Raw genomic sequence first — 115,343 nt, 5'->3', positions numbered from 1 at the left:
TTTTTCAACTATATTTTGATATTCGCTTTCATTCATTGTACCAGCGACTTTGCTTCCCCAAGCTTCAAAAGCAGAAACGACATCTAGTTTTTTCCCGTTATGGCAACCGGAATCAATGGTTCCACCATACACCAAAATACTTGGTCTGTCTAAACGAATCATCGCCATTAATGCGCCTGGCATATTTTTATCACAACCTACAACGGTAATTAAGCCGTCGTAGCTCATGGCTTGCACAACGGTTTCCATAGAATCTGCAATAATATCTCGTGACGGCAAAGAATAACGCATACCTGGCGTACCCATAGAAATACCATCACTTACACCAATGGTATTAAAAATTAAGCCTACAACATCTTCATTTTTTGTGCCTTTCTTAGCTAGTTTTGCTAAGTCATTTAAGTGCATATTACACGGATTACCTTCGTAACCTGTACTTGCAATTCCGATGATAGGTTTAAAAAAATCTTCTTTGGTTAATCCTATCGCATGCAACATTGCTTGAGCTGCTGGTTGCGTTGGATCTTGTGTTACTGTTTTACTGTATTTATTTAATTTATTCATTCTATTTCATGTAACTTCATTAAGAAATTCTAAATTAATTTTTTGCAATATTATAGATGACAACTAACAGCACATCCATTTAAAGCCAACCTTACTTGCATTCTTTTAAACACCTAAATAACAGCATATTAAGCAAAATCATATATGATGTTCAGTGAGATTATTTTTTGACACTCTTCACTTTAGATTCTGTTTTATAAAAAAAGAGGAAAGTCACTTCTTAGCTATCTATTAAAACATCTTGTGTAAGAAAGAGACTTTAAACATCAATAAAAAAAATCAATTATATTAAACAACCCTCATTTTTTAGGGGTTAAAAATTAAAAAACAATAAAAATTAAAAAAACACCCCTATTAAATATACACTCAAAAATGTTTTTATATAGATTTACTAAAAACAATCAATTTCTAGTTTTAAAAATTAAGCAACTAAAAAAGCATACTAATCAGCAATTTTAATTAATAAAATGTACCCTACTATCTTTTCATCATTATTAATAAATCAAGATATTTTAGCAACAAAAGGCGACATGGGAATGCTCTGGATTCTTATTTCTGGTATTCTTGTATTTTTCATGCAGTCTGGTTTCACTTTAGTAGAATCTGGCATGACGCGATCAAAAAATGTTGTTAACATTGCTATGAAAAACATATTAGATATTGCCGTAGGCTCTCTTGTTTATTGGTTAATAGGATATTCACTAATGTATGGCTCTTCTAATGGTTGGATAGGTTGGGACGGTTTTATGTTTAATCAAGGCCCTGCTGATTTATTTTTTCAAACAGTTTTTTGTGCTACAGCAGCGACTATAGTTTCTGGTGCTATTGCTGGCAGAACTAAATACTCCACTTATATTGTATTTTCCTTAGTTATGACAGCTCTTATTTACCCCATAGCTGGCGGTTGGCAGTGGAACAGCAATGGCTGGTTAGCCAATCTTGACACACCTTTTATTGATTTTGCAGGATCTTCTATTGTTCACTCTGTTGGTGGATGGGCTGCTTTGGTAGGCGCCTGTATTGTTGGTCCGCGAATGGGAAAATACATTAACGGCAAGCCTGTTATAATTCCTGGACACAACAAGCTTTTAGCTACATTAGGTGTTTTTATACTTTGGCTAGGGTGGTTTGGCTTTAATGGCGGCTCACAACTTGCTTGGGGTGGTAATGATGCTGTTAGCGCATCAATGGTTATTTTGGTTACCAACTTATCGGCTAGTGCTGGAGCATTAGGAGCTCTTTTTACAACATGGCTTAAAGATGGAAAACCCAATCTAGACATGACCCTTAATGGTGCTTTAGCTGGGCTAGTAAGTATTACAGCAGGATGTGGCAATATGACTGAAGGCGGCGCTGTATTAGCTGGCCTAATTGGCGGTATTCTTGTGGTGTTTTCTATGGAATTTATAGAAAGTAAACTTAAAATTGATGATGCTGTTGGGGCTGTCTCAGTTCATGGCGTTGCTGGTGCATGGGGAACACTCGTTATAGGACTTTGGGGAGTAGATGGCGATAAAGCTATTGGGTTATTTAACAGCGGAAGCATCGCCCAACTTAGTTCCCAGGCTATAGGAGTGTTATCATATGCCTTATGGGCGTCAATTATTGCATTTATTTTCTTTTATATTCTTAAAAAAACGATGGGACTTCGAGTATCTAAAGAAGAAGAAATACAAGGATTAGACCTTTCAGAACACGGCACGATAGCGTATCCTGGAAAACGACAAAGAGAAATTCATGATTAATCATGCCCTTGATTAGTTTTTTTATGTTGATTGAAAGCCCTGAAGTAACCTTCAGGGTTTTCTTTTTTTATTAAAATACAACGTGTTCATTTTTCAGAAACATAATTATTTGTACTTTTGCTTCGATAATTTTTTGAGGAAAGATTTGAACTGATTGCAACCTCATAAAAAAAATGCTAAAGCAGTAACCTTTACTCCTTTAGTTTCCTTTTGCAATTCAGTTAAAAACATAAAAAAACTTTAAGATGCCATATTTATTCACATCTGAAAGTGTTTCTGAAGGACACCCAGATAAAATAGCAGATCAAATAAGCGACGCCCTAATCGACAACTTTCTTGCTTTTGATAAAGATTCTAAAGTAGCCTGCGAAACTCTAGTTACCACTGGTCAAGTTATTTTAGCTGGTGAAGTAAAATCGAACACTTATTTAGACGTTCAGCAAATAGCTAGAGACGTTATAAATAAAATAGGTTATACTAAAGGCGAATATATGTTTGACGGGAACTCTTGCGGTGTACTCTCGGCTATTCATGAACAATCAGACGATATAAACCGTGGTGTTGATCGTAACAACAAAGAAGAGCAAGGTGCAGGAGATCAAGGTATGATGTTTGGTTATGCTACCAAAGAAACTGATAACTACATGCCATTAGCATTAGATTTATCGCATACTATTTTAAAAGAATTAGCCGCTTTACGAAGAGAGAATAAAGAGATTACTTACTTACGCCCTGACTCGAAAGCACAGGTCACAATTGAATACAGCAATGACAACATACCACAACGTATAGATGCCATTGTTGTTTCTACTCAGCATGATGATTTTAACAACGACGATGCTATGCTAAGTAAAATTCGTGAAGACATTAAAACCATTTTAATCCCACGGGTTATAGCTAAACTTCCAAAACACATACAAGCGTTATTTAACGACGATATTAAATATCATATTAACCCAACTGGAAAGTTTGTTATTGGTGGGCCTCATGGAGACACAGGCTTAACAGGACGCAAGATTATTGTAGACACTTATGGTGGAAAAGGCGCTCATGGCGGCGGTGCTTTTTCTGGAAAAGATCCTAGTAAAGTAGATAGAAGCGCAGCCTATGCCACAAGACATATTGCTAAAAACCTTGTTGCAGCCGGCCTTTGCGATGAAATTTTAGTACAAGTTAGTTATGCCATTGGTGTTGTGGAGCCTATGGGTATTTTTGTTGATACTTACGGAACTAATAAAGTAAACTTAACAGACGGCGAGATAGCTCAAAAAGTTTCTGAAATTTTTGATATGCGTCCGGCAGCTATTGAGGAAAGGTTAAACTTAAGACAACCTATGTACAGCGAAACAGCAGCTTATGGCCATATGGGAAGAAAAAATGAAACGGTTAAAAAAACCTTCACACAACCCAACGGAGAAAGCATCAACTTAGATGTTGAACTTTTTACCTGGGAAAAACTTGATTATGTCGACACCATAAAACAAGCATTTAACCTATAAAAAAAGCCTCCAATTTGGAGGCTTTTTTAGCACTATACTATAAGTTTACTGCATTTCCATCAACTTCTTTTTTACAATGTCGCTATACTCACTTGCAGTAACTTTTTTTCCTTTTGATGGCTTTATAATTTCGGTTTCTTCTGAAGGATTGAGAATTATTTTAGAACACTGAATAGATATTTTATCTGTATTAATCTCTAAAATTAAACCTGGTAATCCCCAGTACTCTGCGGGTCCTTGATTTACCGCTATTTCTTTTGCGTACCATGCTGTAACTTGCATAGATATAGAGGTTCCATCTGCTTGTGTAACATTAGTCAAAGCTGTTGCTTTATTACAAGTATATTCGCCTATTTGCTTGGTTTCTTCAGCTTTCTTCCATTCTAATTCTGCTAAGGAACCATCTATTAAAAAAGCCTCTCCAAAAAAATCTTGTTTAATAAGGACTTTTTTCTCTTTAGTGCTTTTATACATTGTTTTGTAAGAAGAACCACTAGTCATTAGTTGAAACCCTCCTCCTTGTCTGGACTCTTCTTCGCTATAAACAGATTCTGATTCATTAAAATTTAATACATAAGTTTTTTCTAACTTATGTTTCATGCGACTAGCAATTATCTTTTTTTGTTGCTCACTTAATTCTCGTTTTCCTAAATTACCTAAATCAATAGTAGTTTTATATTGATAAATAGCTTGTCCGTGAATATTTTGAGCAGAAATAGCATTTGAGAATAGCGCCAAAAGGACAGTAAATAAAACAATAGTAGGGCTTGCTTTTTTCATTATAAGTAGGGTTTTTCTAATAGTTTTTAGACTAAAGTTAGGACTAGTCTATTTATTTTTTTGTATTTAAGGAACTAAAATATGAATTATCTAGTTTATTCTATCTTTGAACAAAAGAAAATTAAACATGCAGAAGTTTATTATCTTAAGTCTCTTTTTGTCAACTTATATGTTTTCTCAAGAAAACATCACTACAAAACCAGTAGACACTATTGATATTCAAACAAATACAAGCTGGGTAAACCTAGATGATTTTGGCACAACTTACTATATAAAAGAAAATATATTCTACAAACTTACTGAACATAATCATTTTAATTATAGCAATTATCAACTAGGAAAACCATCAACTGTAAACATTTTTAACCCTTTAAAAATCAATCTCTTTTACGAAGATTTTAATACCCTTATTGTTCTTGACAATAGATTAGCAGAAATTTTTAAAGTTGACTTTAACACTATTCAACCTTACAAAAATGTTTCATGTGTTAGTACTGGCAACGATAATTCTGTTTGGTTATTTAACATAAATACACAAACACTTGAGCTTTATGATTATAAAAAGAACACTATAAAAGCTAAAAGCCTTCCTATAGAGGAACAACCAATCTCGATAACAAGTGATTTTAATTTTTGTTGGCTACTAACCACTAAGCACATTTACAAATACAATTATTTTGGTAGTTTAATTTATAAAATCGAAAATAACGGTTTTGAAACTATTTCTCAATTTAACGAAAAACTGTATTTGGCTAAACAAAATAAAGTTTACCTCTATGATGAAGATCATTCTAATTACAGAAAAATAGACACCCCTAATTTGTTAATAAAACAGTTTTTCGTAAACCACGAAACCTTGTATATTTACACAGGAAAAACCTTAAATAAACTCCACCTAAAACTTTAACATATGCACTTTGCTGTAGCAGGAAATATTGGCGCAGGTAAAACAACGCTAACCAAACTTTTAGCTAAACACTATGCTTGGGAACCTCAACTAGAAGACGTTGTAGATAACCCCTATTTAGACGATTTTTACAACCAAATGGAACGTTGGAGTTTTAATTTGCAAGTGTACTTTTTAAATTCTCGGTTTAGACAAGTACTTCAAATTAGAGAAAGTGGTAAAGATATTATTCAGGATAGAACCATTTACGAAGACGCCCACATTTTTGCTCCCAATTTGCACGCTATGGGCTTAATGACGAATAGAGACTTTGAAAATTACCGTTCTTTGTTTGATTTAATGGAAGAACTTGTACAAGGGCCCGATTTATTAATTTATTTAAGAAGTTCCATTCCTAACCTGGTTAAACAAATTCATAAACGAGGTAGAGATTACGAAAATTCTATAAGTATTGATTATTTAAGCAGATTAAATGAACGCTACGAAGCTTGGATTCATGGTTATGAAAAAGGCAAATTACTTATTGTTGATGTTGATGATTTAGACTTTGTTTCCAAACCTGAAGATTTAGGAAATATTATAAATAAAATAGATGCCGAAATAAACGGTTTATTTTAACCTCATCTATTACTATAAACTAAAAAAGCCTCGCACTTGCGAGGCTTTTTTAGTTAATTCTAATTAGTTATCTTTTGGCTCAACATCACCTACTTGCTTAAAACTGGTCGCTTCATTTTTTAAAGAATCTATTTTCTTTAACACTTCGGCTTTAGTCCCACTAATTACAAGTTCAGTAATAATAGGGGTACCATCATTAGAAACAGTTGTTGTCTCAACAACAGCTTTTGCCACATTATCATTAATCACTTTTAGATCAACAAAAACCTTTTTAATTTCATCGTTTTTCAACTCAACAACCTCTTCGGTTGTTAATTCAGCCACACCTTCTTCTGTTGAATGGCCTCCCAATATAGGCGCGATAACCAAACCAACTAAACAGGTTAATTTTATAAGAATGTTCATGGACGGCCCTGAAGTATCTTTAAACGGGTCTCCTACTGTATCGCCTGTAACTGCTGCTTTGTGCGCATCCGATCCTTTGTATTCCATTTTTCCATCAATCTCTACACCTGCTTCAAAAGATTTTTTAGCGTTGTCCCAAGCACCTCCAGCATTATTTTGGAAAATAGCCCACATAACACCCGATACACAAACACCAGCCATATAACCTCCCAATGGTTCGGCACCAAATATTAATCCGATTAAGATTGGGGTAATAATAGTAATTAAACCAGGAACAATCATCTCTCTTAAAGCAGCCTTTGTAGAAATATCGACACATTTAGCATATTCTGGCGTTCCTGTTCCTTCCATAATTCCTGGAATTTCTTTAAACTGTCTTCGCACCTCTTTTACCATTTCCATGGCAGCTTTACCTACTGATTGCATGGCTAAAGCTGAAAAAATTACAGGAATCATACCACCAACAAATAGCATGGCTAAAACATCGGCTTTAAAAATATTAATCCCATCAATACCTGTAAATGTTACATAAGCTGCAAACAGCGCTAAGGCTGTTAATGCTGCAGAGGCAATAGCAAATCCTTTACCAACTGCTGCTGTCGTATTTCCAACGGAATCTAAAATATCTGTACGTTCGCGAACATGCGATTCTAATTCACTCATTTCGGCAACACCACCAGCATTATCTGCTATGGGTCCAAAAGCATCAATCGCTAATTGCATAGCCGTTGTGGCCATCATAGCCGATGCTGCTAAAGCCACACCATAAAAACCAGCTAATGTATAAGACCCATAAATTGCTGCTGCAAAAAGAATAACCGATAAAAATGTTGATTTCATTCCTACAGCTAAACCGGCAATAATATTGGTTGCAGCACCCGTTGAACTATTTTTTACAATATCTAAAACTGGCTTTTTACCTAAACTCGTATAGTGTGCAGTAACGACTGATATTAAAGCTCCAACGGCCAATCCTATACATGCCGACCAGAATACATTCATTGAAGATACCTCAACATAGCCTTCTCCAAAAAACTTCATACTCATGGTTTCTGGAAGCATATATTTAATCAGTCCAAAACTAGCTCCAAGAGTTAAAACAATAGCTACCCAGTTTCCTGTATCTAAAGCTTTTTGTACTTGAGACTCTTTGGCATCGTTGTTAGAAATTTTCACTAAAAATGTTCCTATAATAGAGGCTAGAACACCAACTCCTGCAATAACTAATGGTAACAAAATAGGTCCCATATTATTGAAACTATCTGTAAACGGTCCGTTTACAGACATATCTTTAATAACGTAATTACCCAGAACCATGGCTGCTAATACAGTAGCCACATAAGATCCAAACAAATCGGCTCCCATACCAGCAACATCACCTACATTATCTCCAACATTATCGGCAATAGTTGCAGGGTTACGTGGATCGTCTTCAGGAATTCCCGCTTCTACTTTTCCAACTAAATCGGCGCCTACATCGGCAGCTTTAGTATAAATTCCACCTCCTACTCTAGCGAATAATGCAATAGATTCTGCACCAAGTGAAAACCCTGCTAAAGCTTCTAAAGCAATTGTCATTTCAGAATAGAAGGATGCTTCACCTGTAACAAACATTTTGACAAAAATGAAAAACAATAAGCTTAATCCTAAAACGGCTAATCCTGCCACGCCAAGCCCCATAACAGTTCCGCCTCCAAAAGACACTTTTAGAGCATTTGGCAGGCTTGTTTTGGCAGCTTCGGCAGTTCTTGCATTGGCTTCGGTAGCGATTCTCATACCGACATTACCTGCTAGAGCTGAGAAAAACGCCCCAATTACAAAGGCTACTATTATAATCCAATGTGTGGTATCTACTAACATTGAAATAACACCTAAAGCTATAGCTGCAATTACAACAAATACTAAGAGTAATCTATATTCTGCTCCGAGAAAGGCTAATGCGCCATCTTTAATTGATTTAGATATACTTTGCATTCTTTCATCTCCTGGCGCTTGTTTTTTCACCCAAGACATTTTCACGAACATAAACAATAGGCCAACTATGGCTAACGCCATAGGCACAAAAATCATATTTGATTCCATATTAAATATTTAAAAAATTGGTTTATTAGTTAAGTGAAGGTAAATGTAGGAAAAACAATGAAAACAAAAAACCTCTTAATAAAATTAAGAGGTTTTTATAAAAATCGTAATATTTTAAGGACTATATTGTAAAACTTCCTTTTTCTTTATGCTCGCTATTATTATAGCGCTCTACACATTTATTGTAAATCTCCATAGCTTCTTCTGCATTTCCCCAACCACCAACGTCAACTTTTTTCTTTTCTAAGTCTTTATAAACTTTAAAAAAGTGTTCAATTTCTTTAATTCTATGTGGGTTTAATTCGCTTAAGTCTTTATACCTATTCCAAATAGGGTCAGATACAGGCACGCAAATTAATTTTTCATCTGGTCCTTTTTCATCGGCCATATGAAACACTCCTATAGGTTTTACTTCCATTACACATACTGGAAATGTTGGCTGATGCCCCATAATTAAAACATCTAATGGATCGCCATCTAATGCTAATGTTTCTGGAATAAATCCATAATCTCCAGGGTACATCATAGAAGAGAATAACATACGATCGAAACGGATTTTTTTCAATTCAAAATCGTACTCATATTTATTTCTACTTCCTTTTGGGATTTCTATTAAAACATCAAACGTTTTTTTCTCTACGTTACTCATAATTAAATTTTAAAGGCTGCAAATATACGGCTTACTCTCTATTTAGGCAATAAATACGGGTTGTGTTTTTATTAAAAATTAAACCCAAAGCTTCCTGTAATACCAAACTTTCTCGCATTGGGACGTTCAAGATAATTTCCTCTAAAATTAAAGTCTAATCTAAACACCTTAAAGATATTGCCTACACCAAAACTATATTCCCAGTATATTTTGTCTTTTGGTGCAATATCGCCTGCTGTTAATGTGTTGTAGTTTAGCGTAGATAACGCTGGTTGACTTAAAGCAATATTATTGTTTGAAATATCGCCCCAAACACCTCTTACACTAACTATCTCACGTAAGTTTAACTTTCTTAATAAGGGAATTCGCGAAAAAAGACGTCCGTTAAAGTTATGCTGTAAATGTAATGTTGTATAAGTATCTGTCACAAATTCATAATAATCCATTTGTGAGAATGTATTATAAATTGAGAAGTATGACTGGTTTCCTGGCACCACGCTTAAAAGCCCTAAAGGCACATCGCCAAATATTTTTCCTGCCTCTACTGTAGAGTTTAATACACCAAACCCTCCTATTCGCCAAGGTTGTATAAATGAAAATTGCACTTTGGTGTAATCGAAATCACTTCCAAATACACCTTTATCGCCTCGAGTCACTTGCGCAAATAAGCTAGTATAATAGTCGTTTGAAATTAATCGTTCTACACCATAACCAGACATTCTTCTGTTTGGAAAGTAGGATAGTGATAAGCTGGTTTCAAATTGTTTTATATGCGATCTGATTGCTCCTGTTTCATCAAAATAATCTAAACTGAATGTCGGCGAAGCCGATTCGAGCGTTCTATAACTTCCTGTGACTCTAAAAATAAGATTTTTTGCTGGTTCTAATTCTAATGCGCCTCCTGTTACTGATATAGTTGTTAGCTTATCATTTATACCTGTTCCTATAATAGAGGATGAAATAAGGCTTCTTCCTAAAATATCGGTTGATGTGGTAAGACTAGCGCCTATTTGTTCGACATCTTGCCGATAGCCTGCAGATACAATTAACCTATTCTTCTTGTTGATTAACCATTTCCCTGTTATACCATACTTGAATTTTTCGTCTTTAAATCCATAGGCTGTAAAACCTTCAACTCGCCACATATCGTTAGTTCCAAAGTAGGTTCTTCCTCCTGTTCTAAGTCGTAAACCTTCAACATCATTATAGCCTACAGTTGAAAAAATAGGGCCATAATCGAAATTAAGCTCATCAAACTCGACATACCCAGACACTAAAACGGTTCCTAAGTTATATAGCCTTTTGAATTTTTTTACGGTTTTTAAGGTATCTAACATTTTATAAACACCTTTTTCATCTGTATTTAATTCCTCCATTCGATTTTCATTCCAGAATGTTTCATCGCGAGAGTAGGCTTCATCGTTAGGGTTAAACACGTCTTTATTATAAAAGCTTTCTGCCTTTTCTTTATCGAACTCGTAATTATCGTATAAGGTTGTACGCTTTCCATACACACCACGAGAAGATTCTTTTTTCTGAAATGAAAAATCGGACATAAAATAATCGCGTTTTATTAGGAAAACACTATCATTTAACACTTCAAACTCCTGTTCAATATAAATATCTTTTACCCAGTTGATGTTTGCACTTTTAGAGGCGTGCATATTAATCTCTTTAATGGCGTACGTCGTGTCGGCCACCCAAAAATCACCTTTAAAGGTTAATTCGTTTTTTCGTCTAGGGTAATATATAATGTTGTAGCACCATTTATTATCAATAAATGTACTATCAGATAACACATAGTTGTAGGTATTAATTCCTGTTCTAGAAATAGGGCTAACAAAGCTTTTATCGAAGAATTTCAAGTAGTTATCGTAAACACTATAATCGGAATAAAGGTCTTCTATAAAATCAACTACAAATTGGTTGTTTTCAAAGCCTGAGTTTTTATTGCCTTTAAGTTTTTCTTTTTCTTTATTTAAGTTGTTATCGCCATAAACTTCGCTTACCGACTCGTTAATAAAAATAGGGAGATATGTTTTTCCTGTAACGCGAGATGTATCTACCTCGTTAAAAATAAACTCCATACCTTTAAAAATGCGGCTTTCCATTAAGGCGCTATCTACATTGTTTAAATCGAATTCAACTTTCTCGTACTTATCGTACTTATACTGTTTAAACTTATTTAAACCATTTTTTCGTTTTCGCTGCCATATTTTTTTCAGAATAGCAATTGCTGGATTTTCATCTTCGTCTTTAGATTGTTTCCCTGTAACAATAACCACTTCCTGTAACGCATCGGCTTCTTCTTTTAAGGTGAATTTTAAATCGTAATTAACACGTTTTTCCAAAGGATATTCTATGTTTTCAAAACCTACGTAAGTTACCATAAGTATTTTCCATGTGTTATCGGACTCTAGGTAAAATCTTCCGTTTTCATCGGTAATCGTTCCTTCTGAAGAATTTTTAAAAAACACATTAGCATAAGCAGCTGGCTCGCCTAAATCGTCATAGACATAGCCACCAACTTTGGTTTGCGCAAAAATTGCACAAGAACACAACATCAAATATGTTATAAGTAGATTAAATTTCATTCTTAACAAAAAAACTTCATCAACAGTTATGCCGATGAAGTTTTTTATATGTAAAAATTGTAAAAATTATTTATATAATACCTTCTTCACAGCCTTAATTACATCGTTACTGTTAGGCAACCACTCTTCTAATAAAACGGGCGAATATGGTGCTGGGGTATCGGCTGTATTTATTTTTTCAATTGGCGCATCTAAATAATCAAATGCTTTAGATTGTACTTGATAAGTAATCTCTGTTGCAATGTTTCCAAAAGGCCAAGCTTCTTCTAAAATCACTAATCGATTTGTTTTCTTTACTGAGTTTAAAATCGCTTCATGATCCATTGGTCTTACGGTTCGTAAATCAATAATCTCACAAGAAATGCCTTCTTTCTCCAATTCGTCTGCCGCTTTGTAGGCTTCTTTTATGATTTTCCCAAAAGATACAATCGTAACATCATCCCCTTTACGTTTAATATCTGCAACGCCTAATGGAATTAAATATTCGCCTTCTGGCACCTCTCCTTTATCGCCATACATTTGCTCACTTTCCATAAAAATAACAGGGTCATCATCACGAATAGCCGATTTTAATAATCCTTTTGCATCATGTGGGTTTGATGGCACAACAACTTTTAATCCTGGGCAATTGGCATACCAGCTTTCAAAAGCTTGAGAGTGTGTTGCTGCAAGTTGTCCAGCAGATGCTGTTGGGCCACGAAATACGATTGGACAGTTAAATTGCCCGCCCGACATTTGGCGTATTTTTGCTGCGTTATTTATAATTTGATCAATTCCTACTAAAGAGAAATTAAACGTCATAAACTCTATAATAGGTCTATTGCCATTCATAGCAGAACCAACTCCTATTCCTGCAAAACCTAGCTCGGCAATTGGTGTATCAATAACACGTTTTGCACCAAACTCATCCAACATACCTTTAGAGGCTTTGTATGCTCCATTATATTCTGCTACTTCCTCACCCATTAGGTAAATGCTTTCATCACGACGCATTTCCTCGCTCATGGCTTCAGCTATAGCTTCTCTAAATTGAATTGTCTTCATTTATATTTATTCTTTTAAACAGGAAAGCAAAAATAGGAATTATTCATAAAAAACACCGCCTAAAAAAGGTTTTGTTTTTTTCTCCTAACATTAGGCTTAGCAATACTTTTAAAAAGGTATTTACAATTATAATATTCTTAAAAAAGCCTGTTCTATTTTCACTAATTGATTGTAATATCTATTTTTTTTATTTAAAAACCTAAATTTATTATGCATGCATAACAAATAATCCAATTAAAATACCTAACTTCGTGGTCTCAAAAAAAGTAACACTCAAAAATCATAAAATCGATATGAAAATATTAGTATGTATTAGCCACGTGCCTGATACGACTTCAAAAATTAACTTTACCGATGGTGATACAAAATTTGACACTAACGGTGTGCAATTTGTAATTAATCCTAACGACGAATTTGGTCTTACGCGTGCCATGTGGTTTAAGGAAAAACAAGGTGCTAGTGTAGATGTTGTTAATGTTGGTGGTGCAGAAACCGAGCCAACCCTAAGAAAAGCCTTAGCTATTGGTGCAGATACTGCAACACGTGTAAATACTGAAGCTAAAGATGGTATGCAAGTTGCCAAAGAATTAGCAAAAGTGGTACAAGATGGCGGTTACGATTTAGTGATTGCTGGTCGTGAGTCTATCGATTATAACGGTGGGATGGTTCCAGGAATGTTAGCTACTTTATTAGATGCCAATTTTGTAAATAACTGTATTAGTCTTGAAGTTGATGGAACTTCTGCAAAGGCCGTTCGTGAAATTGATGGTGGAAAAGAGTCTGTTTCTACGTCATTACCTCTAGTGATTGGAGGGCAAAAAGGTTTAGTTGAAGAAAGTGACCTTCGTATTCCTAATATGCGTGGTATTATGATGGCTAGAAAAAAACCATTGAATGTCGTTGAGCCAACAAACGCTTCGGCTGAAACAACTTCGGCATCATTCGAAAAACCTGCACCAAAAGGTGATGTAAAATTAGTAGATGCAGACAATGTAGGTGAGTTAGTGAATTTACTTCATAACGAGGCTAAAGTAATATAAATTCAAATCCAAAAAGAAATTATGTCAGTTTTAGTATATACAGAATCAGATAAAGGAACATTCAAAAAAATAGCATTAGAAGCAGCGTCGTATGCAAAAGCTATTGCCGATAAAATGGGAACAACAGTTACCGCAGTTACAGTTAATGCCGACGACACCTCGGTTTTAGGCAACTACGGTGTAGACAAAGTATTAAAAGTAAACGATTCCAATCTAGACGCCTTTAACGCTAAGTCTTATGCTAGCGTTATGCAACAAGCTGCCGAAAAAGAAGGCGCTAAAGTTGTTGTGGTTAGCTCTAGTGCCGATAGTAAATATATGGCACCTGTTTTGGCCGTGAATCTTAATGCAGGATATGCTTCCAATGTTGTTGAAGCGCCTTCAAACACATCGCCATTTACGGTGAAACGTAATGTATTCACAAACAAAGCCTTCGCCAATACAACTATCGATACCGATGTGAAATTGGTTGGTTTATCTAAAAATGCTTTTGGTGTTGTTGAAAATTCAGCAAGCGCCACTGAAGAAGCATTTTCACCTTCTTTACCAGAATCTACGGTAAATGTAGAATCTGTTGACAAAGTAACTGGTAAAGTAACCATTGCCGATGCAGAAATTGTAGTGTCGGGTGGACGTGGACTTAAAGGCCCTGAAAACTGGGGAATGATTGAAGACTTAGCAGATGTACTAGGTGCTGCCACAGCATGTTCAAAACCAGTAAGTGATTTAGGATGGAGACCACACAGCGAGCACGTTGGGCAAACAGGAAAACCAGTTGCATCAAACTTATACATTGCCGTAGGAATTTCCGGAGCTATTCAGCATTTAGCTGGAATTAACGCTTCCAAGGTAAAAGTGGTTATCAATACAGATCCAGAAGCACCTTTCTTTAAAGCTGCTGATTACGGTATTGTTGGCGATGCTTTTGAAGTGGTTCCAAAGCTTATCGAAGAATTAAAGACATTCAAAGCTCAGCAATAAATATTTTTTTCATAAATTGTATTTATTAAAGGACTGTTTGAATTGCACTTTACAGATTACTGCCTATATCGTTTTATAGAAAATTTGTGTCTAGCAGTTGGTAAAGTCTTAATTTAAACAGTTCTTTGTGTTTTATATTTCTATGAGTTTAGTTCGTCTTAACATAAAAGGAATTTCCTATAGCCAAACCCAAAATGGCGCTTATGCTCTTATTTTAAACGAAGTAGATGGCGACCGGAAACTCCCTATAGTCATTGGCGCTTTCGAAGCACAATCTATTGCCATAGCTTTGGAAAAAGAAATTAGACCGCCAAGACCACTTACCCACGACTTATTTAAAAGTTTTGCCGATAGGTTTGATATTGTTGTAAAACAAGTCATTATTCATAAGTTGGTTGATGGCGTTTTCTATTCTAGTTTAATTTGCGAACGCGATAAAATTGAAGAAATCATAGACGCTAGAACTAGCGATGCTATTGCATTAGCTCTACGTTTTGAAGCACCTATTTTTACGTATAAAAACATCTTAGACAAAGCAGGAATATACCTAAAAGTAAGCCCTAAAAAAGAAGACGAAGAAACCGAAGACAGTATTTTAATGGATGATTTGGTTGCCGAAGAACTTGAGTCTGAAGCACAATCGTCAGGCGACAACTACAAAGACAAAACCTTACAAGAACTTCATAACCTATTGGATGATGCCGTTGCGAAAGAAGACTACGAAAAAGCAGCTAAAATCCGTGATGAAATCTCTAAACGATAACAAACCAATGAAACAGTTTTTACTAGCGCTATTCGCTATTTTTTTTGGACTAAGTACTACTCTTCAGGCACAAGAATTAGAAAAAAAATGGCAATTCGAATCCATTACAGATAGCTCAGGTAAAAACCTTTTTAGCATAGACACAACCGATGTTTTAAACCTTAACGAAAACACGTTTTCTTATTCGTTATTAGCTAAAGACACACTAAATGCTTCTGGCGATTTTATACATCAAAATAATTTATTGGTGTTTTATTACAGCCAACCAAACGACACCATTAGACGTTACAAAATAAACGAACTCACCGATTCTACATTAGTCTTTGCTGAAAATAATATTAAGTACGCTTTTACAACAAGCACACAACCCAATGTCGTTTCAAAAATAAACACCAAAGAGAACAGCATTATCCCTAGCCAAGGTTTTACACTAAATAGTTTTTTACGAGGTGCACTAGGAATGCTATCACTTATTTTTATCGCCTTTCTTTTTAGTAGCAATCGAAAAGCCATTAACTGGAAAATTGTTGGTATTGGTTTAGCTTTTCAACTTTTAATTGCCATAGGCGTTTTAAAAGTAGATTTTATAAAAGCGATGTTCGAATTTGTTGGAGGCTTATTCGTACAAGTTTTAGAGTTTACTAAAGCAGGAAGCAAGTTTTTATTTGAAGGACTTGTGGTAGACATGGATACTTTCGGGTTTATTTTTGCCTTTCAAGTATTGCCAACCATTATATTCTTTTCGGCTTTAACTTCAGTATTATTTTATTTAGGTATTATTCAAAAAGTAGTAAAAGGCATGGCCTGGTTACTTTCTAAAGCTCTAAAAATTTCTGGGGCTGAAAGTTTAAGCGTAGCCGGAAATATATTTTTAGGACAAACCGAAGCACCACTTTTAATAAAGGCTTATTTAGAAAAAATGAATAAATCTGAAATCCTTTTAGTCATGATTGGTGGTATGGCAACCGTCGCTGGTGCTGTACTTGCAGCATACATAGGATTTTTAGGAGGTGATGACGAAGTGTTACGTTTATTTTACGCCAAACACCTTTTAGCAGCATCGGTTATGGCAGCACCTGGTGCTATAGTTATCTCTAAAATATTATATCCACAAACCGAAGATGTTAACACCGATGTTTCCGTTTCGCAAGAAAAAATAGGCGCAAACTTTTTAGATGCCATTGCCAACGGTACTACCGAAGGCTTAAGACTTGCCGTTAATGTTGGTGCTATGTTATTAGTTTTTGTCGCTTTTATAGCCATGTTTAATGGTATTTTAGGCTGGATAGGAGACGTCTCAACGATTAATACTTGGGTATCAAACAACACTAATTACAGTAGTCTATCTCTTGAGCTTATTTTAGGCTACATTTTCGCACCGCTTATGTGGCTTATTGGTGTTGCCAAGGAAGATATGATGATGATGGGACAACTGTTAGGCATTAAACTAGCTGCTAGCGAGTTTATAGGATACATTCAACTTCGTGATTTAAAAGATGTCACCAAAGCTACGCATTTAACTTACGAAAAATCTGTAATTATGGCCACGTATATGCTTTGTGGTTTTGCAAACTTTGCGTCCATTGGCATACAAATTGGTGGTATAGGTTCTTTGGCTCCTGGGCAACGTAAAACCTTATCAAAGTTCGGCATGAAAGCCTTAATAGGTGGAACCATAGCATCATTAGTATCGGCTACTATTGCAGGAATGATTATTGGGTAAAACTCGTTAATAACTTTTCATAGAATTACAGGGTTAAATCACTTTGATTTAACCCTTTTTTATATTTTTATTTTTCATAAAATGATAGTGACATGAAGCAATATTTAGACTTGGTTAAACACGTTTTGGAAAACGGCAATGAAAAGGGAGATCGTACAGGAACTGGCACAAAGAGTGTTTTTGGATATCAAATGCGATTTGACTTAAATGATGGTTTCCCTATGGTTACCACAAAAAAATTGCATTTAAAGTCTATTATTTATGAATTACTTTGGTTTTTAAAAGGAGACACTAATATTGACTATTTAACTAAAAACGGTGTGAAAATCTGGAACGAATGGGCCGATGACAATGGTAACCTAGGACCAGTTTACGGCCATCAGTGGCGTAACTGGAATAGCGATGAGATTGATCAAATCAAAGATGTCATTGAAACCTTAAAAAATAATCCTAATAGTAGAAGAATGCTGGTTTCTGCCTGGAATCCTTCGGTTCTACCAGACACTTCTAAAAGCTTTGCAGAAAATGTAGCTAACGGCAAAGCTGCGCTTCCACCTTGTCACGCATTTTTTCAATTTTATGTAGCTAACGGTAAGTTATCATGCCAGCTATATCAGCGTAGTGCCGATATATTTCTTGGTGTCCCTTTCAATATTGCCTCATATGCGTTATTAACCATGATGATGGCTCAAGTTTGTGGTTATGAAGCTGGTGATTTTATTCATACCTTTGGTGATGCTCATATTTATAGCAACCATTTTGAGCAAGTACAACTACAATTAAGTCGCGAGCCAAGACCACTGCCTAAAATGATATTAAACCCAGAAGTAAAGGATATTTTTGACTTTACTTTTGAAGATTTCACCTTAGTTGATTATAATCCGCATCCACGCATTAAAGGTGCTGTGGCTGTTTAATAAGAAGATTATGTTCGGAAAAAAAAAGAAAACACCCCAAATTGACAAAGAGCAATTAGAACTCATTGAAAATGCGCAACGTCGTGTTAAACAAAAAAAACGCTTATATGCTCACTTTGTCATTTTCTTGATTGGTGCTATTTTTTTAATTGTGACCAATACGGTTTTGGGCATAGGAAAAGACGTGCAATTTTTTGGCATTGACTGGTTTGTGTATGCCATTTTGTTTTGGTTGTTCTTGTTTATCTATCACATTTTCAATGTTTTTGTTACCAATAAATTCATGGGCAAGGATTGGGAAAAACAACAGTTGGACAAACTGGTAGCCAAACAACAAGACCGTATAGAAAAACTAAAGCAAAACTTTATAGAAGAGGAAACCATCCAAGCTAAAGCTGAAGCCAAAAAAGAGATTGAACAGCAAAAAAAAAGTTCTAAAACCAAAGAACTTACTATAATTGTTGCAGTTGGTGAAGATAATGCTATTGGCAAGAATAACGATTTAATTTGGCATTTAAGTGACGACCTAAAACGGTTTAAAAAATTAACATCTGGTCATCATATCATCATGGGAAGAAAAACATTTGAAAGCTTTCCAAAACCACTACCAAACCGTACGCACATTGTTATTACCAGACAACAAGATTACAATGTCCCCGAAGGCATTATTGTTGTTAACAACTTAGAAGACGCCTTAGATGCTGCCAAAAATGATGAACAACCGTTTATTATTGGTGGCGGCCAAATCTATAAACAAGCTATGCCTTTAGCCGATAAAATAGAATTAACACGCGTACATGATACTTTTGAAGACGCCGACACATTCTTTCCCGAAATAAATGGTAATCATTGGAAAGAAATAAGTCGCACTAAGCATAACAAAGACGACAAACATAAGCACGACTTTTCATTTATCACCTACTTAAAACACTAACTATGAAATTCATTTCTAAAACTGTTTTTTGTCTAGGTTTAGCAGTCATGACGTTTAGTTGTGCCACAACAAATCGCCTTACACTTAGTGTTACAGAGCCTGCACCTGTATATATAGATAAAGACATCTCCCAGATAGGTATACTCAACAGAAGTTTGGCTACTGATGAGAATCAAATTCTCGATAAAATTGATAAAATTCTTTCCATAGAAGATAAAAATTTAGACGAAGATGGTGCGAATTATACCATAGAAGCTATTAAAAACCAACTTTCTAGAAACAACAGATTTAAATCGATTAACATTATAGAAAGCAATAAAGTTGAAAACCCTGGGCTTGGTATTTTCCCAAGTGCTATTCCTTGGAATGTGATAGAAGAAATCTGTTTAGAAAACAATATCGACGCTATTATTTCACTTTCTTTTTACGACACCGATGCCACTATAAATTACACCACAAATACAGTTCAAAAAGTAAATGCCTTTGGCATTAAAGTTCCTGTTATAGAACACCAAGCAACTATAAATACCTTAATTAAAATTGGTTTTAGAGTTTACGACAATCAGTCAAAACAAATTTTAGATGAGATTATAGTCAATCAAACAAGTACATCAACAGGAAAAGGAGTTAATCCTACTAAAGCTATTGAAGCACTTAAAGGACGTAGAGAAGCAGTGTTACAAAGTAGCACATTATTAGGGCAAGATTATGCCTTAAGAACATTACCATATAAAATTCGTGTTTCTAGAGACTACTATGTAAAAGGCACCAATAATTTCGAAATTGGTAAACGCAGAGCTCAAACAGGAGATTGGGACGGCGCTGCCCAATTATGGGAAAAAGAGCTAAATAACCCTAAACCTAAAATAGCTGGTAGAGCTTGCTACAACATGGCTATTATTAACGAAATTAATGGTAATTTAGAGCGTGCTTTACAATGGGCTTCTAAAGCTTACACCGATTATAATGACAAGATTGCTTTACGCTATGTAAACATTTTAAAACAACGCATGCGTAAAAACGTCATTCTTAACCAGCAACATCAAGATTAGCACTTTTGGTGGATAAAACTTATTATTCCTATTTTTGCAACAATAAATTTTTGAAAAACAATGAAAGCATATATATTTCCTGGTCAAGGTGCCCAATTTTCTGGAATGGGCTTAGACCTTTACGAAAACTCACAATTAGCGCAAGAACTTTTCGAACAAGCTAATAATATTTTAGGTTTCTCCATAACCGACATTATGTTTGAAGGGTCTGCCGAGGACTTAAAACAAACCAAAGTAACACAACCAGCTATCTTTTTACATTCGGTAGTATTAGCCAAAACATTAGGCGATAACTTTAAACCAGATATGGTTGCTGGTCATTCACTTGGAGAATTTTCAGCATTGGTTGCTAATGGTGCCTTAACTTTTGAAGACGGTTTAAAACTTGTTTCACAACGTGCTCAAGCTATGCAAAAAGCATGCGAACTAAAACCAAGTACTATGGCGGCTGTTTTAGGGCTAGATGATGATATTGTTGAAAAAGTATGCGCTACCACAGAAGGTATTGTTGTTGCCGCAAACTACAACTGCCCTGGACAATTAGTTATTTCTGGAGAGGTTGACGCTATTAACAAAGCTTGCGAAGCCTTAAAAGAAGAAGGTGCTCGTCGTGCTTTAGTTTTACCTGTTGGTGGTGCGTTCCATTCACCATTAATGGAACCAGCCCGAGAAGAACTAGCCGCAGCTATTGAAAATACTACATTTAGTAAACCTAATTGCCCCATTTATCAAAATGTAACAGCCAATGCGGTAATTGATGAAGCAGCTATTAAAACAAATTTGATTTCGCAACTTACTGCGCCTGTAAAATGGACACAGTCTGTACAGCAAATGATTACCGATGGTGCCACATTATTTACCGAAGTTGGCCCAGGGAAAGTACTACAAGGTCTTGTAAAGAAAATAAATCGTTCTGCTGAAACAGCTTCTGCAACTTTATAAATTAATACTTAATGAAAATATCTCGTTCTGTATTTATTGCTATTTTAATTGTTTTTAACATAGCCATTGATCAAATAAGTAAAGTTGTTGTAAGAGCTAATGTAACGCCTTACCAAGAAAGCGATATTATTGGTAAATATTTTATTTTAACTAATGTTGAAAATAGAGGTGCTTTTCTAGGTATGGGAAGCGACATGAACCCAACCTTGCGTCTTATTTTCTTATTAATTTTACCAACTGTTGTTTTAGGCTATGTAACCTATTACATTTTAAAAAACAAATCGCTAGACAAACATTCTTTAATTGGATTTTGCTGTATAATTGGTGGTGGAATAGCCAATGTTTTTGATAGGTTTGCTTATGGCTCTGTTACCGATTTTCTTCATATAGATTTAGGTGGCGTTTTTAAAACAGGAATTTTTAATGTCGCAGACATGTCTGTCATGCTTGGCCTTGGCTTATTACTTTACGCCAATTTTAGACATAAAAAAAGCCTCTAAAAAAGAGGCTTTTTTTATAGTTTTATATGATGTTATTATCTTGCTAAAACGCAATCTTCACAATCTTTTATTTCACCGTAATAGGTCTCTCTATATTTATGCACTGTTTTGTATGGAATACTTATAAAGTACTTTCTAATGTAAGTTACTTTAGTAAGTAATTCACCCATTCTTGGCGTATGTCTTTTTTCTTCTTTTGTTTGTCTTTTTACAGTAATCAATCTCATAATATCAGTTAACATTAAGTACAAAATAACGAAGGTTTTATGTAAAACACAAAAAATGAAGGTTAAATCATTGTTAATCAGAATATTATTTTCATATTAACAATAATAAACAAAAAAGGTTGTCAAATCGACAACCTTATGATAAACTTGTATGTGATATTTATAATTTCTTAAAAATTGAGAAAAAACTAATCTTTTGTAATTTTTTTCTGCCAATTCCATGCTGAAAGCAAAGCTTCATCTAATGATAATTTAGCTGTCCAACCAAGTTCGTTATTGGCTTTTTCTGTATTGGCATAAGCGGCTATAACATCACCTTCTCGTCTGTCTGCTATTTTATAGTTTAAAGTTTCTCCTGAAACTTTTTCAAAAGAATTAATCACTTCCAAGACAGAACTTCCTTTTCCTGTTCCTAAGTTAAAGACTTCATAGTGCGCTTTATTTTCATTATTTAACAAGCGCTCTAAGGCTACTACATGAGCTTTTGCTAAATCGACCACATGAATATAATCACGAATACAGGTACCATCTTCGGTAGGATAATCATTCCCAAAAACGGATAACTGTTCTCTAATTCCAGCTGCAGTTTGCGTTATAAACGGCACTAAATTTTGAGGAACGCCAATAGGTAATTCTCCTATATGAACAGAACTGTGTGCTCCAATAGGATTAAAATAACGTAGTGCTATAGCTTTTAAATTAGAATTTGCTTTACACGTATCCTTTATAATCTCCTCGCCTATTTGCTTTGTATTACCATAAGGTGATTCTGCTGGTTTTATTGGTGCACTTTCTTTTATTGGCAACTCATTGGCTTGCCCATAAACAGTACAAGAGGAACTAAAAATAAAGTTTGGCGAATCCATAATACCAAACTCTTGAAGTAAATAAACTAGTGTGGTTAAGTTGTTTTCATAATACAACAATGGCTTATCGACACTTTCTCCTACGGCTTTACTTGCGGCAAAGTGAATAATACCTTCAATATTATTATGCTTTTTAAAAAATGCTTGAACTTTAGGTTTGTCTCTTAAATCTAACTTTTCAAACTCAGGTAATTTTCCAGTAATGTTTTCAATACCATCTAAAACAGACAATGAGGAATTCGATAGGTTATCTATAATAACAACATCAAATCCTTTATGTTGTAATTCAACAACAGTATGCGAACCAATAAACCCTAATCCACCTGTTACTAATATTTTTTTAGCCATTAATAAAGGTCTTTATATGATTTGCTATAAACGCGATTTGTTCATCGTCGAGTTCGGTATGCATAGGTAACGAAATGACTTCTTTCACTAACTGATTGGTTACTGTAAAATCGGCTTCGTTATATCTAGAATCTTGATACGCTTTTTGGTTGTGCAACGGAATAGGATAATAAACACCACAAGGAATATTATTATCGTTTAAATATTGTACCAAAGCATCTCTATCTACTCCTGACAATTTTAATGTGTATTGATGATATACATGATTATCTTCGGCACCACATTCGTAAGGTGTTGTAATCTCGCTAACATCTTTAAAGTGTTCATTATACTTATGAGCTGCTCGCCTTCTTGAAGTGTTGTAAGTATCTAAATGCACTAATTTAGCATCTAATACAGCTGCTTGAATAGAGTCTAATCTAGAATTTACGCCTACAACATCATGATGGTACCTTTTATACATACCATGATTTACAATACCGCGTATGGTGTGTGCTAAATCATCGTTATTGGTGAAAATCGCACCACCATCGCCATAACACCCTAAATTTTTTGATGGAAAAAATGACGTTGATGACACATCGCCTATTGTTCCTGCTTTAGCCTTGTCGCCATTAGCATAAGTATACGTCGCACCAATAGCTTGTGCATTATCTTCAATCACATAAAGGTTATGCGCTTTTGCTACCTCCATGATAGCCTCCATATTGGCACATTGTCCAAATAAATGAACAGGCACGATTGCTTTTGTGTTTGGTGTAATAGCCTTTTTAATAGCATCAACATCAATATTAAACGTATCTGGCTCAACATCAACTAAAACTGGGGTTAATCCTAGTAAAGCAATAACTTCTACCGTTGCTGCGAAGGTAAAATCGGCGGTTATCACCTCATCACCTGGCTTTAAACCAAGTCCCATCATAGCTATTTGTAAAGCATCGGTACCATTTGCACATGGTATAACATGCTTAACACCTAAATAGTTCTCTAGATTTTTTTGAAACTCATGAACCTTTGGTCCATTAATAAATGTTGCCGTATCAATAACTTCCTGAATAGCAGGATTAACAACATCTTTTATACCGGAATATTGACCCTTTAGGTCAACCATTTGAATTTTTTTCATACCCCACGAAATTACAAAATTCACCAACGTTAACCAATGATTTTTTATTAAAGAAACGTATTTTAGCAACAAAGTAAAAACCTTGCATTTTCTTTACAACATTCTCATTTTTTTGGTTCATCCAGTTTTAAAACTTGTTGGAGTATTCAACAAAAAAATAAAATTAGGTGTAATTGGAAGAACCAAAACATTTAAATTACTTGAAAAACATTTAAGTAATAATCCGCAAACTATTTGGTTTCATTGTGCTTCTTTAGGCGAGTATGAACAAGGCTATCCTGTTTTTAAGGAGATTAGAGACACTTACAAAACACATAAAATAGTCCTTACTTTTTTCTCACCTTCTGGATATGAAATTAAAAAAAACACCAACATTGCCGATGTTGTTTGTTATTTACCTTGGGACACAACAGCTAATGCTAAAAAGTTTATCAACTTAGTAAAACCAGAACTAACTGTATTTGTAAAATATGATATTTGGCCTAATTTTTTAGCCGAATTAAAAGTACGTAATAGTAAAGCCATATTAATATCGGCGCTTTTTAGAGAAAGACAGCTTTACTTTAAACCACAGTTTAAGTTTATGCGAAAGGCACTTTTTGCTTTCGATTATATTTTCACCCAAGATGATATTTCAAAAAATATCTTAAAAAGCATTGGTTACCATAACGTCTCCGTGAGTGGCGACACACGCTTCGATAGAGTTTTTAGTCAACTAAACATGGACAACGACTTAGATTTCATCAAAAATTTTAAGCAAGATAAGCTTTGTTTAGTTGCGGGTAGTACATGGCCAGAGGATGAAAAATTGCTCGTCGATTTTATTAATAATCATAATAATAATATCAAGTATATTATTGCACCACATAATATTAAACCACTTCAAATTGAAAAACTAAAAAGTAGTATTAATAAAAAAGTGGTTTTATTTTCTGAAAAAGACACAAACAACCTTGAAGATGCTCAAGTCTTTATATTAAACACCATAGGGTTACTATCAAAAGTTTATAATTATGCCGATATAGCTTATGTTGGTGGTGCTATTGGTAATACTGGATTACACAACACATTGGAAGCAGCTGTTTTTAAAGTACCAATTATTATTGGTAATCACTACGAAAAATTCCCTGAGGCATTTGATATGATAAAACAAGGGAGTATGTTTTCTATAAAAACACAACAAGATCTTGAAAAGATATTACTAGAACTCGTTAAAAACACACCACTTCGCATAAAAACAGGTGATGATAATTTTAATTATATCGAAAAAAATACTGGAGCTGTCATCCAAATCATGGACTTTTTACGTAAATAAACCATGAAAAACATAACTAATCGCCAAAATTGTTAAAATATGTTAAATAATATTTGCATAGTTACATGATTAGTTGTTAAATTCGTTTTTATTAAATTTTTAACACTAAAACTTTAAACTGATGAAAAAATTATTATTAAGCGTTGCCTTATTAATGGCTTTAGGATTAACTGTTACTTCTTGTAGAGACACTAAAAAAGAAGAAGCTGCTGATGCTATTGAAAACGCTGCTGAAGAAACACAAGACGCTATTGAAGAAACTGCACAAGATGCTGGAGACGCTGTAGAAGAAGCTGCTCAAGATGCTGAGGATGCAGTAGAAGGTGCTATGGATGACGCTAAAGATGCCGCTAACGACGCTATGGATGAAGCTGACGAAGCTGTAGACAAAGCTGTTGAAGGTGCTAAAGAAGCAGGTGATGCTGTAGAAGATGCCGTAAACGAAGCTGGCGACAAACTTACAGGAGACGAATAATAAGATTGTTATTCTTTCAATAAAAAAGGCTCAAAATCTGAGCCTTTTTTTTATATATTTTTTGTAGAGTTCCTTTCTACTATTTTTGTTTTAACAACCTTATTTACTGGTTCGGCTCTTAACTTTCCCTCTATCCTATCTAAAAGAATACCTGCAGCAATCTTGCCTATATTTTCGGCATGTTGGCTGACTACAGTTAAAGAGGGGTTGGCGTATTCTGCTACCATACCATTTGTAAACCCAATAACAGAAAGGTCTTGAGGTATTTTAAGATTATTTAATCTGGCAGCATTTTGAGCTAAAGCAGCAGAGTATTCATCTGCAGCTAAAATGGCATCAATTTTTTGATTATTAAATACTGTTGATAATGCTTTTTCTATTTCGGTATAATGGGATACGTTAACAATATTAGGCTCCTGGTTTAAACCAGAAACAGCTTTCACATAGCCATCTTCTCTATGTTGCCCAACACTCGTATTTGAAATAGGATTTAAAAACAGGATATTCTTACTTCCTAAATCCGACAAAAATTTTACGGCATTGAAAGCGCCTTCAAAATCATCTACCGTTACTTTATCGCAAGTTATATCATCTAAAACACGATCAAACATAACCATTGGCATATTATGTTTTGCGCTTTTTTCAAAATGATCGTAAACTTTGCTTTTTTGGGTTTCTTCAGCGACCGATAAAATTACACCGTCAACACTACCATTTATAAAGGTATTAATACTTTCAGCTTCTTTTCGACTAGATTCATTAGAAAGGCATATAACTATTTTATAGCCTCTTTCTGTAGCTTCTTGTTCAATACCGTAGAGAACTTTATTAAAAAACTCTATTAAAATGGCTGGAATAATAACTCCTATGGTTTTTGTTGACCTAGATTTTAAACTTCTAGCAATATTATTGGGTACATAATTACAAGATTCTGCAATATCTTTTATACGCTGTCTTGTTCTTGCTCCAATTTCAGGACTATCGTTTAAAGCCTTGGAAACTGTTGATACAGATACTCCCGCAAGATTTGCTAAGTCTTTTAATGTTGTTTTAGATGGCATAATTACTGTAATAATAAATAATTATAAAAATATAACTTATTTTTTGCAATGTAATCATTAATATACCTTGTGAAGCTATCTTTTCTTTTAAAGTTATACCTTATTTTGTTATCTTAGTTTAAGCAAACCTAGATAAACCATAATTTCTATGAAGTTAACTGTGTTAAAACAACATACACTTAAATGTTTTTTAATTTTAGCTTGTATTATTTGTTCTACAAGCAACGTTAAAGCTCAAAAACAAACTAGACTCGCTCCTTTTAAATTGGTTATAAAACACAACACTAACCATGATTTTACCTTAACAAGCCTTAAAGGTACAATATGGAAAAATTTGTCTTTTACTTTAAAAAGTGATACACCACAAGTTATCGACGAATATGGTTTATTAAGTTCTGGAACAACTTCTAAAGTAGCTCCACCAAACTTAACCGATTTTCTGTTTACCATAACCAAAACCGCCGATGGTGTTTTATTAAAAGGGCTTGAAGGAACTACTTGGACAGAACTTTCTTTTAGCTTACCAAAAAATAGCAAACAGTTATTTACTCATAAAGGTATGGTGAAGTAGTTAAAACAAAAACTTGCTTAAATTTTCAATCACTTATTCGTGAAATATCTTTTTTTTATATTTATTTTAACCGTAACCTGTATATCCGCAAAGGCTCAAAAATTATATAAATTTGACTATTTAATTACTTACGAACGATACTTTTCTGGAGAAGACTCTACTAAATCCTATCCTGTAAGTTATTTAACTAACTCTAAAGACAATAGCTACCTTGCAAAAATTACTTACTTACATGATAACGACATTCAAATTATATTTTTTAAACGCGATGTTATTTATGCTAATGTAAAAACTACACAACAAGAACTTATTAAAGCAGAAACTATTTCTATTCCTTGCTCTGCCATTACCAAACTAAAAAACTCCCACAAACATCTAACCAAAAACTATTATTTTACTAATTTAAAAGATACTATAATTAATAATTTACCACATGCTGTATATACATTGCAAAGTAATTATAAACCACGAAAAAAAAGACGAAAAAAAATAGGAAAGAACATTTATATAGTTGATAAATCTACTAATTATCACTTACCAATACTTACGTTTAGTACAGCTTATGAGGAATGGCTTGAAGAAAAAAATATTCCAAATGGTATTATAACTCAAAGAATATATGTCAATCATTTAAATAAAATAGGTTCAATTAATAAACTAAAAAACATTTATAAAATTGATAAAAAGATTCTTATCCCTAAAGAATGTTGGCCTCCTAAAATCCCCCAAATAAAAATATCACACAGTTTCCACTAATATGCCTCTATCTATTAAATTTATAGCTTAATTTTTTGTTACCTTAGTCTAAATTCTCAAAAAAACCTATGAAAAACCCTATTTCCCTAATTACATTTTGCTTATTACTAACCTTTACCTCTTTAAAAGCCCAAGAACAAAACACCTCTCATTTTACTCTCAAGGCTTCTGGTGGTATTAGATATAGTTTTGTTAAAAATGATACCCAGCCTAACTACAATTTAAGTAGTAATTATGCAGACATACTTTTAAACTACAACATCACTAAAAAATTAAAGCAATAATGGCTAAAACTCACGACGAACGTATAGCAAGCATGACCTTTGCCTCGGTTTATCCTCATTATATTACCAAAGTTGAAAAAAAGGGTAGAACCAAAGCCGAGCTCCACCAAGTTATAAATTGGCTTACTGGTTTTGACGATAAATCCATACAAAAGCTTATTGAAGATAAAGTTACTTTTGAAACCTTCTTTAAAAAAGCTACGCTACACCCTAATGCGCCGTTAATTAAAGGCGTTATTTGCGGCTATCGTATCGAGGACATTAAAACACCCTTAACACAGCAAGTGAGATATTTAGATAAATTAGTTGATGAATTAGCCAAAGGCAGAAAAATGGATAAAATTCTACGAACGCCAAAATCTTAACTTTAAGAAAACAATAACACCGTTTACAATAGCTGTTTTATAGATTTACAGTGTGAAAGAAAAAACATCTATAAAAACAATCGCTTCTTTGCTTTCCTTGGTAGGGTTAGCTGTATTGTTAATTCTTTCCCCTTGCAAGGTTAGAAACTTTATTCAACAGGAACTTGGTATCCAACAAACCGAAGTTTCCAATAAGAATAAAACCACAATAAGCCTTTCTAATTGTGTTGACACTGAAATAACTACGGATAATTTCACATTAGAAAAAAACAGCTTTTCACAACAGTTAATTGCTACTAAAACAGGTATTAGCACTTCGTTTATAGCAACTGATTTTAGTTATAATCACACACCTTCTTATGTAGCAAGAAAACATACAAGTGCTACAATTCCTCTCTATATTTTATATCAAAACTTTAAAAATTATCTGTAATTAATTACGCTTATTCACCTCGTATTGCCAGTTAATGTTACTGGTATTTTATTAATTAACAGATATTTTAAAAATGACATATAACAAAAAAAATGATGCTGGACTTTTAGCCCTAGCATTAAGATTAGTAATTGGCTGGACCTATTTTTCGGCCTTTTGGAGAAGAACAGTATTAGCCGATAAACTCGACCCCGAATTAGCGGGTTATATAGGAGAAAAATTTAACCACTTTTTACCTCACGCTTTAGGCATCAAACCCATAATCCAATATTTAGTAGAACATCCCGATATTTTATGGATAAACATGGTTGCTTTTACTATAATTGAAGGTATTGTTGGGTTATTAATTATGTTTGGGGTATTTACCAGACTCATGAGTATAGGCGTATTTGGCTTAGCTATGGGCATTCTTCTAGGCTCTGGCTGGATTGGCACCACTTGTTTAGACGAATGGCAAATAGGAATTCTCGGTATTGCTACAGGGTTTGTATTATTTTTTACAGGTAGTGGAAAATACTCCATAGATAATTACCTTACAAAAAACAAGTTTACTATAACCAAAAAGAGGTGGTTTGCTTGGCTTGGATCGGGCATATTACCTATTAAAGAGACTATTTTCCCTAAGATTATTTTAGCAGGATCGGTAGCTATTTTAGGAATTACCCTAATGACCAATCAAGTTTTCCATGGTGGTTTGTGGGGCACACTTCATAATAAATCGGTAAAACCAAAATTGGAAATCACCGAAGGAAATATTGAAAACAACACTTTATCATTTGATGTTTTTAGAACTGAAGGCGTTGATGTTTACGGAGCTTGGATTATAGGTATTGAATTACTTGACCCACAAAATAAGACCATACTAAAATACACCCCTACAGATTTGGCTTCTTTAAACAACAATAGTATTTCAAACTACTATATTGCCAAGGTAAAACCAGGACAGCATAGCTTAATTATTCCTCTAGGTGCTAAAGCAAATTTAACTTTAAAACACCCTGATTTAACACAGTTAACAAAAGGAATTTATACGCTAAAAATAACAGATATTAGCGGCGCTTATTGGCTGCATCATATCAATATAAATAATTAAGTTAAAAATAGTCTATGTAGATTTTACTCAAATTTTACTACCTTTCAACTAAACATACCGCCTAACCCTACGGTAAAAGCTATACAAAATGACAGATTCTAAAAAAATAAGTCTTAAAAACGCTATATCGATAGGTATAGGTGGCATGGTTGGTGGTGGTATTTTTGCTGTACTAGGATTAGCCGTTTCATTAGCTAAAGGCGGTACGCCAATAGCTTTTTTATTTGCGGGAATATTAGCTTTAATAACGGCTTACAGTTATGTAAACCTATCTAAAAAATACCCAGACAGAGGTGGAACTGTTAAATTTATTAATCAAGGTTTTGGGGAAACCATATTTAGTGGCGCGATAAACAACCTACTCTGGGTAAGTTATATTGTTATGTTATCGCTATACGCCTCTGCTTTTGGTTCTTATGCGCCAAATCTTTGGGAAATCACGCAAAATAAATCTATCGATTTTCATATTTACGCTAGTGCTATAATACTATTGGCCACAGCTATAAATTATTACAGTATTACTGTAGTTGGTAAAATAGAGTCTTACGCTGTTATTATTAAATTAATTATTTTAATAGGCTTTATTGGTATTGGGTTTTATGGGTTAATGGATAACCCAAATGTTAGCCAGTTATCCATATCTCATTGGGAAAACCCCATAAAACTTTTTGCTGGGGGCATGGTTATTTTTGTTGCCTACGAAGGTTTTGAATTAATTGCCAATGCAGCTCCCGATATTATTAACCCAAAGAAGAACATATCAAAGGCTTACTATTTCTCAGTCATTTTTGTTATACTTCTATATATTGTAATTGCTCTTGTAACGGTTGGCTCCCTTCCTTTTAAACAAATTGCAAAAGCTGAAGATTATGTTTTAGCCGAAGCTGCCAAACCCATGCTAGGACAGATTGGTTTTACTATAATTACTATAGCTGCACTTATATCAACATTTTCTGCTATAAATGCCTCTTTATATGGTGGGAGTAAAGTAAATTATGAAATTGCTGAAGATGATGAGTTACCTCATCACTTTTTGGCTAAGTTCTGGAACCAACCGATAGGCTTATTAATAACAGCTATAACCACATTAATTTTAGTAAACACCCTACATCTTGAAAGCATTTCTACGGCTGGAAGTATTGGGTTTATCCTCATTTTTGGCATTGTTAATTTTATTGGTTATAAATTATCAAGTCAAATGCAAACGAGTAAAATAATTCCTCTTTTAGGGTTTGTACTTTGTTTTATCGCTTTAGTTATTTTAATAAATCAACAACTTAATTCAAACCTCACTGGAGTTTTAGTTTCTATTGGTATTATTATATTTTGTTTTGTTATAGAATACATTTATAAAAAAACTGAAAATAAACATTAATCTTACATTCACCACAACCACTTGGAGTAAGTAAAAAAACAGGGCATTCATTGTGTTTGAAAAAATCGTATGAGAATGGTTCTTTTTTTATCAATTTTTCAATATTTTTTTTTAATTCAACAATTGCACTAATTCTTTAGATTATCTATACTACTTACAGTATTTGAATTGTATATTTAGCTTCTTAACTAACTAAAAAATCATGATTGGATTACTTTCCTTTATAGGATTTACAGCGCTTGTGGCTATTATTTCTTATTTGGCTACACGAAATACCGATGAAAACTCTTCAGACGGTTATTTTCTTGGCGGTAGAAGTTTAACAGGTGTTGTTATAGCCGGGTCGTTATTACTTACCAACCTTTCAACAGAGCAGATTGTTGGACTAAATGGTACGGCATACAAAGAAGGTGTTCTTGTAATGGCCTGGGAAACCTTAGCAGCTATTGCTATGGTAATTACTGCTATTTTTCTTTTACCAAGATACTTAAAAGGTGGTATTGCAACGATTCCCACATTTTTAGAACGCCGATATAACAAAACAACTAAAGCAATAACTTCTGGGTTATTCTTAAGTGGCTATGTTGTTGTATTGCTACCTATAGTTTTATACTCTGGCGCATTAGCTATAAATAGTATGTTTGATGTGCCTGAAATGTTAGGCGTATCTAAAACAACTGGCTTATGGATTACTGTATTTTCTATTGGTATTATAGGGTCTATTTATGCCATTTTTGGAGGTCTTAAAGCAGTAGCAGTTTCCGATACAATTAATGCCATAGGCCTATTAATAGGAGGCTTACTTATTCCTGTTTTTGGGTTAATGGAAATTGGCAACAATAGTATTTCTGAAGGAATTTCGACACTTCTTGAATCGAATCCAAAAAAGTTTAATGCTATTGGCGATGTAACAGCTTCGGTGCCCTTCACCACTATTTTTACAGGTATGATGCTGGTACAATTATTTTATTGGGGTACCAATCAAGCCATTATACAACGTGCTTTAGGTGCTAAAAACCTAAAAGAAGGGCAAAAAGGACTTTTACTAGCTTCTTTTATAAAAATTTTAGGTCCCTTAATTGTAGTTTTACCAGGTATTATTGCTTTTCATATTTTTCAAGGTAATCTTTCCAATCCAGATGAAGCATATCCGGAATTAGTCACTCGTGTATTACCAGCATCTTTAGTAGGCTTCTTTGCTGCAGTATTATTTGGTGCCATACTTAGTTCATTTAATAGTGCTTTAAACAGCTCGGTAACCCTATTTGGCGTAGATATTTATAAAGAATTTATCAATAAACAGGCTTCTGAAATTCAAATTGTAAAAGCGGGAAAACGTTTTGGCGTTTTATTAGCCTTACTGTCTATGTTTGTAGCGCCATTTATAGCTAATGCTCCAGACGGGTTATTTGGCTATTTACAAGAAGTTAACGGTTGTTACAGTATTCCTATTTTAACTATTATTGTTGTGGGGTATTTAACCAAACGTGTACCAGCAATTGCAGCAAATATTGCTATCTTATCTGGAGCTATACTATATATTATAAGTCAGTTTGTATTACAACCGTACTATGTTGATACGGCATTAGCCAATGCTAAAGCTGCCTCAATTACAGATGCAGGTGCATTAAGCTTAATTAAAGCCCAAGCTTATCCACATTATTTACATGTTATGGCTATTCTTTTTGTATGTAATATTATTGTTATGCTTATTATTGGTAAATTTTTCCCTAGAAAAGAAGCTTACACAGATACATTTACTCATGAAGTAGATATTACTCCATGGAAACATGCAAAAACAGTAGGAATTGGCATTACACTTATTGTTATTGCAGTTTATATTTATTTTTCGTAATAAAGCTACACAAACCAAACATAAACTACATGAAACAACTATTAGTAATTTTATTACTTATAACCTCAGGAAACTTATTTTCTCAATCTAATCCAGAGAGTTTAATAAACACTTTTTTTGAAACTTATGAAAAAGATGCAGGTAAAGCTGTAAAAGATTTATATGCTACAAATAAATGGACTGAACGGATTAAAGACGATATTGATAAAATTATTGGAACCGTAAATGGATTCACTGAAAATTATATGGGAAAATACTATGGATACGAAGTTATTACTTCTAAAAAATTCTCAGAAAGTTTAGTTTTATATTCGTACCTAATAAAATATGAAAGGCAACCTTTAAGGTTTATTTTTAAATTTTACAAGCCAAATAATAAATGGGTATTATACTCATACGCTATAGATGATGACTTAGATATTGAAATTCAAGAAGCCGCAAAACTATATTATCTCAACTTGGATAAAGAATAAAACAAAAAGGCTTTTACAGTAAGTAAAAGCCTTTTTAAATTATCATTTTTAAATACTATCGCTTTAATGCGAAATGTGATTTAAATTGCTTTTGTTGCCCAGACATATCGTCTAGATAAGTTAACACAAACCAATAATCTGTTGAGGGTACTTTTTCACCTTTATAAGTGCCATCCCATCCGGGACCTGATGGTCTTATTCTCGTAATAATCTTCCCATATCTATCGTAAATAGTTATTTGAGCACTATTTTGATGCTCAAACGCTGTGATATTCCAAGTATCATTATAAGAATCATCATTTGGCGTAAAAAACTTAGGATAACCTACAATATTGATATCTTCGATGGTTAGAACACCACAGGATGGGTTTTCGGTTTTCATATCGTATACATAAACCGTGTGTTCGCCACTACTTACATTAGTAAATACACCTCCATTATTAACAATAGAACCATCATCTAACTGAAACCAATACTCACCATAACCTTCTACTGTTATTACAATACTTGGGTTTGCTTCTAATCCGTCAGATTGCGCCACATTAACTAAAACAGCTTGTCCCGATTGAAATACTTCGAAAGGTTGGCTAACATCTGAATCGCAATTTGCCGTATTTTGAATTTCGGTAACAGATACCGTGTACAGTCCTGGAGCGTTAGTATTAATTACATAAGTATCTTGGTTTGCTCCTACAATCTCGGTTCCGTTTAAATACCATGTGTACGCGTAGTTAGCTCCCTGTATATCACTAACTAACGTCACTTGATTTTGCACAGCATCAGTTAAATAATCTACACACAATGTATTAGTACCATCTAAAGATGAAATGACAGGCGTTAATACTGGGCTAACGGTATAATCTACACTTGTAGTTGCTATACAAACATCAGGTATATTAACATTTTCAACGCGTATATGAATCGTTTGATTATTTACTACCGAATTTACAAAGGCTTCGGGGTTAGTTATTAAATCTGTTCCATCTAAAGCACCCTGAGGGGTTTCGTGATAAGTTACTTGATAATCTGCAGCATTTTGTCCATTTAAAACTTCTGCATTCAATGTTGTTAAATCAAACTCATGGAATCCATCATTTAATCCATCGTCATCACACACAACAACAGGGTTAGGCATCGTGGCCATAGCAGCGTCTTCTACATATAATTCAAAAGGAAATATTTCAAAACACAAACTTGAATTATTTGTGATTTGAACATAAATCGTTTGATTATAAGCTACAGTATTGTTGTATGGGTTTTGGGTGATTTCTATCGTAGCAGCACTGTCTTCGTAAAATGCGACATCAAAATCTGAAACATTTTGCGTGCTTCCTAAAATATTAGCAACCTCAGCATCTAAATCAAAAGCATAAATTCCATTTCCACTAGTACCACATTCGGTTAAACTAGTCACATCTATAGTTGGGACAGGACTTACTATAATTTCCATGATTTCAGTAACGGCACATTGGCCTGCATCTGGAGTAAATGTATAAGTTGTGGTGGTTGTGTTATCCAAAGCTGGACTCCATGTTCCTGTAACACCATTATTAGATGTCGTTGGCAAAGCCGCTAATGTATCGCCTTCACAAATAGGAGCTACTTGCGTAAAAGTTGGAATTATAGTTGGATTAACTATAATTTCCATAGTTTCCGTAACCGCACATTGGCCTGCATCTGGAGTGAACGTATAGGTTGTCGTGGTGGTATTATCCAAAGCGGGACTCCATGTTCCTGTAATACCATTATCTGATGTGGTTGGTAAAGCTGCTAATGTATCACCTTCACAAATGGGGTCTACTGGTGTAAATGTTGGCGTTACAATTGGATTAACTATAATTTCCATAGTTTCAGTAACGGCACATTGACCTGCATCTGGCGTAAACGTATAAGTCGTTGTGGTAGTATTATCCAAAGCTGGACTCCATGTTCCTGTAACACCATTATCTGATGTGGTTGGTAAAGCCGCTAACGCATCACCTTCACAAATGGGATCTACTGGTGTAAATTCTGGAACAACTCCAGGGTTTACAATTATCTCCATGGTTTCAGAAACGGCACATTGACCTGCATCTGGTGTAAACGTATAAGTCGTTGTGGTTGTATTATCCAAAGCTGGACTCCATGTTCCTGCGACACCATTATCTGATGTGGTTGGTAAGGCTCCTAAGGTTTCACCCTCACAAATGGGATCTACTGGTGTAAATATTGGTATTATAGTAGGATTAACTATAATCTCCATAGTTTCCATAACGGCACATTGGCCTGCATCTGGAGTAAATGTATAAGTTGTGGTGGTTGTGTTATCCAAAGCTGGACTCCATGTTCCTGTAACACCATTATTAGATGTCGTTGGTAAAGCCGCTAATGCATCACCTTCACAAATGGGGTCTACTTGCGTAAAAGTTGGAATTATAGTTGGATTAACTATAATTTCCATAGTTTCCGTAACAGCACATTGACCTGCATCTGGTGTAAACGTATAGGTTGTCGTGGTGATATTATCCAAAGCTGGACTCCATGTTCCTGTAATACCATTATCTGATGTGGTTGGTAAAGCCGCTAACGTATCACCTTCACAAATGGGGTCTACTGGTGTAAATGTTGGCGTTACAATTGGATTAACTATAATTTCCATAGTTTCCGTAACGGCACATTGACCTGCATCTGGAGTAAACGTGTAAGTCGTTGTGGTAGTATTATCCAAAGTGGGACTCCATGTTCCTGTAACACCATTATCTGATGTGGTTGGTAAAGCCGCTAACGCATCACCTTCACAAATGGGATCTACTGGAGTAAACGTTGGAATTATAGTTGGCGTTACAGTAACCGTTTCAGTTTCAGAAAGCGGTTCGGAACAAACGACTGTTCCATCGTAATTAATCACTTCTGTATCCTCTAATTGCCAAGTCATACCTGTTGTTGGCGATTCTACAAACGATGCCACTCCTGTATCGTCCAATACAACTTCTTGAGTTGCGCTACCATCTATGGTGTAATGTACAGCTGCATATGGCGTTCCTGTTATAGTAAAAGTTACATTATCGCCTTCGCAAATTGTGGTATCTGATACAGCTAAAGATGCTGTGGGTAAAGGCGTTACAATTAAATCGAATTCGACTATAGCATAACAATCTGTAATTCCAGAACTCACTTTAGCATAAACATGCTCAGGATTAGAGGTATTTACATAAAATCCTGGTAATGGGTTAGTCCCATCTGTTGCATCGGCTAAACTTGAAAAGTATTCAACAGTTTCATTAGCTAAATCGTTAGAAATACTACTACTTAAACTATTTAAATCGAATACCCCTATATCTGGTGTGATACTACACTGTTTGACATCGCCTATTTCGTTAGCATCTGGTGGAGCAGGAAATGCACCATCTCCTTGCATAGCAGAACCCGTCCATTGAATTTCGAAGGGTGTATCAGCTCCAGGAGCTAAGTCATGAGGTCTATCAATTACAATATAATAATATTCGCCCGCAAGAACATCTAACCAACGCACATAACCATTACCATTATTACCTGGTCCAGTTTGTGTAACAGTTGCTGTACCATTCATTCCTGTATGGTTATTTGATAAACCTGCTTGTTCTGGGTTTGTGGTTGCACATCGAATAGGAGACCCTATATTTGCACAGTTTCTATTTGGGCCAAACACCCAAAAATCATAATCGACTGCAATATTTGGATCTTCAGGTATTAAATCGAATCCCAATGTTCCATCTTGTACAATCTCTACGCGCAACCATATAGATTCATGTTCGTAACTTCCACAAGCATCTGAAAACTCTAAATCTCCATATCCTGAAGCATTAGACATAAAGGTTCCATTACCACAAACGGTTACAGCATCTACACAATCGTTAGGTTCTTGTGCATATAGTTGTGTAAATAGGCTTAAAAAAGCACTTAATATAATATACTTCTTAATTGTATTTCCTTTCTTCATAGTATCTCAAAAAATCCACTTATAAAAGAATGATTTTTTCTTTTCTTTAACGCATTGACCACCTATTAAAGATAATCAAAAAAACTGTATTTATTTAATAATCAAGAACTCAGATCGCCTGTTTAACGCATCTTCTTCCTTTGTACAATTAGATTTGCAATCTATTTTTGGTTCTGTGCTCCCCATGCCTTTAGCAGAAAGCCTGTTTTTATCAACGCCTTTTGATATAAGGTATTGCATAGTTGACTGCGCACGTCTCTCGGATAACTTTAAATTATAACTAGCACTTCCTTTGGTATCGGTGTGAGATTTTACCTGAATATTCATATCAGGGTAATCGTTCATAATTTTAACGAGTTTATCCAATTCTAAAGCGCCTTGAGAGGTTATGTTACTTTTGTTAAATTCGAAATAAATGTTTTCTAACTTCACTTCGGTTTCTGTAATCATTTCGTTAATTGGCATTAACGCTACCTCAACAATTATTTGCTCTCCTTTAGACTCATCTACAGTTACAGTTGCCGATTCAAAACCATCTTTCACAACATTAAATGTGTAATTGTTTTTACAGTTTACCTGAAAACTTGTTTGACCATTTTTAGCTGTTTCTTGTGTAGCCATAACATTACTACTCTTATCTAAAATAGAGACGCTTGCTTGTGTTATAATTTGATTGGTCGTCGCATCTTTCACAAAAGCAATAGCTTCGAATTGGCAAATAGGTGTTGCGCCATAAATATTATCTACTCCTGTACGATTTGAAGAAAAGTAGCCTATTTGCATAACCGAGTTTAAACTAAAAGCAAAGTCATCGCTTTTAGTATTCACTCCGTTTCCCAAATTTATGGCGTTGTCATTTTTTGATAGGTCCACTTTAAAAATGTCTAACCCACCAAAACCTTGTCTACCACTAGACGCAAAGTATAATATGTGATTTTCGCTAATAAATGGAAAACCTTCCTTTCCTGCGGTATTAACTCGTGAACCTAAGTTTTCTGGTTCACCGTAAGAATTACCATTTACAGAAACTCTCCAAATATCTGTATCGCCTAGCCCTCCTGGCATATTAGATGCAAAATATAACGTTTTACCGTCACTACTTAAGCTTGGATGCGTTACAGAGTATTCTGTACTATTAAATGGTAATGGCTCTATGTTACTCCATTTCCCATCTATTAAAGTGGCTTTAAAAAGTCCTTGTTGCCCAAGTTTTACTTTACTTCTTTTTAGTTTTTTATACATCTTAGTACTATGCCCATCTCTTGCAAAAATCATTGTTTTTCCATCTGCACTTAACGTAATTGGACCATCGTGATACGGTGTGTTTAAACCATTTTCTGCTTCTGGTTCACTTAATGTACCATCTGTATTTCTAACAGATTTATAAATATCTAAATATGGTGACTTAGTCCAACTATCTTTTTTTCCGCCTTCATCTCTTGCACTTACAAAATAAAGTACATTATTATTTGATAAAACAGGTGCAAAATCACTCTGGTCTGAACTAATATCGTTAATCTCCTCTACCTCAAATAATTTTGATTTATCGGCTAATTGAGGAATATAATTTGGGTTTTCTAAATGCGTAATTGCACGCTGATCGTTGGGTAATAATTTAGCAAAAACATCCATTTGCTTGTTCGCCTCTTCATATTTTCCTTGCGATTTTAAGGTTTGTGCGTATCTAAAATACGTTTCTGCATCTTGCGATGTTTCTACCGCTTTAGCATACCATTTTGAAGCTTCCTCAACATTAAACACATGATAGTAACTATCGGCTAATTGTTTGTAGACGTGGGCATCTGCATTATTGTTATCTACAAGCTTTAAATAAGCATCTATAGCATCGACGTATTGATACGTTTCAAAAAGCTTGTCGGCAGTTTCTATTTGATTATTTTGTGCAAAACCTAATGCCGTAATTAAGGCTACACTTAAAAAACTATATATTTTTTTCATTTTTTTAAACACGTTTTAGAGTTAGAAGAATCTTGGTGAAACAGATACTTTTTTCGGGAAGTTTAAATCGAATAGAATCATAACTTCATGCGATCCCGAAGTATAAGGGTTTAGTTCAGACACAACATGATCGTACGCATATCCAATACGTAAACCTTGTGTAATTTCAAAATTAGCCATCCCACCAACAGAGTCGTCTAAACGATAGGTTGCACCAATTTCAAAACGGTCAAAGAATAATACGTTTGCAGAAACATCTAATGATGTTGGGGCATCGAAAGCTGACTTTAATAAGAAAGACGGCTTAAACTTTGTATTTTCTGATAGGTTAAACACATATCCTGCTGAAAGAAAATAGTGCATAACATCTGTACCATACTTGTATTCGCCATTATTATTACTAATGTCTAAATAGGTACTTTTTAACATATTTGGCACGGCAAAAGACACGTAATACTTATTGGTATAATAAAAGAATCCTGCGCCAATATTTAAGTGTGTGTTATTAGTGTTTTGGCTAAAAGCTTCGTCGTTAGCATCAACTACATAACCATTACCAATATCGCTAAATAGGCCTATTTTTTGAAAAGTGGCTCCGGCTTTCATACCTAACGCTAAACGGTGTTCGCCACCAAGATTTAGCGTATAAGAGAAATCGGCATACACATTATTCTCCTCTACTGGACCAATTTTATCTGAAATAATGGAAAGCCCTAAACCTACGTTTTTTCCTACTGGACTATGAGCAGAAAATGTAGCTGTCTTAGGAGCATCTGGAACATTTACCCATTGCGAACGGTATAATAACCCTAAAGACAAGTTTTCTTTAGAACCAGCGTAGGCTGGGTTAATTACATTCATATTATACATGTATTGTGTATACTGCGGATCTTGCTGTGCTTGAGCACTCACTAAAATGATAAGTGCAAAGGCTATTGTAAAATATAATTTCTTCATTTGTATTTTATATTGCTTTTTGTTTTAAAAAACCGTCTGTCTGTATTGTTTAAACAGACGGTCTTATCATTTATAATTAGTGAGCTCTATTTATGAAAACCCATCCTGTCACCGAACTTCCATCGTCTTTTTGAATACTATAGAAGTACGTACCATCTGGTAAATCGTTACCGTCGTTAGTTTGTCCATGCCATTGGTTAGTGTACATGCCTTTATAACTAAATACTTCACGACCATTTCGGTTATAGATAAAGATATCTGTAACACCAAAACCTGTTAAATCGAACGAATCGTTCTTACCATTTCCATCTGGAGATATACCTCTTGGAATATCTCTACATGCTGAACGCTCAACCATGAAAGATGCTGTTGTAGAACAACCACCAAACATTACCTCTACTGAAATTTGAGTTGGTAGATTTAAGTTAGTGTTATTTGCATAAGTCGTTACATTAAAGGTTTCAGCGTTATCTCCAATAGTATTTCCGTTAGCATCCATCCATGTAAATGATGCTTCACTTTCGTTAAACGATCCATTAACTGCAGAAGCTGTTAACACATAGTCGCTATTATTACATTCGCCATTTATAGAAACTTCTATATCGTCTAATATTGTGATATCAAACGTACTTACGTTTCCTTGAATACAGTTTGCCACATCTGCTAAAACCTCATAAACGACAGTATAATTACCTACAGAGCTTGAAGACACATTAATTTCTCCTGTTGAGCCATTTATTGACAATCCATTTTCTGCAGTAAAGGTTCCTCCAGCTGCAAATCCAGCATCAAGAATAGGTAATACCATTCCGCCATCGGCACAGTATAAATCTTCTTCATATGTAAAACCAGTTACCGTTGTGGCACTTTCTACAATTTCGATTGAAGTTGTATAGGTTCCTGCTTCGGTACAACTTGCTGTATCTCCTTCAAATGTGTAGGTTACATCATGAGATCCTGATGTCGCTGAAGCTAAATCTACTTCTCCCGTTGTAGCATCAACTGTTACCGTTGTCGAACTAAAGGTACCACCTGTTGTAAATCCGGCAGCTAATGATGGTATTTGATTTGTATCTAAATTACAATACGGACTTCCATTATAAGTAAACGTTAACGTTGGTGTAATTACTTCTACTATTTCTAATGATGTTGTATAGCTACCTGCTTCAGTACAAGTGGCTGCATCGCCATCAAACGTATAAGTAATATCGTGCATTCCTGTTGTTGCTGTTGATAAATCTATCTCTCCAGTTGTAGCATCAACTGTTACTGTTGCTGAACTAAATGTACCTCCTGTTGTAAACCCTTCTGACAATGTTGGTGTTGGGTTTTCACTATTTGCGCAATAGGATGCTTCGTAAGTAAACGCTGTTGTTGGTGTAATTACTGCAACAACTTCTATAGAGGTTGTATAATTACCTTCACCAATACAATTTGCTGTATCACCATTAAAAGTATAGGTAATATCGTGCATTCCTATGGTAGCTGTTGATAAGTCTATCTCTCCAGTTCCTGCATCTACCGTTACCGTTGTAGAACTAAACGTCCCTCCTGTTGTAAATCCAGCTTCTAATGAAGGTAATGGATTTGTACTATCGGCACAATAAGAGGCATCGTAAGAGAATGTTGTAATAGGATCAACACCTTGAGCAAATTCAACACTTGCTGTGTATGTTCCTGAAGTCGTACACGTTTCAGCATCACCATCAAAAGTATACGTTACATCGTGTAACCCAGCAGTTGCAGAAGCTAAGTCTATTTCTCCTGTGCTAGCGTCAACTGTTAGTGTTGTTGAGCTAAAGGTACCTCCAGACTCAAAACCATCTGCTAACGTTGGCATTGGGTTACTTTCTGCATTAGTACATGTTGTCTCGTAGCTAAAGGTTAGTTCTGGTGAGAACGATTCGCTAACGACAACTTGTATTTCTGCTCTTGGACCTTCGCAACCGTTATCTGAAACATAAGCTACATAATAACTTGTTGTTCCGATAGTTGATGTGTCTGGCGTTGGTGCAGTTGTACTACCTGTTCCGCCTTGCGCATCTGTAAACCACATGGTTGTATATGTCGTAGAAGCTGAAGCTGATAATGCTTCGGCTGTATCACCTAAGCAATACTCTACTGGCGTTTCTACTGTTGGTATTTCTCCTACACCATTATAGGTTAATTCTATATCGTAAGAACAATAAGTTGTTTCCCAAGTAAATATATATGTTCCTGGTTCTACGAAATCACTTATGGTTGTGGTATTACTTGTAGCATCATCGAATGTAACTACACTTGGATTGTTTTCGTTAGGCACCCAAGTTCCTTGACCATTAGCTTCTAATAAAGCGGTCGCAGTATTACAATCTACTTCAAAAGGTTCAGTAATTATTTCATTATTATATCTAACTTGAACATCATCAAGTAGGTTTCCTACATTGGTAGTCCCTCCATCTGCTCTAAATATAAATCTTGTAATATCCTGCCCTTCTGGCACCTCATATGTTCCTGAAATAATTTCCCAGGACCAGCCGCCTAGGTTTTCTGTAACTAGCTCATAAGGTCCGCCTGGAGGTCCTGCAAATAATTGAAGATTATTTCCTTCAAACCTAATAGCATGTGCGAAACTATAATCTAGTAATGTCGCTTCTGACGTATCAAACTCTCTATATAATCCTTTTAGTTCTGGATCGTTAGGATCATAATCTTCTTCTGCTATTACTTGCACACATTGCCCGCCTTCGTAAGGGAAAAACCCTGCACCATTTAAGGACATCCAAAACATTAAATTGTTAAAGGTATCATAGTTTTGTCTCCAACCAGGAATAGGTTCTAGAGTGCTAATGTTTTGAATAATTCTGAATTCTGAAGAAACAGGCTCTTCAAAACCTCCATTTATAGCTAAATTCATATTACATGGATCTGAAGGCGTTGTTAAACACATATCAAACCTTCTGTAGTGATTATTATCGCTATTAAGTGTTAAACGTAACTTGTAGTTTTGACCTACTGTTAACTCTGCTGAGTACATCGCCAATAAAACATTATCATAAGTACATATCATTTCTACAAGATCGCCACCACCGTTATCTTGGTAAAGTGTCATGGTCATTGCTGGGTAAGGCATATCGCCACTTGTATAGTAGAAATTACCATCAAAGCCTTTTACTTGTAATATATGTGCTGTTGATTCTGCTGTAAAATCGAACCAGACATCACGTTGATTAACCCCCTCGCAACTCATGGCTTCTGGTGACACTGAAGCATTTAAAAAGCTGACACTTGTTGTTGTGTTTTCACATGTATCACTGTTAATAGGCAATGTTAACGCCGTAGAAACATCGTCATTTCTCACAAACACATAAGGCCCAGACCAATAACTTTGGTCTTGATCGCTACATACAGCCCTTACAAAATACTCGTAAGTTGCTGCATTCAAGTCGTTAAAGTCTGCATCTGTTGGTGTGTAAGATGGTGTACTTACTATAGTTCCAGATTGTGGAATAGTTCCATTATCTACAGGCTGAATAGCTACTTCCCATTGCGATTCCGATCCAGCAGGTGTCCATGACAATTGTGTGGTTGCACTAGATGTTAAATCTGTTGGTTGCGGGCAAGTAGGTGTTCCACAAATAGCTGGACCACTATACACGGTTCTTCTAGGAGTTAGTCCTGTAGGACTTGAATAAACTAAATTGTCTTCACTATCATAAATATCAAAATGATAATTAGCATATTGTGGTGCATAGCTACCAATAGTCCAAAAGTAAAGTGAGAATTCTACACCATTACACAAGTAAGCGAAGAATTCATCGCCCTCTTCATTTCCTTCGAAAGGAAATACTTGAACAACTTGATTGTTTTGTGTTAATTGTAACTCTGCAGAGATACCAGTATCACTACTAAGTACAAACTTGTATTGACATTGGTTATCTAAAGGACATTTTGTAGTTACTTGCAATGGCTCTGACCATGGGCTATAATCGTTTCCACATTCTGATCTTACATAAACATCATACATACTTGAAGCAGTTAATCCTGTTATTGTAAACGGATTAGTATCTGCTGTATATAAATATTCTGGGGCGGTATCGCCTTCTGGAGCAGGTGTTCCTGCTGGTTGTACTGAGATTTGCCATGGTTGTGTAGAACCATTAGCTTCCCAGCTTAAATCCATAGTTGTATCGGTAAGCGTATTAACATCAACCGATAGGTTAGTTACCTCTGTACAAATAGGTTCTTCTTCAATAATGACATTATCTATTAATAACCCATTTCCTCTAGAAGTACCACCGCCTGTATAATACGGCACGTGGAATGCTATGTTTACATCGCCGCTAATATCTTGAAGATCGACTATTTTAACGCGATATTCTTCGTTGTTTATAATTACAGTATCATCACTTGAGTCGTAAAGGACTGTTGTAAATTGATCTAAACTAGGGCCATTAGTTGATAACAACACCTCTAAATCCTCGATATAGTACTGGCTTAGAGCTCTATAATAAAAGCGTAGTCTATGATTTTCTGTAATGGTTATTGTAGGTGAAATTAACCAATCGTCGTTATTACCAGCTGTTCCTGTAAAAGTGGCTGCCGACTGGTCTCCTTCGTATACAAAATTAGCATTATCCGTATACCAGGTTTCTGTATCACCATTTTCATCAAACACCATCCAACAGCTATCAGATTCAGAATCTGAATCAAATGTTTCTATAAAAGGTGCGACATAAGACGTACAGGCTGTTTGAAATGCTATAGGTCCAAACCACTCGCTAACACCATTGGCATCGCAATCAGACTGAATATAAAACTCATAAGCTGTATCAGGCTCTAAATCTGTTGCAGAGTAGTTCATTTCAGATACCGAAGTTTCCCCTTCTGTTGGGCCCCCCATACCTGCTTCTTGAACAACAACATTCCATGAGGTTTCTTGGTAACCCGATTCCCATGAAAATTCGGCTCCTGTAGCACTTACTGAATCTAAAGAAGCATTAAATGGTATTGGACACGGTGGCGCATCTGTAATACTTACATCATCAATATTTAATCTTGAAACTTGACCAGAAAGATCTGCTGGCAATCTAAAAGCAATATAAATGGTTCCCGTAGCCTCTATAATGACCGATTTTTCGATATAACTAGAATGTGTAAATACTTCTGACGGCACAATTACTGTGGTAAAACTAGAAGGGTTATCGTTTGTTGTAGACATTACCACCTCTAAACCATGTCGTGGTGGTGTAATAGCGCCTAAATTGAATAAGGTTTCGGCTCGGTACTTATATTTTAGTTCTTTAGCGCCATCAATATTTATTGCTGGTGAAATTAAATAAGAGTTTGGGCTTGCACCAAGTTTTGCAGTGGTTTCAGTTATATACCAGCCACCATTATCTGTATTCCAACAAAATTTTTGGGTATCTGGATCTTCATCATCAAAACTTTCAAAAAATGGTGTATCGTATGATGCACATAAGGTTGTAAACGTTACTGGCCCAACCCATTGGCTTTGATCATCGGCTTCACAATAGGCCCTAACGTAGAACTCATAACGTGTTCCAGGGTCTAGGTTAGTAGCCATATAAGGTGCGTTTTGGGTAACTAGTTCACCACTTCCTGTTGGCTCACCAGAACCTAAGTCTTGAATAGCTAGTTCCCATTGTGTTTCGTTTTCGCCTTGTGTCCAGAATAACCAAGCGGAGGTTTGCGTTACATTTAATGTAAATGGATTTGTTGGTACTGGACATGTTGGTCTGTCTTCAATAACAACATCATCAATAGATATTCTAAACGCTGTTTCTTCGTTGTTAGGCTCGACAACCCAAGCAATATTAACATTACCCACAATATCTACAGGGATATCGATGGTAACTTCCTCAAAAGCCGTATTACTAATTTGAGTTTCTGGCAATATAACTGTTGTAAAGTTATCTACACCAACTCCTGTAGTAGATAGTTTAATAGAATAACTTGAAATTCCTTGAGTGGCTCTATGCTTATAACGTAAGCGTTTTTGAACACCGTCGAAATTCACTTGTGGTGAGATATATAAATCATGATTTTGACCTTGTGATGATCCAGTTTGCACCGTTGCATATCCTCCTATGAAGCTCCATGCAATACCATCGTTGTTGGCATCGATGGCTGTCCAACATGGTTCTGGATTTTCGTTTGTCGCATCGGTAAAGCTTGTTGTATATGGTGTATTAAACACAGGACATTGTGTTGTAAATGGCACTGGATTACTCCAAACGCCTGGTGAACCACTACAAACTGATCGTACATAAAAATCGTATGCTGTGCCTTCTGTTAAACCAGAAATAAGATTATCTATATTTGTTGCTGTAGGAGTTCCTGCTCCTGTTGGCTCTCCTGAACCTGAAGGAACAACGGCATATTCCCAAGAATCGGCAAAGTTCCCTATATTATCCCAAGAAAACTCAACACTATTTTGTAATAAGCTATTAAATGTAATGTCTGCTGGCGGTGCACACGTTGGGCTAGATATTTCTAACTCAAAACATATTCCAGCTCCAGTATTTAATTGAGAAGATACTACAATAATGTATTCTTCGCCTGCTTGAACTAACATATTAGAAATAACCGCAGGCTCGAAACCATCAACAGTATTTGCACCTTCTAAACAAGTAACTCCTACATCGGCACAAGTATCATAAACTAAAAGTGAACTAAAAGCGTTCCAACAGTTATTTGATGAGTCGCCGCCATCAAACGTGGTTTGGCTTAATGTTAATAAGCCATCTGCTGTTGGCGTATAGCTTAGGAATATTTTATCGCCATTCAAGTAATTTGTTGTTGAACTACCAGAAGAAATACAGTTTGTTCCTTGTGTTGAATAAGTTAAGTTAGGGTTAGAGTAATTAGCTAAATTATCGGCTAATACATAAGGTGTTGTACTTACATCTGGAACCACTAGAGGGTATTCGCAAGACACACCATAACGTAGCGTCTCAAAGTTTACTGGACCAACCCAATCACTCTTTGTATCGTTGTCACACAATGCAGCAATATAAAAGTCGTAACCCGTTTCTGGGTCTAATCCATCTAAATTATAGCTATTTCCTGAAACTGGAATTCCTACATCTGCTGGAGTGCCTCCTTCTGGAATAGCTTGTATTTCAAATTCTGTAGCACTAACATGCGACCAAGTAACTTCGGCACTATCTACAGAGATACTTTGTACTGTAATATCGTTTTCATCAATTACAGGACAACCTTCTACTACTCTAAATTGATCTACAAACCATTCATCGCCTGTTGGTGTCGCACCATTTTGTGTATTGTTTACCACAAAAGCAATATAAAGTGGAAAGCCCTCTGGTAAATCTGGCAATTCAACAACCTTTTTTTCATAAGTTGTTTGCGAATCGATATTTAATGTCGTTTCGGTGTAACTAGCTAAGGTTACATTAAATCCATTAATATCTGGTTGCGCTGCCGTGGAAATTCTTACTTCGTATGTCGCACCATTATCAATTTCGCTTGATTGTTTGGTGTAAAATTGTATTTCACCATCATTTGGCATAGTTACCTGTGGTGACACCAAGAAGTATTGCGCTGTGTTTTGATCGCCAATATTATCGGCACTAGGGTTTACAGAAGCACCATTAGTTCCTAGATAACCATCGGTGGTTGTGCTCCAATCTATATTAGCATTATTGTTACCAAATAATGTCCAAGTAGCTGGAATGCCACTATCAAAAGATTCGGTAACTTGAGCATATCCTTGTGAGAGGAATAAAAATAAAGCCAAAACAGAAAAGAAGATAGTCTTTTTTGCTGTAGCAGTTTGTAACGTTTTTCTCATGTTAGTACAAATTTCAGTTTAGTATTTTAAGCACTTAAAAATAGCTATTGCTATACTATATATAAAGGGGATATCTTTGCTTTTTACTGAAATTACAAACACAAAAAAAACCTAAAACCACGCGTATTACATAGGCTTAACGCTTGGTTAACATTTTTTTTACACGTTTGAGGCGGGTTTGGTGTTTTGGATGTCTTTTATCCTTTTTTGAAGGGTTTTTATTGTTTTTTTATTTTTTCTTTCAAGTAAAAAAACAGCTAAAACCACTAAAATTATAAAGGAAAAAATCCATTTAATCGTGTTTTTAAAACGAACATCTGAAGCTTTTAAAATGGCTTCTTGATTTTTATAATTTTCGTTGATTGACGTATTTATAGAATTACGTTCCGACTTTTTTATTTCTAACTGGGTTTTTAAATACAAGTCGTAATACTTTTGATAGCTTTCCCAGTTATTTAATGCTAAATGATTTTCGAATAGGCCTTTGTAAATACCTTGATTTAAAATTAAATCGCCCACTTTACTTGAGGTTTTTAATGCATCTTCAAGCAGCAAAAGGGCTGTTTTATACTGCCCTTCTAAAAGGTACACTTCTGCCAATCCTTTTTGAGCAAAAGAGATTAAGCTATTGGCTTCTTCTAACTTGGCGTATGATATAGCTTTTTCAAAACTCTCTTTGGCTAAGTTATACTCAGAAAGCAAACTGTAACAGTTACCCTTATTGTAATTTACAATGCTTAAATTACTGTAATATGCTGCGCTACCTAAAGATTTATATTCGCGAATACTTTTGTTAAAAAATTCAAGCGCTATATCGCAATTTAAATTCTCTTTGTAGATAAATCCTTTTACAGCGTAACTGTTTGCTAAATATTTCCTAGTAGGATCTTGTGGTGGATATAAAGAAGATAGTTGTTCGGTTTTTTCTATGTATTCTAAAGACTTATCGTATATTTTTAACTGTTGGTATAGAATTCCTATTTTAAAAAGAATTTCAATTTGTAGTTTTTGATCGTCTATTTCACTTGATAAGTTGTTTGCTTCAGTAGCGTATTCCAGTGCTTTTTGGTAATCTCTTTTGGAGGTGTAAGCTAAAGACACCAGTATTAAACCGCGAATTCTGTTTTTTTGGGTATACAGATTATTTTCATAAATGGACAGTCCCAATTTAATGGACTCATCTGGATTTTCATAAACTTTGCCTCTACCCGCTTCAAGCAAACTATCTATTTCCTGAATAACTTTTAGTTCAGGAACATTTGATGATAGGCTTACTTGCAAAGCAAACAATACTAGTAATATGGTACACACTTTTGTCTTCATGAAACAGATTGTTGTTCATTTAGTTCCTTACGTTCTTCGCGTATTAAATTAATAAATTTTGCTGGAGACATTCCTACAATAGACTTAAATACAGTTGTAAAGCTACTGTGCGATGAAAACCCGCTTTCCTCGGCCAAGAAACTGATTTTGTAATTTACGTAATTAGGGTCTTTTTGAAGTTGCTTTATAATGTAATTGACTCGTAATTTATTAATGAAGGTATTAAAATTATCGTTATAATGTTTATGGATAACTTCTGATAAATATTTGGTATTTGTTTCAAATTGACCTGCTAGAACAGCTAACGACATATCGCTATTTAAGAATTTTTGAGACTTTTCGAATTTGTTTAGCTTACCTAATATAGCTTGTTCTGTCTCTTCTGATATAACAATACCTTTACTTTTTCTCTTTTTTGTTACTGCTTTAGGTTTAGACTTTGTTTCTAAATAATTTGTCCTGCTTATTTCTAAATAGTTAATAATTTCTCGCAATCGTTTTTTTCTACTTTCGCTTTTAAACACAACAAATGCCCCAAGGATTAACACCAATAAGGCGCAAATAAAAAAGATGTTTCGCAGTCGAGACTGTTTTTCTTTATTTATTTCTAAACGCCGTTCTCCTAAGTTTTGTAATTGATTGTAAAGGTTGTTAATAGATTCTTGTTCTATCTGTTCAACTTGATTATTCAACACTAAAAACTCATCATTATATACCTTATGCTGACTTTTTTTATTTGAGGCCAAATAATTAACCGCCAAGTCTTGATTAATTTGCATTAATAGTGTGGTGTTTTCTATAATTGACGCAAATCTTAACGCTATAAACAACGCTTCTTCACTTTGTTTAAAAGCTCTTTGCTGCAAATACAGATGCCCTAATTCTTTATACATTTGGGCTTTTTTATACACATCATTTCCTTGTACAACAGCATTCAGAGTTATGGCATTGTTAATGTAAATCATCGCTGAATCGTTATAAGATATATCACTAAAGGCGCGTTCTTTTGTTAAATAAACTTCTTGGCGCGCTTCGGGATGATCCTCTAAACAACTTCTATATTGAGTATTAGTATTATTTAACAGCTTTAAAGCTTGACTAGCTTCACGTTTATCTAAAAATAGTTTAGATTGCTCTAAAGAAAGCTTAAAGCCTAAATAATCTTGTATGCTCTTACTAGGTAGTTTTTTTACTAATTGCTGTGTTTCTACTGAAAAATCATAAGACAAATTATATAAATATAGCTTACGTAATAATTCGGATTTCAGAATATTAACTTCAACTTTTGTCTCCAACGGAATTTCTTCCATAAAGTTATGTTCGTCAAAAGCATACGTAATAGCTTTGTTGTAATCGCCTTTAACAATATAACTTTGAGCGAGAAGCACATTTGCCAAAGCTTTCTTTCTTGAGGTTAAAGCTGTCTTTAAAATATGTTCAGATATTTTAATAGCTTCATCCGGATTTGTAGACACAAGTTCTTCTGCTTTAGTGTATAAATCGTTTTGCTGAGAGAACATATTAGCCACAAAAAAAACATTCATATACAAACAAGTGTGTATGAAAATTTTAAATAGAACTATTATATATTTCTTTATCAAAACAACCTTTTTTAGCCTTGCAAAAGCAAATTATTCGAAACAAATATAATGCTATAATAAACTTATTGTAACATTATACTTTTAAAAAGTGTAACGAACATAAAAATACAACGTTTTATTTTAAATTATAAAAACTAAAAAATCCATCAGCTATTAGCCGATGGATTCTATAAAAAAACAGGGATAACTTTTACATTATCCCCATTTTAACTATTAACCAAAAAACTTAATTTTTATTTTTTTATAACTTTAAAGGTCTTTTTAGCACCATTTACTTGAACGGTTACAAAATAAACACCTTCGTTTAAGTCATTCATATTTACAGTTGTTTTTAAACTGTTTGGCTTAGTTACTAATATTTCCTGTCCAACAATATTGCGAACACTGATGTTTGAAATATTATTTCCAGCCTTAACAGTTAAGGTATTCAATACTGGGTTAGGGTAATATGTAAACGATTTAAAAGCATCTACAGTATCTACTGTTAAAGTCTCTTCAGTTGGATAAGCAAATATTTCAAAGTCGGCAGCACCATTTGCATGTACACTAATTAAATATGTATTACCAGCAACTACATCGCCTTGCATATCTCCAGAGTTATAACAACTTATAAATCCTGTAATATAATTCTCAGATGTATTTGCACAATCGTCTGTATCATACACGGTATAATAAGCAGAACCTTCAGCACCTCTTGTAAAATCAAAATTATACGTTCCCGTGTAATTTGGTGTAAAGCTGTACCAAATAGTGTTGTAACTAGACACACAGCTTTGAACTGACGGATAAGAATTATCCATATTTCCTACAATGGTATTATTTCCTGTCTCATCTGATTCTGCTAACACAAACGGCGTTGTACAACTATCGTTTTCTACAGGTTCTGGCAATGCCCACACACATAAGTCAAACTCGGCACCTGCTGCAGATTGAGCAGACCTTACCATAACGTAATACGTTTCAGAGCCTGTTAAAGTTACTGTTTGGTTGTTACTGTTACCACAATTAATTAACTCGGTAAATGTTCCACAAGAACCACTATACACCATATAGTTAGTACTTGGGGCATCAGCGGATGTTGTTGTAAGATTAAATTCATATATACCATCAACACTTGGTGTAAATGTATACCATACATCACCATAAGTTGTAAATATTGAATTTGGGCATGTTGATGCACCTGATAAAGAAGCACCTACTGTAGTGCCAGACACAGCATTATCACATGTTTCAGATGTTGATTCTGTTAATGTAATAGCATCTGCACAATTATCATTTGCTGGAAAAACAGGTGTTTTTAAGCAAATGGTAAAGTTTTGCTCATTACTGCTACTAGAACTCGCGTTTCTTATGTAGTAAGTATCACCAACTGTTAATCCACTAACATAAACATAATCTCCTGTTTTACATAGCATACTAGTAAAGTCACCACTACATGTTCCATCTGTACTAGCAAAAACCTCTGTTACTAATAAAGTTGTTGAAGAACCTATAGCTGCTTCAATATTAGAATATTGAACTATTACACTTTCTGCGACAGCTTCAAAAGAAAACCATACATCATTATTTCCTGCACCACAAGTAAACGATGTGCCTGCTCCAATAATTTCAGAATAAGAAGCTCCAGCGTTTGTTGCATCAGTTGTTATGGTACATGTATCATCTGTATTAATAGTTAAATCTAAAGCGCCACTACACTCATCATTTACTGGTGGACAGTAGTACGATGTCGTTGCTTCAGCAAAACATGATGTTGTATCATCATTTGTTAGTGTTAATGTAATTTCACTTCCGCTTGTATAAGGTCCAGGCATATTAACAATACCTGTTTCCGTAATATTTGTTATGCTATTACCTAATCCATCACTTAAGGTTAAAGAACTAGCATCTCCTAAGTAAGTAATATCAGCATCAATACTAAAACCACCGTTAGCGCAATCTTCAACTGCTGTAATTGTCATTTCAGGGCTTATACATTCATCTTGACTTATAACTAAATTGTAACCATACGTATAATATGAAGCCGATTCATTACCTGAAGACGAGCTTAATACAACATAATAATCTTGGTTAGCTGACAGCACTACATCAAGCAGTTCTTTTTGGTACATTCCTGTATCTGGGTTTACTGGCACATTAAAGTTACCATCGGCAACTACACAATTAGTAGCTGGATCGTCTGGACACCCATCAAGAATTAATACTGATGAAGAATAGAAATTCCCATTAGCTTCATCCCAGTTATAAATAACTTGAACATCTACCGATCTATCTTCAGTAGCCGCTGGTATTTGATAGAAAGCATCGTTAGCTCTCATATAATTACTATTACATGGGTTAGCATCTACTATGTCTTCAAAATTAGCTGTGTCGTTAACATCAACATAAACAGGACTTGGATTAGCAACAATAGGATCTCCACATGTTGCTCCTGTAATTGGCGGCGTACGTGTTGTAAAGCTTTCTTCTGAACAACCCGTAGCATAATCATTTACGTCGTCTCCATTAAAATCATTAAAAGGTGTAATAGTTACAAAATACTCAGTTTCATAAGCTAATAATCCTGTTAAATCATAGCTTGTCCCTGTAACCTCCTCAGCATTAACAATATCGGTTGCTCCTGCACTTGTTCCTATAGAAACTGAATAACCAGTTGGAATTCCTGTTGCAGTAGCCCACGTTAATGTTGAATTTGGCTCCACATCAGTATCACCATTAACAGGCGTAGCTAAGGTAGTACAATTTGGTGCCGATGTGGCCACTTGTGTTATAGATATATCGTCAACAAGCGCAATTAAGCTAAAGTTATTTACTGTAGTTCCTGTTAAAACAAATCTAGCCTGAAAATCTGTACCAGCCGCTAAAGTTCCAACATTAACACTTCCTGTTGAAACACAGTCTAACGGACTTACAAATGTAAAGTTAGAATCGTCTATTGTAATAGCAGCTGTCCAGTTTGTTCCACCATCGGTAGAGTACTCAAACACTAAAGAACCCCAGTTTGCTGCTGGTGCCGAAAAACTTGGAGGTGGAAATCGACTTACTTGTTCAAAAATGTTGTACGCAAAACTAACCGTTAAATCGGTATCGTTAGTGACAGCTGTTAAGTTTTGTGTGGTCATTATTGCTGTTTGCCCAGCACCAACACCACCAGACGCTTGATCTGTACCACAACCATAATAGGCATTAGTACCAGAAACATTAAAATCGCCTGTCCAACCAGCAGGCAGATTGCCACTTTCAAAGTCTTCAACAATTTCTACTTGAGAAAATGCTGTGACACTTAGTAGCATCAAAAAGTAAAAGGTAATTTTCTTCATTTTCAATAATTAGTTAAGTTAATATTTAGCTTTAAAAATTTTGAGAAAGCAACCCTCTAAAAACGATTATTAGGCTATTTTCAAAATTTATCGAATTTTAAATTCTTGGTTAAAACTAAGTAGAGATATACATTAATAAAAGGGCTTACCTTTTACATTTACTGAAATTTAAAAGAAAAAAAAAGACTTCAAAGCACTGATAAACAAGTTAATACACATATGTTTATGAAATATTAACAATCCATAAGCTATTAGTGTTTTTTTACTATAAAAAACTACTTTTTACAATAAAAAAGACAATAAAAGGATTAAAAGAAATAAAAAAACACAATAAGAAGATTCGAATTTTAAAAAGTATATAATAAGAAATTTAAGGCTATAAAAATGACTCTCTAAGATTATTAAAAATATTCAAAGCATTTAACTCAGTCATTTTTTAAACAAAAAAACCTGTAACTAAGTTGTTACAGGTTTTTTACAGTACAGAAGGCGGGACTTGAACCCGCACGACCAAAATGGTCATTGGATTTTAAGTCCAACGTGTCTACCAATTCCACCACTTCTGCTTGGACTATTGTGTCTCAGAGCGAAAGACGGGATTTGAACCCGCGACCCTCACCTTGGCAAGGTGATGCTCTACCCCTGAGCTACTTTCGCAAATTTAAAAATGAACGTTTCTCTCATTTGCGAGGGCAAATTTAATACATTTCTTAGAATTCCAAAGGCTTTTTTAAAATATTTTTCAAGAATTATGCTTGCTTCTTTTTAACTAGCATGCGTTTTATCTCGTTAAGCTTCATTAATGCTTCTACTGGGGTTAACGTATCTATATCAGTATGAATGATTTCCTCTTTAATTTGCTCCAATAACGGATCGTCTAAATTAAAGAAACTTAATTGCATTTCGTCATCTCCTAATGTTTTAACTTTATCAGTTAGCTCGTCACTAGAATGCGATTTTTCTAATTTTTTTAAGATTTTATTGGCGCGCTGGATAACGTGTTGTGGCATTCCTGCCATTTTTGCCACGTGAATACCAAAACTATGTTCACTTCCACCTTTAATCAATTTACGTAAAAACAACACATTGTCTTTTAATTCCTTTACCGATACATTATAGTTTTTAATACGGTTGAAAGTTTCCGTCATCTCATTAAGTTCGTGATAGTGCGTTGCAAAAAGCGTTTTTGGTCTTGCTGGATGCTCGTGTAGATATTCACTTATAGCCCAAGCTATGGAAATACCATCGTAAGTACTTGTTCCGCGACCAATCTCATCTAAAAGCACTAAACTCCTATCGGAAATATTGTTTAATATAGAAGCCGTTTCGTTCATTTCAACCATAAAGGTTGATTCGCCCATAGAAATGTTATCGCTTGCACCTACTCTGGTAAAAATCTTATCGACCAAGCCTATTTTAGCGGCTTTGGCAGGCACAAAACTTCCTATTTGTGCCAATAATACAATTAATGCTGTTTGACGTAAAATAGCCGATTTACCCGACATATTAGGTCCCGTAATCATAATAATTTGCTGGGTTTCGCGGTCTAAAAACACATCGTTAGCAATATAAGCTTCGCTTGGTGGTAATTGTTTTTCAATTACTGGGTGGCGTCCATCTTTAATATCCAACGCAAACGTATCGTCTATGGTTGGAAAGGTATAATGGTTGTTCTTAGCCAAGGTTGCAAACCCACTTAAACAATCTATTTTACCTATTAAAAAGGCATTTTGTTGTACTGGTTTTATAAACTGATTCATCCAGCTTACCAATTCTGAAAATAATTGCTGCTCGATGGCTAAAATACGTTCTTCGGCGCCTAAAATTTTAGCTTCATACTCTTTTAATTCTTCAGTTATATAACGCTCGGCACTTACTAAAGTTTGTTTACGTATCCATTCTTCGGGGACTTTATCTTTATGCGTATTTCTGACTTCAATATAATACCCAAATACATTATTAGACGCTATTTTTAACGAGGGAATTCCTGTGCGTACACTTTCCCTTTCTAGCATATCGTCCAGATATTGTTTTCCTGAAGAGGATAATTTACGGAGCTCATCTAATTCAGATGAAAATCCATCGGCTATGGTTTTTCCTTTTAAAATATTTACGGGAGCCTCTTCATTTAAGCTTTCCTTAATTTTTTCACGTAGCGTGTCACAACTTTGCAAGGTATCCCCCAAAACACGCAAGGCTTCGTTGTTACTTTGCGAGGCCAAAGCTTTTATAGGCACAATGGCTTCCAAAGAATTTTTAAGTTGAATAACCTCTCGCGGACTTACCTTAGCTGTAGCTACTTTGGAAATTAAACGCTCAATATCGCCAATATGTTTTATATGGTTTTGTATTTTTTGAAGCGTAGCATTGTTATCCAGTAAATGCTGAACGACTTGATGGCGCTGTTTTATTTTTTCTACATTTTTAAGCGGTAAAGCCAGCCATCGTTTTAGCAATCGGCCACCCATTGGTGTTATGGTATGATCAATAACATCTAATAAAGTTACCGCGTTGACATTAGTAGAATGATATAATTCTAAATTGCGAATGGTAAACCGATCCATCCAAACATATTCGTCTTCAGCAATACGACTTATCGAGGTAATATGCTCTAATTTATTGTGTTGTGTTTCGGACAGATAATGCAAGACTGCTCCAGAAGCAATAATGCCTTCGTATAAAGTATCGACCCCAAACCCTTTTAGTGTTTTTGTATTAAAGTGACGTGTTAAGGTCTCATCGGCATAATCGGGTTGAAACACCCAATCTTCAACATAAAACGTATGAAAATCGTTGCCAAAAGCCTCTTTAAAATTTGTTTTTGATTTCTTGGACACCAAAACTTCACTTGGATTAAAGTTTTGAAGGAGTTTATCAATGTACTCGGCATTACCCTGCGAGGTTAAAAACTCACCTGTCGACACATCTAAAAACGATACGCCTATTTGTTTTTTATCGAAATGAATGGCGCACAAAAAGTTGTTGGACTTAGAACTGAGCACCTCATCATTCAAGGCGACTCCAGGTGTTACTAACTCAGTCACGCCACGTTTTACGATTTTTTTGGTTTGCTTAGGATCTTCCAATTGGTCACAAATAGCCACACGCTCGCCGGCTTTCACTAATTTGGGCAAATACGTATTCAAGGAATGATGCGGAAATCCAGCCAATTCGGTTTTTTCGCCACCATTGTTTCTATTGGTAAGAACAATATCCAATATTTTGGCTGCCTTAACAGCATCGTCTCCAAAGGTTTCATAAAAATCTCCCACTCTAAACAACAACATCGCATCAGGATATTTTGCTTTAATAGTGTTGTACTGCTGCATTAACGGCGTAACTTTCTTTGCTTTTTTTGCCATAATTTTGTTATTCCGAAATTGACACGGAATCTATTACCTTTGTCGTGTTTGTAAACACGCAATTTAATTATTATTATACGCTTTTTAAAAGATATGTCACGATAGTTATTTACAACTGTTGAAAACTAGTACACATATAACAAGAGCACTTCATTTTCACGAAAAAAAAAGAAGACAAACCTAAAAGAGACTTCCGCTTTTGCGGAAGATGACTATGAGAAAACTAAAAAACAGCGAATTAGATCGTTTAAATGTTAACGAGTTTAAAGCTTCAAAGAAAACACCTCTAATTATAATATTAGACAATATCCGCAGCTTAAACAATATTGGCTCGGTATTTAGAACGAGTGACGCCTTTTTAATTGAAAAAATATACCTCTGTGGTATTACTGCGACACCACCACATAAAGATATTCATAAAACGGCTTTAGGAAGTACCGAAACCGTGGCTTGGGAATATGCAGAGAACACACTTGATCTCGTAAAAAAACTACAAGGCGACAACATAAAAATTCTCGCTATTGAACAAGCTGAAAATGCCACCATGCTTAACGATTTTTCCCCTGAACCCAACACGACTTATGCGTTGGTTTTTGGCAACGAAGTAAAAGGTGTACAGGAAGACGTTGTTTCGGTTAGTGATATGGTTATTGAAATACCACAATATGGCACCAAACACAGTTTAAATATTTCGGTAAGTTGTGGAGTTGTAGTTTGGGATGTATTTGCCAAGTTAAAAGCATAGGTATTACACGAAAAAACCTACGCTAAGTTAAAGATTTTATTTATTTTAGCCCTGTTCTTTTTTAAAACCTAAAACAAATATTAACCCTAATTTAACCCAACTAAAATGAACAAAACTTTACTTACCTTTTGTGCTTTTTTTATTTTTCAATTTACATTTTCTCAAACCATAACCGTAAGTGGATCTTGTACAGACACTGACGCTTTAAGTGATTACATTCAAACAAACGGAACAGACACCCAAAACGGAAAACCCAAGTATACTGGCGTGAACTCTTCTTCAAATGATTGCTCTCAATATGTAACAGAATCGGCTTGTAACACTATTGCTAACACAAAATTAACTTACACAATAGAATGGAGTGGCAGTAATTGGGAATGGGTAAAAACCACTACAACCGGCAGCTTTTGTGTTTGGCTAATAGAAGAATGTGTTCCTGCGGCACAAACAGGATCAGACACAACACAATCATCAAGAGAGGTGTTAGCTAGTAATCCTGCAGACACCCCCACACCACCTTGTACGGGTTGGACAGGAGATTGTGCCCCGACACTTTCGGAATGTGCTACTTTGGGCTTAATTAGCAATGAATTTGACAATCAATTTACTTATTACCCTAACCCTACAAACGACAAATTCAACATTAAATTTGAAACACCAATTGAGGAGTTAACTCTTAATTTAACCAATGTTTTAGGACAGGTAATTATGAATAAAACATATAAAAACTCAAAACATATTGCGTTAAACATTAATCAGCCTGCTGGAATTTATTTTGTTAAGCTTACCTCTAAAAACAATAAAGAAGCTTATATAAAAGTCATGAAAAACTAACAAAAAAATCATTTCCTTTATTTAGGAATAGGTTAAAAACAACAATAATTGCAGTTTAACTATTGTAATTATTGTTGTTTTTTTTATTTAACATGTGCAACAATTATAAATATCTTTATTTTAACACGGTGTCATTACAGAATAAACCTCCGAACAAAATTTCCAGATGATGAAATTACTTTTAAAAATGTAAGATTCACATATTAAATCAGCTAAGTTCTATTTCCCGTAACAACCATAAGTAATCTTCGCGATGCTTGACAAAATCCTTATCGGAAATATCAATCATTTTTACGTTTAGTTCGCTTTGGTTTTTTAAAAACTCCAAATAGCCGGCATTAATTTTCTCCAGATAGGCATTTTCTATATTCTTTTCGTAATCGCGACCACGCTTTTTAATATTTTCCTGTAATCGGTTGGTATTTTGGTAGAGATAAATATAAAGCTCTGGCTTAGCGATATCCTTGTACATTAAGTAGAATAACTTCCTGTAAAGTCTGAACTCATCTTCTGGCAGGGTAATTTTGGAAAAAATCAAGGATTTATAAATATCGTAATCACTCACAATAAAATCTCTAAATAAATCCAATTGCGACAAATCGTCGCTAATTTGCTGGTAACGGTCGGCCAAAAACGACATTTCTAAAGTAAACGCATAACGTTGTTGATCTTCGTAAAATTTGGGTAAAAACGGGTTATCGGCAAAACGTTCTAGAATCAGTTTCGCATTAAAATCGTTTGATATTTTGGTTGCCAAACTTGTTTTCCCTGCACCAATATTACCTTCGATAGCAATGTAATTTAGCTTAGACAATCCATATTTTTTAATTGGATTTTTTAACCAAACATTGGCTGGCTCCAAAACACTATCATCTGGACTTTCCACCATTAATTGCATAATAGTTTTATTAAACTTTGGGTGGGTAAATTTCGCAGCAATATCTAGCAAGGGTTGCAAGACAAAATTGCGCTCGTGTAACCTCGGGTGCGGCACAACTAACAATTCGCTTTCAATCTGTTCTTCATCAAAAAACAAGACATCTAAATCTATGGTTCTTGAGGCATATCCTGAAGTAGAACTGCGCTCACGCCCCAGGCGTTTTTCAATCTCCAACAACGTGTTAATAACCGTTTGCGCGTCGTATTCGGTTTGCAACAACAAGCAGGAATTAAAAAAATCATCGCCTCGAAACCCTAAAGCTGGTGTACTGTAAACCTTAGCAATAGCTTCTATGCGACCTAATTTTTCAAAAATTAAATCTACAGCATCTTGTAGGTGTTTTAACTTATCTCCTTTGTTGCTTCCTAATGCAATATATACGTTATGGGTAGTTATCATAAGAAGTGTCAAAATAACTAAAAGTATTTTTAATAGCTTATATTTACGTCAACCTATTTATTCACAATTTGAATATGACCCAAAAAGACAAACTAGCTGCACAACGCATTTACTTAATTTTGGCTGCTTTGTTTATCACGTCGCTCGTGGTTTCTAATCTTATTTTTCAGAAGTTTTTTTACTGGCACCCAGGAAACATTGAAGTTTTTGATACTAAATTATTTGAAATTTCTGTTGGTATATTACCCTACCCCATCACCTTTTTAATCACCGATTTAATTAGTGAAATTTACGGTAAAAAACGTGCTAATCAGGTGGTTGTTACAGGTATTTTCGCATCCTTTTTCTCTATGCTAATCATTTATGTTGCCAATGCCGTTCCAGCAACAGAGTGGTCGCCTGTAAAAGACAGTTTATTTTCTACCGTCTTTGGCAGCACAGCTATTGCAGTATTTGCTAGTATGATGGCCTATTTATTGGCACAATTTGTAGATATTCAAATTTATCACTTTTGGAAACGCCTAACCAAAGGCAAGCATTTATGGCTTCGTAATAATTTTTCTACCTGGCTATCGCAATTTGTAGATACCTTTACGGTCGTATTTTTACTATGTGCTTTTGGAAAGATTGAATGGGATCTGTTTTTAGGCTTACTTTTAAGCGGTTTTATCTTTAAAGTTTTGGTAGCTTTGCTGGACACGCCATTTTTGTATTTAGGCGTTTATGCTTTTAGAAAGCGGTTTAAGCTAAACATAAACGAAGAAATTGATTTACTCGATAATCGAGATTTGAACCCATCAAGGCTTGCACCAGAATCAAAACACCCTTCTCAATAAAGACCTTATAAGCTTATCCTGAGTCAGTTTACTATAATGTTAAAGTTTACTTAACGGTTTGACTTTGTTTCGTTAAATGTGTCTTAACCTTATAGCTTATATTTGCATAACAGAAACCAAAGCACTACTATAATACGTATATACCTACAAAACTCTTTAAACCAATTATGAAGAAAGCTTTTAAAATACTAGGCATTACTTTAGGCATTATTTCCTTATTACTATTAGCTATTCCATTTCTATTTCAAGGACAGATAAAGGATATGGTTAAAAACTACCTCAACCAAAACCTTAATGCTCAAGTAGAGTTTTCTGATGTCGATTTAAGTTTTATTAGAAGCTTCCCACAAGCCTATGCCAATGTTGACGATTTAACAATCACGAATAAAAAACCGTTTGAAGGCGAAACCTTGGCCACTGTAAAATCGATTGCTTTTACCATGTCGATTAAAGAATTATTTAAAACAGCCAACGAAGATGCTATAGTCATTAATTCTATTAATATAGATGAAGCACTAATCACTTTAAAAACTAATACGCTAGGACAAGCCAATTACGATATTGCCTTACAACAAGACAATAACACTGAAACTACTAAAGAACAAAATGATACTGACAGCAGCTTTGCTTTCGATATTGAAGATTACGCCATAACGAATAGTGCTTTAACGTATATTGATGAAGCATCTAAAACTGAGGTTTTCATAACAGAACTTAACCACGAAGGTAAAGGAACATTTTCAGCCGAAAAATCTGAATTAGATACCAATACCGAAGCCAACATAAGCTTAAGCCTAGACAGTACAAAATACTTAAACAATAATCATATAAAACTAGAAGCAATTCTTGGGTTAGATTTAGATAATCAGAAATACACCTTTAAAGACAATAAAGCTTATATCAATCAACTACCATTAGAGTTTGATGGCTTTGTGCAATTACTAGAAGAAGGTCAAAATATTGATATCACTTTTGAAAATCCAGGATCATCATTTAAGGATTTCCTAGCCGTAATTCCTGAAAACTATTCTAAAAACATTGCCAACGTAGAAACTACAGGGAACTTCAAAATTTCTGGTGCTGTAAAAGGTATGCTCACTGAGGAAACCATTCCTACAATGAATATTAACATTGTATCCAACAATGCCTCGTTTAAATATCCAGATCTTCCAAAAAGTGTAGAAAACATTAGTATAAACACTAGCATAAAAAACACTTCAGGAAATGCAGACGATACCTTCGTAGACATTCAAACTCTTAATTTTAAAATAGATGAAGACGTCTTCAAGTCTTCTGCTACTTTAAGAAATTTAACCCAAAATATGCTCGTTAATGCTAATATTGATGGTACACTTAACCTAAGCAACATTACTAAAGCTTACCCAGTTGAACTAGACAACGAATTAACAGGCACTTTAAAAGGCAACCTAAACACTAACTTCGATGTAAATGCTATTGAAACCAATGCTTACAGCCGTATAAAAAACAACGGAACAGTTAGTATTAGCGACTTTGTGTTCTCTTCGGAAGATATTGTAAACCCCATTGAAATCACACAAGCTAACATCAATTTTAAACCAGGAACCATAACGTTAAAAAACTTTAATGCTTCAACAGGACAAAGCGACCTATACGCTACTGGAACCATTGACAATCTGTTAGGCTTTTTACTTAGCGACAAAAAACTACAAGGGAACTTTAATGTAAATTCTAACAAATTTGTGGTTCGCGATTTTATGGTACCCGATGAAGACACAGGCGAAGACAATAAAACGACAAGTGAAAGCGAATCCTTAAAAATCCCCGATTTTTTAGATTGTACCATTAATGCCGATGCCAAAGAAGTCGTTTACAACAACCTTACACTTAAAGATGTTAAAGGATCGCTTGTTATTAAAGATCAACAAGCATCGTTAAATAATATGACGTCCCGAATTTTTAATGGCGGGTTATCCATAAACGGACTTGTAGACACCAAAAACGACACACCAACATTTAACCTAGATCTTGGCGCCGATAATTTTGACATTTCACAATCTTTTAAAGACTTAGAACTTTTGCAAGCCCTTGCTCCTATTGCTAATGTTTTGCAAGGAAAATTAAATTCCACCTTACATCTTTCTGGCGATTTAGATAGTGAGTTTTCACCCAAACTAACTAGCATCTCTGGCGACGCTTTTGCCGAGCTGCTTACCAAGCAAATTAACACCGAAAACTCACCTTTACTTAGTAAATTAGAGAACAACGTTAATTTTATTGACTTTAAAAAACTAAACTTGGACGATTTAAAAGCCAATTTAGAGTTTAACAATGGGCATGTTAATGTTAAACCATTCAATCTTAAATATGAAGACATCGATATTCAAATTTCTGGAGCACACAGCTTTGACAAAACCATAGATTACAATGTTGTATTTCAAGTACCTGCAAAATATTTAGGAAGCGACATCAATAGACTTATCGGAAAAATAGACGACCAAGAAGTTAACAACATTTCCATTCCTGTTACTGCCAATATTGGTGGCAGTTTTACAAGTCCAACGGTAAAAACCGATTTATCGAGTGCTACCACAAACCTCACCAATCAATTAATCGAAATTCAAAAACAAAAACTTTTAAACCAAGGATCCAACACGATTAAAGATTTACTTGGCGGTTTAAATGACAATCAAAACCAAGACACAGAAACACAAACTAATACAGATTCAACTAACACCAATAGCAACACTGTAGAAGAAGGTGTAAAAGACCTTATTGGAAATATTTTTGGTAAAAAGAAACAAGCGAAGGACTCCGTGAATTAAAACATATTCACGCCTAAATTGTTAACATCTTCTTAAATTTCACCTAAATCAAGGTGTTTTTAAAAAAGAAGTGCTACTTTTTTTGGATTTCCCATAAAAAAGGTTATGTTGTAGAGTTCATAACATTACATAACATAAATTTCAGGAAAGCATATGAGGCAGTTAAAAATTACCAAGCAGGTTACGAATAGGGAATCTAAGTCACTTGACAAGTATCTTCAAGATATAAGTAAAATGCCCCTAATTACAGCTGAAGAAGAAGTTGAGTTAGCACAACGTATTCGCGAAGGTGACCAACAAGCTTTGGATAAATTAACAACAGCCAACTTACGTTTTGTGGTTTCTGTAGCCAAACAATATCAAAATCAAGGTTTAAAATTACCCGATTTAATTAACGAAGGGAATGCAGGTTTAGTTAAAGCTGCTAAAAGATTTGATGAAACACGCGGGTTTAAATTTATCTCTTACGCTGTTTGGTGGATTCGTCAATCTATTTTACAAGCATTGGCAGAGCAAGCTAGAATTGTTCGTTTACCACTAAATAAAATTGGATCAATAAATAAAATCAACAAAGCGTATTCTCATTTAGAACAAGCGCATCAAAGACCACCAAGTCCAGAAGAAATTGCTAAAGAACTAGACATGACTGTTAGCGATGTAAAACAGTCTATGAAAAACTCGGGAAGACATTTATCTATGGACGCCCCGTTAAAAGAAGGTGAAGATTCTAGTTTATACGATGTTGTAAAATCTGGCGAATCACCTAATCCGGACAAAGATCTTTTAAAGGACTCTTTAAATGTTGAAGTAAATCGCGCTTTGGACACCTTATCACAACGCGAAGCAGATGTTATTCGTTTATACTATGGTATAAGTAACGAACAACCTATGAGCTTAGAAGAAATAGGTGAAACCTTTGGACTAACAAGAGAACGTGTTAGACAAATTAAAGAAAAAGGTATTCGTAGATTACGACACAGTTCAAAAAATAAAATATTAAAAACTTACTTAGGATAATCTTAAGTAATAATACACTAAAATCGATATATGTTAAAAATTGAAGTAAAAGAAGGCGAAAAAATTGAACGCGCATTAAAACGTTACAAACGTAAACACCGTAACGTAAAAATCATGCAGCAAATTCGCGAAAACCAATATTACACTAAAAAATCTGTTGAAAGAAGAAAAGAAATTCAAAAGGCCTCTTACATTCAGTCTATTAGAGACGAAGAAGCCATTTAATTTATGAATGTATTCAAAATATACAATTCCAACGCAAAACCATCTCAAGAAGAGAAAGACATCATTATTAATTTTCTTCACGCACATTTACAAGAATTTGGTGATGACAAAAAAGACATTGCCAAATGTTTAGATTATGCGGTAAAAGATAACATCTCAGCTCAAGGTGGTTTTGTGCTTGTAATTAAAGATAAAGAAGGCATTCAAGGCATTACCATAATTAACGAAACAGGAATGGATGGTTATATCCCCGAAAACATTCTTGTTTATATTGCAGTACACCAAAACGCTCGCGGCAAAGGCATAGGCAAGCAACTCATGCAAAAAGCTATAGACTTAACAAATGGCGATATTGCACTTCACGTAGAACCTAACAATCCTGCTATACACCTTTACGAAAAATTAGGATTTGAAAACAAATATCTTGAAATGCGGCTGAAAAAGTAAACAGTCTGTATGAACATTATAGATATTCTTGTTTTTATTATTTACATGATTGTCGTTCTGACAATCGGATTTTATTACTATAGAAAAAACAAAAGCGCAAGCGACTACTACGTTGGTAGTAACAATATGAGTAGTTGGCATGTGGGCTTATCTGTTGTCGCTACCGATGTTGGCGGTGGATTTTCTATTGGCCTCGGTGGCTTAGGGTTTGTTATGGGGCTTTCTGGGTCTTGGATGTTATTTACAGGACTTGTAGGCGCTTGGTTAAGCGCTGTATTGCTAATACCTAAAGTAATTAAGGAAGGACACGAATTTAATCTCCTTACATTTCCCGAACTCTTAAAACGTAATTACGGTAAAAATGTAGCTCTTCTTGCTGGCGTTATTTCATTTATTGGATATCTTGGTTTTACTGCTTCACAATTATTGGCTGGCGCTAAACTAGCCGTTGGCACCTTTTCCGAGTTAAGTTTAAATCACGCCTTAATTATAATGGGCGGCATTGCTTTATTTTATACCGTTTTTGGCGGCATAAAAGCCGTCATTTACACAGACACATTTCAATGGATTATTTTAATGATAGGACTCATCTTTATTGGAATTCCAATTGCTTACACAACACTTGGTGGTTTTGAAGCCGTTTCTAAGACATTACCAACCGAATTCTTTAGCCTAACCAACGTTTCTTGGATAGATATTTTAAATTGGAGTATTACCATTATTCCTATTTGGTTTGTTGGAATGACACTCTACCAGCGTATTTATGCCTGTAAAGATGAAAAAACGGCTAAAAAGGCGTGGTACATTGCTGGCATTTTTGAATATCCCATTATGGCATTTATGGGGGTTGCTCTAGGCTTATTGGCTCGTGTTGCTGCAGAACAAGGTTTGTTTGCCCCAGAAGGGTTTATAACGGCAGCTACTATGGATCCAGAAATAGGACTACCCATGCTTTTAAAAAATGTTTTACCCGTAGGATTGATGGGACTCATGCTTTCAGCCTACTTTTCGGCTATTATGTCTACAGCTGATAGCTGCTTATTAGCCGCTTCAGGAAATTTCACTACAGATATTTTAGGGATGAACGATAGCAACCCAAAAACTATTCGTATATCGCAAATCATCACTTTCGTCATAGGGTTTGCTGCCATTTTAATTGCTACAGCAATGACCAGCGTTTTAGATTTAATGCTTAGCTCCTATGCTTTTATGGTTTCTGGCTTATTAGTTCCCGTTTTGGCAATGCTATTTTTGAAAAGAAAAAAGCCCCTAGCGGCACTATTAGCTATGCTCTTTGGTGGATTTTCAACATTATTAATTATATTTTTAGACGTTGACATTCCTTATGGTTTAGATCCAATTATAATTGGCATTTCAATTTCATGGCTTACTTATCTTTTAGTTAAAAAATAAGCCGTATTTTTAAGTGTGAACTTAAACAACCTAACAACATACCGGAAACAAATCCATCAAAACCCTGAACTTTCAGGACAAGAAAAACAAACCGCTAAACAGCTTATTCATGCTATAAAAAAACTAAACCCTACAGAGATTATCACTAATATTAACGGGTATAGTTTTGCTGTTATTTTTGATAGTGGTAATACTGGTAAAACGGTTATGTTTCGCGCCGAGTTAGATGCTCTGCCTATACAAGAAATCAACACTTTTTCGCATCAGTCTAAAACCAAAGGCGTATCGCACAAATGTGGACACGATGGCCATATGACCATCCTTTATGGCCTAGCACAAGAACTACAAAAAACAACAATTGCAAAAGGAAGAGTCATCTTGCTGTTTCAATCGGCTGAAGAAACTGGAGAAGGTGCCAAAGCTATTTTAAATGATGAAAAGTTTAAATCCATAACACCCGATTTTATTTTCGCACTTCACAATGTTCCTGGTTATCCTTTTGGAGATGTTATTTGCAAAACAGAAACTTTTACACCTTCGGTGGTAAGCCTTGCCGTTACTTTACAAGGCAAAACTGCTCACGCTGCCGAACCAGAAAACGGTATTAACCCAGATATAGCATTACAGGAACTTATTTTTAAAATAAAGCAATTAGAAAACCCTAACCAAGACGACAAAGATTTTTCAACCATTGCTACGGTTTTCGCTACTTTAGGTTCCAAAGATTATGGGATTTCGGCTGGTAATGCCGAGCTTCATTTTACCATTCGCTGTTGGACCTTAAAGCAACTTCATATTTTAAAACAACATATTACCAATATCGTAAAAAACACTTGTAACAAATATCAACTAAATCATACTTTGGATTGGTTTGAAGAATTTGCTTCAAACAAAAATGACGAAAGTGCTACAAAACACATTAAAAAAGCTGCAAAACACCTTAATTTTAACTATATAGAAAAAACACATCCGTTTAAATGGGGAGAAGATTTTGGATTATTTACGCAACACTACAAAGGTGCCATGTTTGGTTTAGGTGCGGGACAAAACACACCTGCCTTGCATAATCCAGATTATGATTTCCCTGATAACATTACAGAAAATGGAATTTTAATGTTTTACCAAATTTTAAAACAAATCAATGCCTAATTCAATTATAGAAATTAGCCAAAAGGCTATAAAAAATAATATTACTTACATTAAATCTTTATTAAACGACCAAACAACCATGTCTTGTGTTTTAAAAGGTAATGCTTACGGTCATGGCATTTCGGTTATGGTTCCGGCTTTACAAAAGGTAGGCATACATCATTTTTCGGTATTTAATTCGTTGGAAGCTCGTCAAGTTTTTAACAATGCAAAAGGAGAATTCACTATTATGGTTATGGGAGATATTAGTGACGAAGATGCCCATTGGATGATTGAAAACCATATTGAGTTTTATACGTTCAATTTACAGCGCATTCAAAATATGCTAGAGATTGCCAAAACAAAAAACACCCCTTTAAACATTCATTTAGAGATTGAAACTGGTATGAACAGAACGGGTTTTAATAAAAGCGATTGGCAAGAATTAATTCATATTATAAAAAATAACCGTAAGTATATAAATGTAAAAGGAATTTGCACACACTATGCTGGTGCAGAAAGCGTAAGTAATTATGTACGTGTAAAATTGCAACGCAATATTTTTAAAAAAGCTATTAAATATTTTAAAAACGAAGGTATTCAACCAGAACGCATCCACAGTTCTTGTAGCGCGGCAATCTTGGCGTTCCCCGAAGATAATTTTGATATGGTTCGTATTGGTATTCTTCATTATGGATTATGGCCAAGCAGAGAAACGTTTATCTCTCATATGACAAAACACAATCTTGAATATTCTCCGCTGAAACCTATTTTATCGTGGACATCCTATATTATGGATATTAAACACGTGAACAAAGGCGAATATATTGGTTACGGAAATTCGTATCTTGCTGAAAACAACATGACCATTGCCTCTGTTCCTATTGGTTACGGATATGGCTATAGCAGAAGTTTAAGCAACCAAGGGCGCGTTATTGTTAATAATAACCGTTTTAGCGTTATTGGTATTGTAAATATGAATATGCTTTTAATAGATATTACAGCAGATCAAAATGTAGCCATTAACGACAATGTAATTTTAATAGGCAAACAAGGTGACCATGAAATTACTGTATCGTCTTTTGGAAACATGACAGATCAATTAAATTATGAAGTACTTTCTAGGATAGACAAAGATATCCCAAGAATTTTAAAATAACTCTATGGCCTACTTTACATTAAATAAAGCATCATTAACACATAACTACAGGTTTTTACAAAAGCTATTCAATAAAGAAGGCATGACTTGGGCGCCTGTTTTAAAACTTCTATGTGGTCATGAAAAATATTTAGAATTTGTGCTTTCTTTAGGAGACGAACAAGTTTGCGATGCTAGATTATCCAACCTTAAAACCATAAAAAAATTAAAACCTAACGTTGAAACTATTTACATTAAACCCCCTGCAAAACGTAGTATAAAAAATATTGTTAAATACGCAGATGTAAGCTTTAATACCGAATACACAACCATTAAATGGCTATCTGAAGAAGCTAAAAGACAAAACAAAACTCACCGAGTTATTATTATGATAGAATTAGGTGATTTACGAGAAGGCATTATGGGCGATCATTTAATGGATTTTTACGAAAAAGTTTTTCAGCTCCCCAACATAAAGGTTGCCGGCATTGGTACAAACCTTAATTGTTTGAGTGGTGTTATGCCAAGTAAAGACAAACTCATACAATTATGTTTATACGAACAGTTAATTGAAGCCAAATTTAATCGTAAAATTGAAGGTGTTACTGGTGGATCGTCTGTCATGGTACCACTTTTAATAAAGGGTATTGTTCCCGAAGGCATTAATCATTTTAGAGTTGGTGAAACCCTATTTTTTGGCACCGACTTGTTTGAAAACAATACTATAGAAGGCATGAAAGATGATGTATTTACCCTACATTCTGAAATCATTGAGATAACAGAAAAACCTAGTGTACCTTATGGAAAATTAGATAAAAACCCTTCCGGTGAAGTGTTTGAAATTGACGAGACCAAATTTACCGAAATTCAAAAACGAGCTATTCTAGATATTGGGTTGTTAGATATTTCGAAAGTCGATTTTTTAAAACCTATAAATACTTCATTAAATTTTGTTGGTGCTAGTTCAGATATGTTAATAATAGATATCACTAATGCAAATCGTGCCTATAAAGTGGGCGATATTATTAGTTTTAGAACAGATTACATGGGAGCCCTTCGCGTAATGAATTCAGAATACATTGGGAAACGTCTTATTTAATTTACCGTAATTCCAACTACCAAACCTTCGTTACTCCTAATATTAAAAACCGTTTGATCTTCAAAAATTAAATATTGTCCTTTTACACCTACTAATTTTCCTGTATAATTTTTAGTCTTTTCAAGGTTTAAGCTTTTTGGCTTTTCTGGGTATTTAGTTACTGGAAACTGCAAATTGGTTTCAGTGTTATTCTCAATAAAGTATTCTGATGCCTCCTCTGGAATATACTGTTTTAAATGCTCTCGCCACTCTACCAAATTTTCATCTTTAATATCGTTTTTAAGCATCGTTCGCCAATTGGTTTTATCGCTAACATGCTCTTTTAAAGCTACCTCAGTAATACCAGCTAAATACCTATTTGGCACTTCAACAATTTCTATGGCTTCATGTGCACCTTGATCAATCCAACGTGTTGGCACCTGACTTTTTCTAGTAACACCTACTTTTACATTACTAGAATTAGCTAAATACACAATATGCGGTTGCAATTGCACTTTCTTTTCGTATGCTAAATCTCGGTCTTCTTTATCTAAATGTGCTGTACTTAATTCTGGTCGCATAACCCAATCAGCAGCTTGCGGCACATCAAAAAAACAGCTTTTACAAAACCCTTGTCGGTAAATAGGCTTGTTAAGCCCACAGTTTAAACACTGATACTTAACAAATTCCAAGGTAATGGTTTTACCCAACATTTGGTTTAGGTTTATAAAGTCGCTTTCAAACACTAGATAATATTGAATAGGATCTAAAAACTCCGTATTCATTTTTGTGAGAACGCCTTGGTAGGTCATAAAAAAAAGTATTATTTTTATTTTTTAAAGATAATGCAAATATGCCAATTCCTATAGTAAATTCCATTGCTTCCTGGTTTTTAAAAAAACGTTTTCATCAAATTGAATTATTTTTAAAGTACCCTAACGAAGTACAACAGGAGTTACTATTTCAACTGCTATCCAAAGCTAAAGACACCGAGTTTGGAAAAACTTATGATTTTGCTTCGATAAAAGACTACAATACTTTTTCAAATCGTATTCCTATATCCACTTACGAAGATTATCACGATGCTATTGAACGCTCGCGTCAAGGAGAACACAATATTTTTTGGCCACAGCCTATAAAGTGGTTTGCAAAATCTAGCGGAACAACCAATAGTAAAAGTAAATTTATTCCTGTTAGCGAGGACTCGCTTGAAGATTGTCATTATGCCGCTAGTAAGGATTTGCTTTGCATGTATCTTAATAACAATGAAAATTCGCAGCTTTTTACTGGGAAGAGCCTAAGACTAGGTGGCAGTAAAGAACTTTACAAAGAAAATGGGACTGTTTTTGGCGACCTTTCTGCAATACTAATAGATAATATGCCCTTTTGGGCTGAATTTAGTAGCACGCCAAGCAGCAAGGTTTCACTTATGAGCGAATGGGAAACCAAAATGGAAGCTATTGTAAACGAAACTATTCAAGAAAACGTTACTAGCTTAGCTGGCGTTCCTTCTTGGATGTTGGTGTTATTAAACAATGTTCTAGAAAAAACAGGAAAAGATAACATATTTGATATTTGGCCAAACCTAGAAGTTTATTTTCATGGCGGCGTAAGCTTTGTGCCTTACAAAGCTCAATACAAACGTATTTTTCCTAGAAAGGATTTTAGGTATTACGAAATTTACAATGCTTCGGAAGGTTTTTTTGCTATTCAAGATAAAAATAAATCGAGTGAATTGTTACTCATGTTAGATTATGGCATTTTCTACGAATTTATTCCTATGGAAACATACGGCACCAAACATGAGAAAATTATTCCACTAGGCGAGGTTGAAAAGGATAAAAATTACGCAGTTATTATTACCACAAATGCTGGATTATGGCGTTATAAAATTGGAGACACTATAAAATTTACTTCTACACAGCCTTATCGTATAAAAATTACGGGGCGTACCAAACATCATATTAATGCTTTTGGCGAAGAATTAATTATAGAAAATGCCGAAGAAGCTTTAAAGAAAGTTTGTAAAAAGACAAAGTCGGAAATTGTAGACTATACCGCAGCACCTATTTTTATGGACGGTAAAGAAAAAGGAGCCCACGAATGGTTAATTGAATTTAAAACACCTCCAAATAATATTGATTATTTTAATGAATTACTAGATAACGCTTTAAAATCCCTTAATTCAGATTATGAAGCAAAACGTTATAACAATATGACGTTAAACAAACCTAAAATCCACATTGCCAGATCCCATTTATTTTACGACTGGTTAAAACAAAACAACAAACTAGGCGGCCAACATAAAGTCCCCAGGTTATCAAACACAAGAGAGTATTTAGATGAACTCCTTCAAATAAATTCATAGTAGCTATTCATCGAAAAAAATAGCTCTATTTTTTCTCTTAACGAAAATAATGGTGTGTTTATCTAAAAACAGATAAGGTAATTTTTTTCTTACATGTAAAACTGTAGTTTTACAACATCATATCATGCTTATAGGCTTTAAAAAGACTATTATTTATAGCCTATTTTCATAATGTTACTATTAATTAACATATCCATAAAGCTTAAAAAAACCACTTAAAGTTATTAAGTGGTTTTTTTATGATACTTATTTAAAGTTTTCTAAACAGTCCACAAAATCTTTAGGACTTTTCAAATAAATACTTTCTCCTTCTTTAATAGCGTCCTCTATGTTTTCTGTATTTCCCGATATGTATAGTGGAACATTAGACTTAGAACAAAACGCATTAATTTTTGTAAAAGTTGCTTTTTGTATTGGAGTTATAAACATGGTTAACATAATGTTTGGTGTAACATCTTGAATTATTTGGTTAATATTTTCTAATGGAACATTTTGCCCCAAATAATAAACTTTCCACCCTAATTTTCTAGCCAAATAATAGGCTAAAAGCAGTCCTATTTCATGATACTCATTCTCTATTAAAAACATCACAATAGTAGGTGCACCTTCGGGTGGATATGGCAGTAAATCTATCTCAGTAAACATTTTTTTCTTAATTAAGTTTGAAACAAAATGCTCTTGAAATGGCATAACTCTATCAATACCCCATAAAACGCCCACTCTATTTAAAAATGGATAAACAATCTCTAAAACCGTAGTCAATAAGCCTTTATTTATAATTTGAGTTTTTAAAATATTATCAAACGCCTGTTCATCCATATCCAACAAACTTGCAATCAAAGCATTTATTTCCACCTTATACGTCTCATTAGAGATTTGATTAGCAACCGCTTTATGAATGTCTTCTTCAGACATTTTATCGATTTTGGATATTCTATACCCATTTTTAGTAAGTAAGCTAATATTTAAAAGCTTTTTCAGTAGACTATCTGAATAATATCTAATGTTCGTTTCTGTTCGCTCTGGTTCTATTAAAGAATAGCGCGTTTCCCATTTTCTTAACGTATGGGCATTAATTCCTGTAAGTGTTACCACTTGAGCCATTGTATATTTACTCATGTCTAATTTTTTACGCTATAAAATTATACATTTTTTTGAAAAAACTGGTAACTAAATTCATTTTGTCTATTTTATTGTTCAATTTATTTGACAAATAATATTTTTTTGTATATTTGTCTAACTTTAACATTAAAAACAAAGACAAAAATGAAAACAACAAAATTATTATTCCTATTATTAAGTTTCGCTTTCATTGGCGTCTCTTGTAGTAGTGACGACGACAATTCTACACCTTCAACACCATCAAATCAGAAAGACATTGTTGAACTGGCTGTAGACACACCAGAATTATCAACTTTAGTTGATGCACTCTCAAGAGCTGATGGTGATTTAGTTAGCGTGCTTAGCGGCGATGGCCCTTTTACAGTTTTAGCACCAACTAATGATGCTTTTTCAAGCTTTTTAACCAATAACGGTTTTAACTCTTTAAACGAAGTCCCAAGTGATCTTCTTTCGCAAATTTTATTAAATCATGTTATTATGGCCGATGTTGAGTCATCAAGTTTAATAGCTATGGGTTCTGGATATACTTCTGGAAGTGCAACTGGCGCAGGCGGCAATAATATTAGTATTTATTTCGATACATCCAATGGAGTTACTTTCAACAATTCTGGCATGGTTACCACAGCAGATATTGAAGCAAGTAACGGAACCATACATATTATAGATGGTGTTTTAGGACTACCAGACGTTGTTAGTCATGCCTCTAATAATCCTGCATTTTCAAGTTTAGTTGCAGCACTTGGTGCTGCAGATGGCAATTTAGTATCTGTACTTCAGGGAGATGGACCTTTTACTGTACTTGCTCCAGACAATAGCGCTTTTGATACTTTTTTAAATGGTGCTTCATTAGGTGACGTTGATACAGCTGTATTATCACAAATTCTACTCAATCATGTCATTTCAGGATCTGCAATTTCTTCAGAAGCACTAGTAAATAATGGTGCTGGATACACCAACACAGCTGCTACAGGTGCTGGAGATAATAGTATGAGTTTATATTACAATACCAGTAACGGTGTTATGTTTAATGGTATATCGACTGTTTTTCAAGCCGATGTAGTTGGTACAAATGGTATTATTCACGCAGTAGATACAGTAATCGATATCCCTACAGTAGTAACATTCGCACTAGCCGACCCTAATTTTTCAACGTTAGTTTCTGCTTTAACCGAATTAACTCCAGCTACGGATTTTGCGTCAATTTTATCACGTACTGAAGGCGGAAATGCCGATGGTATAAATCCAGATTTCACGGTATTCGCTCCTACTAACGATGCTTTTGATGCTTTAATTGGCGAGCTAGGTGGTGTGCCAGATGAAAACACTCTAACAGATGTATTATTGTACCATGTAGCCAGTGGTGCTAATGTAACTTCTAGCGACCTTAATACTGGTGCAAATCCTGTAACATCATTGCAAGGCAGCAGTTTTACCATAAACCTTCCAGGATCTGGTAGTAACATTGCTGATATAACCGATGGTTCTGGCGCTATGGATATAGGTATTATAGCTGTTGACGTACAGGCTGGAAATGGCGTTATACATGTTTTAAATAAAGTTATGCTCCCTAACTAATAGCAAACAATAATTCAATTTACAAGCCGATAGTTTTAGCTATCGGCTTATTTAAAAGTCATTAAATGAATTCAAAAAAAATTATTGTTATCGGATCGGGATTTTCATCACTTTCTGCTGCTTGCTATTTAGCAAAACAAGGTCACAAAGTGACTATTCTTGAAAAAAATAGCACTATTGGAGGACGTGCAAGGCAATTAAAAAAAGACGGATTTACTTTCGATATTGGCCCAACATTTTATTGGATGCCTGATGTTTTTGAACGTTTTTTTAATGATTTTGGCAAAACAACTTCAGAATTTTACACCTTAAACAAACTCAGCCCTGCTTATCAAATTTATTTTGGCAAGCAAGATGCTATAAGCATTTCTGACAGTTTTAACGAAATAAAACAAACCTTTGAAAATATTGAAAAAGGAAGTAGTGAAAAACTACAACAGTTTATTAACAAAGCCGAAATAAATTACAATATCGCTATAAAAAATTTAGTTTATAAACCAGGCGAAAACCTCTTGGAAATAGTTAATTGGAAAACCATCTTTAAGTTACATGAATTTATTTCAACGATTTCAAAGCAAGTTTCTAAATCGTTTAAAAATAAAAAGCTAAGAAAAACCTTAGAGTTTCCTGTATTGTTTCTTGGCGCCAAACCAGATAACACACCGTCTTTTTACAATTTTATGAATTATGCCGATTTTAAATTAGGCACTTGGCATCCTAAAGGTGGTATGTATAAGGTTGTAGAAGGTATAAGCACATTAGCAAAAAGCTTAGATGTTACTATTCACACCAATTGTGAAGTTAATGAAATAATCACTAAGAACGATAACTCAGTTTCTGGAGTAAATACAAACTGCGGATATTTTGATTGCGACATTTTACTTAGTGGTGCCGATTATTATCATACTGAAACCTTACTGCCAAATCATTTAAGGCAATACACAGAAAATTATTGGAACAACAAAACATTTGCGCCTTCGGCGTTACTATTTTATGTTGGCATAGATAAAAAACTTAACAACGTATCCCACCATACTTTATTTTTTGACACCGATTTTGAAATTCATGCCAAAACTATATACGATACTAAAGAGTGGGCAGAAAAACCTTTATTTTATGCTAGTTTTCCAAGTATAACAGACGAAAGTGTTGCACCCAAAAACAAGGAAGCTGCTATTTTCTTAATTCCAATTGCTCCAGATATAAAGGACACACCTGAAATTAGAGAAACCTATTTTAAACAATTAATTGATCGTCTTGAAAACATCACTGGAGAATCTATTAAAGACCATGTTCTTTTTCATGAATCGTATTGTGTAAGCGATTTTAAACAAGACTACAACTCCTATAAAGGCAATGCCTACGGACTAGCAAACACGTTAATGCAAACCCATATTCTTAGGCCTAAACTAAAAAGCAAAAAACTAAACAATCTTTATTTCTGTGGGCAATTAACTGTTCCTGGACCAGGAGTTCCTCCATCTTTAATTTCGGGTAAAATTGTTAGCGATTTAATTAATAAATATCATACATCATGAAAGCCTTATTCGACTCCTCTAGTTTAAAATGCAGTGAAATTATCACAAAAACATACAGCACCTCTTTCTCTTTAGGTATTAAGCTATTTGCCCCTTCGATTAGACCTGCTATTTATGCCATTTACGGTTTTGTTCGTTATGCCGATGAGATTGTAGATTCGTTTAACGACTATAATCAAGAGCGTCTTTTTAAAGATTTTGTTCATGATTACCACAAAGCACTTGAGCATAAAATTAGCCTAAACCCTATTATTAATGCGTTTCAAGAGGTCGTGCATAACTATAAATTACACACTTATGCCGAGGATTTTCTAAAACGTATGGAAGCCGATTTAACGGTTTCTAACTATACGACTAAAGAAGATTATGAGAATTACATTTATGGCTCTGCCGATGTGGTTGGCCTTATGTGCTTAAGGGTTTTTGTAAATAATGACGACATTAAGTTTAACGATTTAAAGCAATCGGCTAAACATTTAGGCTCAGCATTTCAAAAGGTAAACTTTTTAAGAGATTTTAAAGACGATACCGAAAAACTTGGCCGATCGTATTTTCCTAATCTTCAAAATAACACCTTAAACAACTTAACTAAGCAGGAGATTATAAACGATATAGAATTGGATTTTAATGAAGCTTATAAAGGCATTATTCAGTTACCAATAGAAAGTAGGCTTGGTGTTTATATTGCTTACAGGTATTATTTAAAACTTTTGAAAAAATTAAAAAACACCGATTCTAAACTTATCACAAATAGACGCATACGTGTGTCCAATGGTCTTAAGTTTTTCATTTTTACGAAATCATATATACGCTATAAGCTTCATGCTTTTTAAAATCGCTGTTAATTCTTAACTTTAATTATGTCTGTTTTAATTTACATTATAGTAACTATAACTACTTTTATTATCATGGAAGCAGTAACTTGGCTAACACACAAGTACATTATGCATGGACTTTTATGGTATTTACATAAAGATCATCATCAGCCAAAATACGCCCATACGTTTGAAAAAAATGATGCTTTTTTTGTCATATTTGCCATTCCCAGTATCTTGTTATTTTATTTTGGTCTGGTTCCTAACTTAAATATTTTATTTTTTATTGGTTTGGGTATTCTGTGCTATGGTATTGCCTATTTTTTGATTCACGATGTACTTATACACCAACGATTTAAGTGGTTTAAACACACCAAAAACAAGTTTCTCTTAGGACTAAGAAAGGCTCATAAAATACATCATAAGCATTTAGGAAAAGAAGATGGTGAATGTTTTGGCATGCTGTATGTTCCTAAAAAATATCATAACCAATATAAATAATGCAATCTTATACCTACTTATTGGTAAATCTATGCTGTATTGCTATTCCTTTAATTGCTAGCTTTTACCCAAAGCATGCCTTTTATAAAGATTGGATAGCTTTTTTTAAAGGAAATATTATTACGGCTATTATATTTATTATTTGGGATACTATTTTTACCAAAATGGGTGTTTGGGGTTTTAACCCAACATACTTAACTGGTATTAGTATAGGGAATTTACCGATTGAAGAAATTCTCTTTTTCATCTGTATTCCTTTTGCGTGTGTGTTTACCTATTTCGCCCTTAAATACCTTATAAAACAAAATCCTTTAGAAAAAATTCAACATGTCCTGACTTTTGCTTTAATTACTATCCTTCTTCTAATAGCTATCTTTAATTACAACAAACTATATACGTTTGTAACTTGTTTGAGTACAAGTTTATATTTAAGTTATTTGACTGTAAAAAAAGTTGACTTATCTTATTACTATTTAAGCTATTTACTTGTGCTACCATTTTTTTATTTAAGCAATGGTATTTTAACTGGTAGTTTTTTTATCGACCCTATTGTTTGGTATAATGATGCCGAAAATTTAGGTGTTAGAATAAGTAACATCCCTATTGAAGATAGCATTTACGGCTTACTTTTAATTTTTATGAACATACATTTATATAAGTACTTTAAAACAAAAAGTCTACTTAAAATTAAGTAGACTTTTTTGATCTTTTATTTTCATCAACCTTAAGATACCGCTTTTAATTTTTTTAGCGTGGTCTTGGTTAATTTATCCTCGGCGTAAGCTTTAGTAACTTTTAAAGTTTTTTCGTCACTTCCTGGAAGCTCAAACATGGCATCAGTTAGAATCTCCTCACATAATGAACGAAGTCCTCTAGCACCAAGTTTATACTCAATGGCTTTATGCACTATAAAATCTAGCGCACCATCGGTAATACTAAACTCAATATCGTCCATTTCAAACAGTTTTTTATACTGTTTAATGATAGCATTCTTAGGCTCGGTTAAAATAGCTCTAAGGGTTTTATCATCTAAAGGATTCATATGAGTTAACACAGGTAAACGCCCAATAATTTCTGGTATTAAACCAAAATCTTTTAAATCTTTTGGTATAATGTACTGTAACAAATTTTCCTGGTCGATAACTTCTTCCGATTTTGAAGCGCTATAACCAACTGCTTGCATGTTTAAACGTTTAGAAATTACTTTATCAATACCATCAAAAGCACCACCAGCAATAAATAAAATGTTTTCGGTGTTTACCTCAATAAACTTTTGGTCTGGGTGTTTTCGTCCGCCTTTTGGTGGTACATTTACCGTAGTTCCTTCTAATAGTTTTAAAAGCGCTTGCTGAACACCTTCTCCAGAAACATCTCGTGTAATGGATGGGTTATCACTTTTACGCGCAATTTTATCAATCTCATCAATAAACACAATCCCTTTTTGCGCTTTATCTAGATTATAATCGGCTGCTTGTAAAAGTCGCGTTAAAATACTTTCAACATCTTCACCTACATAGCCCGCTTCAGTTAACACAGTAGCATCAACTATAGCTAAAGGTACATTAAGCATTTTAGCAACGGTTTTTGCCATTAGGGTTTTACCAGTTCCTGTTTGGCCTACCATAACGATATTACTTTTCTGGATTTCAATATCGTCATCGGAAGGTTGTTGCAGCAATCTTTTGTAGTGATTGTATACTGCAACCGACATGATTTTTTTGGTTGTTTCTTGACCTATAATATATTCATCTAAGAACGCTTTTATTTTTTGCGGCTTACGCAGCATAAGTTCTGCACTAAGTTCACTGTTATCAGTTTGTTTAGATTCTTCTAAAACAATACCGTGAGCTTGCTCTATACAGCGATCACAGATGTGTGCATCTAACCCAGCTATTAACAAGTTGGTTTCTGGCTTTTTCCTACCACAAAATGAGCATTCTAAATCTTCCTTTGCCATAAAATCAAATTCTAATTCTAATAATATTATTTAGTTTCGCACTAATATTTCGTCTATCATACCGTATTCTTTAGCTTTATCGGCTTTCATCCAGTAATCACGATCACTATCGGCATATACTTTGTCGTATTCTTGACCGGAGTGCTTACTTATAATTTTGTATAACTCTTCTTTTAATGTTAAAATTTCTCTTGCGGTTATTTCAATATCACTCGCTTGACCTTGCGCCCCACCAAGTGGTTGATGTATCATAACACGAGAGTGTGTTAAACCGCTTCTTTTTCCTTGAGCTCCAGCACATAATAATACCGCACCCATTGAGGCTGCCATACCTGTACAAATAGTAGCTACATCTGGCTTAATAAATTGCATGGTGTCATAAATTCCTAGGCCAGCATAAACGCTTCCTCCTGGTGAGTTTATGTATATTTGAATATCTTTAGAAGAATCTGTACTTTCTAAAAACAATAACTGAGCTTGCACAATATTAGCCACTTGGTCGTTTATTCCTGTTCCTAGAAAGATAATGCGATCCATCATTAAACGAGAAAACACATCCATAGCCACGGCGTTCATTTGGCGTTCTTCAATAATATTTGGCGTTAATCCTACAGGATACATACTACTCATAATTTTGTTGTAGTATGTACTGCTAACGCCTTGGTCTTTTATAGCGAATTTTTCAAATTCTTTTGCGTAATTCATAGTCTTTGTTGAGTTTTTTCTAAAATAAAAAAAAGCGTTGAAATGTTAAAAATTTCAACGCCTAAATATAAGCAATTATTCTTTCTCAAAGCGTTACGGATTATTTATCTCCGTAAACCTCTTTTACAAATGCGTCGTAAGTAACTTCTTTTGTTTTAAGATTAGATTTTTCTTTGTAAAGATCTAATAGTTTTTGGCTAATGATTTGCTCTGAAATTCTTCTCGCTTCGTCTTGATTAGATAATACTCTTGCTGCAATATCGTCTAATTCCTTTTCAGAAGGATTCATTTGACCAAATTGTGCCATTTGTGCTTTTATCATTTGCTTGGCATGGTCTTTAATATCGTCCATGGTTACCTTAATATCGTTATCGGTAATTAATTTACCTTCGATTAATTGGTAGCGTAAGCTTTTTTCTGATTTTTCGTATTCTTCTTTAGCTTCGGCTTCATCAAGTTCTTTTTCTCCTGCTGTTTGCATCCATTTTTGTAAGAATTCTGCAGGTAAATCAAACTTGGTGTTATCTACTAAATATTCTGTAATGTCGTTTAGTAGTTTTTGGTCGGCTTGTTGCTTGAATTGTTTTTCGGCGTCTTCTTTAATTTTTTCTTTAAGCTCGGTAACACTGGTTACGGTACCTTTTCCAAAAAGTTTATCAAATAACTCCTGATCTAAATCGGCTAATTCACGTTCGTTTATTTCAGTTACTGTAAACGTTACATCTATTTCTAAACCGTGAACCTCATCGTGAGTTAATTTTAATGCGTGCATTAATTCATGCTCATCGCTGTAAAGTCCTTTTGTTTTAAGTTCGATAACGTCGCCTACTTTGGCCCCAATAAATTTCTTTTCGGTCGCTTTTCCTTTAAATTTATCTAAGGTTAAAGTTACCGTGTTTTCTATCTCGCGTTCGTCGTTTTTAAACGTTCCTGTAACTTCACTATCTTTTTCTATAGTATCTTGAGAGACTAATTTACCGTATTGTTTTTGGATGTTTTCAACTTGCTCGTTGATCATTTTATCATCTGCAACAATATTGTATTGTGTAATGGCTTTTTTAGGCTTAATATCTACATCAAATTCTGGTGCCAAACCTAATTCAAACTCAAAAGATAGTTTTTCTGCATCCCAATCTAAATCGTCTTGTGGCTTTGGTAATGGTTGCCCTAAAACGTCTAGTTTTTCTTCGGTTAAATATTTGTTTAACGCATCTTGTAAAAGTTTGTTTACCTCATCTACTAATACGGCTTTTCCGTATTGTTTTTTCACCATTCCCATTGGCACATGACCTTTTCTAAAACCAGGTATGTTAGCCGTTCTTCTATAATCTGAAAGGATTTTTTCTACTTTATCGTTGTAGTCTTCTTTTTCAATATCAACTTTTACGACTGCATTTAATGCATCAATGTTTTCTCTTGTAATATTCATGCTCAAAAATTATGTGGCCTTTTGGCGCTTCTATTTTAATTTAAAAAGGGATGCAAAAGTATAACTTTTTTTGCATCCCCACAAAGTTTTTAACGTATTGAAATTCAGCCTATTTTTCATCGTCTTTTAAAAGTGAATGTAGTATAGATTGCAAGATGGATAATAAGATGCTAAAAAGTATAGCAATCCAAACGCTACTTACCGAAAAGCCTTCTATTAATTTATCTGCAATAAGTATTATAAAAGCATTGATAAACAATAGGAATATACCAAAAGTAACCACCGTTACTGGCAAGGTAAGTAATACTAAAATAGGTTTAACAAATAAGTTAAGGATTGCCAAAACTAAAGCTACTATAGTTGCTGTAAGATAGCTATCTACACTTACTCCAGAAAGCAGTTTAGATAATAGCACAACGGCTAAGGCGTTTAACAGTAATTTTAAAATTAATTTCATCTGTCTATGTTTTTAATTGTTTAGAAAGTTAAGAAATAAATTTTATGACTTCGTTATAAAAGTCTTTCGGATTTTCTGCATGCAACCAATGTCCCGCGTTTTCTATGGTTTTTATCTCTGCGTTAGGAAAATGAGTATGAATTAAACGTTCGTCTTGTGGCGAAATATATTCTGATTTATCGCCTCTTAAAAAAAGGGTTCCTTTTTCAAACTTAGTATGCATTGGCAAAGCTTCTCCTACTTCACCTACTTGGTCTTTTAAAACGGGTAAATTAAGACGTAAAGCTAATCGTCCTTTTTCTTTCCAATACAGGTTTTTTAGTAAGAATTGCCGTATACCAAAATCTGACACATAGCTTGATAGCGCATCATCGGCTTCTCTTCTATTTTCAATTTTGGAAAAGTCTAAATTTGAGAGTCCTTCTAAAATTTTATCATGATGAATAGGGTAAAATCTAGGAGAAATATCGGCTACAATTAACTTTGAAATGTATTCTGGGTAATCTACGGCAAATAACATAGCTGTTTTTCCTCCCATAGAATGCCCCAACAAAATAACGTCTCTTAAGTCATGTTTATCACAATATGTTTTTAAGTCTTTTGCCATAACATCGTAATTAAACTGATTGCTATGAAAACTTCTGCCATGATTTCTTTGATCTACTAAGTGGACTTCGTAACCGTCTTTTGCTAAGTGTTTGGCATGGGTTTTCCAATTATCACCCATACCTAAAAACCCATGTAGTATAACAAAAGGAGTTCCTTTTCCTAAAATATTTGAATGAAGTTCCATTTATTTTAATTTGTTTAAATACATCTGAATGACATTCTCTACGCCTAAATATAAACTTTCTGAAATTAACGCATGTCCAATAGATACTTCTAATAGTCCAGGAATATTTTCTTTAAAAAACTGAATGTTATCTAAAGATAAATCGTGGCCTGCATTTACACCTAAGCCAATTTCGTTAGCTAGTTTAGCACAATCTACAAAAGGTTTTATAGCCTCTTTATTACCTTGAGCATACTCGTGTGCATAGCTTTCGGTATACAGTTCAATTCTATCAGTTCCCGTTGCTTTTGCGCCTTCAATTTGCTTAACATCTGGATCTACAAAAATAGATGTTCTTATACCTTGAGCTTTAAACTCCTGTATTTTTTCAACTAAAAAATCTTTGTGTTTAATGGTATCCCACCCAGCATTACTTGTTATGGCATCTACCGCATCTGGCACTAAGGTTACTTGGGTTGGTTTAATTTCAAGAACCATTTTGGTGAACTTATCTATAGGGTTTCCTTCAATGTTATATTCGGTATATACTTCGGGTTTTAAATCGTAGGCATCTTGATATTTTATATGACGCTCATCTGGTCTTGGGTGAATAGTAATTCCTTGCGCACCATAACTTTGAGCATCTTTAGCAAATTGTACAACATTGGGTACATTACCTCCTCTAGAGTTTCTTATGGTTGCTACTTTATTTATATTAACACTAAGTTTTGTCATTGTTTCCTATTTTATATGTACAAAAATACGAAGTGGACCACGCTTATTGTAGCAATTTTTAATTAATTTGCAAAAAGCATAAAACCATTATCATGGATTTAAAAGAGTTTATTATTAACGATATAAAGCCATTATCTATTAATGATAAAGTAGGTGATGCGCAAGTATTATTTAATCAACTTACTTATTCGCACATCCCTATAAAAAATGATACCGACCAATATATTGGTTGCCTATCGGAAACCGATGTGCACTGCTTTGACAAGGACAAGAATATTTCAGACTTTCTACTCTCTATCGAAAGTTTCTTTGTAAAAGAGAAAACGGTTTGGTTAGATGTTTTGGAAGCATTTGCTCAAAATAGCACCAACATCATGCCTATATTAAGTGATAACAACACCTATTTAGGATATTACGAATTAAATGATGTTATCAGCCTATTTAACGAAACACCTTTTTTTGCCGAAGCTGGAGGTATTTTAATAGTTGAAAAAGGATTAAACGATTTTTCGTTTAGCGAAATAAGTCAAATTGTAGAATCTAACGACGGTAAATTATTAGGCGCTTTTATTTCAAAAATTGAAAACGACTTGGCGCAAATCACCCTTAAAATAGGTAATACAGGGCTTAATGAAATCATGCAAACCTTTAGAAGATATAGCTACAATATTATTTCTGGACACGAAGAAGACTCTTATTTAAAAAGTTTGAAGGAACGCTCAGAATACTTAAACAAATACCTAAACATATAATTATGAAAATAGCCCTATTTGGACAGTTTTTCCACAGAAATGCCGAAGAGGCTATTACTATCTTATTAAACTACTTAAACGGAAAAAGTAACGATATATATATTGAAGAAAATTTTCTAGATATTATTAATAAAAATCTAGATACCACCATAGATCTTAACGATTTTAAAACTTTTAAAACATTAAACGATAGTTACAATTTATTAATTAGTATTGGTGGAGATGGCACCATATTAAGAGCTATTACCCATGTTAAGGACACAGGTGTTCCAATTGTTGGCATAAACACTGGACGTTTAGGGTTTTTAGCAACTATTCAAAATGAAAATATCACACATGCTATGGATGATATTTTTAATGGGAACTATAAAATCTCTAAAAGAAGTCTTCTGGAAATTAAAACAACTCCCAAGCACCAAAATCTTACAGAACTTAATTTTGCATTAAATGAAATTGCCATAAGCCGCAAGAACACCACCTCCATGATTACGGTTTCAACCAAACTTGATGAGGAATACTTAACATCTTATTGGAGCGATGGACTTATTGTTTCTACGCCAACAGGATCTACAGGATACTCGTTAAGTTGTGGCGGCCCAGTTATTGCACCAGATGCCGAAAGTTTTGTACTCACACCCATTGCCCCACATAACCTAAACGCTAGGCCACTTGTTATAACAGATACTACAGAAATTGAACTAAAAGTAGACGGACGAGAAAACGAATACCTTGTCTCTCTTGATTCTAGAATTGCAACCCTTCAAAACGATGCTATTATTACTATCAAAAAAGCACCTTTTAAAATTAAAATGATTGAACTTGCCACCGAAAGTTTCCTAGACACCTTAAGAAAAAAACTGCTTTGGGGAGAAGATAAGCGCAATTAGGCAATAAATTGTATGAAATATTGTTTTAAGCTAATACTATTTCAATCAAATTGTTATAGGCTAATCATATTTATTATATTTGCAAACTTTTGAAGACATATGAGGTATTTAACCATAATCATATTAATTATTTTTTCATACCAAAGCACCTTTTCTCAAACGCACGAAATAGGTGTTTTTGTTGGGGGTAGTAATTTTATTGGCGACGTTGGCGCTACAACACACATTTCCCCTAACAGCCCTGCCTTTGGTGGTATTTACAAATGGAACAGAAGCCCACGACATTCGTTTAGGTTTTCATTATTATATTCTAAATTAGAAGCAAACGATTTAGATAGTGACGATCCAAGAAGAATTGAAAGAGGTTATGAGTTTGAAAACGACATTATAGAAGCCTCACTAGGTTTAGAATTCACTTTTTTTGATTTTAACTTACACGATGGGAGAGATAAATTCACCCCTTACTTATACACCGGAATTTCTGTCGCACATCATGACAATTTCTTCTTTAACAACCAAGGACAAAAAGTAATAGAAGACACCTCCAGTCTTGCTTACGGTATTCCTATGACACTAGGTATAAAAGCCAAATTTATCGAGCACTTTGTGATTGGTTTTGAAGTTGGTGCCAGATACACCTTCTCCGATGAGTTTGATGGCAGCGCCCCCGATTTTGATAACGAAAGTCCTTTAGCATTTGGAAATACTAATAATAATGACTGGTATGTTTTCACAGGCCTAACACTCACCTATACCTTTGGCCGCAAACCTTGTTACTGCGTATTTTAATATGAATTTAAAGTCACAAATACATACAAATAAGTTACCAAAACACCTTGCCATTATTATGGATGGCAACGGCCGGTGGGCAAAACAAAAAGGCTTCGTTAGAATGATTGGTCATGAAAATGGCACTAAATCTGTTCGCCAAACTGTAGAAGCTTGTGCTGAATTAGGCGTAGAAAATCTAACACTTTATGCATTTTCTACCGAAAATTGGAACCGCCCAAAACTAGAAGTACAAACCTTAATGAAACTTTTAGTATCCTCTTTAAAAAAGGAAATAAAAACATTACAAGAAAATAATATAAAACTAAAGGCTATAGGTAATTTAAAAGAATTACCTAAAAAAGTATATAACGAATTAGATTACGTTATTAACGAAACAAAAAACAATAACAGAATGACCTTAACCCTAGCATTAAGCTATGGTTCAAGGGAAGAACTCTTAAATTGTGTTAGAAACATTAGCCTTAAAGTTAAAAATAATATAATTTCTCCAAAAAAAATTGATGAATCGGTTATAAATGAGCATCTTTACACGCAAAATTTGCCAGACGTTGATTTGCTTATTAGAACAAGCGGAGAGCAAAGAATTAGCAATTTTTTATTATGGCAAATAGCTTATGCCGAATTGTATTTTACAAATGTACTTTGGCCAGATTTTACAAAGCAACATTTATATGAAGCAATTATTGAATACCAAAATAGAGAACGACGCTTTGGGAAAACCAGCGAGCAAATCAGTTAATATTACATCATTGAAAACACTATTACCTCTACTTACATTAATATCCTCATTATTTATTTTTCAACATGCTTCTGCACAAGAAGCTAATTACGATAATGGAAAAAAATACACCATAGAAGAAATTACTGTCGCTGGCGAAACCAGTTTTAGCGAGCAAACTATTATCTCCTTTTCCGAATTACGTAAGGGGCAACAAATCATGATGCCAGGAAAAGAAATAAGTCGCGCCATAAAAAAACTATGGAACTCTAACCTATTCAATAACATTGAAATTTACGCAAAAGACATTCAAGGCGACAAGGTTTTTCTTGAAATAAGATTAAGCGACCTTCCAGAATTAAACAATGTGCAAATTTCTGGAATAAGAAAAGGTAAAAAAGACAAAGTTATAGAGGAAAACAAGCTTAATAAAGGCGTAAAAGTTACCGAAAACCTTATTACAACCACAAAAAACTACCTTGTTAACAAATACCAAAAAGACGGTTACCTTAACTCTAAGGTTACCATAAGTACTAGAGAGGTAAAAGATTCCATCCAAAAATCTAGGGTTGATATGTCTATTTTTATAGATAAAGGTAAAAAGGTTAAAGTAAAAGATATTGTATTTACAGGCAACGAAGTTATTACAGACCGTAAGCTTCGAAAAGCCATGAAAAACACAAAAAAGAAAAAGATTTACAGGCTATTTAAACGCTCTAAATATATTGAAGCCGACTACAAAGAAGACTTAAAAAGTGTTATCGATAAGTTTAAAGAAAACGGCTATCGAGACGCAAGGATTATTTCGGATAGTTTAGAAATTATAAATAAGAAAAACATCGCCCTGCATATTGAGGTTGAAGAAGGTGAATTATACACCTTTGGGGATATAGACTTTATAGGTAACACGGTTTATTCCGATGACTATTTAAAACGTATTTTAAGAATAGATAAAGGCGACACATACAATGGCGTTTTACTAGAGAAACGTATCGCTGATGACACAAAACCAGACGCCTTAGATATTACTAACCTTTACCAAAATAACGGGTATTTATTCTCTACAATTAATCCTGTAGAAGTTAGTGCCGAGGGCAATGTAATTGATTTAGAAATACGTATTGTAGAAGGAAAACCTGTTCACTTTAACAATATTACAGTTGTAGGTAACGAAGTTACTAACGATCATGTTATTTACAGAGAACTCCATACAAGACCAGGACAGCTCTACAGTAAATCCAATGTCGTTAGAACCATTCGTGAATTAAGCCAATTAGGATTTTTCGATGCCGAACAAATAGGAACAAACTTTTTAAACCCTAACCCTAACGAAGGTACTATCGATTTAGAGTACTCGCTTGTGGAAACTGGATCAAGCCAAATAGAACTACAAGGTGGTTACGGTGGTGGTGGTTTTATTGGTACACTAGGCTTATCATTTAACAACTTCTCGTTAAGAAATATTTTAAACTTAGATGCCTATAAACCTGTTCCAAGAGGAGATGGTCAAAAACTATCGTTAAGATTACAGGCTAGTCAATTTTTCCAAACCTATAGTTTCTCATTTACAGAACCATGGTTAGGCGGTAAAAAACCTGTTCAATTTTCAACATCGTTATCACATACCAAGCAATTTTTATACGATTATACTACAGGAAAAGCAGACAGAGATAAACGCTTTAATATTACAGGTATTACCGTTGGCTTAGCAAAACGTTTAACTGTACCAGATGATTATTTTACGCTATCTCAAGCCTTAACATTTCAGCATTATAATTTAAAAAACTATAACACAGGACTATTTACTTTTGGCGATGGTTACTCAAACAACCTAGCATATACTATAGGATTAACAAGAAATAACACAGCAAACGATCCTATTTATCCTGTACGAGGTTCTAATTTCTCTGTTAGCGCAAAACTTACATTACCATATTCATTATTTAATAATGTAGACTACAAAGCATTAAGCGATGAACGCGATGAGCTTTCAGAGTTTGTTAGCGATGCAAATAACCCTGTAGACGATAGAACCAATGCAAACAACCGTATAGCCGAAATAGATCAAGAACGCTTTAAATGGTTAGAGTTTTACAAAATTAAATTTAGAGCAGATTGGTATACAGAACTTGCTAAAAACTTAGTATTAAGGCCTAGTCTTGAATTTGGTTTCCTTGGAGCTTACAACAACAATCGCGGGGTAATTCCTTTTGAAAGATTTTTCCTTGGTGGAGATGGTTTAGGATCTTACAGTTTAGATGGTAGAGAAGCCATTGCTTTGCGTGGTTACCCTAATCAATCTATACAACCTATGGATCAATTTGGAAACATAAGTAACGATGGAGGTACTATATACAATAAGTTCTCTTTAGAGTTACGCTATCCTATAACCTTAAAACAATCGGCTAAAATTTATGTTTTAGGCTTTATGGAAGGTGGAGTTGCTTATAACAATTTCCAAGATTATAATCCTTTCGATTTAAAACGTTCGGCAGGTTTAGGACTACGTATATTCATGCCAGCCTTTGGTTTATTAGGTATCGATTTTGGTCATGGATTTGACCCTGTACCTGGATCAACAACTAAAAATGGATGGGAAACACACTTTATTATTGGTCAACAATTTTAATTTGGCACGATATTTTCTATATCCTTTTTGATTATTTAAACCATGAATTGAAATTTTTCAAGTTAAATTTCGTTAATTTTGGAAAGTAAAATTCAAAAAATTGGCAAAAAAATTAAATAATCAATTGTCATTTTTTAAAATTTATGATCGTAATAAATCATTAAAATATGATACAAATGAAAATTAAAGTTCTTTTTTTATTGACATTGTTTTCTTTTCTAGGTATGTCTCATTCCTATGCACAAAGAGGTGTTAGAATAGGCTATATAGATACCGAATACATTTTAGAGAACATTCCAGAATACCAAGAAGCAACAGCTCAACTGGAAAGTAAAGTACAAAAATGGAAAGGTGAAATAGAAAGTCAGTTAAGTACTATTGAACAAAAAAGGAAAGATTTAAGTAATGAAAAGCCTTTTTTAACAAAAGAACTTATCGAGGAAAAAGAAGAAGATATTGCTTTTGAAGAGCAAGAAATATTAGATTACCAACAAAAACGATTTGGACCAAATGGCGATTTAATTGTTCAAAAACAGCAACTTATAAAGCCTATTCAAGATCAAATTTTTACTGCTGTACAAGATATGGCCGAAAAAAGAAAATATGATTTTGTTTTTGATAAATCGGCCGATGTGGTTATGCTTTATTCAGCAGATCGTTACGATTTTAGTGATGAAGTTATTAGAAGTATAACAAGAAGCACCAAACGTAAACAAGCACAATCTAGAGCAGAAAGACGTCAAGCAGAACAAGAAGAAGTGCTTCCTGAAATTAATGAAAAATTAGAAGCTAGAGAGAAAGCTGCTGAAGAAAGACGCCAAGAAATACTAGACGAACGTGCCGCTAGAAAAGAAGCTATCCAAAAAAGAAGAGATAGTATTATTGCTGCTAGACAAGCTGCAAGAGAAGCAAAGCTTAAAGAAAGACAACAAGCCACAGAAGACAATGCTTCGGAAGATGAAGATGCTTCTGAAAACAAAACCGACGCTAATAACAATGACGGTGAAAAAACAAGAGAGCAAATTCTTGAAGAGCGTCGCCAGAAAAAATTAGAAGATCGCGCTAGAAGAAAAAAAGAGCTAGAAGAACGAAGACAGCGTATATTAGCAGAAAGACAAAAAGCCAAAGAAGAACGAGAACAAGAAAGACAAGAACAAGAAAATAACGACAACGAAGACGAACAAGAAAACTAAATTTTAACAATTAATTTATAACACAAACACACATTAATACTATTAAAAATGAAAAATTTTAAAACCTTATTTTTTACAGCAGCATTATTTATTGGAATGATGGGATTTGCACAAGCGCAAAGTAAAGTTGCTCACATAAGCACGCAAGAATTAATTTCTGCAATGCCTGAGACTAAAGCTGCTGAAGCTGAAATTGAAAAACTTGGTAAAACATACGAAGCTGATATTCAATCTATGATTACAGAATATCAAAATAAAGCAAAACAATACGAAGCTGAAGTTGACACAAAAACAGATGAAGAAAACCAAAAACGTGGTTTAGAGCTTCAAACTATGCAGCAAAATATTCAGCAATACAGAGGTACTGCACAACAAGAAATGCAAAAGAAAGAACTTGATTTATTAAAGCCAATTACAGAAAGAGCTAAAGCTGCGATTTTAAAAGTAGCTAGAGCGCAAGGTTTTGACTATGTCTTAGACTCTTCTCAAGGTAGTGGTGTAATCATGTCAGATGGTAAGAACCTTTTAGACGATGTTAAAAAAGAACTAGGTTTCTAAAAAAAGGTACTAGCCTAATAAAACTTTTAAAAGCTGCTTATATTAGGCAGCTTTTTTATTTTTGTAACTATGAGTAACAAACCTATTGGTATTTTTGATTCTGGAGTTGGAGGCACTTCTATTTGGAAAGAGCTACATGCTTTACTACCTCATGAAAACACCATCTATCTTGCCGATAGTAAAAATGCCCCTTATGGCCCAAAAGGGAAAGACAAGATTATTAAATTAAGTATAAAAAATGTCGAGTTTCTACTAAAAAAAGACTGCAAACTTATTGTCGTAGCCTGTAATACGGCGACTACAAATGCGATTAAAGTATTACGGGAAAATTACGACATCCCATTTATAGGCATAGAACCCGCCATAAAGCCTGCAGCTCTGCAAACCAAAAATAAAGCGATTGGTATTTTAGCTACAGAAGGCACTTTAAGTAGTGAGTTATTTCATAATACTGCTGCTCTTTATAGCAATGGTATTACTATTGTAGAACAAAATGGAAATGGCATTGTAGAACTAATTGAACATGGTAAAGCGGATTCTCAAGAAATGAAAAGCCTTCTTAAAGAATATCTCTCCCCAATGATTAAAGCTAATATTGATTATTTAGTTTTAGGATGTACACATTACCCTTACTTAATGCCTTTATTACTAGATTTCCTTCCTAAATCGATAAAAATAATAGATTCGGGAGAAGCTGTAGCCAAACAAACAAAAGCGGTATTAGTGCAACATAACCTATTGAATAATGCTACTATTAAACCAAAAAACAAGTTTTATACTAATAGCAACCCAAGAGTGATGCAAACACTTTTAAACGAAAATTTTAACGCTGAATATTTAGACTTTTAATCTTCTTTAAACCAACTCGAATATTTAATATAATTATTAGCTATTCTATCTATCTCACCTGAAATAAGTTCTTGGCTTATATCCTTTACTTTTTTGGCTGGCACACCAGCATAAATACTTCCTGCCTCTACTCTAGTGTTTTGTGTAACAACAGCACCAGCGGCAATAATACTATTACTTTCCACAATACAATCATCCATAACAATACTTCCCATTCCTATTAAAACATTATCATGTATTGTACAGCCATGTACAATAGCATTGTGCCCAATAGATACGTTATTTCCAATTGTAGTTGGCGACTTTTGGTAAGTAGCATGAATAACAGCACCGTCTTGAATATTAACTTTATCGCCTATTTTTATATAATGAACATCACCTCTAATTACAGCATTAAACCAAATACTACATTGGTTTCCTAATGTAACGTCGCCTACTATAGTAGCATTTTCAGCCATAAAGCAATCGTTAGGTATATGAGGATGTTTATTGTTTACAGGTTTTATTACAGGCATAGTTTTTTATTTAAAATAAGACAATAAATTAGCTTTTTTGGAAGCTGATACAATTATTTCTTTTCCATTGCTTAATATAACACTTCCTCCTTTTCCTTTTACATATTTTACAATTTCGTTTGTATTCACTAAGTAACTTTTATGAACTCTGGTAAAGGTATATTCTTTTAGGCTCTCTTCAATATATTTTAAGGTTTTACTAACCACTTTTTTAGTGTTATTTTTTAAGTGAATTTCGGTATAATTATCATCGGCCTTACAATACAAAATATCTTTTGTATCTATAACCTCAAAGCCGTCTTGCTGTGGTAAAGTGATTTTTCCAGCAACAGTATCTGATTTTGAAATTAACACTTGATTTTGAAGTCGCTCTTCTTTCTCCCGAATAGCAGTTACATAATCCACAGCTTTAATTAATTCGTCTATTGATATAGGTTTCATTAAATAATATGAAGCATGTGCATTTAAAGCTTCTAGAGCATAATGGTTGTAGGCTGTAACAAAAATAGTTTCGAAAGTTATATTACTTACTTTCTCTAAAAGATCGAAAGCGTTTCCAAAAGGCATTTCTACATCTAGAAAAACGAGGTCTAGTTCATGTGTTCTTATCAGTTCTAATCCATCTTCAATATTGGCAGCTTCACCTAATAGATTTACATTTGGGCAGTATTTTTCAAGATAGTTTTTTAAAATATCGCGACTAGCTTTCTCGTCTTCAACAATTATAGCTTTTAAATTCATTTTTAATCCTTTTTTATGGTGACTTTTACCTTGGTTCCAACATCCACTGCTTTCGGATTGAGGTCGGTTATAAAAACATCTATTTTATCTTTATACATGTTGTTTAAAATGGCAACACGTTTTTTTATATTGCTTAACCCTTTTGAGTTATGTTTTTTTTGATTAGGTGTTTTAAGTGCTTTTGAGCGCTCTCTTCCAATACCATTATCCGTTATCGTTATGGCAATTTCATTATTTGAGACATGCTTTAAATCAATATTTAATTGTCCTTTATCTTTTTTATACCGTAGTCCGTGCCAAACAGCATTTTCTATATACGGTTGTAATAACATAGGCGGAATTTTAAACTCGTTAATATTAATAGCATTATCAACTGTAATAGTATAATCAAACTTATCTTGAAATCTAAAATGCTCTAACTTAACATAAAGCTGAAGTAGTTCTATTTCTTTTTGTAATGGGATAAAATCTTCTTCACTATTTTCTAAAACGGCGCGCATAAGAAAAGAAAAGTCTGTAAGGTATTTGTTGGCCGTTCTTTCATCGTTTAAAGCAATAAAATTATTTACGGAATTTAGGGCATTAAAGATAAAATGAGGATTCATTTGACTTCTTAACGATTTTAAAGCAAGTAAATTATTGGCTAAACGCTGCTGTTTAATATACTTATACATTAAATAAGCTAGAATACAAAGTAGTAAAACACCGCCTATTAACGAGTAGATAATAAGCTGTTGGCGTTTGTTACGCTCTAATGTTAACTGATATTTACTTTCTGAAAGTTCGCGTTCATTTTCAAGACTTTTTATACGGTTTTGTTTATTAGAAATATCTCTACTAAACTTCGCTGCTCTAACAATTTCCTGTTCTTTTTTTATATAAAGCTCTTCTACTATTTCTGTATATTCCTTGTAAGTTTCTAATGCTTTTTCATCGTTACCAGAACTACTATAAACTTCAGATAATTTACGTTTTGCATCTTTTTTTACTACTAAATCTTCTTTATCATCGGCTTCTTTAACACTACGTTCAAGGTAGGCCACGGCGCTATCAAAATCTTTTTGTAAGTAGTAAGCATTACCTATTTTATAGTTTTGCTTTTGTGGTGTTAAGGCACTTTCATTATCAAAAACAGTATCATTTTCAATTTCTATAATATTTTCTAACGCTTGTTTTCGTAAATTAATCTCGTTATCGTAAGCCCTATTAGTATGTTGAAAATCGGCTACCGTAACAGTTTCTTCTAGAGCTCTTTTTTTATTTTCTTTAGAAGCTAAGTTTAATGAGTTACCAAAATAGCTTTGGGCTTGTTCTATTTGCCCGTTCTTCATGTACATTTTGGCTATTTTAGAATTTAGGTCGGTAATTTTTGGAGTAATTGAATCTGTTTCGGCCCTTTTTAATGCCCTATTGTAAGATTTTGAAGCCTCAACATAAGATGCCTCATTGGTGTAGGCATCTCCCAAGCCTTCAAAACGCATAATGTACTGCAAGTTTGTTAAGTCTTCTACAGGTAACTCTAAATAAGTTTGAATACTTTGACTAAAATTTTTATTTAAATTATAAGCTTTAGCTAGCTTTAGCACAACCTCGTTATTCTGTTTGCTTTGTAGACTTATTCTGTAATTTGAAATTGATAAATCGTATTGTTTCCATTGCATATAAACATCTGCGATAATCTCGTATGCTTTTGCATTTTGTTGGGTTGAACGACTTTTAGCTAACGCTTCGGTAGCAAACTGAAGGCTTTTTTCTACATCAATTTTTTTATATTTTTTTACCGAATCTAAAGCATTTTTATAGGCTTGTGCTGTTCTTTGGTTATTATAATAGGCTTCTGTAGGAATGTTACTAGAAACAACTTCTACGGTTATGTCCTCATCATTAATAACTGTGTAGTAAACAGTATGAAAGTCTTCATGCTTAATAACTAATTCATCGCCCTTTTTAACTTTTATCTTAAATTCTCCTAAAGGATTGGTTCTTGTAATTGGTTGACCAAAAACTTGAACTTCTACATTTGAAATAGGCTGATTATTTTCTCGCTCTTTAACAAGTCCATTAATTATAAAGTGCTGTTCTTTTTGAGCTGAATTATTCAAGTTGTCTTGTGCAATAGAAGGCATTACAAAACAGCTAAAAAAAAGAAATGAAAGAATTTTTAAGTAATTTTTCATAAAAGTGCCAATACTATATTATAAACATACGCACTTTTAATGTATTGTAAAAGTTGGCTTTACGGAATAAACCAGAAAAGACACCTTAATTGTTTTAGTTTACTAAAGCAATACCTCCATTAGCTCAATTAACAATACAAAACACTCATTGGCCTTTTTTTAAGAAGTATTTTAATTTCATAAAAAAGCCTTGAAAAATTTCAAGGCTTGAGTTATTATTAGTTAACCGCTGGACAATTACAGTGGTAACGTTCTCGTCTACAATTAAAGTTAAACCCTAGTGTTATTTGATGGAATCCTCCATTGTTAAACACTACCGAATTTGCTTGATAAGAATACGTATAAGCAAACATAAATTGCTTATAATCTATCCCTAATATTGGTGTGATGTATTGTAGTTTTTGACTGCTTACACCATTACCTTCATAATAATCTGCACCATCTAAACTTCTTCTGTAAGATAATCCTCCCCAAAGCTTACCAAATTCCATTTCTTTGTATGCTTTAGCATTTATATCGAAAGAAGATTCTTTTGTACCATCTTTATATTGAAACATTACTGATGGCTCGAAAGCCCATGTGCTTCCATATTTAGAAAAAACATATCCTACTGTTCCTAAAAACTGTCTTGGGTTATCGTAAGAGAATAAACCATTCTCATTAGAGTTTATCCCTTCATTTTTAAGCATATTTTTCACCGTGGCATGAGCATAAAAGTCATACAAATGGTAAGAAAAACCAAAATCTAAATTAAAATTAGTAGCACTTTGGTCTACACCAGCTATAATAGGGTCAAAAGGTTCGTTTATAAAAGCACTTTCATCTAATCTATATTGAATAGCTCCTATACTTAAACCAAAAGATAACATGTTTAAATCCACTTCACTTCTAGAAAACATAATATGATGCGCATAGGTTATGTACCCTCCAGTTTGTGAGTGATATCCATTTTTATCGGTATAAAGAATGGCTCCTATACCAGATTGTGAGTCACCAATTCTACCATTAGCACTTGCTGTAAGTAGTCTTGGAGCATCATCATCGCCAAACCACTGCTGGCGTCCTGTTATTCTAACCTTGGCACAATTAGAAGCTCCAGCCATTGATGGGTGAATTAAATAATAATTGTCGGTTAAGTAGTCTGAGTATATAGGAAGTCCTTCCTGTGATTGTACTAGCTGAAAGCTAAATATAGCTAGTAATAATAAAAACAATCTTTTAAATATCATAATCTAAGGTTTCAGGCAGATTCGTTATTTTATTGCCATATCATCTTTTATTAAAACTCTTTTTTTGCAATAAAATTATAATCAAAAGCCAAATATAAAAAAATTAGTCATTTTCCATACTACTTTAACAATGTAATACTCATCAAAAAAGTGTTTTCCCAAAAAAGACTTAAAAGCCAAATATACAGATTATCTTTTTAGTACTTTTGCATAAAATTTATATCTCATGAGTAACTATCACGTTTCCATACAAGAAACTTCCAATAAAACCATTATAAAGTTTGAATTAAACCAGTTTATTACAAAACATCAAAGTTTTGAGTTTAATAACATTGATGAAGCTAAATCATCGCCTTTAGCGCAACAGTTATTTTATTTGCCTTTTGTAAAAAAAGTTTATATTTCAGGAAATTTTATTGCTGTAGAACGCTATAATATAGTTGAGTGGAAAGACGTTCAATACGACGTTGCTAAACAAATAGGAGAGTATTTAAATAATGGTGGTGTTATTATAGAGGAAGATGCTGCGCCAAAAAAAGTACCTGTTACTGTTTATGCCGAAAGTACGCCTAATCCAAGTGTTTTAAAATTTGTAGCGAACAAAAAACTAGTAACAGCACCTTACGAGTTCACCTCGATAGATCATGCTAAACTATCTCCTTTAGCTTCTGCATTATTTCATTTCCCATTTGTTAAAGAAGTATTTATTGATGAAAATTATGTTTCTATAAGTAAATATGACATTGCAGAATGGAATGATATTACTATGGAACTTCGTGAGTTTATTAAAACACACATTGAAGAAGGCAAGGACATTTTACTACCAGAAGCTCCAGAGACTTTAAATAAAACCAACGAAAAGTTAGATCAAAACTTTGAGGCTCTAGATGACACTTCGAAACAAATTGTAAACATTTTAGAAGAATATGTAAAACCTGCTGTACAAAGCGATGGTGGCAATATTATGTTCGAATCTTATAACGCTTCTGATAAAACTGTAAAAGTTGTTTTACAAGGTGCTTGTAGCGGTTGCCCGTCGTCCACGTTTACCTTAAAAAATGGTATAGAAAATATGCTTAAAGACATGCTAAACGATACCTCTTTAAAAGTAGAAGCTATTAATGGTTAAGTGTGACTTTTTTATTTGGATGGTGTCTAAAAAACAGCTATATTAAATAGCTACTTACATTATTAACCAAATAAAAAATTACATTATGGCAGTATTAAAAGTAATTGAGGTATTGGCCAACTCGGATAAAAGTTGGGAAGATGCTACAAAAAGGGCTGTAAAAGACGCCTCTAAAACAGTAAAAAACATACGTTCGGTTTACGTAAACGAGCAAAGCGCCCTAGTAAATGGCGATGATGTTGTAGAATTTCGTGTAAACGTTAAAATTACATTTGAAGTTAAATAACACACTACTAACACAATAAACTAAAAAGTGCTTTTAAACTAAAGCACTTTTTTTATCATCTTAAAAAAAGAAGCTTAACCTTTATTTAAAGAGGTTGAAAAATCATTCTTATAATTTTATTAATTAATCACTTAAACAAAACACATGGATTTAGAAAAATGGACTGAAAAAGGCCTAAACTTTGCCTCGGAATATGGTATAAAAATTTTGGGAGCCATTCTTATATGGATTATTGGTTCTTGGATTATTAAAAAACTTCTAGGCACCACCAAAAAAATAATGGATAAAAGAGACTTTGATGAAAGTCTGGAGAAATTCCTAATTAACCTTCTTGGCTGGGCATTAAAAATACTTTTAATTCTTGCTATTCTTGCTAAACTTGGTGTTGAAACAACATCGTTTGCTGCTATTTTAGCTGCTGCTGGTTTGGCAGTTGGTATGGCATTACAAGGATCGTTATCAAATTTTGCTGGAGGCGTTTTAATTATGATTTTTAAACCTATTAAAATAGGTGACTTAATTGAAGCTCAAGGTGAAATAGGTGTGGTAAAAGAAATTGAAATTTTCACCACAAAACTTACAGGACTTTCTAATAAAGAAATCATTATTCCAAATGGAGCGCTTTCTAATGGTAATATTGTTAACTACACAACTGAAGGCACCAGACGTGTTGACCTTGTTTTTGGCGTTGGATATGATTCTGACATTAAAAAAACCAAAGAGGTTTTAATGAATGTATTAACATCTCATCCTAAAGTATTGAAAGACCCTGCTCCTGCGGTTACCGTATTAGAATTAGCAGACAGCTCGGTTAATTTTGCTACTAGACCATGGTGTAAAACCGAAGATTACTGGGATGTCTATTTTGATGTTACCGAAAATGCTAAAGAAGCCTTAGATGCTGCAGGTATTGAAATTCCTTACCCACACAGTGTTGAAATACATAAAGACGCTTAAAGACTTTAGGCTAATATATTATAAACAAAAAGAGAACGTTAATAACGTTCTCTTTTTTATTTTTTCTAGCAGCTTTTATTCTTATTTCTTAGACTTTATCGCTACAAAATCCTTTAAATAATACGGTTCAAAATAAGCTACATCTTCAATATTATTTGCTTTATACTTTTTATAAGCTATGTTACCCATCTCGTTTGCCGAAGGTAATTTCGCATCAATAAAAACAGCATTAGGATGAGTTATAATAGTTTTTGTTTTCTCCACACCATTCCCTATAAAATAAACTTTCTCTTTCTCTAAATACTCTTGAAAGCTATTTTCTTCTAAAACTTCGGCTTTAATATCACGCGCTAAACTAAAATCAGTATTAAAAACAGCCGAATATACTTCCATGCGTCTAGCATCTAGCATAGGAACAATATAACCACCTTCTATGTTAACTTGTCTTGATAACGATTCAAGTGTTGATACAGCTATTAAAGGTTTCTCTAGTGCATAGGCTAATCCTTTAGCTGTAGAAACGCCGATACGCAATCCCGTATAAGAGCCCGGCCCTTTACTAACTGCAATTGCATCTAGTTGAGATTTATCGATATTATTCTCGCTTAAAATACGATTTATATAGACATGTAATCTCTCGGCATGAGAATAGCCTTTATCATAATCTTCAATAACAGCTATAGTTTTACCCTCTTTTGATAAGGCTACCGAGCAATTGGTTGTTGCTGTTTCTATGCTTAGAATCAAAATAACTATTAATTATTATTTATCACTATTGGTTTTCCAATATAAAAGTCTAACACTTTTGTTTTAAAAATAAAATCGTATTTAGCGTTAATTAAGGCTGATTGAGCATTGACATATCTAATTCTAGATTGCTCTAAATCGAAGGCATTCATAGCGCCAAGATTATAACGTTCTTGCGCATTTTCAAAAGCTAACTCTTGTGATTGCATAGCTTTTTTTGAAGCTTCATAACTTTTTAAAGCTGCCTTAGCATCTGTAAACGCTGTTTGTATAGTATTTTCTAAGTCTAATTTAGATTGCGCTAAATCCAACTTAGAGTTTTCAACAGAAATCTTTGCTTTGGTTACAGATGTTTTATTTTGAAACTGTGAGAATATAGGTATTCCTATACTTAAACTAAAACTATGCGCTTTTTGATCGTTTAACTGATTAAAAAACGTGTCTTCTGTATCTATCAAATTCGAATAAAATGCATTTGATCCAAATGCGTAACTTAAATTTACGTTTGGCAAAAATCCAGATTTACTAATTTTAGTATTCATCTCGGCTACTTCAATATTTTTTTCGGCAAGTTTTATCTCACTTCTATTATCGAAAGCATAGTCTAAAATAGGCTCTACGTTATTATACATTAAAGTTGCCGTTGGGCTTCCTACATCAATCATTTCTACCTGAAATCCTTCTCTAGGTATTTGCAGTATTTGAGACAGTGTAAGTAACGCAATATTATAATTATTTTCGGCAATAGTTAAACTTTGTTCATCTGATGCTAAAGTTGCTTCGGCATCATAAACATTTGCTTGTGGTTGCACGCCAGCTTCTACCAAATCTTGTACTTGGTTTAATTGTGCCTGTGAGAAATCTACTTGCGCTTTTGCCGTTTCTAAATTTTCCTTATTGAATAATACATTTAAATAGGCATTGGCTACATTTAGCGAAATATCATCTTTAAGCTTTTGTAACTGTAATTGGTTAGCCTCTTGGTTTAGTAACGATTGTTTATATAAATAAGAGGTTCTAAAACCATTAAACACATTTTGGGTTGCTCTTATCCCTATATTGGTAGAGTGTGTGGTACGGTCGGCAAATTGCCCTTGGAACAACTCTTGGTTACCAAGACCTAATGTTTGACTAGCACTAGCATTTAACGTTGGCAAAAAACTACCTTTAGAAGCTTTTACATCTTGCTCTCCAGACAAAAGCGAATTATTAATCTGTTTTACCGATATGTTATTCTCCAAAGCATAATTAACACACTCTTGTAGTGTCCAAACTTTATCTTGTGCTTGAATACTTATACTTAAAAATAGTACTGCTATTATGCTAAAACCTATTTTATCTATTTTCATCATCTTCATTATTATCGTCTGATGCTTTGTTCCACACTTTTATTTTATCGCCTTCGGCAACACCTTCGGTAATTTCAACATTTATACCATCGGATAAGCCAAGCTCTACGTCTACTTTTTTGTAATTGTTTTCACCTTCTAAAACCTCAACAAATGGTTTTTCGGTAATACGGTTATATTGCAACAAGGCTTCGCGAATAGCTAAAACGCTATCTCTTGCCTCTATATCTATCTCGGCATTTGCACTATATCCTGCACGTATATTGGTACTTTCTTCTACATTTACATCGGCTTTTATGGTAAATTGCACCGCACCATTTTCTTCAATACCCTTTGGTGCCACAAACGTTAGTTTAGCCGGAAATTCTTTATCGCGAATAGCTCCTAGAATAACTTTTATTTCTTCACCTTCTTTTAGTTTACCTACTTCGGCTTCATCAACTTGGCCCTCAAAAATCATCACGCTCATATCGGCAATGGTTGCAATGGTTGTTCCGTCGTTAAAGTTGTTACTTTCGATAACTTGATCGCCTTCACGCACTGGAATTTCTAAAATAGTTCCTGAAATTTGTGCTACAATACTTGTGTTTGCAGTGTTTCCACCAGACAGCGATCCTTGTTTAATAATTTGATAGTTGTTTTGTGCTTGCGCTAAACTCTCTTTAGCTTGATTGTAAGACAACTCGCTATTCTCGAAATCTTGCTTTGAGATTACACCTTTTTCAAACAACTCTTTATTGCGATCGTAAAGAATTTTAGCGTTATCGAATGATAATTTTTGTGTTTGAATATTACTTCTAGCACTCACCAAACTTTGCTCGTCTGGTACCACACGAATTTTGGCAATTAAATCGCCTTTCTTAACAATATCCCCTTCTTCGACAAGTATTTTATCGATAATCCCAGAAATTTGTGGTTTAAGCTCAATTTCTTCTTCTGGGTTTAATTTTCCTGTAGCAACGGCTTTGGTGTTTATTGAAGTATAAAAAGGTTCTTCTGTTTTAAAATCTTCAACCGCTTTAGAATTGGCATCTTTAAAATATTTGATTACCCATACAAATAGTAAGAGCAATACAATTCCGATAATGATTTTTAACGTTTTATTCATTTTATTTTTGATTGTTTATTCTATTCTTCTCTTAATGCATCGATTGGTTTTATACTCGTGGCTTTAAATGCAGGTATTAGCCCGATTAAAGTTCCTAAAATCACTAAAATTACTAAAGCGACAAATACTACGGCAATCGAGACCGATGGGTTTACTATGGCAGCTTCATCTCCTTGACCAAACATAGTATTTAGCAAAATTAAAATCCATCCACCAGAAATAATACCAAAAAGGCCTGCAATAATAGTTAAAAACACGGCTTCAACTACAATTTGTCGTTTTATCTCATAAGGTGTGGCTCCTAAAGCACGACGCACACCAATTTCTTTGGTACGTTCTTTTACGGTAATAAGCAAAATGTTACCAATAGCAAATACGCCTGCAATTAAAGTGGCAATACCTACAAACCAGGTTAAAAACTGCATTCCTGTTAAAAAGCCGGTCATTTTTTTAAACTCTTTCCCTAAGTTAAAACTTCCAAAGGCACGACTATCTTCTGGATGAATATTGTTTAGGTTTTTTAATAAAAGTTTAGCGTCTTGTTCTATCTGCTTGATGTTATACTCTGGCTTGCCAGTAATCATCATCCAGCCTATTCTATCTCCTGAGTTATAAATTTGTTGGTAGGTTGTAAATGGAATATGCATGTCTTGCGATGGCCCCATATTAACATTACCAACTTCGTAAAGTCCTATAACTTTAAAGTTAATATCGTTAATAACAATGTATTCACCTATAACTTCGGCATCTTTTTCAAAAAGTTGTTTGTAAACATCTTCTGAAATAACGACCACTTTTTTATTATCATCAATATCATTTTGATTAACAAAGCGTCCTTGAATAAGGTTTATTTTTTGAAGTTTATTTAAAAGCGGATAATCACCTACCATTCTAAAACTTCCAGATAAAAAATTGCGTGTTGCTGTAATGGTTCGTTGGTTTCTAGGTAAGACGAATTCGATACCTTCTACATTTTCTTCTATTTTTTTGGTATCGGAAAGGGAGAGTTCCACTTGTCGCCCTTCTTGAAATCCTCTAAAAGGCATTCCTGTCGATTGCCCCCAAACAAAGACACTGTTTGTCGCAAAATCGCCAAACAAGCGGTTAAAAGCATTCTCTAAACCTCGTGCCGACCCTAATAAGCCGATAAGTAATAAAATTCCCCACCAAACACCTACCATGGTTAAGACCGATCTTAACTTGTTTTTATTGAAGCTATCAAAAACTTCTTGCCAGGTATCTCTATCTAATAAAAATCTTAACATGTTAATCGTTTCTTAAAGCTACAATAGGTTTTATTTGCGAGGCTTTTTTGGCTGGCAGATATCCAGCAATGGCTCCTGCTACAATAAGCGTAATTGTGGCACCAACCACTAAACTGTTACTTACGCCTGGATCTTTTATAAAATACGTTTCTAAACTTGGTGCTGCAAGCTCTAAAACACCAACTCCTAAAAGTAATCCAACATATCCTGCTATGGCTGTAATTATTATAGATTCTAATAAAATGATTGCTATAATAGATCGTGGTGAAGCCCCTAAGGCTTTTCGAATGCCAATTTCTTTAGTACGTTCTTTTACAATAAAAATCATAATATTACTTATCCCCACAATTCCTGCTATAAGTGTACCAAAACCAATAACCAAAATGATTACGGTTAAACTACTGGTCATGATATCGACTTGCTTAGTCCCTTGCGCCATATTAAAAATACGTATGGCTCTTTGGTCATTTCTTGCCACAGAAAAGCGTTGTTTTAATTTGCTTTCAATGGTGTTACCAAAGGCTAATGCTTCATCTGAGTTCATTTCAGGGTTATATGTTAAATGCATTAAATCGACATAATCGTTATTACCATAAACAAACTGTGTGGTACTAATAGGCATGTAAATAACCCGTTCTTCACTATCGCCTTCATCATCGGTAAAAACACCTACTATTTTATACTGAATGCCGCCTATGTTAATATACTTCCCTAAAGGATTTTCTTTTTTAAATAAATCGTCTTCTACGGTCTGACCAATAACAACAATTTTAGTTCTATTTGTGACATCGCTTTGGTTGATGTAGCGACCATCTTTTACTTTATTATTTTCGATGAACATATATTCGGGATATACGCCTCGAACTTCGTAAGTATTTTTTTCACCCTTGTAAGCAACGCTTGCTGTACGATTAACTTTAGAGGTTATATATTGAACATTGTCTCCAAATTCATCTAAAATATAATCGCGATCTTCATTTTTAAATTGTATTAGTCTTCCTGATTGAAGTCCTTTATAAGGTTTTGTTGTTTTTCCTGGAAAAATTATAATGGAGTTATTAGCATCGGTACCAAACGCCTCTTTAAAGGTGTTTTTTAGTCCATTTGCTATACCAAAAAGTATGGCAAATAACAATATAGCAAAGGCCACAGTAAAACCAGACAGCAAACTTCTGGTTCTATTTTTATTGATACTTTGAAATATTTCGCGCCAAAGATCTAAATCAAACATACTGCTCTGCTCTTACTTGATCTACTTTAGTGTCTTCCATGATAACGCCATCTTTAAGTCTTACAATACGTTTACACATATTGGCAATATCTTCTTCGTGGGTTACCATAAGTATGGTTTTACCTTCATCGTTTAAATGCTGAATAAAGGCCATAATCTCATACGATGTTTTGGTATCTAAGGCTCCTGTAGGTTCATCGGCTAAAAGGAGTTTAGGGTTTGCTGCCAAGGCTCTTGCTATAGCAACACGCTGTTTTTGCCCACCAGAAAGTTCGTTTGGCAAATGATGTGCCCATTCTTTTAAGCCTACTTTTTCTAAATGGAATAGGGCTTTTTCTTGACGTTCTTTGCGTTTTAATCCTTGATAATATAATGGCAAGGCTACATTTTCTAAAGCGTTTTTATAGTTTATAAGATTGAAAGATTGAAAGATAAACCCTAAAAACTTATTACGATAGATAGCGGCTTTTTTCTCGGTGAGGTTTTTAATAGGAACACCATCTAATACATATTCACCAGAATCGGCTTCATCTAACATTCCTATAATGTTTAACAGTGTAGATTTTCCAGAACCCGACGATCCCATAATGGCTACCATTTCGCCATCTGTTACAGAGAGATCTATTCCTTTTAAAACATGTAAACTAGAATCTCCTATAGGATAGGATTTGTGAAGATTTTTTATTTGTAACATATACTTTTTTGATTGGTATTGATGGTAAACCCATAAGTTAGACTTAAAATCAAGAAAAATGTTACAATAAAAGTAAATTTTATTTACAGACGCTCTTTTTTTAAGATGTTAAACTTTTTGTAAAATAGGGTTTCACCTCTTATTTTTCGTACTTAACACCAAGCTGAACTAATGGATTCATGTAATAGTGCTTTACTTTTCCAAATGATTTCCACTGCATTTTACGAGTCATGTGTGTCCAAGATTGTCCGCGATAGCTTGACCATGTTAATGGTTCTTCATCATAAGTCATTAGCAAATTAGGTGTTGTGACATACATACTCTTTTTAGGGTGATTAGGCTGTGGATTAATAGCTTCTAAACTTACACAAATTCCAGATTTTAAAAATGGCACAAATTCATCTTTAAGAAGTATTTTAATACGTTGGTTATCATTTTTAGGCTTTATTATAGTATCGAAACTAGAAATAGGTTTTCCTGGACGTTTGCGTACCGTATCAAATTCATAAAATTTCACTCTAAAGTAAGTTGGATACATATCGTAATCCTCAATCTTTTTCTTTTTAAGTTTGAAAGCCACCCAAGCTACTTTTCCTGAAACTAAAGACTCATTTTTAATATATAAACACCTTTCATAACCAAAAGGTACGGACGATTTAAATTTAACTTTTTGACGCTTTATACCTAATGTTCTTGTAGTTGTATATTTTTTCTTTTTCGTATTGATGACAACCTCATCTAGGGCTGTTTGGTTTTCTGACAATTTAATTATTATGGCCTCAGTTTTCTCTACAAATGTATTTAGTGGAATTTGTTTGGGTTTATACCCTAAAGCTGATACAAACAAGGTATCGTTAGTATGTTTACCTATATTTAGTATAAACTGCCCTAAACTATCGGTAGCGGTACCGTAATTAGAATTTAAAACGCTCAAATTGGTGTAAGCAATTGGTTTATTGGAAAGACTATCGCGAATAGTCCCGGATATGTTTTGTGATTGACAAACTGCTATTGCTAAAAAACAAATAATGCGAAATAACAATCGCATTAATTCTTCTTTTTATTGAAAGCTTTATAAATAGCGAATCCAATTCCAGCAACCAATATATAAGGTATAGCCATAAGGTAAATAATACCATCGTTAATACCTTTTGCGGCACTTTGTCCTTCTTCACTTTCTAAAACGGCTCTACACATAGCACATTGCGCTTCAACTGGTAAAGCCAATAGTAGTAGTAATATTAAAAGTAGCCACTCTTTTTTCATGAACTAGTTGTAATACGGTGATATCATAATATAAACCATAACACCTGAAATTGCCACGTACAACCATAAAGGAAAGGTAATACGTGCTATTTTTTTATGTCTTTCAAAGTTTTTTGTAATAGCTCTTACATAGGTAATTAATACAAAAGGAATTATAATAATTGAAAGTAAAATATGAGTTATTAAAATAATATAATAAATGTATTTTAAAACCCCTTCGCCACCATATTTTGTTGAATCGCTAGTCATATGATAAGCCACATACATGACTAAAAAAGCTACTGAAAAAAAGATGGCTACTTTAATGAGTCGTTCGTGCAGTAAAGGTTTTTTGTTAATAATCGCCCAATAAGCCGATATTAATAAAACTGCAGTTATCGCATTTATAGAGGCATAAATGGGAGGTAAAAATGTTAGCGGTTCAACATTAGGCAACTTTATACCAAACAAAGCAGCAACGGCTAACGGAATAACAACAGACAACACAACAATCCATTTGTTGTATTTTTTTTCAGCGTCAAGATTTTCTATTTTACTCATTTAATAATTTTTTTATATCCTCTTTTAGCATGGTTATTTCTTCCTTTTGCCCATCGTCATCAACTTGATCTTCAATACTAGTTACTCCTGAATAAAATATTTTAGGATTACCAAAGTTATCCATTCTAGAACGGATATAACCATTTTTATCTATTAAAGCAAAATTACCCGAATGCTCAAATCCTCCTGCTACTTCTGGGTTTTCTCCCGCAAAAATATTAAATCCTTTATTAGCCAATTCATAAACAGCTTCTTTATTGCCCGTCATTAAATGCCAATTTGGGTTTGTAATACCGTATTGTTTAGCGTAATTGCTTAACACTTCTGGTGTGTCGTGAGTTGGGTTTATTGAAAACGATGCTATACCAAAATCGTTATATGATGTAAACGCATTTTGTATATGTACTAAATTTCTATTCATTTTAGGACATATTGTTGGACATGTGGTGAAGAAAAACTCCACAACATACACTTTACCTAAATAGTCGTTTTGCGTAATGGTATCGCCTTTATGATTAACAAAACTAAAAGCTGGTACTTTTTTTCGTTTACCATTAATTTCTAAAAATGATAAAGAACTTTGATTGGAAAAGTTATTGTCTTGTTCCTGGGTCATTCTATCACTTCTAGTAATGTCGTTATTTTTAATTCTATCAACAATTTTAGGTATAAAAATGATACCAAAAACCAGTATTATAAAAGCAATTCCTATGTAAGAATAATTTTGTTTCTTGCTCATATTTTTATTTTATATCGTTTGCTCTTCGCGTTGTTGAATCGAAATTTCCTTTGCGTTTTTGTCTATATTCTGTAAACAAAATACGTAAGTCTTCACTCATTTTATTTTTAAGTTCGGCAACTTCTATACAGTTGTATGATAATAACGGATAAACCGCTGCTTTTTTCTCTATTTCACCATCTGTTCTATCATCCAACCTTCCTCTTTGATTTTGTTCTTTATCTATTAAAAAAACTTGTTGTGAAGATAAATTATCATCTAACCTTTTAGATGACCTTAAGCTACTGTACAATGTATTTATTTGTTGCTCGCTTCCATAAACCAAATGTAAATATTCTAAAGGTTTATAGGTTGCTATTTCTTTTTTAAGGGTTTCGCCTTGTTGTTCACTTCCTTTGGGTAATACAAATACAATTTGAAATGTTTTAAACCCTTTAAATTTATCGTAAACCAATTCTTTTAGGTTAGACGCTTCAATAAGTTTTTCTTTGGGCTTATTTCCTAAAAAAGCTAAAACGGTTAAATGGTCTTTAATAAAAACTGGTTCTTTAGATGTAAAATCGTTTATTTCTGAAACATTAGCTTTCACAACATCTAAAGCATCATAATTATGCTTAGCAGGATATAAAAAAAGCAAAAACATAACTGGCAAAAAAAACAGTACACCTAGAACTATATACTTTTGAGAGGACTTTAGTTTCATAGGTGCAAAAATAAAAAAAGGCGGTTTAAAAACCGCCTTTTAATATCTATTTAACTTAATTAAAAGTCTCTTTTTACAAATCCATTTTCGTAAACTCCTTGTATGTATCCTCCTTCTTGAAGCAAGATAAAAATAAGGTAACATATTAAGAATACTCCTGTCCAAACTACGGCTCTTCTTAGGCCTTTAGTTTCATCTCTCATATGCATAAAATCCCAAGTAATGTAATATGCTTTTACGATAGTTAAAATAATAAAAATCCAGTTTAAGATTTTCATTCCAATAACTTTTCCTTCTAAAGCTTCTGGTTTATATATCCCTAAAACAACTTCGATTGCTGTTACAATAGAAAGCAAGATTAATACACCCCAAATTTTCTGGGTATTGCTTTTAAATTTTATTAAGCCTCTTAGTATTTCTAATTTATGTGCGTCTGCCATGATGTATGCTTTATTTTAAATCTGATAAATTAAACTAAATAGAAGAAAGTAAATACAAATACCCATACTAAATCTACAAAGTGCCAATAAAGCCCTACTTTCTCGACCATTTCGTAGTTTTTTCTTCTTTCGTAAGTTCCTAAAATAACATTAAAGAAAATAATGATATTAATTACAACCCCAGAGAATACGTGAAATCCGTGGAATCCTGTAATAAAGAAAAAGAAGTCTGCGAATAGAGGCGATCCATATTCATTTACATGAAGATTAGCACCTTCTACAACAGCTTTTCCATTAGCTTTTAATTGCTTAATAGATTCTTCTCTGGAAAGTACTGTTTTCTTTCCGTCTTCTGTTAATTGCTGTGTGCGAATTAAGATATTATCATTAGCTTCAAAGCCACTCACCACCTCTTCTAGTGTAAAGGTTGGTAACGATTCGTTATCTGTAAACCAGATACCGCTTTTACGTTGATCTTCTACACGTGTTTTATGCTCATCAACAATAGCAAAGTCTCTTAAAGCTACTCGGTGACCTTCGTTATCTACAAATTGTAAAATGTTACCTCCATTAGTTTGGATAGCACCATAATCGCCTTTAATAAATGTTGCCCATTCCCATGCTTGAGATCCAACGAATATTAAACCACCAATTATGGTAAGGAACATATATATGGTCACTTTGGCTTTATTCATTTTATGTCCAGCATCTACGGCTAATACCATAGTTACCGAAGACATAATTAAAATAAAAGTCATGAATGCCACATAAATCATTGGCAATTCTTGCCCATGCAAAAACGGTACGTGTGTAAACACTTCGTCTGCAATTGGCCATGAGTCTATAAACTTAAATCTTGAAAATCCGTAGGCTGCTAAAAAACCAGAAAAAGTTAACGCATCTGATAGGATGAAGAACCACATCATCATTTTACCATAACTCGCTTTTAATGGTTGATTTCCACCACCCCAAGTTTTACCTTCTGTTCCAGTATTTACAACTGTCGTGTCCATATAATTGGTTTAGTTATTAAAAGTTGCACAAAAATAATCAATTTCTTCATCTAAAGAAATATGATTTTTCTAATTTTTGAATTGAAATCCTTTATACGCCTTAAAAGTTCTAGATGTTAACTATATTAAGTTATTAAAATCAACTTATATAATTCAAGAACAAAAACAGAAATAACCAAAGGAAATCAACAAAATGCCAGTAAGTTGCGGATAATTCTACCCCTAATAAATTACTAGGCGAATACTTTTGTTTATAATGATTATAAATTACTACTAAAATTGATATTAGCCCCACAACAACGTGTAAGATGTGTACAAATGCAATAATATATACAAAACTCATAGTTACATTACTAGTTGGACCAGTAAAAGTGTAACCCAAATCTATAATTTGTTTAAAGCCTATTAATTGGCTCCAAATAAAAACAATGCCTAACAGAAGGGTTATCCATAATAACACTGTTGCTTGCGCATTTTTATTATTCTTAACAGCCCGTTTAGCCAATAAAAAAGTAACGCTACTTAGTATTATTAATATGGTGCTTGTTATAAAAGCTTGTGGTAAACTAAAATCGTTTAACCAATCTGGCCTAGAACTACTAACAATAACGGCACTGGTTAATCCTGCAAACGACATGGTTAAGGAAATAATTCCAAACCACAACATCATTTTTTTGGCTCTATTATTTTTTTCTTGGTCGGTTCCTTGTGTTAAATCCATAAATGTCTTAAAAATTTATCTGCAACATAAACAACTTGCAATAGGGTGATATACAAAACACTAGCTAACATTAGTTGTTTTGCTGCATGAGACGTCATATTCTTAAATAGCTTAAAGGCATAGTAAATCATAACAAAGCCTAACCCCCCTACAACTACTGCTGCTATTGGTGACAAATAGAGCTTACCTGTAAACCCAAACACAGGAATTAAAGACATAATAACTGTCCAGATAGTATACATAATGGTTTGTACAGCTGTCCCGCGATCTCGTTTTCCTGTTGGCAACATATAAAAGCCACCTTTTTTGTAATCGTCGTATAAAAACCATCCTATAGCCCAGAAATGCGGAAATTGCCAGAAAAATTGAATAGCAAACAAAGTTCCTGGTTCTATACCAAAATCGTTAGTAGCAGCTACCCAACCCAACATAAAAGGTATGGCTCCTGGAATAGCTCCCACAAAAACAGACAGCGGTGTTTTAGTTTTTAAAGGTGTGTAAACACTCGTGTATAAAAAAATTGAAATCGCGCCAAACATAGCCGTTTGTGGATTTATGGTATACAAAACACCTATCCCTAAAATAGTGAAAATAGCAGCTATTAAAAAGGCTGTATTTACCGACATTCTCCCTGCTGGAATAGGTCTGTTTTTGGTACGTTCCATTAAAGCATCTAAATCCTTCTCAATAATTTGATTAAAGGCATTAGAGGCTCCTACCATAAAATATCCGCCAAGGGCTAAGAAAATAAGTGTTTTTACCGATACGGTTTCGGCTCCAAGCAAGTATCCTGCAATTGAAGAAAACACGACACTTAAAGACAACCCCATTTTGGTTATTTCTTTAAAGTCTGAAACGATACTATGTTGTTTTACCGAAGTTTCTATAGCTTCCAAAGTTACTTTTACTTTGCCTTTTTATTGCGAGCGCAAAGATACTTTGAAAAGTTCATATTACAAATCGAAATACCAATTAAAAAGACTTGTTCTTAAACCAAGATTAAACCAAACTGTGTTACTCTCGAAAGTTATACTTGTTTGTGCATCAGGATTAAAATTTCTAAACGTTACATCGGCAAATAACTGTAGGTTGGATGACGGATTTACAACATACCCGGCTTGTAAATTGGCAAAAAGAGAGGTTGCTTTATTGCCTTGTCCCACTACAATTCCTGTATCTGAAGGTCTATCGTCGTAACTTTGAAAAATATCGCCGCCATAACTATAATTATCGCTACCATCATTAAAATCTAAACCTCGTTCTCCAAAAATAACTTTAGCATTAGCAAACCAACGTTTATAATGGTAGTGTCCTATTAACACTACTTCGCTTAAATTTGCACCCCAAAGATGCGCCATAGATTGATTGGCATGCCCATAATTTAAAGCTATCGTGTTATGCGAATATGTATACGGACGTATTCTATTATACTCAGCTTGCAAGTATAGATTTTTTAGTTTGAAAGCATCGTAATACTTAACCCCTAATTGATAGCCGTATTTATTTTTCCAACTCTTTTCCCCTCCAGTAACATCGCTTGTCGAAAATTCATCTAAAACAAATTGGCCATAAACATTTACCTTATCGCTAATTTTATATTTGGCAGACATCCCTAAAATAGCGTTTCCAGCATCTTGCCCAGTTTCAAACTCGATAGCTCGGTAAAAAATAATAGGATTAATGTAATTAATATCGAACGAACGGTTTTCGGTTTTAGCCCAAATAACCGATTCGAAAAACCCTATGTTAAGTCGCTTGGTCGCATTCCAACTTAAAAAATGGGTTGCCATATATTTACTTAAATAGGCACCATCATCATCTCTCACTTCAGGTCTTACATCGCGCAGCCACATCCAAGTATTGGTATATTTTATTTTCCAGAAATTCGTATTTAGTTTAAAATATGTTGATGGACTTACCACATCACTAGTAAATAACGACCGATAACCATCGCCTATAAAGTTTTTACCATGCCCTAACTGCACGTTAAAAAATTTAGCCGGTGAATACGACACATAAGCTTCTGCTACTGGGTAATCAAACCCACGATCTTTAAAGGCTTTTGCAATACCTCTTCCTGGAACAACTCCAGCTTCGTCTGCTGCTTTTATTGATATTGCATATTGATTGTAGTATTGTGCAAACCGACCTTGACTTTCGTAAACGGCCGTAAAAAAGTTAAACTTTTTCCCTAAACCTCCTTGTATATATATACCTCTTGTGTTGTTATAGGTAGAACTAAAATCGGCTTCGGTATCTTTACCAACTTCAAAATCGAAAATGGGGTCTACCGTAAACCAATAATGTTTAGATTGCACTCTAACCAAATGTTCGTTCCACAACTTTCGCCCTAGTAAAGACGATTTATCTTTAAGCTGTGCCTCTTTTTCCGATTTAAAATCGTAATAATTAGCCACATCACTATATAATAAAGGCTTAGATGCTGTGTGAGCATTTGTACCAACTAGGTTTATGCTTTTAT

At 34.1% G+C, this 115,343-nt stretch carries 99 protein-coding genes and 2 tRNA genes (2 of these 101 running past the window's edge); 52 read left to right on the top strand and 49 right to left on the bottom strand.

The genetic code is table 11. From position 1 onward, the window contains the following. Nucleotides 1-564, bottom strand: the beginning of a protein-coding gene (gene ilvD / locus EJA19_RS08380) for a dihydroxy-acid dehydratase (protein WP_125467913.1). 1,116 nt of this gene lie to the left of the window's left edge; only the first 564 of its 1,680 coding nucleotides appear in the window; its start codon is at nt 562-564; the stop codon falls past the left edge of the window. Nucleotides 565-1,031: 467 nt separating this feature from the next. On the opposite strand from ilvD, the gene EJA19_RS08375 reads away from it, so the two are divergent. Together EJA19_RS08375 and metK are read left to right on the top strand one after the other, a co-directional pair. After that, entirely contained in the window at nt 1,032-2,309 is a 1,278-nt protein-coding gene (locus EJA19_RS08375; RefSeq protein ID WP_125467912.1) for an ammonium transporter, read from the top strand. A 245-nt stretch (nt 2,310-2,554) separates the two neighbouring features. Then, nucleotides 2,555-3,808: a methionine adenosyltransferase gene (gene metK, locus EJA19_RS08370; protein ID WP_125467911.1), complete on the top strand. Its 1,254-nt coding sequence runs from the start codon at nt 2,555-2,557 to the stop codon at nt 3,806-3,808. 45 nt (nt 3,809-3,853) lie between these two features. Here metK and EJA19_RS08365 read toward each other — a convergent pair whose 3' ends face one another. Then, nucleotides 3,854-4,588 (bottom strand): GLPGLI family protein, encoded by a 735-nt coding sequence (locus EJA19_RS08365; protein ID WP_125467910.1) that lies wholly within the window; start codon nt 4,586-4,588, stop codon nt 3,854-3,856. Nucleotides 4,589-4,715: 127 nt separating this feature from the next. Here EJA19_RS08365 and EJA19_RS08360 point away from each other — a divergent pair, with 127 nt between their 5' ends. Together EJA19_RS08360 and EJA19_RS08355 are read left to right on the top strand one after the other, a co-directional pair. Beyond that, nucleotides 4,716-5,495, top strand: coding sequence for a hypothetical protein (locus tag EJA19_RS08360; RefSeq protein ID WP_125467909.1), 780 nt, complete (start codon nt 4,716-4,718; stop codon nt 5,493-5,495). A gap of 3 nt (nt 5,496-5,498) precedes the next feature. Continuing rightward, nucleotides 5,499-6,113 (top strand): deoxynucleoside kinase, encoded by a 615-nt coding sequence (locus EJA19_RS08355; RefSeq protein WP_125467908.1) that lies wholly within the window; start codon nt 5,499-5,501, stop codon nt 6,111-6,113. Between the two features lie 63 nt (nt 6,114-6,176). Here EJA19_RS08355 and EJA19_RS08350 read toward each other — a convergent pair whose 3' ends face one another. The 4 genes from EJA19_RS08350 to EJA19_RS08335 all read right to left on the bottom strand — a co-directional run bounded on the left by EJA19_RS08350 (nt 6,177) and on the right by EJA19_RS08335 (nt 12,887). After that, nucleotides 6,177-8,600: a sodium-translocating pyrophosphatase gene (locus EJA19_RS08350; RefSeq protein WP_125467907.1), complete on the bottom strand. Its 2,424-nt coding sequence runs from the start codon at nt 8,598-8,600 to the stop codon at nt 6,177-6,179. A 121-nt stretch (nt 8,601-8,721) separates the two neighbouring features. Further along, nucleotides 8,722-9,249 carry an inorganic diphosphatase gene (locus tag EJA19_RS08345; RefSeq protein WP_125467906.1) on the bottom strand — a complete coding sequence of 176 codons (528 nt, stop codon included), beginning with the start codon at nt 9,247-9,249 and terminating at the stop codon, nt 8,722-8,724. Between the two features lie 71 nt (nt 9,250-9,320). Then, nucleotides 9,321-11,843 (bottom strand): DUF5686 and carboxypeptidase-like regulatory domain-containing protein, encoded by a 2,523-nt coding sequence (locus tag EJA19_RS08340; protein WP_125467905.1) that lies wholly within the window; start codon nt 11,841-11,843, stop codon nt 9,321-9,323. A 66-nt stretch (nt 11,844-11,909) separates the two neighbouring features. After that, entirely contained in the window at nt 11,910-12,887 is a 978-nt protein-coding gene (locus EJA19_RS08335; RefSeq protein ID WP_125467904.1) for a pyruvate dehydrogenase complex E1 component subunit beta, read from the bottom strand. A 293-nt stretch (nt 12,888-13,180) separates the two neighbouring features. Here EJA19_RS08335 and EJA19_RS08330 point away from each other — a divergent pair, with 293 nt between their 5' ends. The 9 genes from EJA19_RS08330 to lspA all read left to right on the top strand — a co-directional run bounded on the left by EJA19_RS08330 (nt 13,181) and on the right by lspA (nt 21,739). After that, on the top strand, nt 13,181-13,927 hold the full coding sequence (locus EJA19_RS08330; RefSeq protein ID WP_125467903.1) for an electron transfer flavoprotein subunit beta/FixA family protein: 747 nt from the start codon (nt 13,181-13,183) through the stop codon (nt 13,925-13,927). A 21-nt stretch (nt 13,928-13,948) separates the two neighbouring features. Continuing rightward, complete coding sequence (locus EJA19_RS08325) at nt 13,949-14,908, top strand: electron transfer flavoprotein subunit alpha/FixB family protein (protein WP_125467902.1); 960 nt, start codon at nt 13,949-13,951, stop codon at nt 14,906-14,908. 142 nt (nt 14,909-15,050) lie between these two features. Then, the gene (locus EJA19_RS08320) at nt 15,051-15,671 is read left to right on the top strand and encodes a bifunctional nuclease family protein (protein WP_125467901.1); all 621 of its coding nucleotides are present in this window, start codon (nt 15,051-15,053) and stop codon (nt 15,669-15,671) included. A gap of 7 nt (nt 15,672-15,678) precedes the next feature. Next, nucleotides 15,679-17,394, top strand: coding sequence for a nucleoside transporter C-terminal domain-containing protein (locus EJA19_RS08315; RefSeq protein ID WP_125467900.1), 1,716 nt, complete (start codon nt 15,679-15,681; stop codon nt 17,392-17,394). A 92-nt stretch (nt 17,395-17,486) separates the two neighbouring features. Beyond that, the gene (locus EJA19_RS08310) at nt 17,487-18,311 is read left to right on the top strand and encodes a thymidylate synthase (protein ID WP_125467899.1); all 825 of its coding nucleotides are present in this window, start codon (nt 17,487-17,489) and stop codon (nt 18,309-18,311) included. 10 nt (nt 18,312-18,321) lie between these two features. Continuing rightward, on the top strand, nt 18,322-19,245 hold the full coding sequence (locus EJA19_RS08305; protein WP_125467898.1) for a dihydrofolate reductase: 924 nt from the start codon (nt 18,322-18,324) through the stop codon (nt 19,243-19,245). Nucleotides 19,246-19,247: 2 nt separating this feature from the next. Beyond that, nucleotides 19,248-20,297, top strand: coding sequence for a DUF6340 family protein (locus EJA19_RS08300; RefSeq protein WP_125467897.1), 1,050 nt, complete (start codon nt 19,248-19,250; stop codon nt 20,295-20,297). A gap of 60 nt (nt 20,298-20,357) precedes the next feature. Then, nucleotides 20,358-21,239, top strand: coding sequence for an ACP S-malonyltransferase (gene fabD / locus EJA19_RS08295; RefSeq protein WP_125467896.1), 882 nt, complete (start codon nt 20,358-20,360; stop codon nt 21,237-21,239). An 11-nt stretch (nt 21,240-21,250) separates the two neighbouring features. Next, nucleotides 21,251-21,739 carry a signal peptidase II gene (lspA, locus tag EJA19_RS08290; protein WP_125467895.1) on the top strand — a complete coding sequence of 163 codons (489 nt, stop codon included), beginning with the start codon at nt 21,251-21,253 and terminating at the stop codon, nt 21,737-21,739. Nucleotides 21,740-21,774: 35 nt separating this feature from the next. Here lspA and EJA19_RS08285 read toward each other — a convergent pair whose 3' ends face one another. The 3 genes from EJA19_RS08285 to EJA19_RS08275 form a co-directional block, all read right to left on the bottom strand. Next, on the bottom strand, nt 21,775-21,966 hold the full coding sequence (locus EJA19_RS08285) for a hypothetical protein (protein ID WP_125467894.1): 192 nt from the start codon (nt 21,964-21,966) through the stop codon (nt 21,775-21,777). A 188-nt stretch (nt 21,967-22,154) separates the two neighbouring features. Next, nucleotides 22,155-23,180, bottom strand: coding sequence for a UDP-glucose 4-epimerase GalE (gene galE / locus EJA19_RS08280; RefSeq protein WP_125467893.1), 1,026 nt, complete (start codon nt 23,178-23,180; stop codon nt 22,155-22,157). Continuing rightward, a complete protein-coding gene (locus tag EJA19_RS08275; protein WP_125467892.1) occupies nt 23,173-24,306 on the bottom strand; it encodes a DegT/DnrJ/EryC1/StrS family aminotransferase in 1,134 nt (377 codons plus the stop codon). Before EJA19_RS08275 ends, galE begins: the two co-directional genes overlap by 8 nt. Nucleotides 24,307-24,388: 82 nt before the next feature. Between EJA19_RS08275 and EJA19_RS08270 the strand changes: the two genes are divergently transcribed. Both EJA19_RS08270 and EJA19_RS08265 read left to right on the top strand, forming a co-directional pair. Continuing rightward, a complete protein-coding gene (locus EJA19_RS08270; protein ID WP_125467891.1) occupies nt 24,389-25,621 on the top strand; it encodes a 3-deoxy-D-manno-octulosonic acid transferase in 1,233 nt (410 codons plus the stop codon). 121 nt (nt 25,622-25,742) lie between these two features. Then, nucleotides 25,743-26,096 (top strand): hypothetical protein, encoded by a 354-nt coding sequence (locus EJA19_RS08265; RefSeq protein ID WP_125467890.1) that lies wholly within the window; start codon nt 25,743-25,745, stop codon nt 26,094-26,096. Between the two features lie 50 nt (nt 26,097-26,146). On the opposite strand, the gene EJA19_RS08260 is transcribed toward EJA19_RS08265, so the two are convergent. Continuing rightward, nucleotides 26,147-27,157, bottom strand: coding sequence for a LacI family DNA-binding transcriptional regulator (locus EJA19_RS08260; protein ID WP_125467889.1), 1,011 nt, complete (start codon nt 27,155-27,157; stop codon nt 26,147-26,149). A 148-nt stretch (nt 27,158-27,305) separates the two neighbouring features. On the opposite strand from EJA19_RS08260, the gene EJA19_RS08255 reads away from it, so the two are divergent. The 9 genes from EJA19_RS08255 to EJA19_RS08215 all read left to right on the top strand — a co-directional run bounded on the left by EJA19_RS08255 (nt 27,306) and on the right by EJA19_RS08215 (nt 34,362). Next, complete coding sequence (locus EJA19_RS08255; protein WP_125467888.1) at nt 27,306-27,728, top strand: hypothetical protein; 423 nt, start codon at nt 27,306-27,308, stop codon at nt 27,726-27,728. 39 nt (nt 27,729-27,767) lie between these two features. Then, nucleotides 27,768-28,484: a hypothetical protein gene (locus EJA19_RS08250; protein ID WP_125467887.1), complete on the top strand. Its 717-nt coding sequence runs from the start codon at nt 27,768-27,770 to the stop codon at nt 28,482-28,484. Between the two features lie 68 nt (nt 28,485-28,552). Beyond that, nucleotides 28,553-28,768, top strand: a complete 216-nt coding sequence (locus EJA19_RS08245; RefSeq protein WP_125467886.1) for a hypothetical protein — start codon at nt 28,553-28,555, stop codon at nt 28,766-28,768. After that, a complete protein-coding gene (locus tag EJA19_RS08240) occupies nt 28,768-29,133 on the top strand; it encodes a DUF2200 domain-containing protein (protein ID WP_125467885.1) in 366 nt (121 codons plus the stop codon). The genes EJA19_RS08245 and EJA19_RS08240 overlap by 1 nt, the downstream gene beginning before the upstream one ends. Before the next feature lie 52 nt (nt 29,134-29,185). Then, on the top strand, nt 29,186-29,566 hold the full coding sequence (locus EJA19_RS08235) for a hypothetical protein (protein WP_125467884.1): 381 nt from the start codon (nt 29,186-29,188) through the stop codon (nt 29,564-29,566). Nucleotides 29,567-29,639: 73 nt separating this feature from the next. Further along, nucleotides 29,640-30,659 (top strand): TQO small subunit DoxD, encoded by a 1,020-nt coding sequence (locus EJA19_RS08230; protein ID WP_125467883.1) that lies wholly within the window; start codon nt 29,640-29,642, stop codon nt 30,657-30,659. A gap of 88 nt (nt 30,660-30,747) precedes the next feature. After that, nucleotides 30,748-32,034: an APC family permease gene (locus tag EJA19_RS08225; protein ID WP_125467882.1), complete on the top strand. Its 1,287-nt coding sequence runs from the start codon at nt 30,748-30,750 to the stop codon at nt 32,032-32,034. Between the two features lie 202 nt (nt 32,035-32,236). Then, complete coding sequence (locus EJA19_RS08220) at nt 32,237-33,889, top strand: solute:sodium symporter family transporter (RefSeq protein WP_125467881.1); 1,653 nt, start codon at nt 32,237-32,239, stop codon at nt 33,887-33,889. Between the two features lie 29 nt (nt 33,890-33,918). Continuing rightward, nucleotides 33,919-34,362 carry a hypothetical protein gene (locus tag EJA19_RS08215; protein ID WP_125467880.1) on the top strand — a complete coding sequence of 148 codons (444 nt, stop codon included), beginning with the start codon at nt 33,919-33,921 and terminating at the stop codon, nt 34,360-34,362. A gap of 55 nt (nt 34,363-34,417) precedes the next feature. Here the strand turns inward: EJA19_RS08215 and EJA19_RS08210 are convergent, their stop codons facing one another. The 10 genes from EJA19_RS08210 to mutS all read right to left on the bottom strand — a co-directional run bounded on the left by EJA19_RS08210 (nt 34,418) and on the right by mutS (nt 58,655). Next, nucleotides 34,418-38,320, bottom strand: a complete 3,903-nt coding sequence (locus tag EJA19_RS08210; protein ID WP_125467879.1) for a T9SS type B sorting domain-containing protein — start codon at nt 38,318-38,320, stop codon at nt 34,418-34,420. A 90-nt stretch (nt 38,321-38,410) separates the two neighbouring features. Beyond that, nucleotides 38,411-40,279 carry an OmpA family protein gene (locus tag EJA19_RS08205; RefSeq protein ID WP_125467878.1) on the bottom strand — a complete coding sequence of 623 codons (1,869 nt, stop codon included), beginning with the start codon at nt 40,277-40,279 and terminating at the stop codon, nt 38,411-38,413. Nucleotides 40,280-40,300: 21 nt separating this feature from the next. After that, the gene (locus EJA19_RS08200; RefSeq protein WP_125467877.1) at nt 40,301-41,236 is read right to left on the bottom strand and encodes a PorP/SprF family type IX secretion system membrane protein; all 936 of its coding nucleotides are present in this window, start codon (nt 41,234-41,236) and stop codon (nt 40,301-40,303) included. Nucleotides 41,237-41,312: 76 nt separating this feature from the next. Further along, nucleotides 41,313-49,049 carry a choice-of-anchor J domain-containing protein gene (locus EJA19_RS08195; protein ID WP_125467876.1) on the bottom strand — a complete coding sequence of 2,579 codons (7,737 nt, stop codon included), beginning with the start codon at nt 49,047-49,049 and terminating at the stop codon, nt 41,313-41,315. Nucleotides 49,050-49,208: 159 nt separating this feature from the next. Further along, on the bottom strand, nt 49,209-50,372 hold the full coding sequence (locus tag EJA19_RS08190) for a tetratricopeptide repeat protein (protein WP_125467875.1): 1,164 nt from the start codon (nt 50,370-50,372) through the stop codon (nt 49,209-49,211). Beyond that, on the bottom strand, nt 50,369-51,916 hold the full coding sequence (locus EJA19_RS08185) for a helix-turn-helix domain-containing protein (RefSeq protein WP_125467874.1): 1,548 nt from the start codon (nt 51,914-51,916) through the stop codon (nt 50,369-50,371). Before EJA19_RS08185 ends, EJA19_RS08190 begins: the two co-directional genes overlap by 4 nt. A gap of 290 nt (nt 51,917-52,206) precedes the next feature. Next, nucleotides 52,207-55,293, bottom strand: a complete 3,087-nt coding sequence (locus tag EJA19_RS08180) for a T9SS type A sorting domain-containing protein (RefSeq protein ID WP_125467873.1) — start codon at nt 55,291-55,293, stop codon at nt 52,207-52,209. A 481-nt stretch (nt 55,294-55,774) separates the two neighbouring features. Then, nucleotides 55,775-55,859, bottom strand: a tRNA-Leu gene (locus tag EJA19_RS08175). A gap of 19 nt (nt 55,860-55,878) precedes the next feature. Then, nucleotides 55,879-55,950, bottom strand: a tRNA-Gly gene (locus EJA19_RS08170). A gap of 92 nt (nt 55,951-56,042) precedes the next feature. Then, complete coding sequence (gene mutS, locus EJA19_RS08165) at nt 56,043-58,655, bottom strand: DNA mismatch repair protein MutS (protein ID WP_125467872.1); 2,613 nt, start codon at nt 58,653-58,655, stop codon at nt 56,043-56,045. 214 nt (nt 58,656-58,869) lie between these two features. Here mutS and EJA19_RS08160 point away from each other — a divergent pair, with 214 nt between their 5' ends. Next, the gene (locus tag EJA19_RS08160) at nt 58,870-59,400 is read left to right on the top strand and encodes an RNA methyltransferase (protein WP_125467871.1); all 531 of its coding nucleotides are present in this window, start codon (nt 58,870-58,872) and stop codon (nt 59,398-59,400) included. A gap of 105 nt (nt 59,401-59,505) precedes the next feature. Then, entirely contained in the window at nt 59,506-60,234 is a 729-nt protein-coding gene (locus EJA19_RS08155; protein WP_125467870.1) for a T9SS type A sorting domain-containing protein, read from the top strand. Between the two features lie 208 nt (nt 60,235-60,442). Here the strand turns inward: EJA19_RS08155 and folK are convergent, their stop codons facing one another. Further along, nucleotides 60,443-61,573, bottom strand: coding sequence for a 2-amino-4-hydroxy-6-hydroxymethyldihydropteridine diphosphokinase (folK, locus tag EJA19_RS08150; protein ID WP_125467869.1), 1,131 nt, complete (start codon nt 61,571-61,573; stop codon nt 60,443-60,445). Nucleotides 61,574-61,647: 74 nt separating this feature from the next. Between folK and EJA19_RS08145 the strand changes: the two genes are divergently transcribed. From EJA19_RS08145 to EJA19_RS08105, 9 genes are all read left to right on the top strand, one after another. Continuing rightward, nucleotides 61,648-62,409 carry a queuosine precursor transporter gene (locus EJA19_RS08145; RefSeq protein WP_125467868.1) on the top strand — a complete coding sequence of 254 codons (762 nt, stop codon included), beginning with the start codon at nt 61,648-61,650 and terminating at the stop codon, nt 62,407-62,409. A 167-nt stretch (nt 62,410-62,576) separates the two neighbouring features. After that, nucleotides 62,577-65,213, top strand: coding sequence for an AsmA family protein (locus tag EJA19_RS08140; protein WP_125467867.1), 2,637 nt, complete (start codon nt 62,577-62,579; stop codon nt 65,211-65,213). Nucleotides 65,214-65,366: 153 nt separating this feature from the next. After that, nucleotides 65,367-66,230 (top strand): sigma-70 family RNA polymerase sigma factor, encoded by an 864-nt coding sequence (locus tag EJA19_RS08135; RefSeq protein WP_125467866.1) that lies wholly within the window; start codon nt 65,367-65,369, stop codon nt 66,228-66,230. A gap of 30 nt (nt 66,231-66,260) precedes the next feature. After that, on the top strand, nt 66,261-66,455 hold the full coding sequence (gene rpsU / locus EJA19_RS08130; RefSeq protein ID WP_125467865.1) for a 30S ribosomal protein S21: 195 nt from the start codon (nt 66,261-66,263) through the stop codon (nt 66,453-66,455). A gap of 3 nt (nt 66,456-66,458) precedes the next feature. Further along, on the top strand, nt 66,459-66,902 hold the full coding sequence (locus EJA19_RS08125) for a GNAT family N-acetyltransferase (protein WP_125467864.1): 444 nt from the start codon (nt 66,459-66,461) through the stop codon (nt 66,900-66,902). A gap of 9 nt (nt 66,903-66,911) precedes the next feature. After that, nucleotides 66,912-68,315 carry a sodium:solute symporter family protein gene (locus EJA19_RS08120; RefSeq protein WP_125467863.1) on the top strand — a complete coding sequence of 468 codons (1,404 nt, stop codon included), beginning with the start codon at nt 66,912-66,914 and terminating at the stop codon, nt 68,313-68,315. 15 nt (nt 68,316-68,330) lie between these two features. After that, nucleotides 68,331-69,464, top strand: a complete 1,134-nt coding sequence (locus EJA19_RS08115; RefSeq protein ID WP_125467862.1) for an amidohydrolase — start codon at nt 68,331-68,333, stop codon at nt 69,462-69,464. Continuing rightward, nucleotides 69,457-70,602 (top strand): alanine racemase, encoded by a 1,146-nt coding sequence (gene alr / locus EJA19_RS08110; RefSeq protein WP_125467861.1) that lies wholly within the window; start codon nt 69,457-69,459, stop codon nt 70,600-70,602. The genes EJA19_RS08115 and alr overlap by 8 nt, the downstream gene beginning before the upstream one ends. Before the next feature lie 4 nt (nt 70,603-70,606). Further along, nucleotides 70,607-71,680: an alanine racemase gene (locus EJA19_RS08105; protein WP_125467860.1), complete on the top strand. Its 1,074-nt coding sequence runs from the start codon at nt 70,607-70,609 to the stop codon at nt 71,678-71,680. Here EJA19_RS08105 and EJA19_RS08100 read toward each other — a convergent pair. Continuing rightward, nucleotides 71,677-72,471, bottom strand: coding sequence for a DUF2797 domain-containing protein (locus tag EJA19_RS08100; RefSeq protein ID WP_125467859.1), 795 nt, complete (start codon nt 72,469-72,471; stop codon nt 71,677-71,679). The two genes, EJA19_RS08105 and EJA19_RS08100, sit on opposite strands and share 4 nt — an antisense overlap. A 41-nt stretch (nt 72,472-72,512) precedes the next feature. Here EJA19_RS08100 and EJA19_RS08095 point away from each other — a divergent pair, with 41 nt between their 5' ends. Next, nucleotides 72,513-74,027 (top strand): GH3 auxin-responsive promoter family protein, encoded by a 1,515-nt coding sequence (locus tag EJA19_RS08095; RefSeq protein ID WP_125467858.1) that lies wholly within the window; start codon nt 72,513-72,515, stop codon nt 74,025-74,027. Between the two features lie 246 nt (nt 74,028-74,273). Here EJA19_RS08095 and EJA19_RS08090 read toward each other — a convergent pair whose 3' ends face one another. Beyond that, nucleotides 74,274-75,146: a MerR family transcriptional regulator gene (locus tag EJA19_RS08090; RefSeq protein WP_125467857.1), complete on the bottom strand. Its 873-nt coding sequence runs from the start codon at nt 75,144-75,146 to the stop codon at nt 74,274-74,276. A 147-nt stretch (nt 75,147-75,293) separates the two neighbouring features. Here EJA19_RS08090 and EJA19_RS08085 point away from each other — a divergent pair, with 147 nt between their 5' ends. From EJA19_RS08085 to EJA19_RS08065, 5 genes are all read left to right on the top strand, one after another. After that, on the top strand, nt 75,294-76,724 hold the full coding sequence (locus EJA19_RS08085) for a fasciclin domain-containing protein (RefSeq protein ID WP_125467856.1): 1,431 nt from the start codon (nt 75,294-75,296) through the stop codon (nt 76,722-76,724). 65 nt (nt 76,725-76,789) lie between these two features. Further along, nucleotides 76,790-78,262, top strand: coding sequence for a phytoene desaturase family protein (locus EJA19_RS08080; RefSeq protein ID WP_125467855.1), 1,473 nt, complete (start codon nt 76,790-76,792; stop codon nt 78,260-78,262). Then, a complete protein-coding gene (locus EJA19_RS08075; RefSeq protein ID WP_125467854.1) occupies nt 78,259-79,095 on the top strand; it encodes a phytoene/squalene synthase family protein in 837 nt (278 codons plus the stop codon). The genes EJA19_RS08080 and EJA19_RS08075 overlap by 4 nt, the downstream gene beginning before the upstream one ends. Nucleotides 79,096-79,122: 27 nt before the next feature. Further along, nucleotides 79,123-79,578: a sterol desaturase family protein gene (locus tag EJA19_RS08070; RefSeq protein ID WP_125467853.1), complete on the top strand. Its 456-nt coding sequence runs from the start codon at nt 79,123-79,125 to the stop codon at nt 79,576-79,578. Then, on the top strand, nt 79,578-80,273 hold the full coding sequence (locus tag EJA19_RS08065; protein WP_125467852.1) for a lycopene cyclase domain-containing protein: 696 nt from the start codon (nt 79,578-79,580) through the stop codon (nt 80,271-80,273). Before EJA19_RS08070 ends, EJA19_RS08065 begins: the two co-directional genes overlap by 1 nt. Nucleotides 80,274-80,302: 29 nt before the next feature. Here EJA19_RS08065 and clpX read toward each other — a convergent pair whose 3' ends face one another. The 6 genes from clpX to EJA19_RS08035 form a co-directional block, all read right to left on the bottom strand. Further along, nucleotides 80,303-81,535: an ATP-dependent Clp protease ATP-binding subunit ClpX gene (clpX, locus tag EJA19_RS08060; protein WP_125467851.1), complete on the bottom strand. Its 1,233-nt coding sequence runs from the start codon at nt 81,533-81,535 to the stop codon at nt 80,303-80,305. A 30-nt stretch (nt 81,536-81,565) separates the two neighbouring features. After that, entirely contained in the window at nt 81,566-82,240 is a 675-nt protein-coding gene (gene clpP, locus EJA19_RS08055; protein ID WP_125467850.1) for an ATP-dependent Clp endopeptidase proteolytic subunit ClpP, read from the bottom strand. A 100-nt stretch (nt 82,241-82,340) separates the two neighbouring features. Next, entirely contained in the window at nt 82,341-83,669 is a 1,329-nt protein-coding gene (gene tig, locus EJA19_RS08050) for a trigger factor (RefSeq protein WP_125467849.1), read from the bottom strand. Between the two features lie 109 nt (nt 83,670-83,778). After that, a complete protein-coding gene (locus tag EJA19_RS08045) occupies nt 83,779-84,126 on the bottom strand; it encodes a phage holin family protein (RefSeq protein ID WP_125467848.1) in 348 nt (115 codons plus the stop codon). 28 nt (nt 84,127-84,154) lie between these two features. Next, nucleotides 84,155-84,919, bottom strand: coding sequence for an alpha/beta fold hydrolase (locus EJA19_RS08040; RefSeq protein ID WP_125467847.1), 765 nt, complete (start codon nt 84,917-84,919; stop codon nt 84,155-84,157). After that, nucleotides 84,920-85,633: a pyridoxine 5'-phosphate synthase gene (locus EJA19_RS08035; RefSeq protein ID WP_125467846.1), complete on the bottom strand. Its 714-nt coding sequence runs from the start codon at nt 85,631-85,633 to the stop codon at nt 84,920-84,922. It abuts the gene before it with no gap. A 92-nt stretch (nt 85,634-85,725) separates the two neighbouring features. On the opposite strand from EJA19_RS08035, the gene EJA19_RS08030 reads away from it, so the two are divergent. From EJA19_RS08030 to murI, 8 genes are all read left to right on the top strand, one after another. Further along, complete coding sequence (locus EJA19_RS08030) at nt 85,726-86,385, top strand: CBS domain-containing protein (protein ID WP_125467845.1); 660 nt, start codon at nt 85,726-85,728, stop codon at nt 86,383-86,385. Between the two features lie 2 nt (nt 86,386-86,387). Next, on the top strand, nt 86,388-87,272 hold the full coding sequence (locus EJA19_RS08025) for an NAD kinase (protein WP_125467844.1): 885 nt from the start codon (nt 86,388-86,390) through the stop codon (nt 87,270-87,272). 99 nt (nt 87,273-87,371) lie between these two features. Next, nucleotides 87,372-88,061, top strand: coding sequence for a type IX secretion system protein PorG (gene porG / locus EJA19_RS08020; protein WP_125467843.1), 690 nt, complete (start codon nt 87,372-87,374; stop codon nt 88,059-88,061). Between the two features lies 1 nt (nt 88,062). Then, nucleotides 88,063-88,803 (top strand): isoprenyl transferase, encoded by a 741-nt coding sequence (locus EJA19_RS08015; RefSeq protein ID WP_125467842.1) that lies wholly within the window; start codon nt 88,063-88,065, stop codon nt 88,801-88,803. Continuing rightward, the gene (locus EJA19_RS08010) at nt 88,736-91,411 is read left to right on the top strand and encodes a BamA/OMP85 family outer membrane protein (protein WP_125467841.1); all 2,676 of its coding nucleotides are present in this window, start codon (nt 88,736-88,738) and stop codon (nt 91,409-91,411) included. The genes EJA19_RS08015 and EJA19_RS08010 overlap by 68 nt, the downstream gene beginning before the upstream one ends. A gap of 176 nt (nt 91,412-91,587) precedes the next feature. Next, a complete protein-coding gene (locus EJA19_RS08005) occupies nt 91,588-92,604 on the top strand; it encodes an OmpH family outer membrane protein (RefSeq protein ID WP_125467840.1) in 1,017 nt (338 codons plus the stop codon). 48 nt (nt 92,605-92,652) lie between these two features. Further along, nucleotides 92,653-93,162, top strand: coding sequence for an OmpH family outer membrane protein (locus EJA19_RS08000; RefSeq protein ID WP_125467839.1), 510 nt, complete (start codon nt 92,653-92,655; stop codon nt 93,160-93,162). A gap of 69 nt (nt 93,163-93,231) precedes the next feature. Further along, nucleotides 93,232-94,011, top strand: a complete 780-nt coding sequence (gene murI / locus EJA19_RS07995; protein WP_125467838.1) for a glutamate racemase — start codon at nt 93,232-93,234, stop codon at nt 94,009-94,011. Here murI and EJA19_RS07990 read toward each other — a convergent pair. The 4 genes from EJA19_RS07990 to EJA19_RS07975 form a co-directional block, all read right to left on the bottom strand. Continuing rightward, nucleotides 94,008-94,526: a gamma carbonic anhydrase family protein gene (locus EJA19_RS07990; RefSeq protein ID WP_125467837.1), complete on the bottom strand. Its 519-nt coding sequence runs from the start codon at nt 94,524-94,526 to the stop codon at nt 94,008-94,010. The two genes, murI and EJA19_RS07990, sit on opposite strands and share 4 nt — an antisense overlap. Nucleotides 94,527-94,532: 6 nt before the next feature. Then, nucleotides 94,533-95,267: a LytR/AlgR family response regulator transcription factor gene (locus tag EJA19_RS07985; RefSeq protein WP_125467836.1), complete on the bottom strand. Its 735-nt coding sequence runs from the start codon at nt 95,265-95,267 to the stop codon at nt 94,533-94,535. 2 nt (nt 95,268-95,269) lie between these two features. Then, nucleotides 95,270-97,393 (bottom strand): tetratricopeptide repeat-containing sensor histidine kinase, encoded by a 2,124-nt coding sequence (locus EJA19_RS07980; RefSeq protein WP_240640249.1) that lies wholly within the window; start codon nt 97,391-97,393, stop codon nt 95,270-95,272. Nucleotides 97,394-97,662: 269 nt separating this feature from the next. Then, nucleotides 97,663-98,673 carry a PorP/SprF family type IX secretion system membrane protein gene (locus EJA19_RS07975; RefSeq protein WP_125467834.1) on the bottom strand — a complete coding sequence of 337 codons (1,011 nt, stop codon included), beginning with the start codon at nt 98,671-98,673 and terminating at the stop codon, nt 97,663-97,665. A gap of 226 nt (nt 98,674-98,899) precedes the next feature. On the opposite strand from EJA19_RS07975, the gene EJA19_RS07970 reads away from it, so the two are divergent. From EJA19_RS07970 to EJA19_RS07960, 3 genes are all read left to right on the top strand, one after another. After that, on the top strand, nt 98,900-99,802 hold the full coding sequence (locus EJA19_RS07970; protein ID WP_125467833.1) for a NifU family protein: 903 nt from the start codon (nt 98,900-98,902) through the stop codon (nt 99,800-99,802). Between the two features lie 85 nt (nt 99,803-99,887). Then, nucleotides 99,888-100,088 carry a dodecin family protein gene (locus EJA19_RS07965; RefSeq protein ID WP_125467832.1) on the top strand — a complete coding sequence of 67 codons (201 nt, stop codon included), beginning with the start codon at nt 99,888-99,890 and terminating at the stop codon, nt 100,086-100,088. Between the two features lie 144 nt (nt 100,089-100,232). Then, nucleotides 100,233-101,045 (top strand): mechanosensitive ion channel family protein, encoded by an 813-nt coding sequence (locus EJA19_RS07960; RefSeq protein ID WP_125467831.1) that lies wholly within the window; start codon nt 100,233-100,235, stop codon nt 101,043-101,045. An 81-nt stretch (nt 101,046-101,126) separates the two neighbouring features. Here EJA19_RS07960 and tsaB read toward each other — a convergent pair whose 3' ends face one another. From tsaB to EJA19_RS07880, 16 genes are all read right to left on the bottom strand, one after another. Beyond that, entirely contained in the window at nt 101,127-101,792 is a 666-nt protein-coding gene (tsaB, locus tag EJA19_RS07955; protein WP_394342050.1) for a tRNA (adenosine(37)-N6)-threonylcarbamoyltransferase complex dimerization subunit type 1 TsaB, read from the bottom strand. A gap of 8 nt (nt 101,793-101,800) precedes the next feature. Then, nucleotides 101,801-103,144, bottom strand: a complete 1,344-nt coding sequence (locus tag EJA19_RS07950) for a TolC family protein (RefSeq protein ID WP_158611368.1) — start codon at nt 103,142-103,144, stop codon at nt 101,801-101,803. Further along, nucleotides 103,128-104,249 (bottom strand): efflux RND transporter periplasmic adaptor subunit, encoded by a 1,122-nt coding sequence (locus EJA19_RS07945; protein WP_125467829.1) that lies wholly within the window; start codon nt 104,247-104,249, stop codon nt 103,128-103,130. Before EJA19_RS07945 ends, EJA19_RS07950 begins: the two co-directional genes overlap by 17 nt. 20 nt (nt 104,250-104,269) lie before the next feature. Next, nucleotides 104,270-105,514 carry an ABC transporter permease gene (locus EJA19_RS07940; protein ID WP_125467828.1) on the bottom strand — a complete coding sequence of 415 codons (1,245 nt, stop codon included), beginning with the start codon at nt 105,512-105,514 and terminating at the stop codon, nt 104,270-104,272. 1 nt (nt 105,515) lies between these two features. After that, a complete protein-coding gene (locus EJA19_RS07935) occupies nt 105,516-106,745 on the bottom strand; it encodes an ABC transporter permease (RefSeq protein WP_125467827.1) in 1,230 nt (409 codons plus the stop codon). Next, nucleotides 106,738-107,439 (bottom strand): ABC transporter ATP-binding protein, encoded by a 702-nt coding sequence (locus tag EJA19_RS07930; RefSeq protein WP_125467826.1) that lies wholly within the window; start codon nt 107,437-107,439, stop codon nt 106,738-106,740. Before EJA19_RS07930 ends, EJA19_RS07935 begins: the two co-directional genes overlap by 8 nt. Nucleotides 107,440-107,578: 139 nt before the next feature. Further along, the gene (locus EJA19_RS07925; RefSeq protein ID WP_125467825.1) at nt 107,579-108,487 is read right to left on the bottom strand and encodes a carboxypeptidase-like regulatory domain-containing protein; all 909 of its coding nucleotides are present in this window, start codon (nt 108,485-108,487) and stop codon (nt 107,579-107,581) included. After that, nucleotides 108,487-108,705 carry a hypothetical protein gene (locus tag EJA19_RS07920; protein ID WP_125467824.1) on the bottom strand — a complete coding sequence of 73 codons (219 nt, stop codon included), beginning with the start codon at nt 108,703-108,705 and terminating at the stop codon, nt 108,487-108,489. The genes EJA19_RS07925 and EJA19_RS07920 overlap by 1 nt, the downstream gene beginning before the upstream one ends. A gap of 3 nt (nt 108,706-108,708) precedes the next feature. Next, a complete protein-coding gene (locus EJA19_RS07915; RefSeq protein WP_125467823.1) occupies nt 108,709-109,245 on the bottom strand; it encodes a DUF420 domain-containing protein in 537 nt (178 codons plus the stop codon). Then, nucleotides 109,238-109,984 carry an SCO family protein gene (locus EJA19_RS07910; protein ID WP_125467822.1) on the bottom strand — a complete coding sequence of 249 codons (747 nt, stop codon included), beginning with the start codon at nt 109,982-109,984 and terminating at the stop codon, nt 109,238-109,240. The genes EJA19_RS07915 and EJA19_RS07910 overlap by 8 nt, the downstream gene beginning before the upstream one ends. A 4-nt stretch (nt 109,985-109,988) precedes the next feature. Continuing rightward, nucleotides 109,989-110,687: a hypothetical protein gene (locus EJA19_RS07905; RefSeq protein ID WP_125467821.1), complete on the bottom strand. Its 699-nt coding sequence runs from the start codon at nt 110,685-110,687 to the stop codon at nt 109,989-109,991. Between the two features lie 59 nt (nt 110,688-110,746). Further along, nucleotides 110,747-111,127, bottom strand: coding sequence for a cytochrome C oxidase subunit IV family protein (locus EJA19_RS07900; RefSeq protein WP_125467820.1), 381 nt, complete (start codon nt 111,125-111,127; stop codon nt 110,747-110,749). A 29-nt stretch (nt 111,128-111,156) separates the two neighbouring features. Further along, nucleotides 111,157-112,140 (bottom strand): cytochrome c oxidase subunit 3, encoded by a 984-nt coding sequence (locus EJA19_RS07895; RefSeq protein WP_125467819.1) that lies wholly within the window; start codon nt 112,138-112,140, stop codon nt 111,157-111,159. Nucleotides 112,141-112,279: 139 nt separating this feature from the next. Next, the gene (locus EJA19_RS07890; RefSeq protein ID WP_125467818.1) at nt 112,280-112,861 is read right to left on the bottom strand and encodes a cytochrome c oxidase subunit 3; all 582 of its coding nucleotides are present in this window, start codon (nt 112,859-112,861) and stop codon (nt 112,280-112,282) included. After that, nucleotides 112,852-113,757 (bottom strand): heme o synthase, encoded by a 906-nt coding sequence (gene cyoE, locus EJA19_RS07885; RefSeq protein ID WP_125467817.1) that lies wholly within the window; start codon nt 113,755-113,757, stop codon nt 112,852-112,854. The genes EJA19_RS07890 and cyoE overlap by 10 nt, the downstream gene beginning before the upstream one ends. A 57-nt stretch (nt 113,758-113,814) precedes the next feature. Then, on the bottom strand, nt 113,815-115,343 hold the 3' portion of the coding sequence (locus EJA19_RS07880; RefSeq protein ID WP_125467816.1) for a gliding motility protein RemB. The gene runs 583 nt beyond the window's last position; only the last 1,529 of its 2,112 coding nucleotides appear in the window; its start codon lies off the right edge, out of view; its stop codon occupies nt 113,815-113,817.

This window comes from Mangrovimonas spongiae, assembly GCF_003944795.1.
Taxonomy (GTDB): domain Bacteria; phylum Bacteroidota; class Bacteroidia; order Flavobacteriales; family Flavobacteriaceae; genus Mangrovimonas; species Mangrovimonas spongiae.
Note: the sequence above shows the minus strand (reverse complement) of the source record. Positions and strands in the feature narration are given on the sequence as shown.

Bases quoted from the DNA above. Each gene is read 5' to 3' on its own strand.
- EJA19_RS08285 (WP_125467894.1), bottom strand. From the start codon at position 21,966: ATGAGATTGATTACTGTAAAAAGACAAACAAAAGAAGAAAAAAGACAT.
- EJA19_RS07900 (WP_125467820.1), bottom strand. From the start codon at position 111,127: ATGGCAGACGCACATAAATTAGAAATACTAAGAGGCTTAATAAAATTT.
- EJA19_RS08220 (WP_125467881.1), top strand. From the start codon at position 32,237: ATGATTGGATTACTTTCCTTTATAGGATTTACAGCGCTTGTGGCTATT.
- EJA19_RS08030 (WP_125467845.1), top strand. From the start codon at position 85,726: ATGGATTTAAAAGAGTTTATTATTAACGATATAAAGCCATTATCTATT.
- EJA19_RS07965 (WP_125467832.1), top strand. From the start codon at position 99,888: ATGGCAGTATTAAAAGTAATTGAGGTATTGGCCAACTCGGATAAAAGT.
- EJA19_RS08315 (WP_125467900.1), top strand. From the start codon at position 15,679: ATGAAACAGTTTTTACTAGCGCTATTCGCTATTTTTTTTGGACTAAGT.
- EJA19_RS08300 (WP_125467897.1), top strand. From the start codon at position 19,248: ATGAAATTCATTTCTAAAACTGTTTTTTGTCTAGGTTTAGCAGTCATG.
- EJA19_RS08365 (WP_125467910.1), bottom strand. From the start codon at position 4,588: ATGAAAAAAGCAAGCCCTACTATTGTTTTATTTACTGTCCTTTTGGCG.
- EJA19_RS08195 (WP_125467876.1), bottom strand. From the start codon at position 49,049: ATGAGAAAAACGTTACAAACTGCTACAGCAAAAAAGACTATCTTCTTT.
- EJA19_RS08375 (WP_125467912.1), top strand. From the start codon at position 1,032: ATGTACCCTACTATCTTTTCATCATTATTAATAAATCAAGATATTTTA.
- tig (WP_125467849.1), bottom strand. From the start codon at position 83,669: ATGAATATTACAAGAGAAAACATTGATGCATTAAATGCAGTCGTAAAA.
- EJA19_RS07960 (WP_125467831.1), top strand. From the start codon at position 100,233: ATGGATTTAGAAAAATGGACTGAAAAAGGCCTAAACTTTGCCTCGGAA.
- EJA19_RS07940 (WP_125467828.1), bottom strand. From the start codon at position 105,514: ATGTTAAGATTTTTATTAGATAGAGATACCTGGCAAGAAGTTTTTGAT.
- EJA19_RS07990 (WP_125467837.1), bottom strand. From the start codon at position 94,526: ATGCCTGTAATAAAACCTGTAAACAATAAACATCCTCATATACCTAAC.
- EJA19_RS08160 (WP_125467871.1), top strand. From the start codon at position 58,870: ATGAGAAAACTAAAAAACAGCGAATTAGATCGTTTAAATGTTAACGAG.
- EJA19_RS07920 (WP_125467824.1), bottom strand. From the start codon at position 108,705: ATGAAAAAAGAGTGGCTACTTTTAATATTACTACTACTATTGGCTTTA.
- EJA19_RS08345 (WP_125467906.1), bottom strand. From the start codon at position 9,249: ATGAGTAACGTAGAGAAAAAAACGTTTGATGTTTTAATAGAAATCCCA.
- EJA19_RS08180 (WP_125467873.1), bottom strand. From the start codon at position 55,293: ATGAAGAAAATTACCTTTTACTTTTTGATGCTACTAAGTGTCACAGCA.
- EJA19_RS08090 (WP_125467857.1), bottom strand. From the start codon at position 75,146: ATGAGTAAATATACAATGGCTCAAGTGGTAACACTTACAGGAATTAAT.
- EJA19_RS08200 (WP_125467877.1), bottom strand. From the start codon at position 41,236: ATGAAGAAATTATATTTTACAATAGCCTTTGCACTTATCATTTTAGTG.
- EJA19_RS08040 (WP_125467847.1), bottom strand. From the start codon at position 84,919: ATGGAACTTCATTCAAATATTTTAGGAAAAGGAACTCCTTTTGTTATA.
- EJA19_RS07905 (WP_125467821.1), bottom strand. From the start codon at position 110,687: ATGAAACTAAAGTCCTCTCAAAAGTATATAGTTCTAGGTGTACTGTTT.
- EJA19_RS08120 (WP_125467863.1), top strand. From the start codon at position 66,912: ATGAACATTATAGATATTCTTGTTTTTATTATTTACATGATTGTCGTT.
- fabD (WP_125467896.1), top strand. From the start codon at position 20,358: ATGAAAGCATATATATTTCCTGGTCAAGGTGCCCAATTTTCTGGAATG.
- EJA19_RS08325 (WP_125467902.1), top strand. From the start codon at position 13,949: ATGTCAGTTTTAGTATATACAGAATCAGATAAAGGAACATTCAAAAAA.
- EJA19_RS08335 (WP_125467904.1), bottom strand. From the start codon at position 12,887: ATGAAGACAATTCAATTTAGAGAAGCTATAGCTGAAGCCATGAGCGAG.
- EJA19_RS07970 (WP_125467833.1), top strand. From the start codon at position 98,900: ATGAGTAACTATCACGTTTCCATACAAGAAACTTCCAATAAAACCATT.
- EJA19_RS08260 (WP_125467889.1), bottom strand. From the start codon at position 27,157: ATGCCATCTAAAACAACATTAAAAGACTTAGCAAATCTTGCGGGAGTA.
- EJA19_RS08135 (WP_125467866.1), top strand. From the start codon at position 65,367: ATGAGGCAGTTAAAAATTACCAAGCAGGTTACGAATAGGGAATCTAAG.
- EJA19_RS08140 (WP_125467867.1), top strand. From the start codon at position 62,577: ATGAAGAAAGCTTTTAAAATACTAGGCATTACTTTAGGCATTATTTCC.
- EJA19_RS08245 (WP_125467886.1), top strand. From the start codon at position 28,553: ATGAAAAACCCTATTTCCCTAATTACATTTTGCTTATTACTAACCTTT.
- EJA19_RS08320 (WP_125467901.1), top strand. From the start codon at position 15,051: ATGAGTTTAGTTCGTCTTAACATAAAAGGAATTTCCTATAGCCAAACC.
- EJA19_RS08045 (WP_125467848.1), bottom strand. From the start codon at position 84,126: ATGAAATTAATTTTAAAATTACTGTTAAACGCCTTAGCCGTTGTGCTA.
- EJA19_RS07950 (WP_158611368.1), bottom strand. From the start codon at position 103,144: ATGATGAAAATAGATAAAATAGGTTTTAGCATAATAGCAGTACTATTT.
- porG (WP_125467843.1), top strand. From the start codon at position 87,372: ATGAGGTATTTAACCATAATCATATTAATTATTTTTTCATACCAAAGC.
- galE (WP_125467893.1), bottom strand. From the start codon at position 23,180: ATGGCTAAAAAAATATTAGTAACAGGTGGATTAGGGTTTATTGGTTCG.
- EJA19_RS08015 (WP_125467842.1), top strand. From the start codon at position 88,063: ATGAATTTAAAGTCACAAATACATACAAATAAGTTACCAAAACACCTT.
- EJA19_RS08330 (WP_125467903.1), top strand. From the start codon at position 13,181: ATGAAAATATTAGTATGTATTAGCCACGTGCCTGATACGACTTCAAAA.
- EJA19_RS08065 (WP_125467852.1), top strand. From the start codon at position 79,578: ATGCAATCTTATACCTACTTATTGGTAAATCTATGCTGTATTGCTATT.
- EJA19_RS08145 (WP_125467868.1), top strand. From the start codon at position 61,648: ATGACCCAAAAAGACAAACTAGCTGCACAACGCATTTACTTAATTTTG.
- EJA19_RS08025 (WP_125467844.1), top strand. From the start codon at position 86,388: ATGAAAATAGCCCTATTTGGACAGTTTTTCCACAGAAATGCCGAAGAG.
- EJA19_RS07930 (WP_125467826.1), bottom strand. From the start codon at position 107,439: ATGTTACAAATAAAAAATCTTCACAAATCCTATCCTATAGGAGATTCT.
- EJA19_RS07985 (WP_125467836.1), bottom strand. From the start codon at position 95,267: ATGAATTTAAAAGCTATAATTGTTGAAGACGAGAAAGCTAGTCGCGAT.
- EJA19_RS08360 (WP_125467909.1), top strand. From the start codon at position 4,716: ATGCAGAAGTTTATTATCTTAAGTCTCTTTTTGTCAACTTATATGTTT.
- EJA19_RS08080 (WP_125467855.1), top strand. From the start codon at position 76,790: ATGAATTCAAAAAAAATTATTGTTATCGGATCGGGATTTTCATCACTT.
- EJA19_RS08255 (WP_125467888.1), top strand. From the start codon at position 27,306: ATGAAGTTAACTGTGTTAAAACAACATACACTTAAATGTTTTTTAATT.
- EJA19_RS07890 (WP_125467818.1), bottom strand. From the start codon at position 112,861: ATGGATTTAACACAAGGAACCGACCAAGAAAAAAATAATAGAGCCAAA.
- EJA19_RS07935 (WP_125467827.1), bottom strand. From the start codon at position 106,745: ATGTTTGATTTAGATCTTTGGCGCGAAATATTTCAAAGTATCAATAAA.
- EJA19_RS08005 (WP_125467840.1), top strand. From the start codon at position 91,588: ATGAAAATTAAAGTTCTTTTTTTATTGACATTGTTTTCTTTTCTAGGT.
- EJA19_RS07895 (WP_125467819.1), bottom strand. From the start codon at position 112,140: ATGGACACGACAGTTGTAAATACTGGAACAGAAGGTAAAACTTGGGGT.
- EJA19_RS08240 (WP_125467885.1), top strand. From the start codon at position 28,768: ATGGCTAAAACTCACGACGAACGTATAGCAAGCATGACCTTTGCCTCG.
- EJA19_RS08125 (WP_125467864.1), top strand. From the start codon at position 66,459: ATGAATGTATTCAAAATATACAATTCCAACGCAAAACCATCTCAAGAA.
- EJA19_RS08070 (WP_125467853.1), top strand. From the start codon at position 79,123: ATGTCTGTTTTAATTTACATTATAGTAACTATAACTACTTTTATTATC.
- EJA19_RS07980 (WP_240640249.1), bottom strand. From the start codon at position 97,393: ATGCCTTCTATTGCACAAGACAACTTGAATAATTCAGCTCAAAAAGAA.
- EJA19_RS08095 (WP_125467858.1), top strand. From the start codon at position 72,513: ATGCCAATTCCTATAGTAAATTCCATTGCTTCCTGGTTTTTAAAAAAA.
- EJA19_RS08155 (WP_125467870.1), top strand. From the start codon at position 59,506: ATGAACAAAACTTTACTTACCTTTTGTGCTTTTTTTATTTTTCAATTT.
- EJA19_RS08350 (WP_125467907.1), bottom strand. From the start codon at position 8,600: ATGGAATCAAATATGATTTTTGTGCCTATGGCGTTAGCCATAGTTGGC.
- EJA19_RS08190 (WP_125467875.1), bottom strand. From the start codon at position 50,372: ATGAAGACAAAAGTGTGTACCATATTACTAGTATTGTTTGCTTTGCAA.
- metK (WP_125467911.1), top strand. From the start codon at position 2,555: ATGCCATATTTATTCACATCTGAAAGTGTTTCTGAAGGACACCCAGAT.
- EJA19_RS08310 (WP_125467899.1), top strand. From the start codon at position 17,487: ATGAAGCAATATTTAGACTTGGTTAAACACGTTTTGGAAAACGGCAAT.
- mutS (WP_125467872.1), bottom strand. From the start codon at position 58,655: ATGGCAAAAAAAGCAAAGAAAGTTACGCCGTTAATGCAGCAGTACAAC.
- EJA19_RS08355 (WP_125467908.1), top strand. From the start codon at position 5,499: ATGCACTTTGCTGTAGCAGGAAATATTGGCGCAGGTAAAACAACGCTA.
- lspA (WP_125467895.1), top strand. From the start codon at position 21,251: ATGAAAATATCTCGTTCTGTATTTATTGCTATTTTAATTGTTTTTAAC.
- EJA19_RS08230 (WP_125467883.1), top strand. From the start codon at position 29,640: ATGACATATAACAAAAAAAATGATGCTGGACTTTTAGCCCTAGCATTA.
- EJA19_RS07945 (WP_125467829.1), bottom strand. From the start codon at position 104,249: ATGAATAAAACGTTAAAAATCATTATCGGAATTGTATTGCTCTTACTA.
- EJA19_RS08075 (WP_125467854.1), top strand. From the start codon at position 78,259: ATGAAAGCCTTATTCGACTCCTCTAGTTTAAAATGCAGTGAAATTATC.
- EJA19_RS08085 (WP_125467856.1), top strand. From the start codon at position 75,294: ATGAAAACAACAAAATTATTATTCCTATTATTAAGTTTCGCTTTCATT.
- EJA19_RS08205 (WP_125467878.1), bottom strand. From the start codon at position 40,279: ATGAAAAAAATATATAGTTTTTTAAGTGTAGCCTTAATTACGGCATTA.
- EJA19_RS08215 (WP_125467880.1), top strand. From the start codon at position 33,919: ATGAAACAACTATTAGTAATTTTATTACTTATAACCTCAGGAAACTTA.
- EJA19_RS08010 (WP_125467841.1), top strand. From the start codon at position 88,736: ATGAAGCAATTATTGAATACCAAAATAGAGAACGACGCTTTGGGAAAA.
- EJA19_RS08210 (WP_125467879.1), bottom strand. From the start codon at position 38,320: ATGAAGAAAGGAAATACAATTAAGAAGTATATTATATTAAGTGCTTTT.
- rpsU (WP_125467865.1), top strand. From the start codon at position 66,261: ATGTTAAAAATTGAAGTAAAAGAAGGCGAAAAAATTGAACGCGCATTA.
- EJA19_RS07925 (WP_125467825.1), bottom strand. From the start codon at position 108,487: ATGCGATTGTTATTTCGCATTATTTGTTTTTTAGCAATAGCAGTTTGT.
- EJA19_RS08340 (WP_125467905.1), bottom strand. From the start codon at position 11,843: ATGAAATTTAATCTACTTATAACATATTTGATGTTGTGTTCTTGTGCA.
- EJA19_RS08000 (WP_125467839.1), top strand. From the start codon at position 92,653: ATGAAAAATTTTAAAACCTTATTTTTTACAGCAGCATTATTTATTGGA.
- alr (WP_125467861.1), top strand. From the start codon at position 69,457: ATGCCTAATTCAATTATAGAAATTAGCCAAAAGGCTATAAAAAATAAT.
- folK (WP_125467869.1), bottom strand. From the start codon at position 61,573: ATGATAACTACCCATAACGTATATATTGCATTAGGAAGCAACAAAGGA.
- EJA19_RS08225 (WP_125467882.1), top strand. From the start codon at position 30,748: ATGACAGATTCTAAAAAAATAAGTCTTAAAAACGCTATATCGATAGGT.
- EJA19_RS08185 (WP_125467874.1), bottom strand. From the start codon at position 51,916: ATGAATGTTTTTTTTGTGGCTAATATGTTCTCTCAGCAAAACGATTTA.
- clpP (WP_125467850.1), bottom strand. From the start codon at position 82,240: ATGAATTACGCAAAAGAATTTGAAAAATTCGCTATAAAAGACCAAGGC.
- EJA19_RS07915 (WP_125467823.1), bottom strand. From the start codon at position 109,245: ATGAGTAAAATAGAAAATCTTGACGCTGAAAAAAAATACAACAAATGG.
- EJA19_RS08305 (WP_125467898.1), top strand. From the start codon at position 18,322: ATGTTCGGAAAAAAAAAGAAAACACCCCAAATTGACAAAGAGCAATTA.
- EJA19_RS08105 (WP_125467860.1), top strand. From the start codon at position 70,607: ATGGCCTACTTTACATTAAATAAAGCATCATTAACACATAACTACAGG.
- murI (WP_125467838.1), top strand. From the start codon at position 93,232: ATGAGTAACAAACCTATTGGTATTTTTGATTCTGGAGTTGGAGGCACT.
- EJA19_RS08275 (WP_125467892.1), bottom strand. From the start codon at position 24,306: ATGAAAAAAATTCAAATGGTTGACCTAAAGGGTCAATATTCCGGTATA.
- clpX (WP_125467851.1), bottom strand. From the start codon at position 81,535: ATGGCAAAGGAAGATTTAGAATGCTCATTTTGTGGTAGGAAAAAGCCA.
- EJA19_RS07975 (WP_125467834.1), bottom strand. From the start codon at position 98,673: ATGATATTTAAAAGATTGTTTTTATTATTACTAGCTATATTTAGCTTT.
- EJA19_RS08265 (WP_125467890.1), top strand. From the start codon at position 25,743: ATGAAAAAATTATTATTAAGCGTTGCCTTATTAATGGCTTTAGGATTA.
- EJA19_RS08035 (WP_125467846.1), bottom strand. From the start codon at position 85,633: ATGACAAAACTTAGTGTTAATATAAATAAAGTAGCAACCATAAGAAAC.
- EJA19_RS08100 (WP_125467859.1), bottom strand. From the start codon at position 72,471: ATGACCTACCAAGGCGTTCTCACAAAAATGAATACGGAGTTTTTAGAT.
- EJA19_RS07910 (WP_125467822.1), bottom strand. From the start codon at position 109,984: ATGAGCAAGAAACAAAATTATTCTTACATAGGAATTGCTTTTATAATA.